Below are 115,343 nucleotides of genomic sequence, written 5' to 3'. Positions count from 1 at the left end.
GCGCGATCGTGCGCCGCTCGGCCTTCATCGCCAGGAACGTCGTGCTGATGCCCTCCTTCGTCAATCTCGGCGCCTATGTCGATGAAGCGACCATGATCGACACCTGGTCGACGGTCGGCTCCTGCGCCCAGATCGGCAAGCGCGTGCACATCTCGGGCGGCGTCGGCATCGGCGGTGTGCTCGAGCCGCTGCAGGCCGAACCCGTGATCGTCGAGGACGACTGCTTCATCGGCGCGCGCAGCGAAGTTGCCGAGGGCGTGATTGTGCGCAAGGGCGCGGTGCTGTCGATGGGCGTGTTCCTCGGCGCCTCGACCAAGATCGTCGACCGCGAGACCGGCGAGATCTTCGTCGGCGAGGTCCCGGAATATGCCGTCGTGGTGCCGGGCACGCTGCCGGCCAAGCCGCTGAAGAACGGCCAGCCCGGCCCTGCCACCGCCTGCGCCGTGATCGTCAAGCGCGTCGACGAGCGCACCCGCGCCAAGACCAGCATCAACGAGCTGCTGCGGGACTGAGCAGTCTTCCGCAACAACAGTCGATCACTGTCACCCTGAGGTGGCCGCTTCTTCAGCGGCCCTCGAAGGGTCGACGGCCCGGCTGGTGGCCGTGCACCCTTCGAGGCTCGCTCCGCTCGCACCTCAGGATGACGGATCTAGCCTGATCGAACCAATTTCCGTCTGACGCCGACAAAACTCCGGGCAGCGAAACATTGCCGCTGCCCGGAGTTTATTTTCATGGACTGGGCCAATTACCTGTTCGGCTTCAAGGGCCGCATCAACCGGGCCAAGTTCTGGCTCGGAGTGCTGATCATCGTCTGCTGGATGTTGTTCCTGGCGGCGCTCGTGGTCCTGGCCGGCCTCGGCGGCAAGACCGGCTCGTTTGGCTTCAACGTCGACGACATCTTCCGGGCCTTCGACCCGGACAGCTACAAATCGCTGACATGGGCCGGATTGCCGACCTTGCTGGTCAAGGCCTGCGGAACGTTCTTGTTCGTCTGGGTCTATATCGCGGTCTCGATCAAGCGCCTGCACGACCGCGACAAGAGTGGCTGGTGGATGGTGCCGTACTTCGTCCTCCCCGGCCTCATGAGTCAGTTCTCGGACCGGCTTCCAGACCAATCCTATTTGATGGCGGCTGCGGGCATGATCGTGTTCGTGCTCTACATCTGGGGCTTCATCGAGCTGGCGTTTCTGCGCGGCACCTCTTACCCCAATCGCTACGGTCCCAATCCGCTGGGAAAAACCCATGTGAGCCGCGGAGGCGGCCGCGGCACTGGGTCGCGATCCACGCAGGGCTGGGATCAGCAAAGCGAGCTCGATATCGTGCCGCACAAAGCTGGTCCACCGGCGCTGTGACGTGTTAAGCGAGGCGTATGAGTGATGCCGTCTCGATTACCCGCGATCTGGTTCGCTGCCCCTCCGTCACCCCGGCCGACGCCGGCGCGCTTGGCGTGCTCGAAGGCCTGCTGAAAGCCGCAGGCTTCGACGTCCACCGCGTGACGTTCTCCGAGCCCGGCACCGCCGACATCGACAATCTCTATGCCCGCATCGGCAGTGCTTCGCCGCACATCACCTTTGCCGGCCACACCGACGTGGTGCCGCCCGGCGATGAAGCGGCGTGGACGCTCGGTGCGTTCTCCGGCGAGGTGAAGGACGGCTATCTCTACGGCCGCGGCGCCGTCGACATGAAGGGCGGCATCGCCTGCAGCGTCGCCGCGGTGCTGCAATATCTGAACGACCATGGCGGCAAGCCTAACGGCTCGATCTCGTTCCTGATCACCGGCGACGAGGAAGACGTCTCGATCAACGGCACCGTCAAGCTGCTGCAATGGTGCGCCGAGCGCGGCGAAAAGTTCGACCATTGCGTGCTCGGCGAGCCGTCGAATGTCGAGGTGCTCGGCGACATGATCAAGATCGGCCGGCGCGGCTCGCAATCCGGCACACTGGTCGTCGACGGCGTGCAGGGCCACGTTGCCTATCCGCACCGCGCCTCGAATCCGGTACCTGATATCTCGCGGCTGATCGTGGCACTGAGCGACGAGCCGCTCGATCACGGCAGCGCCCAGTTCCAGGCCAGCAACCTCGAATTCACCACCGTCGACGTCGGCAACCCCGCGAGCAATGTGATCCCCGGTCAGGCGCGCGCGAAGTTCAACATCCGCTACAACGACAACCACACCCAGGAGAGCCTGCGGCAGCTGGTCGATGAGCGGCTGGCGAAGGCCTGCGGCAACCGCATCCGCGCCCGCATCGACTGGCAGCCGTCGAACTCGAACGTATTCGTCACCCAGCCCGGCCCGTTCACCGACCTTGCGGTCGCGGCGATCGAGGAGATCACCGGCCGCAAGCCGGAGCTTTCGACCTCGGGCGGCACGTCGGACGCGCGCTTCATCTCGAGCTATTGCCCGGTGATCGAATTCGGCCTGGTCGGCCAGACCATGCACCAGATCGACGAGCGCACGCCGGTGGCTGATCTCGAGAAGCTGACGCGGATCTATCGGGGCGTGCTGGACCGGTATTTTGCGTAATCCAGCCGCTCGGCCAGACAAAAATATCGAAAACAACCCCATGCACAGTAGGGATTGGGGTCGCTGGTGATCCACCGGCACCAGATGCAGTAGATCGCGTAGGATGGGTGGAGCGCAGCGATACCCATCGCATTCGTGGCGAGATGATGGGTATCGCTTCGCTCCACCCATCCTACGAAGTCAACCTCGTCTAGTAATCCACCCGCATCAGATAGAGCCCGTCGGGTGGCGCCACGGGGCCGCAGGCGGCGCGGTTGCGGGCGGTGAGTGCGGCGAAAAGATCGTCCGCACTCCAGCGGCCTTCGCCAACCCAGACCAGCGAGCCGACCATCGAACGCACCTGGCTGTGCAGGAACGAGCGCGCCGAGGTCACGATGTTGATTGCAGCGCCGTCGCGCGTGACGTCGAGCTGGTCGAGCGTCTTCTCCGGCGACTTGGCCTGGCACTCGGTGTCGCGGAAGGTGGTGAAATCATGCTTGCCGAGCAGCCGTTGCGCCGCGGCGTGCATCGCGTCAGCATCGAGCGCGCGCGGCACGCGCCAGACGCGGCCGACATCGAGCGCGAGGTTCGCGCGGGTGTTGGTGATGCGATAGAGATAGTGCCGCTTGGTCGCCGAGAACCGTGCCTCGAAATCGTCAGGCACGATATCCGCCGCGAGCACGGCAATCGGATCGGGCCGCAGATGCGCGTTCAGCCCGTCGCGAAAGCGGCCCGGCGGAAAATGCTTGGCGATGTCGCAATGTGCGACCTGGCCCCGCGCATGCACGCCTGCATCGGTACGCCCTGCGCCATGGACGCGCACATCCTCGCCGCAGATCGCCTTGACCGCCGTCTCCAGCGCGCCCTGCACGGTCGGCGCGGTGTCCTGGATCTGCCAGCCGGAGAACGGCGTGCCGTCATATTCGATGGTGAGCTTGTAGCGGGGCATCAGGTGAGCCGCGCAGGCGGCTTCAGCGGCGTGCCGCGCAAGAAGTCCGCTGCTTTCATCGGGCCTTTGCCGGCGCGCTGAAGCTCGATAATCCGGACTGCGCCATTGCCGCAGGCGATCGCGAGATGATCGTCGAGCACGTCGCCCGGTTGGCCCGAGCCTTTTGCCAGCTCGCAGCGCAGGATCTTCAGCCGCACCGGCTCACCCTCGCCGGCGAGTTCGCACCAGGCGCCGGGGAACGGCGACAGCCCGTGAATGTGCCGCAGCACCGCGTGCGCCGGCTGTGTCCAGTCGATCCGCGCCTCGGCCTTCTCGATCTTGGCGGCGTAGGTGACGCCGTCCTCGCTCTGCTTGGTCAGTTGCAAGCCGCCGCGCTGCAGCCCGCCCATCGCGCGCACCATCAGATCGGCGCCGAGCGGCGCCAGCGCGTCGTGCACATCGGATGCCGTCATGCTGTCCGTGATCGGCAGCCGCTCGGCCATCGCGACGTCGCCGGTGTCGAGGCCGACATCCATCTTCATCACCATCACGCCGCTCTCGGCATCGCCCGCCATGATGGCGCGGTTGATCGGTGCGGCGCCGCGCCAGCGCGGCAACAGCGAAGCATGCAGGTTGAAGCAGCCGAGCCTGGGCGCGTCGAGGATGGCCTGCGGCAGGATCATGCCGTAGGCGACGACGACTGCGGCATCCGCGTCATGCGCGCGAAACGCCTCGAGCGCTTCGTCCGTCCTGAGCGTTTTCGGTGTCAGCACAGGAATACCGAGGCGGCGCGCCTCCTGCTCGACCGGCGTCGGCTGCAATTGCAGGCCGCGGCGACCACCGGGCTTCGGCGCGCGGGTGTAGACGGCCACGACCTCATGGCCGTGCGCCACCAGTTCCAGCAATGTCGGCACGGCGAAATCGGGCGTGCCCATGAAGATCAGGCGGAGAGGCATGCGATCAGATTCTTCCGGGCGTCGGAGGGCGCGTTACTCCGCCGCGCGCTTGGCGGCCTTCTCGAATTTCTTGAAGACGCGGTCGCGCTTCAGCTTCGACAGATAGTCCACGAACAGCACGCCGTTGAGATGGTCGATCTCGTGCTGAATGCAGGTGGCGTAGAGCCCCTCGGCGTCCTCCTCATGCAGCTTGCCGTCGAGATCGATGAAGCGCAGGCGCACCCGCGCCGGGCGCTCGACCTCCTCGTAATATTCGGGAATCGACAGGCAACCCTCTTCGTAGACCGACAGCTCTTCCGAATGCGAGATGATCTCCGGATTGATGAACACCCGCGGCTGCGGCGTGGTCTCGCCGTTCTCGTCGCGCTTGGCGAGGTCCATGGTGATCAGCCGCAGCGGCTGCGCGACCTGGATCGCCGCAAGCCCGATGCCGGGCGCGTCATACATGGTCTCGAGCATGTCGTCGGCGAGCTTGCGGATCTCCGGCGTCACCTTCTCGATCGGTTTCGACACCAGCCGCAACTGCTTGTCCGGCAGGATGATGATTTCTCTTAAAGCCATGGCGGCGATTTAAGCTGCGGGCCTGATGCGGTCAATGCGCTCAGGAACCTGGTAAGACAACCTTAACCACGTTTCTTCACCCCCGGTTAACCAAGAAAATTCGGAAAGCATTTACCATAAACGTTCCCTCTTCGTTCGCGTCCGAGAGCGAATCGGCTACAACGGACGGCATGAACGAGATTCTCCTCACCATGGGCGACCTTCCGGTCCGCGTCTCCGACGCGCTGATCGGCCTTGGCGCGCTGGCGCTGATCCTGCTGTTCGCCATCGCCGTGGTGATCGCGCGCGCCAGCCGGCGCGGCGCGGAACTCGCGATGGCCCAGGCCATTCGCGCCGACGAGTTGGAGGAGCGGCTCGCCGACATGCTGCGCGCCCAGAGCGAATCCTCCGGGCGGGTCGACGCCATGGCGCAGGCGCTGGCCGGCCGCCAGGCCGAGATGGCCCGCGCCGTCAACGAGCGGCTGGACTCGGTGACCCACCGGGTCGGCCAGTCGATGGAACAATCGACCCGCAACACGATGGATTCGCTGCGCGTGCTGCATGAGCGGCTCGGCATCATCGACCACGCCCACAAGAACCTCAACGAGCTCACCACCCAAGTGACGACCTTGCGCGACGTGCTCGCCAACAAGCAATCGCGCGGCGCGTTCGGCCAGGCGCGGATGGAGGCGATCGTCCAGGACGGCATGCCGAAGGGCTCGTTCGAGTTCCAGTACACGCTGACCACGGGCAAGCGGCCGGACTGCGTGGTGTTCCTGCCCGACCAGCGCCCGCTCTGCATCGACGCGAAATTTCCGCTGGAGGCCATGACCGCGCTGCACGATGCACGCAGCGACGAGGAACGCAAATTCGCCAGCCAGCGATTGCGCGCCGACGTGCTGAAGCATGTCAGCGACATCGCGGAGAAATATTTGATCCCGGGCGAGACCCAGGACACCGCGTTGATGTTCGTGCCGTCGGAATCGGTCTATGCCGAAATCCATGACGGCTTCGACGACGTGATCCAGAAGGCCTATCGCGCCCGCGTCGTGCTGGTGTCGCCCTCGCTTTTGATGCTGGCGATCCAGGTGATGCAGCAGATCCTGAAGGACGCGCGGATCCGCGACGCCGCCGACCAGATCCGCAACGAGGTGATGCACCTTGGTGATGACCTCGGCCGCCTGCGCGAGCGCGTGCTCAAGCTGCAAAACCATTTCGGCCAGGTCAACGAGGACGTCAGGCAGATCCTGATCTCCGCCGACAAGATCGAGAAGCGCGCCGGCCGCATCGAGGAGCTCGACTTCAGCAAGTCCGAGACCCCGATCGAGGTGCCGCGCTTCGTCAAGCCTGCCGCCACCGACCTGTTCCCCGCCCCGCGCAAGCTGCAGGCGGGGGAGTGATTGTTGCTTAGAAGTTGTTTGGCGCGCTCGCGCCACCCAATCGGTGTCATCGCCCGACTTGATCGGGCGATCCAGTATCCCAGAGGCCGCAATTGGGGACGCGCAGCTTCTACGTCTACATCCTCGCCAGCCACATCGGCGGCACGCTCTACGTCGGCGTGACAAATGACCTCATTCGTCGCGTCGGCGAGCACAAGCTGAAACTCATCGAGAGTTTCACCGAGAAGTACGATGTGGTGAAACTCGTTTACTTCGAGCAGTTCGATGATCCGGAGAACGCGATCAAGCGTGAGAAGCGGCTCAAGAAGTGGCCGCGTGCGTGGAAGATTGCCCTGATCGAGAGGGACAATCCGGACTGGATCGATCTTTACCCGGAGATTGCCGGTGGTGGCGGATAGGTCTCTGGGATACTGGATCGCCCGGTCGAGCCGGGCGATGACAGTCTTTTTGGGGCCAAATCTGGGAACTTCTCCGTGACCGCACCAACTGATGTCAATGACCGCAGATTGCGCGGCATGATCAGGTGTCCATCGCCCGACTTGATCGGGCGATCCAGTATCCCAGAGGTGGCAGTTGGGTGCGCGTACGCCTACGTGAAGCCGGGCGATGACAGTCTTTTTGCGGCCGAATCTGGTAACAACTCCCTATGACCGCACCTGAAGCCTTGTCAGACGCGTCCGCCACGCCACCCGCAGCCCCCGCCGCCACCTCCTGGCGCGAGGGCCTTGCCGTGTACCTGCAGCCGCGGGTGCTGATCGTGCTGCTGCTCGGCTTCTCCTCGGGGCTGCCGCTGGCGCTGTCGGGCTCGACGCTGCAGGTGTGGATGAAGGAGGCCGGGGTCGATCTCGGCACCATCGGGCTGCTGGCGCTGATCGGCACGCCCTACACGCTGAAGTTCCTCTGGGCGCCGCTGGTCGACGCGCTGCACGTGCCGCTATTTACGCAAGTTTTCGGCCGCCGCCGCGGCTGGCTCCTGTTCTCGCAGCTGCTCTTGATCGCGGCGATCCTGGTGCTGGCGATGGCCGATCCGGCACGCTCGCCGTGGTTCGCGGCGTTCGCTGCGCTATTGGTCGCAACGGCGTCGTCGACGCAGGACATCGTGGTCGATGCCTTCCGCGTCGAAAGCCTGCCGGAAAGCGAGCAGGCCGCGGGCATGGCGTCCTATGTCGCGGCGTATCGCGTCGGCATGCTGGTCTCGACCGCCGGCGCGCTGTTCATCGTCAGCGGCTTCGAGTCCGCCGGCCTAGCGCGCCCGTCGGCGTGGATGTGGGGCTATGTGGTGATGGCCGCGCTGGTCGTGATCGGCATCATCACCGCGCTTGCTGCGACCGAACCGGCGCAATCGAAAGGCGCGGACGCGGCCACGCATGCCCAGAACGCCGCGGAACGCGTGTTTCACGCCGCACTCGGCGCATTCTCCGAGTTCCTCAGCCGCAAGGACGCACTTGCGGCGCTCGCCTTTGTCGTGCTGTTCAAGTTCACCGACGCCTTTTCCGGCACTATGACCGCGCCGTTCGTGATCGACATCGGCTTTTCCAAGGTCGATTACGCGGCGATCGTGAAGGGTGTCGGCCTCGCCGCAACCCTGATCGGCGGCTTTGCCGGCGGCTTCGTGGCGCGGCGCTATTCGCTCGCGCAGAGCCTGTGGATCGGCGGCGTGCTGCAGGCGGTCGCCAACCTCTCGTTCTCCTGGCTCGCCCATGTCGGCGTCGATCAATGGGCGCTGGCGCTCGCGATCACCACGGAGAATTTCACCAGCGCGATCGGCACCGTGATCTTCGTCGCCTATCTGTCGGCGCTATGCCGCAATCCGCTGCACACCGCGACCCAGTACGCGCTGCTGACGGCGCTTGCCGCGGTCGGCCGCACCTATCTGTCGTCGGGCGCGGGCTATGTCGCCAAGGCGGTCGGCTGGCAGGTTTTCTTCGTGATCTGCGTGCTGGTCGCGATCCCGAGCCTGATCCTGCTGGCCTGGCTGCAGCGGCGCGGGCATTTTGACGAATTGGGGCCGGTGCGGATTTAGCTCAGCCGCTCGCTCCCCTGTCATCACCCGGCTTGACCGGGTGATCCAGTATTCCAGAGGCGTTTGTGATTCAGCAGAGAAGCCGCGGCGTACTGGATCGCCCGGTCGAGCCGGGCGATGACACCGCGATTGTGGAACGATCTACTTCGCCACCACGCTCCACTTGGTGACGACGGCTTCGCTCATCTCGCCGGCATCCTTGGCGCAGGCGACCTCGTCGACCTTCACCGAGATGGCCTTGCCGGAGAGGCTCTTGAGCTGCGCGGCCTGGGCGTCGTTGGTCGGAATCAGCTGGAAGGTTTCCGGCCCGGTTTCGAGATTGCACAGACCGTTCGGCGGCGGCAGGCGGCGCGGCTCGCTGGTGATCTGGTAGGTCGCAACGCGCTTGCCGCGGTTCTTGGCGTCGCGCACCTTCATGACGCCGAGTTCCCCCGACAGCACGTCGCCGGCGTGGATCATCTTGCCGGGCTTCTGCGGCGCGTCGGTCTGCTGCGCCATCGCGCCGGGCGCGACCAAGGTCGCCGCCAGAAACGCAAAGCCCAAGCGTACGCCGAATCGGTGTGTCGTCATTTGCGGTGGTTCCGTATTTGATTCGTCAGAGTCTGGATGACCGTCCTCGAATCGTCATCCACCCTATCATTTTGTTTAGGCGCGATCTTTTCGACTTGTGACGGATCGCTTGGCAAAATCAGCCGTGTCCGGCCCTGGGTCGCTTGCTAGAACAGCGTCCGCTGCCGCATCGCAGCCGATAGCGTACCTTCGTCGAGGTAATCAAGCTCTCCGCCAACCGGCACGCCATGCGCCAGGCGCGTCACCCGCACATTGGCCTCCGCCAACAGGTCGGTGATGTAATGCGCGGTGGTCTGGCCATCGACGGTCGCATTCAGCGCCAGAATGATCTCGCTGACCTCAGGCGCGTGCGCGCGCGCCACCAGCTGGTCGATGGTGAGATCCTGCGGACCGACGCCGTCGAGCGGCGACAGCGTTGCGCCGAGCACGTGATAGCGGCCATTGGTTGCATTGGCGCGTTCCAGCGCCCAGAGATCGGCGACGTCGGCGACCACCACGATGATCGAGGGATCGCGGCGCGGATCGGTGCACACCGTGCAGGGGTTTTGTGTATCGATGTTTCCGCAGGTCTTGCAGACCTGGATCTTGTCGATCGCAACCTGCAGCGCCGCGGAGAGCGGCGTCATCAGCGCCTCGCGCTTCTTGATCAAATGCAGCGCCGCGCGCCGGGCCGAACGGGGACCTAAGCCCGGCAGCCGCGCCAGCAACTGGATCAGGCGTTCGATCTCGGGGCCGGCAACGCTTGAAGCCATTAGAGCATGACCCGGAAAAGTGCGAAGCGGTTTTCCGAAGAGGTCATGCTCAAACAGAGAGCCAAAGCATGATGATTCATCTCGATCTCGCTGCGCTCTAGGTCGGACCAAATCCAGGCGGCAGGCCGAGCCCGCCGGTCAGCGCCATCATCTTCTCCTGCATCGCCGTCTCGGCCTTGCGGCGGGCATCGCCATGCGCGGTGACGAGGAGATCCTCGAGCACCTCACGCTCCTCCGGCTTCATCAGCGACGGATCGATCTTGATGCTCTTCACTTCCATCTTCGCGGTCATGCGCACGCTGACCAGGCCGCCGCCGGAAATGCCTTCGACCTCGACATTGCCGAGTTGCTCCTGCATCTCCTGCATCTTGGACTGCAGCTGCGCTGCCTGCTTCATCATGCCGAGAAAATCAGCCATGCGTGCGTTCCTATGATCGGATCAATCGTCGTCGCTGTCGGAAGTTTCAATCGGGTCTTCGCCGGTCGCATCCGCAACCGGAACCTCGGCGGCAAGGCGGCGGACCTCGATCACCTTGGTGCCGGGGAAACGCGCCAGCACCTCCTGTACGCGCGGATCGGCCTCCGCGGCGCGCTGGTGCTCGCTGCGCGCCAGTTCGTTCTGCGAACGCACCGTGGGCTGGCCGGCCTCGTTGGAGATGATCACGGTCCAGCGCCGCCCGGTCCATAGTTCGAGCTTGCGCGACAGATCGGTGACGAGCGCGCGCTGCGCCTTCGGCTCGAGCGCGATCTCGAGCCGGCCGTCTTCGATGCGCACCAGCCGCACGTCGGCCTCCAGTGCGCTCTTGGTCATGATGTCGCGCTTCTCGCCGGCGAGCGCGATCAGCTGCGGAAAGCTCGTGATCCGAAGCGCGGGCGTGGCGTCGGCGACCGGCGATGCCATCTGCGGACGCGCGGCGAGATCGGCGCGAGGGCCAGCCTGTGGTGCGCGCACCGGCGCCGACGGCATTGGTGATATCGCCGAAGCCGGCGCGCCACGTGGCGATGACGATGCGGCGGAACCTGACGTCGCGGGCGCCGCGCCGCCGCCATTCTGCTCGATCATCCGGATCGCCTCATCCGGCGTCGGCAGGTCGGCGACATAAGCGATCCGCACCAGCACCATCTCGGCGGCAGCGGCCGGGCGCGTCGCGGTCTGCACCTCGGCGATGCCCTTGAGCAGCATCTGCCACATCCGCGACAGCACCCGCATCGACAGCTTGGCGGCGAACTCGCGCGCGCGCACGCGCTCGGTCTCGCCGAACGCGACATTGTCGGCCGTTGCCGGGATCGCCTTCACGCGGGTGACGAAATTGACGAACTCGGCAAGGTCGGACAGCACCACCACCGGATCGGCGCCGACATCATACTGCGCGCGGAACTCGGTGAAGGCGGCGGCGAGATCGCCGCGCGCCAGCGAATCGAACAGGTCGATCACGCGGGTGCGGTCGGCGAGGCCGAGCATCTGCCTGACCGCGTCGGCCTTCACATTGCCGGCGGCATGCGCGATCGCCTGATCGAACAGCGACAGCGAGTCGCGCACCGAGCCCTCGGCGGCGCGCGCAATGATGCCGAGCGCCTCGGGCTCGACCTCGACGCCTTCCTTGGTTGCGATATTGCCGAGATGCTTCATCAGCACGTCGGCCTCGACGCGGCGCAGGTCGAAGCGCTGGCAGCGCGACAGCACCGTGATCGGAACCTTGCGGATTTCGGTGGTGGCGAACACGAACTTGGCGTGCTCCGGCGGCTCCTCGAGCGTCTTCAGAAAGGCGTTGAACGCCGCCGTCGACAGCATGTGGACTTCGTCGATGATGTAGACCTTGTAGCGCGCGCTGGCCGGCGCATAGCGCACGCTGTCATTGATCTGACGGACATCGTCGACGCCGGTGTGGGACGCGGCGTCCATCTCCAGCACGTCCATGTGCCGGCTTTCCATGATCGCCTGGCAGTGCACGCCGAGGTCGGGCATGTGGATGGTCGGCCCGGTCACCGAACCGTCCGGCTTGGCGTAGTTCAAGGCACGGGCGAGGATGCGCGCCGTGGTGGTCTTGCCGACCCCGCGGACACCGGTGAGGATCCAGGCCTGCGGAATTCGCCCGGCCTCGAACGCATTCGAGACGGTGCGGACCATGGCCTCCTGGCCGATCAGGTCCTCGAAGCTGGAGGGGCGGTATTTGCGCGCGAGAACGCGGTAGGGCTTGGCGGTATCCGGCGCGCCGCCGAGATCAAAACCGCTCTGGCCTGCGCCGTCGGACGGTTGGGAGGGGGCGCCAGCGTCATTCATGCGTCGATCCGCAACGTTAAGGGTCTCTTGCAGCCGGCGTGCGGATGGGAGCCGAAATCGAGCGCCGGGCGCGGAGACCGCCATTCCAGCGCGATTCGCTCGGAAAAACAGGTAGGAGACTGACGAGCGACCCGATCCGGACCTCGTTAGGGCTGCTTCCTTCCGGACCTGACCCGGTTGGCGAGTGGCTCGTCCACCGCCAATCTCCCGGTCCCTATTTGGGGCCAAAAGCGCCGGAAAGCAAGCGGCCTGCACCTGCTTTGTAAGGCTGGCTTTGTGTTTTGTGGGGCTTGTCTGGGAACACGGAAAGGCATTATTTGCCGTCCATGCCCGCCTCCAATTGGTCGCTGCATTCGCAGCTCAAGAAAGACACCATCGACATCGGCGACCTGCCGTTGTGCAAGGTGCTCGTCATCAAGGATGCGCATTATCCCTGGCTGCTGCTGGTGCCCCGGCGCGACGGCGCGGTCGAGATCATCGACCTCGACGAGGTGGAGCAGGCGCAGCTGATGACCGAGATCACCCGCGTCTCGCGGGCCCTGAAAGAGGTCACCAAATGCGACAAGCTGAATGTCGCAGCGCTTGGCAACCTCGTCCCGCAGCTTCACGTCCATATCATCGCGCGCCGTACCAGCGACGCTGCGTGGCCGCGTCCCGTTTGGGGCGTGATGCCGCCGCTGGCGCATGACGCCGAGGAAGTGCAGAATTTCATCAGCGCGCTTCGCCGCAAGATCTGGTTGGGTTGAAATTCAATGTCCGCATCCGATTCATTTCCGCTCGGCCAGCCGGCCTTCGTCACCCATGTGCTGGACCGCGCCGCGCATCTGCGCAGCAATGACGAAAAACTGTTCGCGCTGGAGGGCCATCGCGAGGCGCGAGCCTATGTGATCTATCGCGACTCGCTGGTGGTGAAGCAGGAGGAAGGCGGCGCCCGCGCGCTGCTCTCGCTGGAGGAGGCCCGCAGCTACGGCGCCAACCCCGGCACGATCTTCTTAGGGTTGCGCGATGCGGCGCCGATCTTCGGCATGGGGATCGCGCCGCAGGCGGCCGAGAAGCTGCTCGGACGCGCCGATGTTGCGATCACCGAATTGCGCGGCATGGCGATGCAGGGCATCGTGCCGCCCGAGCAGCTCTCAGCCATCGCGATGGCGAAATCGATGGTGACCTGGCATCAGCGCCACGGCTTCTGTCCGAACTGCGGCACCCGCACGGCGATGCGGGAGGGCGGCTGGAAGCGCGAATGCCCGAGCTGCAAGGCCGAACATTTTCCGCGCACCGATCCGGTCGTGATCATGCTGGTCACGTCGGGCGACAAGGTGCTGCTCGGCCGGCAGAAGCAGTTCATGCCCGGGATGTATTCCTGCCTCGCCGGTTTCGTCGAGGCCGCCGAAACCATCGAGGATGCGGTGCGGCGCGAGATCTTTGAGGAAAGCGGCATCCGCTGCACCGACGTCAATTATTACATGACGCAGCCCTGGCCCTACCCGTCATCGCTGATGATCGGCTGCACGGCGCGGGCGACCAATGAGGACATCGTGGTCGACCGCACCGAGCTGGAAGATGCGCGCTGGTTCGACCATGCCGAGGCGGCGCTGATGCTCAAGCGCCAGCACCCCGACGGCCTCGCCGGCCCGCATCCGTTCGCGATTGCCCATCATTTGCTCGGCCGCTGGGTGCACCACCGAAACCCGTTGGACCAATAACGGGAACCGGACATCGTTCTGCCGATTAGACTGGACACAAGTTGAGCCAGTTGACGGAACCATTGCCACGGACCCCTGCATGAATTTTCAAGACGGCGCCCCGAAAGTCCCGCCCCGTATCCTCTGCATCGGCCTGCCGGTGCGCGACCTGACCTTCCGCGTCAACGTTCCGGCGCGCGGCTCCAAGGAGAATGCGACGCATTTCGACGAGATCTGCGGCGGCAATGCGCTGAACGCCGCGATCGGCATCGTCCGGCTGGGCGGCCGCGCCTCGATCTGCGGGCCGATGGGCGATTCGCGGGAGACCTCGAGCCGCTACATCTTCGACAAGCTGGCCGAGGAAGGCATCGAGACCAACCATCTGATCCACATGCCGGACCTCGTCACGCCGATCTCGGCGATCATGATCGACGACACCGGCGAGCGGACCATCGTCACCTTCCGCGATCCCGAGCTCTGGAAGGTCAAACTGCCGCCGACCGAGCTGCTGCTGGAGGATTGCGCGGCGATCCTGACCGAGAGCCGCTGCGCGCCGTTCTGCACCGAGCTGTGCGCCGAGGCCGTCCGGCGCGGCATTCCCGTGGTGGTCGACGTCGACCGCGCCATGTCGATGCGGGAAGGGCTGCTCACCGCCTCCTCCCATCTGGTGTTTTCCAGCGAGCCGCTGCAGGAGACCGCCGACGTCACCGACGACGGCCAGGCGCTGCACAAGCTTGCCAAGCTCACCCCCTCCTTCCTGGCCGGCACCCGCGGCCCGAAGGGCACGATCTTTCTCAACGAGAAGGGCGAGCTCGAGGAGAGCCCGGCCTTCCCGGTCCATACCGTCGACACGCTCGGGGCCGGCGACGTCTTCCACGGCGCATTTGCGCTGGCGATCACCGAGAAGCAGGAATTGCGGCAGGCGCTGCGCTTTGCCTCGGCGGCTGCAGCACTGAAATGCACCCGCTTCGGCGGCGCTTATGCCGCACCGCAACGTACTGAAGTTGAAGCGTTTTTGGGCGAACACGCCGACGCCCGGCCGGCCTGACCGGTCACGACCCGCTTGATTTGGAAGATTTTTCTCTATATGAGGGAGTTTGAACCTTCATGTGGAACTTTCTTCTATGACCGATGTCGCCATTCAGCTTCATGACAACAACCGCCGCCTCGACGCGATCGATCGCAAGATCCTGACCGTGTTGCAGGAGGATGCCTCGCTCTCCGTCGCCGAGATCGGCGACCGGGTCGGGCTGTCGTCGACGCCGTGCTGGAAGCGCATCCAGCGGCTCGAGGCCGACGGCGTGATCCTGCGCCGCGTGGCGCTGGTCGATCAGAACAAGATCGGGCTCGGGATCTCGGTGTTCGTCTCGGTCGAGAGCGCGGACCACTCGGAAGCCTGGCTGCGCAAGTTCGCCGACGCCGTCAGCGCCATGCCGGAGGTGATGGAATTCTACCGGATGGCCGGCGACGTCGACTACATGCTGCGCGTCGTGGTCGCGGACATGCAGGCCTACGACGTCTTCTACAAGAAGCTGATCTCGGCCGTGCCGCTGAAGAACGTCACCTCGCGCTTTGCGATGGAGAAGATCAAGTCGGTGACGGCGCTGCCGGTGCCCGCGGCGTAACCGCCGCCGGACAACCTCATACGATCGTCGATACGCCCCCAGGTAGTTCGCCTGCACGGCATTTACCGGAAGTTAGCCCCGGCAGCGGTATTGTGCTGCCATGGTGCCGGGGGAGATCATCCCAGCGAGCCGACGGCCCGCATGGCTAGGCGCGGCTGCATTGCTGATCGCGAGCTGGATCGCGATCGCGATGCTGTCGTTGCAGGCGCGTGCGGGCACCGAAGTGGTGGCCGTGGCGTTTCCGCCATGGTGGCGCGCCGAGCGCGCGCTGCTGGCCGCCGCTTCCGCCAATGCGTCGATCGTTCGGATGACCGCGATTCCGGCCCTGCTGGTGGTGCGGCCTGACCGCGATGGCGGGCTGCGCCGGCTGCACGAGGCGGGCGCCCTGCTGACCATGGATCCGCAGGCGATCGCTGGCTGCTTCAAGGCGAACGACGATCTGGGGGTTGGAAAATGACCTTCGAAGGCGATGAAATGGCCGCCCTGCGCGAGACGGCCAGCAAGATCCTGCTCGTGGTGCTCTGGCTGCACGTTCCGATCGCGATCATCGTCGGCCTGACGCTGCACACCGACTGGCTGATCCCGGCCGGCTTCATGGTCGCGATGGCGTTGGCGGCGACGGCCTCATGGCGCATGTCGGGGAACGGCGTTTCAACCCGCCTGATCGTTGCCGTGGCCCTGATGGCCGGCGTGTCGATGCTGGTCTACCAGTTCGCCGGCCACCGCTGGCAGGTCGACATGCACATGTACTTCTTCGCCGCGCTGGCGTGCCTCGTCGCCTATTGCGACTACCGGCCGATCGTCGCCGGCACCGTGGCGGTTGCCCTGCATCACCTGACGCTGAACTTCATCCTTCCGGCCGCGATCTATCCGGGCGGCGCCGATTTCGGCCGCGTCGTTCTCCACGCCGTGATCCTCCTGATCGAGGCCGGCGTGCTGATCTGGCTCGCGCACACGCTTGCCGAACTGTTCAAGACATCGGCGCTGAAGGCGGCGGAGGCCGAGGCCGCCGTTGCCGCCGAAGCGCGCGCCAATGCCGAACGCATCGAGGCCGAACGGGCCAAGCAGAACCGTGATGCCGCGCGGCGCGAGCTCGCTGCCGGCTTCGAGCGCAAGATCGGCGAAGTCGTCGAGGCCGTCGCGGTGGCGGCGAGCGCGATGCAGGGCCTGTCGGCGACGATGAACGGCAGCAACGCGGAAACCATTCGCCAGGCCACGGCCGCCGCCTCTGCATCGACGCTGGCCTCGAGCAACGTCGAAACCGTGGCGTCCGCGACCGAGGAACTGACGGCCTCGATCAACAGCATTGCCGAGCAGGTGACGCGCTCGGCGCGGATCGCCGCCAAGGCCGCCGACGAGGCGCGCCGCGCCAACACCGTGGTGCAGGGTCTCGCCGCCGGCACGCAGAAGATCGGCGAGGTGGTGACCTTGATCCAGAGCATCGCCAGCCAGACCAACCTGCTCGCCCTGAACGCAACCATCGAGGCGGCACGCGCCGGCGAGCATGGCCGCGGATTTGCGGTGGTTGCGAGCGAGGTCAAGGCACTGGCCAACCAGACCGCCAAGGCGACCGAGGAGATCTCGGTTCAGATCCAGGATATCCAGAACGCGACCGGCGCCGCCGTCAGCGCGATCGGGACCATCGGCACCACCATCGCGGAAATCGACCATATCTCCGGCGAGATCGCGGCCGCCGTCGATCAGCAGGGCGCAGCGACCCGCGAGATCTCCAGCAATCTGCAGCAGGCCGCCGATCGCACCCGCGACGTCAACAAGGGCATCCTCAACGTCAACCGCGCCTCCGAACAGGCCGGCGGCGCCACCGCGCAACTGCTCGACGCGGCGAACGGCCTGACCTCGCAATCGGAATGGCTGAAGACCGAGCTCGACCGTTTCCTGGCCTCGCTGCGGGCGGCGTGAGGAAGGGCGTCGTAACGAGCGCTCCGCTGTCATCGCCCGGCTCGACCGGGCGATCCAGTACGCCGCGGCTTCTCGGCTCAATCACTGCTGTCTCTGGAATACTGGATCACCCGGTCAAGCCGGGTGATGACAGCATGCACGGGGCGAGCATGCACCTCAGATCTTCTGATTATACTCGCCGACCTCGGGATGCGTGCGCAGCACCGAATCCATCGCCTCGAACATGTCGCGCATGCGCTGCTCGCTGACCGGGCTTTCCACCACGACGACGAGCTCCGGCTTGTTCGAGGATGCCCGCACCAGGCCCCAGCTGCCGTCCTCGACCGTGACGCGCACGCCGTTGACGGTGACGAGGTCGCGGATGTTCTGGCCCGCGACCTTGCCGCCGTTCTGCTGCAGCGTCTCGAAGTGCTTCACGACCGCATCGACCACGCCGTACTTCGCCTCGTCGGCGCAATGCGGCGACATGGTCGGCGACGACCAGGTCTTCGGCAGCGCGTCCTTCAAATCGGCCATCGACCTGCCGGGGGCGCGGTCGAGCATCTCGCAGATCGCGATCGCCGACACCAGGCCGTCGTCATAGCCGCGGCCGAACGGCTTGTTGAAGAAGAAGTGGCCGGACTTCTCGAAGCCGGCGAGCGCGCCCAATTCATTGGTGCGGCGCTTCATGTAGGAATGCCCGGTCTTCCAATAGACCGTGTTGGCGCCCTGCTTCTGCAACACGGGATCGGTCACGAACAGCCCGGTCGACTTCACGTCGACGACGAACTGCGCGTTGGCGTTGATCGCCGACATGTCGCGCGCCAGCATGACGCCGACCTTGTCGGCGAAGATCTCCTCGCCGGTGTTGTCGACCACGCCGCAGCGGTCGCCGTCGCCGTCGAAGCCGAGGCCGACATCGGCCTTGTGCGCCAGCACCGCATCGCGGATCGCGTGCAGCATCTCCATGTCTTCCGGATTCGGATTGTATTTCGGGAAGGTGTGATCGAGCTCGGTGTCGAGCGGGATCACCTCGCAGCCGATCGCTTCCAGCACCTGCGGCGCGAACGCGCCCGCGGTGCCGTTGCCGCAGGCAGCGACGACCTTCAGCTTGCGCGTCAGCTTCGGCCGGCTGGTGAGGTCGGCGATGTAACGCGCCGGATAGTTCTCGTGAAACTGGTAGGAGCCGCCGGCCTTGTTGTTGAAGGCAGCGTTGAGCACGATCTCCTTCAGCCGCGTCATCTCATCGGGGCCGAAGGTGAGCGGACGGTTGGCGCCCATCTTCACGCCGGTCCAGCCATTGTCATTGTGCGAGGCGGTGACCATCGCAACGCAGGGCACGTCGAGATCGAACTGCGCGAAATACGCCATCGGCGTCACCGCGAGCCCGATGTCATGCACCTTGCAGCCGGCCGCCATCAGGCCCGAGATCAGCGCGTACTTGATCGACGCGGAATAGCCGCGGAAATCGTGCCCGGTGACGATCTCCTGGCGAACGCCGAGCTCCGCGATCAGCGCGCCGAGCCCCATGCCCAGCGCCTGCACGCCCATCAAATTGATCTCCTTGTTGAACAGCCAGCGCGCGTCGTATTCGCGAAACCCGGTCGGCTTCACCATCGGCTCGGATTCGAAGGCATAGGTGTTCGGGACCAGCACGGATTTCGGCTTGGGAAACATGGGTCGGCCTTATGGTCGCATACGGTAAGACGTCGCCGCAGCCTTTAGCGAATGCGCAGGCCGGGCGAAAGCTGAGACTGGGCTGGTGGCCGACAATTGCGGCGGAAATGGCGGCGACGAGGTCACCGCTGATATCCCGGGAAGGGCTGGATTTATTGCTCCAGCAACAATTTGCCGTTGGCGTACTCGAAGCGCTTCAGCTTCGACAGGAAGGACAGGCCGAGCAGGTTCTCCGACAGCGCTTCGTCCGGCAGCACCAGCGCGTCGACGTCGCGCACGGTGAGGCCGCCGATCTCGATCATGGCGATATGGGCGCGTGCCGCCTTGATGGTGCCGTTGGCGGTGGTGACGCGCGAGGTGTAATCGCCCGGCACCGGGCGGAGGCCGAAGCGCGCGGCCGAGGTCTCGTTCAGGGCCACCACGGAGGCGCCGGTGTCGACCATGAAGTTGATGCGCTGGCCGTCGATCCGCCCGTCGGTCGCGAAATGACCGCGCGGGTCGGGCGCAATGCTGAACGTGCGGGCGCTGGCCTGCGCCACCGTGACGGCGGGGGCGATGCTCTGCTTGGCGGTGGTCGCAGCGGCGGGCGACATCTTGCTGGCCATCTGGGCCATGAAGGTGCCCAGCCCGATCAGGATGGCCGCGAAAATCATCAGGTTACGCATGACACCAGTCTCGGAAAACCGAACACGCAATTTCACCACGCCGGGCGCCCCGCCGCGAGCGAGGGCGACAGTGCGAGGCTGCCATTTTGGCGAAAAGGATGAGCGAAGGGTTAATGCGAGGACACTGAAGCGGCCGAATGATATCGGCCGTCCGCCAGGGCCGGAATTTGCCGGTCCCCAGTTGGCCCCCAAAACATGATGATTAGGTTTCATCTGGAGCGGCGGCGGAAGTTCACCTCTCCCTTGGGAGAGGTCGCGCGTAGCGCCGGGTGAGGGGTTACGCTCTCTCGTTGGAGCCGCAGCCCCTCACCCGATTTGCTGCGCAAATCGACCTCTCCCCAATGGGGAGAGGTAAACCCAGCCTGCGATCCCGATTCGAGCCAAACTCATTCTGCCTTCGGCGATCTTTCAGGCCGTTTTCGCGACCGGGCTCGGCATCGCAACGCGCAGCGCGTAATAGACCGCGCCGGCGATCCCGACGCCGAAGAACCAGCCATAGACCGCCCACCAGGCCGGCAGGATCGAGGTGAAATTCGGCAGCACCGACGAGAACAGGGCGCCGACCGCGGCCGCGACCAGCGCGCTGACGTTCCAGCCGTTCTGGAAGCGATATTCGCCGTCCTCCTGATACAGCGCGGGCACGTTCACGCGGCCCTTCGCGATCAGGTAATAGTCGACCATCATGATCCCGAAGATCGGCCCCATGGTCGCGCCGATCAGCCCGACGAACGAGGCGGCGCTGCCCTCCCAGGGCGCGAACGGATACAGCGCCAGCGCGATCAGCGCCGCGATGTAGCCGCCCTTCTTGAAGTCGATCTGCCGCGGAAACACGTTGGAGAAATCGAACGCCGGCGAGACGAAATTGGCGACCACGTTGATGCCGAGCGTCGCCACCGCAAAGGTGACGGCCGCGAGCAGCGCCAGGAACCAGCTGTCGAACTTCGCCGAGATCTGGTCGGGATGCAGCAGCACCTCGTGGTAGACGTTGAACGCCGCGATCGTGGTGACGCCCGCGACCAGCGAGAACAGGATCAGGTTGACCGGCAAGCCCCAGATATTGCCCTTGCGTAGCGCCTGCACGTCAGGCGCGTAGCGCGAGAAGTCGCAGAAGTTGAGATAGAGCGCGGCGAAATAGGTGATCCAGGTCGCGGCGACGGCGCACAGCGCCGGGAACGAGCCGGGCACGCCGGGCACACCGGCCTCCTTGGTCTTCTCCAACAGCACGTCCTGCGGGATCGGCGCGGTGAGCGAGATGCCGCCGGCCGCGACGCAGAGATAGATCGCGAGGATCAGCATCATCAGCCACACCGCAGGCCCGGCCCAGTCCTGGAAGCGCCGCACCGTTTCCATGCCGCGCTGGATGATCAGCAGCTGCAGCGCCCAGATCACGACGAAGCAGATCACCTCGAGCGTGGAATGGCCGAGCATGTGGCTGGACTGGTGGAACGCCTTGAAGCCGTCGATGCGCGTCAGCAGCGCGACGATCGCGCCCGAGGCCGCCGCAGTCTGCGCGCCGTACCAGAAGCAGGCAACGATGGCACGCACCAGCGCCGGGATGTTGGCGCCCCAGACCCCGAACGAGGCCCGCGCCAGCACCGGATAGGGCACGCCGGTCCGCACCCCGGCATTGCCGATCAGGCTCATCAGCACGAAGATCACCAGCGAGCCTATACCGATCGCGAGGATGAAGTTGACGAAGCTGCCGCAGAGCAGGAACAGGCTGGCGGCAAGATAATAGCCCCAGAGGCTGTGAACGTCGGAGGTCCAGACGTTGAAGATGCTGAAGGCGCCCCAGTTGCGTTCCCTGGCCGGCGCCAGGTCTTCGTTATAGAGCGACGGCGATGCGTTCTTGATCTCCATGGCGGTCTCCCCAGATTGCGAGCCCGTGATCCCATCCCAGCCCGCAAATCTAACCATTGTTGGGGGACACTTGCCAGCGCTCCGCCGCGGATGGCGCGAAGCGCCGCCGGATGACAGGCTCCGCGAAGCAATCCATCCCTCCGCGCCCGCGGAGCCATGGATTGCTTCGTCGCTATCGCTCCTCGCAATGACGGGGTGGCATGAAATTCGTGACCCGTCACGTCCCGCGCGGTTTCACGCGCCTGGTCGGCATCGCGTTGGCGGGATCTTCCGGCCAGGGATGGCGCGGATAGCGGCCGCGCAGGTCGGAACGCACCGCGGCGTAACTGCCGCGCCAGAAGCCCGGCAGATCGCGTGTCACCTGCACCGGCCGCTGCGCCGGCGACAGCAGCTCCAGCACCAGCGGCACTGCGCCCTTGGCGATCGAGGGATGGGTGTTGAGCCCGAACAGCTCCTGCAACCGCACCGCGATGGTCGGGCCCTGCTCGGCCTCGTAGTCGATCGCAAGCTGCGTTCCGGTCGGCGCCTCGAAATGCGTCGGCGCCTCGCGATCGAGCCGCGCGCGCAATTCCCACGGCAGCAGCGCCATCAGCGCGTCCGACAGGTCGCCTGCCGACAAATCCTTCAACGCGGTCTTGTCGTAGAGCGCGCCCACCAGCCAGTCGTCGGCGCGCGCGGCAAGCGCGGCATCCGACAGATCAGGCCAGCTCTCGTCTTCGGCCTTGCGCAGGAACATGACGCGGTCGCGCCATTGTTTCGCTTGCTTTGACCACGGCAGGCGGTCGAGCCCAGCCGCGATCAGGCCGTCGGCGAACACCCGCGCGGACTCGGCCGATGGCTTGAGCGGCATCGGCGCTTCCGACAGGGTGATCGCATGCAGCGAACGCCGGCGGCGCGCGCGCAGCGCCATCGCGCCGCGGTCGAACGTCACCTCCTCGACATTCTCGATCTGGTCGGCGAAGCGCTGCTCGATCTCGTCTTGGGTGATCGGTGCTGCCAGCAGGATGCGGCCGCTCGCGGCCGTGCCGGTCAGTTCGGCGACCGCGATATAGCTCAGCCGCGCCAGCGCCGCGGTCTGCTCGACGGCGGCACCGCGGCCATTGGCCAGCACGAAGCTGCCATTGCCGCGGTTCTTCGCAACCCGGTCCGGGAATGCGAAGGCCAGCATGACGCCGGTGGAGAGATCGCCGCTATCGGCAGACCCTGCCTTTGCGGGCCCCCCTCCCCGGCCCTCCCCCACAAGGGGGGAGGGAGAAGAAAGTCTCTCAGACCTCTCCACCTGCGAGGCCCAGCGCGCGGCCATGCTGCGCGCGCTGGATGCGCGCTGCGAGCGGTCGCGGCGGAACTGGTCGAGCCGGACGTCGAGATCGACGCTGTCGCCGCCGAGCCCGCGCTCGGTCAGCACGGCGGCGATCTCGGCCGCCTCCTCACCCATACCGAAGCGGGCGGAATCCACGATCATCCGCGCCAGCCGCGGCGGCAGTGCCAGCGCGCGCAGGCTCTTGCCTTCCTCGGTGATGCGGCCATCGCCGTCGAGCGCGCCGAGCTCCGACAGCAGCGATCGCGCTTCCTTCAGTGCCGGTCCCGGTGGCGGATCGAGGAAAGCGAGGCCTGAGGGATCGCTGACGCCCCATTGCGCGAGGTCGAGCACCAACGAGGACAGATCGGCGGAGAGGATTTCGGGTGCGGTGTAGGCCGGGAGCGACGCGGTCTGCGGCTCGTCCCAAAGACGGTAGCAGACGCCGGGCTCGATACGGCCGGCGCGGCCGCGGCGCTGATCGACCGCGGCACGCGAGGCCCGCACGGTCTCGAGCCGGGTCAGCGCGATATCCGGCTCGTAGCGTGGCACCCGCGCCAGGCCCGAATCGACCACGATGCGCACGCCCTCGATGGTCAGCGAGGTCTCGGCAATTGAAGTCGCCAGCACCACCTTGCGAATCCCCTTTGGCGCCGGCGCGATGGCGCGATCCTGCACGGTGGCATCGAGCGCACCGAACAGCGGCACGATCTCGACCGAGGCGTCATGCACGCGCTCGGCCAAGAAAGTCTGCGTGCGGCGGATCTCGGCCGCGCCGGGCAGGAAGGCGAGCACCGAGCCGGCATCGGCGCGCAGCGCGGTCGCGATCGTCTCGGCCATCTGCCGCTCCACCGGCGCATCGACCTTGCGGCCGACATAGCGGGTCTCGACGGGGAAGGCGCGACCCTCGCTCTCGACCACAGGCGCGTCGCCCAGCAGTTTTGCGACCCGCGCGCCGTCGAGCGTGGCCGACATCACGAGGATGCGTAAGTCCTCGCGCAGGCCGGTCTGCGCGTCGCGCGCCAGCGCAAGGCCAAGATCGGCATCGAGCGAGCGCTCGTGGAATTCGTCGAACAGCACCGCGGCGACGCCGTTGAGCTCGGGATCGTCAAGGATTTGGCGCGAGAAGATGCCCTCGGTGACGACCTCGATCCGCGTCGCGCGCGACACCTTTGAGCCGAAGCGGACGCGATAGCCGACGGTCTCGCCGGGACGCTCACGAAGCGTCTTCGCCATCCGCTCGGCGCTGGCGCGCGCGGCGATGCGGCGCGGCTCCAGCACGATGATCTTCTTGCCCTTGGCCCACGGCGCATCGAGCAGCGCCAGCGGCACGCGCGTGGTCTTGCCGGCGCCGGGCGGCGCGACCAGCACTGCGGCATTGTGGCGATCGAGCGTGCGGTCGAGCTCGTCGAGCACGGCGTCGATCGGCAGCGGGCTATCGAATTGGTGCGGCAAGGAGTCTCATCGCAGGCCACGGCGCTCGGCCAGCCTTGCGTCCTGTGGTTAACGAACGTCGGATTCTCTTAGGATTTCCGGGCCTCTTAGACCATTCGCCTGGTCCAGGGAACCGGGGACAGGGCCCAGGTTCGCTGGCACAGCCTTTGTACTGATAAAGGAGAAAGCAACCGATCGGGCCGATGATAGGGCCGATTACGCCGAAACGGGACAAGGATGACCACAAACGGTACAGCCGCTGCAACAGATCGTTCCCTTGATCGATCACTTGGGAAAGCAAGCGCGCGCGTCGATTGGGTCGACTATGCCAAGGGCATCTGCATCATCATGGTCGTGATGATGCATTCGGTGCTGGGGGTCGAGAAGGCCGCCGAGCAGACCGGCTTCATGCATTATGTCGTGATGTTCGCCAAACCGTTCCGGATGCCGGACTTCTTCCTGATCTCGGGACTGTTCCTGTCGGTCGTGATCGACCGCAACTGGCGCACCTATCTCGACCGCAAGGTGATGCACTTCGCCTATTTCTATGTGCTGTGGGTGACGATCCAGTTCGGCTTCAAGGCGCCGTCGCTGGCTGCCGAGGCCGGTTGGGCCGAGGTTGGGCGGCAATACCTCGTCGCCTTCGTCCAGCCGTTCGGCACGCTGTGGTTCATCTATCTGCTGCCGATCTTCTTCGTCGTCACCAAGCTGACCCGCAACGTCCACCCGCTCATCATCTGGCTGATCGCAGCGGCATTGGAATCGGCGCATGTGGCGACCGGCTGGTACGTGATCGACGAGTTCAGCGCCCGTTTCGTCTATTTCTTCACCGGCTGTGTCCTTGCCGATTACGTGTTCGCGCTGTCAGACCGTGCGCGCTCGCGGCCTGCGGTTGCCCTGCTCGGGCTTGTGCTGTGGGCGCTCGTCAATGGCGGCCTGGTTGCGCTCGATGTCAGTGAATGGCCGATCGTCTCGCTGGCGCTCGGCTTTGCCGGCGCCTGCGCGATCATCGTGACCGGCACGTTGCTGGCACGGGCGCACTGGGTCGGCTTCCTGCGCTTCTGCGGCGAGCATTCGATCGTGATCTACCTCGCCTTCTTCCTGCCGATGGCCGCGACACGCACGGCTCTGCTGCGGCTCGATGTCATCCCCGACATCGGCCTGGTCTCGCTGATCGTGACCGCGGTCGGCGTCGCCGGCGCGCTCCTGATCTGGCGGCTGGCGCTGGCGGTCCGGGCCAATTTCCTGTTCGAGCGGCCCGACGCATTCTGGATTGCCCCGAAAAAGGCAACGCCCGCTTTGCAGGCCGCCGAATAAGCCCCGACAGTGCCAAAAGTCATGGCCCGGAATCGTTCCCACGGGACGATTCCGGTCACTCCAATTTTCCGTGCGTTGAAATGACTGGCTTTTTGGTCCCGAATGTTTCGTCGCCAGGGCCGCGACGAAACAATTCTCCCCGGTCACGAAACCATTTTCCGCCTTTCGCGCAGACATCCGGAAACCGGCGCTAACTAGCTTTCTCCCAACGAACCGCCGCCCAACGGCGAACTGGGAGCCTGTCATGCCGAACGTCATCGCCATCAACGCTGCAGCCGAGAAGCAAATCGATGCTGCTCGCGCGACCTCGGATGAAATGCTGCTCGCGCGTATCGCCAAGAATAACCGCACCTCGATGCACACGCTCTATGCCCGTCACAACGTCCGGGTCTACCGCTTCGTGCTGCGCATGGTGCGCGACACCACGATGGCCGAAGACCTGGTCAGCCAGGTGTTCCTGGACGTCTGGCGCACTGCGGCCCAGTTCGAGGGCCGCTCACAGGTCTCGACCTGGCTGCTCTCGATCGCCCGCTTCAAGGCGCTGACCGCGCTGCGCCAGCGCAAGCACGAGGACATCGACCAGGAAGACGTGCTGGAGATCGCTGACGGCGCCGACACGCCGGAAACCTCGCTCGACCGCGCCACCACCAGCGAGATACTGCGCGCCTGCGTGGCCAAGCTGTCGCCGGCCCACCGCGAGATCATCAACCTGGTCTACTACCATGAGAAGTCGGTCGAGGAGGCCGGCCAGATCATCGGTATCCCGCAGAGCACGGTGAAGACCCGCATGTTCTACGCCCGCAAGCAGCTCGCCGACCTCCTGCGGGGCGCCGGCGTGGACAGCGTCGCGGCTTAAAGTAAAGCAAATTCAGATATTTAGGAGGAGACCTGGGAATCCGGGCAATTGTTGACGAAGCCAAAAAGGTTCGGCGACGAAACAATTGAAACAATCGACGACATCACCCGGAAAAACGCGATCTCTATACACATACCCAACGACGCGACGCCAACCCCAATTCACCGGACCAGTTTCGATACCTCCCTAGTTCTAACCTCCCAAGTAACCTCCAACGACCCGGCCGGGATGCCCCCCAGCCGGGTCGCTCTGTTTTTGGCGCGAGGTCGTGAGGCCAAGCGCGCGCCATCTCACACAGACGTGACGGCGCCTGCGATCGCTCCAACGTAACGGCCGAACTCTCATCGCGAAGAACATCAGGCGTACCCGGCACGGCCCTCTGGCGCGCCGGGACTTCTGATGGACGGACGACGATGCTCAGCCTTGCCCTTGCCCTGCTTGCCGGTGTCGCCACCGTCGCTGCCCCTTGCACCCTGCCGATGCTGCCGATTCTACTTGGGGTATCGATAGGCCAGACCGGCAAGGCGCGGCCTGCGATGATCGCGCTCGGCTTCGTGATGTCATTCTCTGCGGTGGCATTGCTGCTGAGTGCGATCACGCGCACCTTCGATTTCGATCCCAACGCGCTGCGGACCGGCGCCGCCATCCTGCTCGCGGGCTTCGGCCTGTTGATGATCTGGCCGGCGCCGTTCGAATGGCTGGCGATCCGGCTCAGCGGGACCGCCGGCAGCCTCGGTCAGGCTGCGCCGTCGCAGAGCCTGTTCGGCGGCTTCGTGCTCGGCACCACGCTCGGCCTGGTGTGGACGCCGTGCGCCGGTCCGGTGCTCGGCTCGATCCTGACCATCGTCGCGACCTCGAAGGATACGGCGTGGGCGAGCCTGCAGCTCGTCACCTACGCGATCGGCGCCGCGATCCCGATGCTTGCCATCGCCTATGGCGGGCAGGCCGTCACCACCCGCGTGCGCAGCATGGCGCGGATCGCACCGCGCCTGCAGCAAGGCTTCGGCGTCGTGATCATCGGCTTCGCTGCGCTGTCCTACCTGCAATACGACACGCTGATCGTGGCGTGGCTGACCCAATTCTATCCCAACGGCCAGATCGGCCTGTGAGCTCACAAGGAGGTATCGATGTCCCTGCGCTTGATTGCTGTATCCGCTCTGGTTGCCGGCCTTGGCCTCGGCGGCGCCGTGATCCCCGGCCTCTGCACCGAGTCCGACGCGCCGGCGCAGCCGGTGCCGCGGGCAGTTGCGATGACGACCGGACAGAGCCAGACCGCGCCCGAGTTCGCCGGGATCAGCAACTGGTTCAATTCGCAGCCGTTGAAGCTTGCGGACCTGCGCGGCAAGGTCGTTGTGGTGGATTTCTGGACCTATGGCTGCGTCAACTGCGTCAACACGCTGCCGCACGTCACCCAGCTTTATTCAAAGTATCGGGATCGCGGCCTCGTCGTGATCGGGGTCCACACGCCGGAATTCCCGTTCGAGCATTCGGCCACCAATTTGCAGGCCGCGCTGAAGCGGCACGGCATCGTCTATCCGGTGGCGCAGGACAACAATTCGCAGACCTGGAACGCCTACGGCAACCAGTATTGGCCGGCGCAATACATCATCGACCAGAACGGCAAGATCGTCTTCCAGCATGCCGGCGAGGGCCAGTACGAGGAGATCGACCGCACCGTCGCCCGGCTGCTCAACGCCAATAGCTGATTGGACGTTCCGTCCTGTATTGTCGTCATCCCCGGCGTGGTAGGGTCCACGACGGGGGTGACGCGATCGCGAACGCGCATGTCGTGGCCGGATCGCGCCCCAGAGCGTTGGCAATGGATGGTGCGTGATGTTCGAAGGCTGGGATGCGGTCGTACTCGCCCGCGCGCAATTCGCTTTCACGATGTCGTTCCACATCGTGTTTCCCGCATTCTCGATCGGGCTTGCGAGCTATCTCGCGGTACTGGAAGCGCTATGGCTGATCACCAAGCGCGAGGTCTACATCAACCTGTTCAATTACTGGCTGAAGATCTTCGCGGTCGCGTTCGGCATGGGCGTGGTGTCGGGCATCGTGATGTCCTACCAGTTCGGCACCAACTGGTCGTCGTTTGCTGACAAGACCGGGCCGGTGATCGGCCCGATGATGGCCTATGAGGTCTTGACCGCATTCTTCCTCGAGGCCGGCTTCCTCGGCGTGATGCTGTTCGGGCTGTCGCGCGTCGGCCCGAGGCTGCATTTCCTGGCGACCCTGATGGTCGCGATCGGCACGCTGATCTCCGCGTTCTGGATCCTGTCGGCCAATTCCTGGATGCAGACGCCGACGGGTCATGCGGTCAATGCCGACGGCCAGTTCGTCGCCGCCGACTGGCTCAAGGTGATCTTCAATCCCTCCTTCCCCTATCGCCTCGTGCACATGGTGCTGGCGGCCTACCTCACCACCTCGCTGGTGGTCGGCGCGGTCGGCGCCTGGCACCTGCTGCGCGACCAGCATCTGGCGGGGGCGCGCGTGATGTTCTCGATGGCGATGTGGATGGCAACCCTGGTGGCGCCGATCCAGATCCTCGCCGGCGACCAGCACGGCCTCAATACGCTCGAGCACCAGCCCGCCAAGGTGATGGCGATGGAAGGCCATTTCCAGAGCCACAAGGACGGCGCGCCGCTGATCCTGTTCGGCTGGCCCGACCAAAAAGATGCCAAGGTGAAATACGCGATCGAGGTGCCGAAGCTGTCGTCGCTGATCCTGAAGCATTCGCTCGACGCCCCGCTCGCCGGCCTCGACACGGTGCCGCGCGAAAACTGGCCGCCGGTGCCGATCACCTTTTGGTCGTTCCGCATCATGGTCGGGCTCGGCTTCCTGATCATGGGGCTCGGCCTGTTCAGCCTGCTGATGCGCTGGCGCGGACTGCTGTACCAGACGCCGCTGCTGCACAGATTCGCGGTGCTGATGGGCCCGGCCGGCTTCATCGCGGTGCTCGCCGGATGGATCACCACGGAGACCGGGCGGCAACCGTTCACGGTCTATGGGCTGCTGCGCACGACGGATTCGGCGTCGCCGCTGGCGGCGCCGGCCGTGGGCTCCTCGCTGATCGCCTTCATCATCGTCTATTTCGCCGTGTTCATCGCGGGCGTGATCTATATCTTGCGGCTGATGGCGCAGCCGCCGCACCCCGGCGAGCAAGGCCCCGCGACAAATATCCCCGCGCGCGCCGCCGGCATCACGCCGGCTGCCGGCGCTGCCGTGGAGGGCGCGCGATGATCGACCTGACCACGATCTGGGCCTTCATCATCGCCTTCGCCGTGTTCGTCTATGTCGTGATGGACGGCTTCGATCTCGGCCTCGGCATCCTGTTTCCGCTGTTCCCGCAAAAGGCCGATCGCGACGTCATCATGAACACGGTGGCGCCGGTGTGGGACGGCAACGAGACCTGGCTGGTGCTCGGTGGCGGCGGCATGATGGCGGCATTTCCGCTGGCCTATGCGGTGCTGATGCCGGCGCTCTATACGCCGATGATCGCGATGCTGCTCGGCCTCGTGTTCCGGGGCGTCGCCTTCGAATTCCGCTGGCGCACCCAGAAGGCGCGCAACAAATGGGATCTCGCCTTCGCCGGCGGCTCGCTGGTCGCGACCTTGGCGCAGGGGATCGCGCTCGGCGCCATCCTGCAGGGCATCCATGTCGAGGGACGCCACTATGCCGGCGGCTGGTGGGATTGGCTGACGCCGTTCAGCGTTCTGACCGGCATCGCCCTAGTGATCGGCTATGCGCTGCTCGGCGCGACCTGGCTGGTGATGAAGACCGAAGGCGAGCTGCGCGAGCGCGCCTATCAGCTGAGCTGGATCCTGCTGGTCGCGATGCTCTGCGCGATCGGCGCCGTCAGCATCGCAACGCCGTTCCTGGCCGTGCAATACACCCAGCGCTGGTTTGCCTGGCCCAATATCATCCTCACCGCGCCGGTGCCGATCGCGGTCGCCGCGGTCACCGCGCTCTTGCTGCGCGCGCTCGGCAGCAAGAACGACCACCAGCCGTTCTTCCTGACGCTGGGGCTGTTCGCCCTGTCCTATGCCGGGCTCGGCATCAGCATGTATCCGTACATCGTGCCGCAGAGCATCACGATCTGGCAGGCGGCGGCGCCCGCCAACAGCCAGATCTTCATGCTGGTCGGGGTCTCGATCCTGGTGCCGCTGATCCTCGGCTACACCGCCTGGGCCTATTGGGTGTTCCGCGGCAAGGTGCGCCCCGGCCACGGATACCACTAATGTCGCCGGCTCCGAATCAGCGGCCGCTGGGCCAGCGCTTGCTGTGGTTCGTGGCGCTGTGGCTCGGCGGCGTCGGCACGGTGGCCCTGGTCTCGTTCGCGTTGCGACTCTGGATCGCGCCGAAATGAGGCGGCCCGCGCCGCGTGCTGCCGCCCCCGATGACAAAAAACGGAAGCATTACAGTGATCTAGTGTGACGCCCGCCCTAAACTTGCCATCAAGCTGCCGCTGAGATTTGATGTTGCCGCGATTTGAGGTGGAGCAACCATTTGGCCGCTCGCCAACAAGGAGAGCTTTGCATGACGAAACTTCGTCACCTGGTCTGGATGTTGATCGCCACGGGCGCGCTCGTGCTGTCGACGTCGCAAGGCTTCGCCCAGAATCGTCCAGATGCCGACGAGCCGGGCCTGATCGCCGACGACAGCTACGAGCTCGACCCGGAATGGCAGAAGCAGGTGGTGTACTACCGGACCAATGAGGCGCCGGGCACCATCATCGTCTCGACCGCCGAACGCCATCTCTACCTCGTGCAAGGCAATGGCCGCGCGCTCCGCTACGGCATCGGCGTCGGCCGCGACGGCTTTCAGTGGCAGGGCCTCGTGACCATCACCCGCAAGGCCGAGTGGCCGGATTGGGTGCCGCCGCCGGAAATGATCGCGCGCCAGCCCTATCTGCCGCGCTTCATGGCGGGCGGCCCGGGCAATCCGCTCGGCGCGCGCGCAATGTATCTCGGCACCACGGTGTACCGCATCCACGGCACCAACCGGCCCGACACCATCGGCACCGCGATCTCGTCCGGCTGCTTCCGCCTCGTCAATGCCGACGTCGCCGATCTCTACAACCGCGTCCCCGTCGGTACCAAGGTGATCATCCGCCAGAAGCCCGAACTGTAATCTCGACCCACCCGCCTTCGATATCCGACCTGCTTTTCCCCCGATCATTCGCGAGAGAGAACCCATGCGTACATTTCGAGGCGGCCTGACGATCGGGCTCGCGATCGCCGCGCTGGTTGCGGCCGCCGCCATCACCTATGAGCGTTACGACACCCGCACGCTGAAGCGCACCGTCCGCCGCGGCGACGTGCTGTGCGGCGTCAACAAGGGCCTGCCGGGCTTCTCGATTCCCGACGATAAGGGCAACTGGACCGGCTTCGACGTCGACTTCTGCCGCGCGGTCGCCTCGGCGATCTTCGACGATCCGACCAAGGCCAAGTTCGTTCCGCTCGACGCCAGCGAGCGCTTCAAGGAGCTGCAGAACCGCAAGGTCGACATCCTCTCGCGCAACTCCACCTGGAGCATGTCGCGCGAAACCAATTACGACCTCTATTTCCCGGCGGTCGCCTATTATGACGGCCAGGGCTTTATGATCCCGCGCTCGCGGAACATCGATTCCGCGCTCGATTTGAACGGCAGCAAGGTCTGCGTGCAGGCCAACACCACGACGCAGCTCAACCTCGCCGATTATTTCCGTGCCAACAACATGAAGTACACGGAGATGAAGTTCGACAAGCTGGACGATGTCGTGAAGGCCTATGATTCAGGCCAGTGCGACACCCTGACCTCGGACGCCTCGCAGCTCTATGCACTGCGCCTCAACCTCTCCAAGCCGAACGACCACACCATTCTGGCCGATATCATCTCCAAGGAGCCGCTGGCGCCGGTGGTGCGCTTGCGCGACGACGACTGGATGATGATCGTGAAGTGGACGCTCTACGCCATGATCAATGCCGAAGAGCTCGGCATCACCTCGAAGAACATCGACGAGGCGCTGAAGTCCAAGAAGCCTGAAGTGATGCGACTGGTCGGCACCGAGGGCGCCTATGGCGAGGATCTCGGCCTGACCAAGGACTGGGCGGTGCGCATCATCCGCCATGTCGGCAATTACGGCGAGGTCTACGACCGCAATGTCGGCGCCGATTCCAAGCTGAAGATCCCGCGCGGCATGAACCAGCTCTGGAGCGCCGGCGGCGTCCAGTACGCGCCGCCGATCCGGTGATCTTTCTCCGGCGTCATTGCGAGGAGCGATAGCGACGAAGCAATCCATCGCTCCGCACCCGCGGTGAAATGGATTGCTTCGCTTCGCTCGCAATGACGGACTACTCAAGCCGCCGCATCCCCCGCTGTCATCACCCGCATGCGCGAAAGCAGGTGATCCAGTACGCCGCGGCTTCTCGGCTTAAACACGACCGTCTCTGGAATACTGGATCGCCCGGTCGAGCCGGGCGATGACGGTGTGGTGTGCGGCGACGGCATCCACTACGCGCCGCTGATCCGGTTATCTTTCTCCGGCGTCATTGCGAGGAGCGATAGCGACGAAGCAATCCATCGCTCCGCACACGCGGTGAAATGGATTGCTTCGCTTCGCTCGCAATGACGGACTACTCAAGCCACCACATCCTCAGCTGTCATCACCCGCATGCGCGAAAGCAGGTGATCCAGTACGCCGCGGCTTCTCGGCTTACACACGACCGTCTCTGGAATACTGGATCGCCCGGTCGAGCCGGGCGATGACAGCGCGTTACGTGGCGACAGCGTTACGCGGCGCTGACGCGTCGGCTCAATAGCCCTTGCCGCTCGCCAGCTGGTCGGTGTGGAAATTGCTGTCGCCGAACAGTTCCTGGCAGACGCGGGCGCGCTTCATGAAGAAGCCGATGTCGAACTGGTCGGTCATGCCCATGCCGCCATGCATCTGCACGCCCTCCTGCACGGCGAGCGTGGCAGTGGTGCCAGCGCGCGCTTTTGCCACCGCGACTGCGGTGGCGGCCTTCTCGGCATCCGTATCGAGCGCCTGCAGTGCCTTCAGGACGGCGGCGCGGGTGATCTCGATATCGATGTAGAGCTGGGCGGCACGATGCTGCAGCGCCTGGAATTCGCCGATCGCCTTGCCGAACTGCTTGCGCTCCTTGAGATACGTCACGGTGCGGCCGAACACCTCGTCGGAGAGGCCGACCATCTCGGATGCAACCGCGCCGCGGCCGATATTGAGCACGCCCTCGAGCAGCCCAAAGCCCTGATCGACCTCACCGAGCACACCGTCGGCGTTGACCTCGACATTGTCGAACACGATGCGCGCCGCATTGTGCGAATCGACCATCGCGGTGCGCTCGACCGCGAGGCCTTTGGCCTTGGGATCGACCAGGAACAGCGTCAACCCGTTCTTGTCACCGGCGCTGCCCGCCGAACGCGCCGCGACTATCAGAAGATCTGCGGTGTGGCCATCGACCACGAAGGCCTTGTCGCCGGACAGCTTGAAGCCGTTTCCGGCGCGCGTCGCCTGCAATTTGGTCTGCAGCGGACGGTGCTTGGCGCCCTCATCGATCGCGAGCGCTGCGAGCAGCGAGCCGTCGGCGATCTTGGGCAGATGCTGCGCCTTCTGCGCTTCGCTGCCGCCGCGCGACAGCGCCGATGCGGCGAGCACCGAGGTCGCAAGGAACGGCGACGGCATCAAGGTGCGGCCGATCTCCTCCATCACGATGCCGGCCTCGACGCAGCCGAGCCCGCTGCCGCCGAACTGATCCGGCACCAACAGGCCGGAGAAGCCCATCTCGGCAAAGGTTGTCCAGAGCTCGCGCGAGAAGCCGGTGGTGTCCTTGGCATCGCGCAGGCCGCGCAGATGCGCCACCGGCGCCTTGTCGCTGATGAGACCGCGCGCACTGTCGCGCAGCATGGATTGTTCTTCGGTGAGGACGAGGGCCATGGAGAATCCGATCTAACGTTCTAAGCAGAAAATTTCCGAGTTCGTCATTCCGGGGCGATGCGACAGCATCGAACCCGGAATCTCGAGGTTCACGGTGCGGAACCGCGCTCCAGGGTTCGCCGCGGCGCGATGCCCCGGAACGACGGCAGCAGCTACGCCCCCGGCAGATCGAGGATGCGCTTGGCGACGATGCCGAGCATCACCTCCGAGGTGCCGCCCTCGATCGAGTTGGCCTTGGTGCGCAGCCAGGCGCGCGGGCGGGCGCCGCCCCGGGAGCGGTCGCTCTCCCATTCCAGCGCGTCGATGCCGCCGGCCGACATCAGGATCTCGTAGCGGCGCTTGTTGAGCTCGGTGCCGTAATATTTCATCGCCGAGGAGAACGCCGGGTGCGATTGCCCGGCCTTGGCGAGATCGACCGCGCGCTCCGCGGCCGCGGCGAGCGCCGCCTCGTCGACCTCGAAGTTCGCGATCTGGCTGCGTAGCTGCGCGTCGTCGAGCCGCCCTTGCGCATCCGCGCCGACCGAGTCGGCCGCGATCTGGCCAAGCGGACGGCCGACGCCGCGCTCGCCCATGCCCGAGATCATCGCTCGCTCGTGCTGCAACAGGTACTTCGCGACATCCCAGCCGCGATTGACGGTGCCGACGACATGCGACTTCGGCACCCGGACATTGTCGAAGAAGGTTTCGCAGAACGGCGAATAGCCTGAGATCAGCAGGATCGGCTTGGTCGATACGCCCTTCGAGGTCATATCGAACAGGATGAAGCTGATGCCGTCGTGCTTCTTCGCAGCCGGATCGGTGCGGACCAAGCAGAAGATCCAGTCAGCGTAGTTGGCGTAGGAGGTCCAGATCTTCTGGCCGTTGATGATGTAGTCGTCGCCGTCGCCGACCGCGCGGGTCTGCAGCGAGGCGAGGTCGGAGCCGGCGTTCGGCTCGGAATAGCCCTGGCACCAGCGGATCAGGCCCGCGGTGATCTTCGGCAGATGCTCCCTCTTCTGCTCCTCGGTGCCGTATTTCAGCAGCGCCGGTCCGAGCATCGAGATGCCGAACGAGGTCAGCGGCTGACGCGCGCCGATCGCCGCCATCTCCTGGCGCAGGATCTTGGCTTCCTCGCCGTCGAGGCCGCCACCGCCATATTCCTTCGGCCAATGCGGCACGGTCCAGCCCTTGTCGCGCATCCGCTCGAACCAGACCCGCTGCGCGTCCGACGAGAATTTCGCGTTGCGGCCACCCCAGAAGGTGTCGCCATCCGAGGTCATCGGTTTGCGCATCTCGGCCGGGCAGTTCTGCTCCAGCCAGGCGCGGGTCTCTGCGCGGAATTTCTCGAGGTCAGCCATGGTGCGTTTCCAGTCAATATCGACGAATTGGATTCGACCTTAGACCTACGCAGCCGCCGAATTCAATATGCCTCGCGGCCGCGCCATGCTCTGGCGTCGCTACTCAGCTTGCGCGATCGGGTGTATCGCCGAGATGGGGTAACGATTGAAAAACAAGAGGAAACGGACATGCGGCTGAAGCTGCTTTCGCCTAGCGAAATGAACGCCGCCCAGAAAGAAACCTACGACGAGTCGATCGCCGGCAAGCGCGGCGCGCCACCGGCGCCGATGATGGCCTGGCTGAACAGCCCGGAGATGGCACGGCATGCCACCCGGCTCGGCGAGGTCTTGCGCTTCGACACGATCTTTCCGCCAAAGCTGTCGGAGATCGCGATCCTGGTCACCGCGCGGCACTGGACCGCACATTACGAATGGTATGCCCACAAGCGGCTCGCGCTGAAGGGCGGCCTCGACCCGAAGATCATCGAGGACATTCGCGTGCGCCGGACGCCGACCTTCGACGATCCCAAGGCCAGGGTGATCTACGACGTCGCCAGGGCGCTGCACGAAGGTCACGGCCTGCCCAAGGGGCTGTATGACGAGGCGGTCGAGGTGCTGAGCCAGCGCGGCCTGGTCGAGGTGATCGGGCTCTGCGGCTACTACACCATGGTGTCGATGACGCTGAACACGTTCGAGTTCCAGCTGCCCGGCGGCGAGCTGTCGGAGCTCTGCTAGACCCCCGGCGGACCGTGGCATCATCCGGAAACGCTGCGTTTCCGGATGGATCGCTCCGGCCCCGGCAAATCCGGACTATATCAGGAGGAGAAGCCTTGCCCCTGATGGCACGGCATTGATGCCAACGGAGCCCGGTCATGCCAGAGAATCCTCCCATCGTCGCGGGCACGCGGATCGGGCATGTCCACCTCAAGGTCGCCGATCTCGAGCGGGCGCTCGGCTTCTATTGCGGCGTGCTCGGCTTCGAGCTGCAGCAGCGACTGGGAACGGATGCGGCCTTCATTTCCGCCGGCGGCTATCACCACCACATCGGCCTCAACACCTGGGAGAGCAAGGGCGGCCGTCCCCCGCCGCCCGGCACCACCGGCCTGTTCCACACCGCCATTCTCTATCCGAGCCGCCCGGCGCTCGCCGATGCGCTGCATCGGGTGCTGTCGGCCGGCATCCAGCTCGATGGCGCCAGCGACCACGGCGTCAGCCAGGCGCTGTACCTGCGCGATCCCGACGAGAACGGCGTCGAGCTCTATTGGGACCGGCCCGAAGCCGAGTGGCCGCGCAGCGCCGACGGCAAGCTTGCGATGTTCACGCGTCGGCTGGACCTGGAGGAATTGCTGAAGCAGCGGGTGGCGTAATTCCGCGTTCCGGACAATTTCGTAGCCCGGATGCAGCGGAGCGAAATCCGGGGTTCACTCCACGAGGCAATACCGTTCCCGGATTTCGCTGCGCTTCATCCGGGCTACTTGCTACTTCGTTCCCTTCGTCATGATCGTCACCGCCGCGATCAGTTCGAGGCCGATGCAGCCGTAGAACGGCAGCGTGTAGCTGCCGGAGAGATCGTGCAGCAGCCCGATCACACCGGGACCGAACGCGTAGGTGATCTGGTTGATCGCGGTGATCAGGCTGACCAGCACGCCGAATGCGCGCGGGTCGAATTCGCGCTGCACGATCAGCGCCGGCAGCGTGATCAGATTGCCGACCGAGAAGCCGAACAGCGCGCAGGCGGCGATCTGCACGATATCGTTGTGTACGTTGATGATCAGAGCGAGCGCGATCGCCTGGCTGACAAAGGACAGCGCCGATGCAAGGCGCTGGTTGAGCTGGTCGATCACGAAAGAAAAGGAGACGCGGCCGACCACGGCCATCGCGGTCAACAGCGCCATCGCCACCGTCGCACGCTCGCGGCCGATCACCTGGTCGAGATACGCGATCAGGTGCACGATGAAGCCGACCTGGGCGAACAGCACCAGCGCGAAGGCGATCGAGACCGAGAGGAAGCGGATGTCGCGCAGCGCCCGCGCACGGATCTGGGTCGCCGACGGCGCATCGGCCGCGGCTGAAGTGACCGCGTGCAGATGCATCGGCGGCTGCCCGACGAAGAGCATGATCACCGGCACCATCACCACGATCAGCAGCCCCGCCGCCGCGATCATCGCGCCGGAGAAGCCGAACGTGCCGATCCCCGCCACCAGTAGCGGCACGCCGGCGATGCCGCCGAAGCTCGCGCCGTTCAGCGCCAGGCTGATCGCCATGCCGCGCTTCTTGTCGAACCAGAGGCCGAGCGTGTTGGTGATGATGCCGAGGCTGGTGCCGGCCCAGCCGAACGCCAGCAGCGCATCGGCGAGATAGAGCTGCCACGGCGCGCGCACCTCGCCGATCGCAACCGCCGCGATCGCCATCGCGAAGCAGCCTGCGATCAGGCAGAGGCGCGCGCCGAACGCCTTGATCGCCTCGCTGACGAAGGCCACCAGCGCGGCGCCGAACAGATAGAAGAAGGTGGTGCCCGACGAGATCAGCGACGCCGGCCAGCCGTGCAGCTTGTGCAGCTCGGCGACATAGACGCTCTGCCCATAGAAGCCCAGTCCCCAGCCGAAGGTCGCAAGCAGGAAGCAGACGGCGACGATGCGCCAACCTTCGTAACCGAGCGTGGATTCGTCAGTTCGCGTGGGTGAGGATGCGTCCATTTCTTGCTCTTGCTTCCGACATCGTCATGACCGGATTAATCCGTTCTCACGATGTAAGGAGCCGCGCAAGCCGGTCACTTCGAAGCCGATCGAAATGTCAGCAATTGGCAGCAGGACTCTTTTGGGCATGTTCTTGCGGAAAACCGCGACACACTTTTCCGGAACATGCCTAGATGCTTGGGTCCGGGATTTCTTCCACCGCGCGCAATTTCGCGCGCCGCTTGGCGAATGACGCGAGCGACAGCACGGCAAGGCCGAGCAGCACCGGCGGGAACACCACCCAGTTGACGGCATTCCAGCCGTAATGCGCGAGCAGCTGGCCCGACGAGAACGAGCCGATCGCCATCATGCCGAACACCAGGAAATCGTTGAACGCCTGCACCTTGTTGCGCTCCTGCGGCCGGTGCGTTTCCAGCACCAGCGCGGAGGCGCCGACGAACGCAAAATTCCAGCCGACGCCGAGCACGAACAGCGTGGCCCAGAAGTGCGGCGCCGTGATGCCCGACAGCCCGATCATCGCGGCCACCGCCTCCAGCACGAGCCCGAGCGCGACGATGCGCGGTGCGCCGAACCGCGCGATCAGCGAGCCGGTGAAGAAGCTCGGGCCATACATCGCCACGATGTGCCACTGGATGCCGAAATTGGAATCGCTGACCGTGAGCCCGCACATCTTCATGGCGAGCGGCGCCGAGGTCATCACCAGGTTCATCATCGGATAGGCGATCACGCCGCACAGCGCCGCCGCGATAAAGCGCGGCTGCCTGGCGATCTCGAGCAGGGGACGGCCGCCATGCAGATCCGCCGCCGCGGGCTTCGGCGCGTCGACGCCCGAGAGCACCGCCATCGCCACCAGCGCGACCAGCGCCTGCATCACGAAGGAGAACGCGAACAGATAGGGCGGCCAGATGTCCATGGTCCATTGCACGAGCTGCGGCCCGAGCACGCCGGCGAACACGCCGCCGGCCATCACCCACGACACCGCCTTGGGCCGGAACGCGATGCTGGCGCCATCGGCCGCGGCAAAGCGATAGGACTGCGCGACGGCGCCGTAGAGCCCGCCGAGGAAGGTGGCGCCGCAGAACAGCCAGAACGACGAGTGCAGGATCGCGAAGGCGCCGAGCGCGCCGGTCAGCGTGCCGCAGAAGGTGCCGACGATGAAGGCGACGCGCCGTCCATAGGCGCGCGAGATCGCGCCGGTCGGCAGCGTGCCGGCGGCGAGCCCGAGCACATACATCGAGAGCGGCGCCGTCGCGAGCGAGATATCGGGCGCCAGCGACGCGCCGACGATCGAGCCGGTGGCGAAGATCACGGCCGAATTGGCCCCGGTCAGCGCCTGCGCCGCCGCAAGCCGCCACACATTGCCGCGCGCCCGCGCGTCGTCGCTCGCCTCATCCGCAGCTGTCACGTCGATCATCGGCATTCCCGCATGGAAGCCCCGGCGGGAGCCTCCAAATCGCGCGCACTATGGAGAGCGGGTGCGTGCCGATCAACCGGCGCAAACGGACGAAGGCCATGCGGGAGGCGCACGAGAGATCGCTCCGCACGCGATGGAAAGACAGGCGCCCTTATCAACCCCGTCATCCTGAGGAGCCCGCACAGCGGGCGTCTCGAAGGATGCACGGCCACCAGCCGGGCCGTCGACCCTTCGAGACGGCCGCTGCGCGGCCTCCTCAGGGTGACGGAGATGGAGTTGGAGCGTGAGAGGCAGACGCCCTACCGCGCCGGCTTCTTGCCCGGCCGCTTCTCGGCGCGCAGCGCGCCGGTCTTGTGCACCTTCGAGCGCGGCACGATCGGGGCGCCGCGCGGATAGCCGCCCGGCCATTCGAGCGCGAGCGAGCTCGCAAACCCGAAGAAGCTCGAACGACTCATGCCGAGCTCGGCGGCGCGCTTGTCGATCCGCGTGATCAGGCTTTTCGGCAGATAAACATTGACGCGCTCGGACGGATCGGGCGGATCGACGCCGACCATGAAGAAGGCGGCGACGTCGGAGCCCTTCGGCGGCACGATCCGCTCGATCGGCGTCGGCTCCGGCAGCGCGTGGCCCTGCTCGACCCAGCCATCCACCGCCTGGGCCAGCGCATGCTCGGCACGCTCGATCGCCTCTTCCTGCGACTTGCCGCCGGCAACGCAGCCGGGAAAATCCGGGAACCATGCCCCGAACGCGCCGCGCGGACCGCGCTCCAGCACGGCCGGATAAAGCCGTCTCTTCATTGTGGCCTCCGTCGTCGAGGTATGCTATTTCACACACCTCGGTGTGTCAAATAACACATTGGGAGGGAGCACCGCGATGGACCCCCAAGCCGAACTCCGCATCGTCCGCAGAGCCTATGCCAAGCAGATCACGGCCGCCGCCAATGTCGTCGATCCGCGACTGACCGCAGCCTTCGCCGCCATTCCGCGCGAGGACTTCGTCGGCCCCGGGCCATGGCTGATGCTGAGGTGGTGGAGCCGCGACTATGTGCCGACGCCCGATGCCGATCCGGTCTATCTCTACACCAACGATCTGGTCGCGTTGCTGCCCGAGCGCCGCCTCAACAACGGCCAGCCCTCGCTGCACGCCTATCTCATGCATCAGGCCGCGCCCGCCAGCGGCGAACACGTGGTGCATATCGGAACCGGCACCGGCTACTACACCGCGATCCTCGCGCATCTGGTCGGGCCGTCCGGGCGCGTCACTGGGATCGAATACGACGTGGAGCTTGCAGCACGCGCCCGCGCCAATCTCAGAGCTTACGCCAATGTCGAGATCATCCAGGGTGACGGCACGCTGGTGTCGTTCGGATCAGCCGACGTGATCTATGTCAACGCCGGCTGCACCCGGCCTGCCGCCCGATGGCTCGACGGCCTTGCCGACGGCGGCCGCCTGATCCTGCCGCTGACGTCGGATGATGGATTCAAGGGCGGCGCGCCCGAGCAGGTGGCGCGATCCGGCGCCGTGTTCCGGATCCGGCGCGAGGGCGCAGGCTATCGGGCCGCCTGGATATCACCGGTCGCGATCATTCCCTGCGACGGCGGCCGCGACCAAGCGTCCGAGCAGGCATTGGCCGAAGCCCTCGCCCGCGGCGGCTGGCAGAAGGTGACGCAGCTTTATCGTGACGCTGAGCTTCCCGACGAGCGCTGCTGGCTGCGCGGCGACGGGTGGTGTTTGGCTTACGATTAAACGCCGCCCTTCCGCACGAACATCAGGATCATGTTGTTGGCCGGCATCTCGAAGCTGCCTGCGAGCTTCAACCCGACGCTCTCCGCAAGCGCCTCGACATCAGCGATGTCGCGCACGCCCCATTCGGCATCGCGCTCGCGCAACGAGGTGTCGAACACGGCATTGCTGAGCGCGGTGTGCTTGCCGTCGCGCTTGAATGGGCCGTAGAGGAACAGCCGGCCATCGGCGCGCAGATGCCGCGCGGCGCCGGCGAACAGGCCTTCGGCGACGCGCCACGGCGCGATGTGGATCACATTGGCGCAGAAGATCGCGAGCAGCTTGTCCGGACCTTTGCCGTCCGACGGCGCCGGCGACCAGGCCGGGTCGGACAGATCGATCGGGTGCGGCGGCCGGATGTTGGCAAGGGCGGCATGCGCGCGCCAGGCCTCGATACTGCGCAGATGCGCGGCATGGAGGTCGCTCGGCCACCAGGTGATGTCGGGCGTCTGGCCGGCGAAATAGACCACATGCTGGCCGGTGCCGCTGCCGGCCTCCAGCACGTCGCCGAATTGGCCGGCGAGGTAATTCTTCAGGACCGCCCAGATCGGTTGGTGATTGCGGTGGAACGCCGCCGCGTCGAGCCGCCCGTCCGCCTCGACCGGGCTGCCGTCCTTGCCGAACTCCACCACGAACTCCGCCACCGCGCTTCTCCTTGTAACCGCTTCTAGATCAGGCCGCTCCTATCGGCAAAACCGGAACCGGCTCGCCGACATTGCCTGGTCCGTCATCCCCGCGCAAAGGCTTCGCCTTTGTCGCTGGAGGCGCGAGCTCTCGCGAGCCTCGAAGGATGCACGGCCACCAGCCGGGCCGTCCATCCTTCGAGACGCGCTACGCGCTCCTCAGGATGATGGATCTGATCATGCCCCTGCGGACCACCACGCTTCCATTAACCCCGTCGCAACGCGCCTATTCTCCGTGTTGCCAGCCGATGGCCTTTGTGCTTTCCACTCTTTATATTGCCATGGGATCATCGAGATTGAAGCCCGGGAAACGTCCTTGATCGCCACTTTCTCCAAGCCAGCCTTCGTCCTGGCGCTGCTGGCGGGCATTGCCATGGCCATGCCCGCGCAAGCCCAGTCCGCCGCCGAGGGCCAAACGCTCGCCTTCGACCGCGGCAAGGGCAATTGCCTGACCTGCCACGTCATCAAGGGCGGCGACCTGCCCGGCACGATCGGCCCCGAATTGACCGGCCTCAAGGCGAAATACAGCCGCGACGAACTGATCGCGATCGTGACCGATGAGACCAAGCGCAATCCGCAGACCGTGATGCCGCCGTTCGGCCGAAACCGGATTCTGAGCGAGAAGGAAATCAACGCGGTGGTGGACTTCCTGCAGACGCTGTGACGCGGCGACATCAGCTTGAGGAGATTCTTTCGATGAACATCACGACCAGCGAATTTCTTGCGAACCGCCGCCTGGTGCTGAAGGGCGCGGGTATCGCCGCGCTGATCGGCCTTGGCGTCATTCCGTTCGACGTGCCGCGGGCGCTCGCCGCCGCCAACGACAAATATCCGGAAGAGGCGTTCAAGCAGAAGAACGAGGCCGACGCGATCAAGGCGCTCTATGGCAAGACCGCCGAGACCTCGGACAAGGTCAAGATGGACGCGCCCGAGATCGCCGAGAACGGCGCTGTGGTGCCGATCTCGGCCACCACGACGCTATCAGACGTCACCTCGATCTCGTTCCTGGTGAGCGAGAACCCGATCTCGCTGATCGCCTCCTACAAGATTCCGGCCGGCACGCTGCCGAGCGTCGCCAACCGCATCAAGATGGCCAAGACCAGCAACGTCACCGTGATCGTCGAGGCCGGCGGCAAGCTCTACAGCGCAAGCAAGGAAATCAAGGTCACCGTCGGCGGCTGCGGCGGCTGAGTTCAATCAAGGGACAATCAAGATGGCATCGAGCATTCGCGTGCGCGCCACCTCGAACGGCGACACCACCGAGGTGCAGGCGCTGATCCAGCATCCGATGGATTCCGGCTTCGTCAAGGACGCCAAGGGCGAGATCATCCCGCCGCATTTCATCCAGGTGCTGACCTTCGAATATGACGGCAAGCCGGTGTTCGTCGCCGACTGGGGCGGCGGCGTCTCCAAGGACCCCTATGTCAAGTTCGCCTTCAAGGGCGGCAAGAAGGGCGACGATCTCAAGGTCAGCTGGGTCGACAACAAGGGCGCGACCGACACCACCACGGCGAAGATTCAATGACGGCGCGCCTCGCAATCCGCGCCGCGATCGCCTCGCTCGTGCTCGGCATGCTGGCGTGTGCACCGGCGCGCGCGGCCGACAGCATCGATCCCGCCGCCGACAAGGCCGCGTTCCAGAAATTCTTCACCACCAAATTCCCCAAGCTGAAGCTCGAAGATTTCGTCAACGGTCCCTATTCGATGAATGAGGACCTGCACAAGCAGTGGGAGGAGAAGGAGCAGTTTCCGCCCTACGAGTTCTCGCTCGAGGCCGGCAAGGAGATGTTCTCGACGCCGTTCAAGAACGGCAAGACCTACGCCGACTGCTTCCCGAACAAGGGCATCGGCATCCGCCAGAACTATCCCTATTTCGACGAGAAGGAAGGCAAGGTCGTCACGCTCGAACTCGCGCTCAACCGCTGCCGCGAGGCCAATGGCGAGGCGCCGTTCTCCTATGTGAAGGACGATATGGCGGCGCTCACCGCCTACATGGCCTTCACCTCGCGCGGCAAGCCGATGGACATCAAGATCCCGAACGATCCGCGCGCGCTTCAGGCCTACCAGAAGGGCAAGGAGTATTTCTACACCCGCCGCGGCCAGCTCAATTTCTCCTGCGCCACCTGCCACATCCAGAGCCCGGGCGAACGGATCCGCGCCGAGGTGCTGGCGCCGGCACTCGGCATCCTGAACGCGATGCCGATCTACCGCTCGGAATGGAGCGGCATGGGCACGACCAGCCGCCGCTTCACCACCTGCAACAGCCAGATCCGCGGCGTGCCGCTCGACCCGCAGGACGACGAATACCGCGACCTCGAATATTATCTGTCCTATGTCAGCAACGGCCTGCCGATTTCGGGTCCGGGAGCACGGCCATGAGGGCTGCCGTCAGAGCGATCTTCGCAGCGTCAGCCGTGCTGCTCGCAACTGCAACCGGCGCCCTTGCCGCCTCCGAGGCCGACTACAAGGCGGCGTATGCCGCGGCTGAGGCCGCCAACAAGGAAGCCGGCAATCTCCGCAACCAGTGGACCACCACGGCTTCGACGCTCGCCGCCGCAAAAAAGGCCGGTGAGGCTGGTGATTTCGACACCGCAGTCGCCCAGGCCAAGGAGGCCGAGGCGCTGGCAAAGGCATCGATCTTTCAGGCCACCAGCGAAAAGGAACGCTGGAAGGACATGGAAGTTCGTTAAAGGCGCGCAGGCCAGGGGCCGCGCGGAGAGAATGATGATCATCCGCCGCCGGGATTTCCTGAGAGCTTCGGCCGCCGCGACGCTCGTGGCCGGCCTGCCCCGCCTCGCGCGCAGCGCCGATACCGCCAGCGTCTACGACCTCGAGCGCTTCGGCAACGCCCGCATCCTGCATCTGACCGACACCCATGCGCAGCTGAAGCCGGTGTTCTTCCGCGAACCCGGCGTCAATATCGGCGTCGGCGCGATGGCCGGCCAGCCGCCGCATCTGGTCGGCAAGGCGTTCCTCGACCGCTTCGGCATCCGGCCGGACAGCGCCGATGCCTATGCCTTTACCTGCGTCGAGTTCGAGAAGGCCGCCAGCCGCTTCGGCCGGCTCGGTGGCTTTGCCCATCTGAAGACGCTGGTCGACAAGCTGCGCGCCGATGTCGGCGAGAAGCGCTCGATCCTGCTCGACGGCGGTGACCTCTGGCAGGGCACCGGCCTTGCCAATGCGATGAACGGCGCCGACATGGTGGAGGCCGCCAATCTGCTCGGCATCGAGGCGATGACCGGGCATTGGGAATTCACCTATGGCGAGCAGGTGCTGCGCGACAATCTCTCCCGCTTCAAGGGCGAGTTCCTGGCGCAGAACGTGTTCCTGACCGAGGAAGCCGCGTTCAACGACGCCAAGGCGTTCGATCCGGCCTCGGGGCGGGTGTTCAAGCCGTCGATCATCAAGGAGATCGGCGGCCATCGCGTCGCGATCATCGGCCAGGCCTTCCCCTATGTGCCGATCGCACATCCCAAGCGCTTCACGCCGGACTGGAAGTTCGGCATCCGCGACGACGAGCTGCAAAAGCTCGTCGACGGCCATCGCAATAATGACAAGGTCGACGCGGTGATCCTGCTGTCGCATAACGGCATGGACGTCGACCTCAAGCTCGCCGGCCGCGTCACCGGAATCGACGTCATTCTCGGCGGCCACACCCATGACGCGATCCCGATCCCGATCACCGTGACCAATGCCGGCGGCGTCACGCTGGTCACCAATGCCGGCTCCAACGGCAAGTTCATCGGCGTGCTCGATCTCGATCTCGCCAAGGGCAAGGTCGCCAATATCCGCTACCGCCTGCTGCCGGTTTTCGCCGAGCTGTTGAAGCCCGATCCGGCGATGCAGGCGCTGATCGACAAGATGCGCGATCCGCATCTCGACGAATGGAGCGACAAGCTCGGCACCGCCGACCGCCTGCTTTACCGCCGCGGCAATTTCTCCGGCACCGTCGACCAATTGATCTGCGATGCGCTGCTGAACGAGCTCAACGCCGAAATCGCGCTGTCGCCGGGCTTCCGCTGGGGCCTCACCACGCTGGCCGGCCAGCCGCTGACCATGGAAGACGTGCTGTCGGAGACCGCGATCACCTATCCCGAGACCTACGTCGCGACGATGACCGGCAGCCAGATCAAGGACGTGCTGGAAGACGTCTGCGACAATCTGTTCAACGCCGATCCCTATTACCAGCAGGGCGGCGACATGGTCCGCGTCGGCGGCCTCGCCTACACCTGCACGCCCGGCGAGAGCGTCGGCAAGCGCATCTCCGAGCTGAAGCTCGGCAACGGCAAGCATATCGAGGCCGCCAAGCACTACAAGGTCGCGGGCTGGGCCTCGGTCAATCAGCAGAGCGGCGCACCGATCTGGGATGTCGTTGCCAGGCATCTGCGCGCCGGCCGGCCGCCGAACCGCAACGAGCCCGGCGTGACGCTGAAAGGCGTCGACGACAATTTGGGCATTGCGAGGCACGGATGACGCGGCGCGCGCTCATCGCGGCACTCGGCCTTGCGGCGATCGCGCTGGCGACGCCGCTCGCCCGCGCCCAGCTTGCGCCGCTGCAGGACAAGCCGTTCGCCGAGCACAGGGTCGTGCTGCAGCTCTCCGACAACGACGCGAAGAAGCAGGGCCTCGTCCTCAGCGTCGCCAGCAATCTGATGAAGCACTACGACCCGGACAAGGTCGCGGTCGAGATCGTCGCCTTCGGCCCGGGCATCGACTTGCTCAAGCCGGACAATGCCAACCGCAAGCTGGTCGAGAGCCTGGTCGCGCAGGGCGCACGGGTAGACATCTGCCTCAACACCGTCGACACGATCGAGCGCGACACCGGCAAGCGGCCGGACTACATCGCCGCCGCCACCCCCGTGCAGGTCGGCGTCGCGCAGATCTTGCTGTTGACCGAGAACGGCTACACGCTGGTGAGGCCGTAACCCTCCGCGTCATTGCGAGCGAAGCGAAGCAATCCATGCTTTTGCCGCAGGGACAGAATGGATTGCTTCGTCGCTTCGCTCCTCGCAATGACGAGGTGACAGCGGAGCCTCTTCAAGTGAGCTTCCCATGCTTCGCCGTCTCGCCACCGCCGCGCTGCTTTCGCTCGCCCTCGCAGCGAGCGCATTCGCCGCCGACAAGCCGCACCGCATCGCGATCCAGGTCGACCAGAACGATCCGCAGGTCATGAATCTCGCGCTCAACAACGCGACCAACGTGATCGAATACTATCGTGCAAAGAACGAGGACGTGGAGATCGATATCGTCGCCTACGGCCCCGGCCTGCATATGCTGCGCAGCGATACCTCGCCGGTGCAGGACCGCATCAGGCGGCTCAAGGATTTCGTCTTCCCCGGCAAGATCCAGTTCTCCGCCTGCGGCAACACCAGGCAGGGCATGGAGAAGGCCGAAGGCCACGCCATATCAGCCGTCCCCGACGCCACCATCGTACCGTCGGGTGTGGTGCATCTGATGGAGCTGCAGGAACAGGGCTGGAGTTACGTGAGGCCGTAGGCGCCCAAGACCATAACCCGTCATCCTGAGGAGCCCGCGCAGCGGGCGTCTCGAAGGATGCACGGCCCCACTGCCTCCGCACGCTGATAGCCTCGCGGAAAGAGCCGGGCCGTCGACCCTTCGAGACGCGCTGCTACGCAGCCTCCTCAGGGTGACGGGGGACAGGGTTTGGGGTGACGGGGACAGGGGGGTACGGGGATGGATTTGCTTTGAATGCACCCTATCTATGGAATAATATCCTCCCTACGACTCGACCCGGAGAACAGGTAAGCCGTCATGATCTTTCGCCAGCTCTTCGACAGCGTGTCCGGCACCTACAGCTATCTGCTCGCGAGCCGCGCCGGCGGCGAGGCGTTGATCCTCGACCCCGTGCTGGAGAAGGCCGACCGCTACTGCAAGCTGCTGCAGGAGCTCGACCTCCGGCTTGTGAAAGCCGTCGATACCCACCTGCATGCCGACCACGTCACCGGCCTCGGCGAGCTGCGCGACCGCACCCAATGCATCACCATCATGGGCGAGCAGAGCAAGGCCGACGTGGTGTCGATGCGCGTCTCCGACGGCGACAGAGTGACGATCGAGGGCCTCTGCCTGGAGGCGATGTACACGCCCGGCCACACCGACGATTCGTATAGCTACCTGATGGGCGACCGCGTCTTCACCGGCGACACGCTGTTGATCCGCGGCACCGGCCGCACCGATTTCCAGAACGGCAGCGCGCGGGCGCAGTACGATTCGATCTTCAACCGCCTGCTCAAGCTGCCCGAGGAAACGATGGTGTTCCCCGCGCATGACTACAAGGGCGACACCGTCTCCACCATCGGCGAGGAGAAGCGCCACAATCCGCGGCTGCAGGTGAAATCGATCGACGACTATGTCGAGCTGATGAACAACCTCAACCTGCCGAACCCGAAGCTGATGGATGTCGTGGTGCCCGCCAACATGCACGTCGGCCTGCACCAGGACGAGCTCGCCAAGGAAGGCCTCGCGCTCAATGCGCGCGACGCCATCGCAAGCCTCGGCCGGCCCGATATCCTGCTGGTCGATTTGCGCGAGAGCGCTGAACGCGCCAAGCACGGCACGCTCGCCGGCGCCATGCACGCGCCCTATCCCCAGATTTGCGCCACCTTGCAGCCCGGCGGCATGCTGCGCGAGGTCGCCGCCGCGACCGGCCGCCGCGTCGTGTTCTTCTGCGCCTTCGGCGAGCGTTCCGCGATGGCGGTGGCCGCCGCGAAGAAGGCGGGGCTGGCGAACACAGCGCATATCGAAGGCGGCATCGACGCCTGGAAGAAGGCCGGCGGGCCCGTGGTGATGGGATAGGCGCCCGGCCGTTAGACACGCGAAAATATGAGACCGTCACCCTGAGGTGCGAGCCTTGCGGCGCAATTGCGCCGCTGGGCGAGCCTCGAAGGGCGACGGCCCGGCTCCATCCGCGAACTCCTGGAAACATACGGGCCGTGCATCCTTCGAGACGCGCTGCGCGCTCCTCAGGATGACGGGACTTGGACCGCGGATTTAACGATCTACCGCGTCACCCGCTTGAGCTCCTCCGACAACCGATCCAGCGCATCCGCCAGCATCACGCCGCCGCACACCGTCAGCCGCTCCGGTAGCACGATGCGCTTGCCTTCCGGATAGAAGCGCTCCAGCGCCGGATGCAGCAGGAAGGCGCGGCCTTCATCCTCGGCGCGATCGCCGGCCTCCGACACCAGGATGAAATCCGGCCGCAGCTTCACGATCGCCTCCAGCGACGCAAACCCGCCCGCGCCGAGGCCGAGCTCGCCGGCCGCATTGGTCAGGCCGGTTGCCGCCATCAGCGAGCTGATGAGGCTGCTGTCACCGGAAACAAAGCCGCGGCGCTCCACCGGCAGCACGCGATAGTGATGCGCGCTCGCCACCGCCCGCGCACGGGCGATCGCCGCATCGAGGCGTGCGATCTCGGCCCGCGCGCGATCCGGATGCTGCACCACATCGCCCATCGCGCGAATCTGCTCGCTCACCTCGTCCAGCGTGCGCGGCACGGTGAACTCGACGAGGTGCAGCCCGTGGGCCCTCAAGAGATCGCGCGTCGCGCGCTTGTCGAACAGGCTGACGACGACGATGTCGGGCTTGAGCAGTAGCACGTCTTCAGCACCGCCGGACAGAAGCGGAAAGTTTCGCGCCTTTTCGGCGGCCCAGGATTGCCAGCCATCGCGCGAAAAGCGGCTGAGGCCGAGGATCTGGTCCGGGTCGGCCAGCGACAGCACGAGCTGGTCGCTGCAGACATTCATCGAGACGATGCGCGGTCCGGCGGCGGAGGCGATGCTGGCAGACATCGCCCAAGTCAGAAGCGAGAACACCAAAGCGCGGCGAAACGAAGCTCGATGCCCGCGGCGCTGGAACTGCGCCCCCTCTCCCGCTTGCGGGGGAGGGCTGCGGTGGGGGTTCTCTCCGCGAATCGCATTGTGGAGAGAGCCCCACCCGCATCGCATCTTTGATGCGATGCGACCTCCCCCGCAAGCGGGAGAGGTGCAGCGAGTTCGTGGCAACGCCACATCATCAAACGTCCGCCCACGGCACGATAACCGCTTCGCGCTGGAACTCGGCGCGATAGGCGCGAACCCGGAACACGCTGGCGAGGACGGCTTCCGACAGCGCCGCATCAGGCGCGCCCTGCGCCGCCAGCCGCCCCTCCGACAACACCAGCACGTGATCGGCAAATCGCGCCGCGAGCCCGAGATCATGGGTCACCACGACGACCAGCACGCCGGTGTCGGCGACGTTGCGCAGCTTCTGCATCACATCGATCTGGTGGCGCGGATCGAGCGAGGCGGTCGGCTCGTCGGCGAGGATCACCGGCGCCTCCACTGCGAGCACCCGGGCCAGCGCAACGCGGCTGCGCTCGCCGCCGGAGAGCTCGGTGACGCGGCGATCGCTGAACGCTTCAACGTCGACGGCCTGCATCGCCCGCAGCACCGCCTCGACATCCTTCGGTGACAGCCGCGCCGGATCGGTCGCGCCATGCGGATAGCGGCCGAGCGCGACGATGTCGCGCGCCGGCAACGGCCAGTGCACCATGTGGCCCTGCGGAAGATAGGCGAAGCGCTTGGCGCGCTCGCGCAGCGGCAGCGACGCCAGCGCATCGCCGCCGATCCTGATGTCGCCATCGGATGCGATCAGCCCGGCCAGCGCACGCAGCAGCGTGGTCTTGCCGGCGCCGTTCGGCCCGACCAGCGCGACCAGGTGACCGGCTGCCAGCGACAGCGAGACGTCGTGCAGCACCTTGCGGCTGCCGAGCGAAGCGTTGAGCGCGGTGGCGGTAAGCAGCGTCATGCCACGCCTCCGCCGAGCGCGCGGCGTTCGCGCATGATGAGGTAAAGGAAGAACGGCACGCCGATGATCGACGTCAGCACGCCGACCTTGATGTCCGAGGTCGAAGGGATGATGCGCACCGCGATATCGGCGGCAAGCAGCAGCGCCGCGCCGGTGAGCGCGCTCGGCACCAGCAGCCGTGCCGGATCGTGGCCGATCAGCGGGCGCATCAGATGCGGCGCGACGAGGCCGATGAAGCCGATCGTGCCCGTCACCGCGACCGCGCCGCCGACGCCGAGCGCAACGCCGGTGATCACGAGGAGCCGCAGCCGGGCGACATCGACACCGAGGCTTTGTGCCGCCTCCTCGCCGAGCGTCAGCGCGCGGAAGGCGCTGGCGTGGCTGAGCAGGATCGCCGCGCCCGCGATGATGAAAGGCAGCGCCAGCGCGACGTGCTGGAAGCTGCGGTCCTCCAGCGAGCCGAGCAGCCAGAACGCGATCTCCAGCACCACAAACGGATTGCTCGAGAGGTTCATCACCAGCGCCGTCGCAGCTCCCGCAAAGCTCGAGATCGCGAGCCCCGCGAGGATCAGGATCAGCAGCCCGGCATTGCGGCCGGCGATCGCGAGCAGCGCGAACACCGAGCCGAACGCGGCGATGATCGCCACCACAGGCAGCGCGTAGGAGCGCACATCGGCGAGGCCCAGCGCGATCACCAGCACCGCGCCGAATGCCGCCGATTGCGGCGCGCCGAACAGCGATGGTGAGGCCAGCGGATTGCGTAGCAGGCCCTGCAATGCCGCACCCGATAGCCCGAGAATACCGCCGATCGCGAACGCCAGAATGGTACGCGGCAGGCGGATCTCGCGCACGATCACCTGCGCCACGTCGCTGCCGGCGCCGAACAGCGCTTCGATCACCGCAAGCGGCGACAGCCGCACCGGCCCGATGCCGAGCGAGAGCACACATAGCAGCACCACGAGCGCGAGCAGCGCCGCGGTGGCGCTCCACCGGCGCCGCGCCGCGACCTCGGCCGCCAAGGCAAAATCCTGCACGCTCATTGGATCCATGCTCTTACAGCGATCGCAGTGGCAGACAAGCGACACTCGACAAAAACCGTGACCGGCGCGATAGCCTGAGCTACCGGCGCGGCGGGTGTGACGCGCCGCGCCTCCTCTCACATTACATGCGCGCGCAAACTGGAGTAGTGTTGCGGCAGCTGATTTGACCCTCGCAGGGGAAACGCATGGCCAAGGCCGGGAAGCAGAGCAAGGGCGGAGCCAAGATCAACGACAAGACCGACGACAAGGCAAAAAAGCCTTCGCCGCCCGCAGCGTCACAGGACGACGATTATTACGAGGATGGCGACATCGCCACGCCGAAGCTCGACCGCTACGGCAATGACGACGAGCCGTTGTAGGGGTTTCCACGATGTCGTCCTGGCGAAAGCCAGGACCCATTACCCCTGAAGCGCTCTATTGGGTAAGGTGCCGCCCCAGCGTGCCGCAAAACCTGCGGCGGTGGTTATGGGTCCTGGCTTTCGCCAGGACGACTAGCTGAGAGACCGAGCAAAAATTGCTCGCTCTCGATCGTCCTGATACTCCCGCGATCGAGCAGATGTGCGCCGAAGCCGCCGCGGGCCAGCGATGCGGCGATCGGCGGTGAGGCCAGCAGCAGCGCGGCCGTCATCCCAAGCGGCACGGCGCTGAGCCAATCGAGCCGCACCGGCGTCAACTCCTCGGTGCTTCCTCGATAGAGGCCTTCGCCCGCGGCGATGCGGCCGCATTCCCTGATCAGGTCGCGCCGCGTGCCGTCGCGCGATGCGTTGCCGAGCAGCGCCTGCATGGCGAGATGCGTTCGCACGCCGGCGCGGCTCTCGGCCAGCGGCGCCGGCGTCTCGCCGAGCGAGACGCGCAGCAAGAGGTCGACCAGATCGGTGCCCGACTGGTACGCATTCATGGGCTCGACCAGCCGCGGATTGCAGTCGATCAACAGCGGCGTCGCACTGTCGAGCGGCATGATGACGTCGACCGAGAGCGCGCCGTGCCAGCCGAGATGCGCACCGATCCTCTCGAGCGCGGCGCGGATCGCCGGCCGGCTCACGCTCTCCTTGATCGCCTCGCCGCCGCCGACGCCGGCCGCAATCTGCCGGTAGGCGTGGAAGCCGATGAGCGTGCCGCGGCAGAACACCGACTGCGCCTTCTCGACCGTGCCGGTGATGAGGTCCTGCACCAGCACCTCGCCGGCAAGATCGCCTGAAGATTCGAGGTCGTAGAGCGCCCTGTTGAGATCGCCGGCATCGCGCACGAACCAGACGCCGCGGCTCGCGGTGCCGACCGAGGTCTTGACCACGGATGGAAACCGAAGGCCGTCGCGCAGCTCGTCGGCCGAGCGCACGATCCGGGTCGGCGGCTGCGGCAGGCCGAGCTGATCGAGCAGCCGGCTGAAGCCGGCCTTGCTGTGCACGGCGCGATAGACGGCGAAATCCGGCAGCGCGACGCCGGCATGCGATGCCAGCCGCGCCGCGGCACGGGCGAACAGAAAGCCCTGCTCATGGGTCGGCAGCAGCACATCGAAACGCCGCGACGCCAGCAGCCGCTCCACGAAACGCAGGTAGCCGGCCGGATCGGTCCGCAGCGGCGGACAATGGTGGTATTTGCGGACGAAGCGGGAATAGCGCGCCAGGCACCAGCGCGAGGGGTCGCAGACCTCGACGTGATGGCCGGCCAGTCCCAGGATCGTGATCGTCTCGCGGCCGGAGGTGCTGGAGCCCTCCGACACCAGCACGCGGAGCGGCTTCTTGGCGTCGATCATGGCCGATCATCACCGCACCGCCGCACTTTGTCGCCGCCTTTAATGCCGCATGTGTCGATCCGGCACGCCCGCGCCGGGGGCAGCCATGCGCCTGCGTTCATGGACAATTAGCGGCCAGCCTCTATTTTCGGGCGGCCCTGCCGGGTGTTGCTTTCATTTGACGCGTTTCCTTCACGCGAACCACCCACTTCGCTCGAAAACGCTATGGAATAGGGTTGTATCAGCAATGGTCGATATTCTGGCCGCACCGCAGCAAGCGAAAGCCGACAGCGCGCTGCGCACGCTGACCGGGATTTCGGTCGCCCATTGGGTCAGCCACTTCCATATCTTCGTGCTGCCGATGCTGTTCCCGTTTCTGAAGCAGCAGCTCGGCGTCGGCTATGTCGAACTTGGTTTCGCGCTGACGGTGTTTGCGGTGGTCTCGGGCCTGACCCAGGCGCCGATCGGCTACCTCGCCGACCATATCGGTGCGCGCAAGATCCTGTTGGTCGGGCTGACCGTCGGCGGCTGCGCGCTGATCGGGCTCGGCCTGCATCTGAGCTACACCTCGCTGATCGTCTGCGCCGTGCTGCTCGGCCTCGCCAACAGCGTCTATCATCCGGCCGATTACGCCATCCTCTCGGCCCATATGGACGAGGCGCGGATGGGCCGCGCCTTCTCGATCCACACCTTTGCCGGCTTTCTCGGCGGCGCGGTGGCGCCTGCGATCATGGCTGCTCTCGTCGCCTCGATCGGCGGCCCCGGCACGCTGATCGTGGCCGGCGCGGTGGGTCCGCTGGTGGCGCTGTTCCTGATCGTGCTCGGCATTCCCGATGCCGGCGCCAGCAAGAACAAGCCGAAGGACGATGCGGCGCCGAAGGCCAGCGTGATCACGCCGGCGCTCGTGGTGCTGACCGCGTTCTTCACGCTGCTCAGCCTGTCGACCTCGGGCATCAACAATTTCGGCGTGGTCGCGCTGATGGGCGGCTACGGCGCATCGTTCTCGACCGCCAACATCGCGCTGACCGCGTTCCTCGGCGCTAGCGCCGCGGGCGTGCTCGCCGGCGGCTATCTCGCCGACTGGACCCATCGCCACAGCCAGCTCGCCGCGGCCTGCTTCGCGGTCAATGCCGTGCTGGTGCTCCTGATCGCGCTGATGAACCTGCCGCCGGTGGCGCTCACGCTCGCGATGGGGCTCGCCGGATTCCTCGGCGGCGTGATCGCGCCGTCGCGCGACATGATGGTGCGCAACGCGGCACCTCCCGGCGCCGCTGGCCGCGCCTTCGGCATCGTCTCCACCGGCTTCAACTTCGGCGGCATCGTCAGCCCGCTGCTGTTCGGCTGGATCATGGACCAGCACATGCCGCATTGGGTGTTCGGCGCCTCGGTGGTGTTCATGGTGCTGACCGTGTTGCTGGCGCTGGTCACCGAGCGCAAGCCGCAGCAGGCTTCCGGGGTTACAATCCAGGCCTAGCGCGCGCTATCGCTCCGACCCTTGAACTGCCGACAATCGCCGTTTGTTGACGGGATTTCGCGCCCCGGCAACTGGCGCCTGCCGCCCGGGAGGATTATCCTAATTTCGACTCTTCCGAACCGGGGGAGGTTATTGTGCTTTCCGAGAAATTTTTCCTGTTTCTTGAAACGCTCATAAGCCACGCCGCCGACGACAACCCGGTCGTGGTCAGCAGCGTGCCGCATATTCCGATTGTTCAGGAAACAGCTTTGGACAGCGCTGGAGCAGACGCGTCGTTGGAGCCCGCCCTGCCCGACGACGAAGTCCGGCCTCCGACGCCCTGATGGTGCGCCGGGTTAACCGCGCGCCGACCTAACCTCAACAAGAGGCATAGCTGACGGCTGCCGCTGCCAGACTCAGCGGCCCCAAAATACGGGCGTCGTCTTGAACCGCCGCCAACTCTTGCGCAGCGTTTTCGCGACCGCGATCTGATCGCGGGCGAGCCAGCCGGCCATCGCGCCGATGCCGAGATGAAGCGCAGGCTGGTCGTCCTGCCGGATCGTATGAAGGAGCACGCGCGTGCTTCCGATGTCGCAGACCCGACCGAGACTGGTCTGCAGCCCGGCGAGCCGTTTCACGTAGCGCTTCGCCGGAGCGTTGGCGGCGTAAAGCGGCAGGAAGAACTCCGCCGCATAGCGCAACTTCTTGAGGTTGATTCTGAGATTGTGCTGCGCAGCGATATCGAGCCGCCGGAAGCGCGCGCCGCGCTTCAACGTCTTGCGATGCAATCGCTCCAGAATTCGATCAGCGAGCACCTGCATCGGTTGCGACAGCACAGCCAGCGCTTCGCTGTTGATCTCGTTGCGCCAGCCGCGGCGCTCCACCAACTGCCCCAGCGAGAGCAGGAAGCGGCTGCAACGGGGATCGGCCAGCACGCTTTGCAAGGTGCCGTAGCTCGACTTCCGACGCTGTTCGACCGCCTGACGGAGACCATCCAGGTCGATATCCGGAACTGCCTTGACCAGGCGGGCGATCGTCGTTTCCTCGAAGACGTCCCAATCCCGGGCCTGGCCGAGTTGCCGCATCAGCCATTTTGCTTCGCTGTTGACCGTCAGAAATGCCGGCGATGGAATGTCGCGCCGGAACAGCGCACAGATCGTCCGCAAGCGCCGCAACGCCACGCGCATCTGGTGCACGCCTTCGGGATCGGTCCCCTGCTCGGCCACCGCGTGATTTTTCAGCAGATGATGCCAGCAGGAGCCCACCAACAGTGCGATGACGTCGTCGACCACAAGCTCCGCGGTGATGCCTGACAACTCGGCCTTCACTGCGGATGGCGCGACATCGAACGCGAGCGCATAGCCGCGTTCCGCCTTGCTTCGCGTGCCGATCTGCAGCGGCGCCGCGTCGAGCAGCTGCGTTCCGAGATCGAACAGGACGCCGGCATTGCCGCTCTTCAGCTCGATCTCGATTTCCGACAGCACTTCCTGGCGCGAAGCGGCCTCGATCGTCCCCTCGTCGAACACGACTTCAACCGACGCATCAGGCAGATCGAGCTGTCGGGCGTGCCGGCGCACCTTCGTCTCGAAAACCGGCACCAGCGCGTCGTTGCTCAACCCCGCAACGGGATCGCCGACCTCGTCGGCGGGGAAGAGCGCCAGATCGGGGGTCATGCTCCCAACAGGCATCTCCCATTGGCGACGCATCAGGGGCTGCGCGGCATTAGGGGGAAGCTTCAGCGTCTGGATGAAGGTCTTGCCGCTGTGGCGGACGCGCAACGACATGCCATGCTGAAACAGCAGGCGCTCGGCCGTGTCGTAATACACCGTTTCCAGCCGGTGGAAGGCGCCGCGATTGCGCGCATGCTGCACGATGCAGGGTGCCTCGCGCAGTTTTTCGAGGCTTCCTTGCGGCGCAAGTAGCTTGAGTTCGACTTCCGCCTGATCGCCATGCCCGACGGCAATGGCATTGCCCGCATCGATCACGACCGGCTGCCGCTCATGTAATGGTAACGCCCCCGAAATGGTCTATGAAGGTTTCATGACAATGACAAGGCATATTCCCGTGTTGCACCGTGCATTAGCCGCGAATTGTATCGAGATTAACACGATCAAGTTGCATTTGACCGCGCACCGCTAGCCGAGGGCGAGGACGACCCATTCCGCGCGAAGCGTCGTACACGACGCATTCTTTCCGATCGTCGCGACAGGACCTGCTTCCACAGCGGCTCAATCCGCGACAGCTCATCGAGATGCACCGCAGACAGTTCGGCGAGATGATCGGCCGCAAGGCGAGTTAGTTTCAGCAGCACCCGTCGCTGGTCGGCGGGATCGAGCACGCGCTCGACGAGCCCGGCCTCGGCGAGGCGATCGACCAGCTCGACCGTGGTGTGGTGGCGAAGCCGCAGACGCTCGGCGAGGTCGCCGATCGTAACCGGGCCGCCGCCCGGATAGCCCCGGATCGCCAGCAAGGCCTGATGCTGCCGCGGCGTCAGGCCCTCGGCCTTCGCGGCATCCTGGCTGAATTCCAGAAATCGGCGGATCAGATAGCGGAATTGCGACAGCGCCTCGTAATCGGCCTGGTTGGGAACCCGTTTTCGGGCCTTGATCGGGGATTTGGCCGGCGATTTAGGGGGTCTCTTCATCGCTGCCATTCGATCTCTCTCGCTTGAAATTACATCGCAATACGATATGACGCGCGCGTCCACTTCACATGCGAGCCTTACGCCACCGATGAGCGTCATTTCCACCAAATCGAGCACAGCTGCCAAGACCAGTGCCAAGATCGGCGACAAGGCGAGCCACCTTTTGAGCGACTTCACCACCGATCCGCGCGTCGTGGTGATCTCGGCGATCGCCGTGTTCGTCTCCGCCGCCGGCGTGCTGGCCGGCGCTGGCCTGCTGGAGCTGATCAAGCTCGCCACCAACATCGCCTATTTCGGCAAGTTCAGTTTCGCCGACCTGAAATTGCAGGACTCGCCGCTTGGCCTCTGGACCGTGCTGGTGCCGGTCGCCGGCTCGCTGATCATCGGCCTGATGGCGCGCTTCGGCAGCGAGAATATCCGCGGGCACGGCATTCCGGAAGCCATCGAGGCCATCCTGCTCGGACGTTCGCGGCTCGACCCCAAGGTGGCGATCCTCAAGCCGTTGTCGTCGGCGGTGTCGATCGGCACCGGCGGCCCGTTCGGTGCCGAGGGCCCGATCATCATGACCGGCGGCGCGATCGGCTCGCTGATCGCGCAGATGCTCCCAGTGACGGACAACGAGCGCAAGACCCTGCTGGTGGCCGGCGCCGCTGCCGGCATGACCACCGTGTTCGGAACGCCGATCGCGGCGATCATGCTCGCGGTCGAAATGCTGCTGTTCGAGTGGACGCCGCGCAGCTTCATTCCCGTCACCGTCGCCGCCGTGGTGGCGGCGGTCGGGCGCAGCTTCCTGCACATGCCGGCGCCGCTGTGTCCGTTCACAGGCAGTGTCGACATCTCGGTGCTGCAGCTCGGCGCCTGGATGCTGATCGGAATCCTCTCCGGGCTGCTGTCGGGCGTGCTCACCCAGCTGGTTTACGGATTCGAGGACCTGTTCCTGAAGCTGCCGATCCACTGGATGTGGTGGCCGCTGATCGGCGGCCTGGTCGTCGGCCTTGGCGGCCTGATCGAGCCGCAGGCGCTCGGCGTCGGCTATGACAACCTCGCCTCGATGCTGAGCGGCGACGTGGTGCCGAAGGCCGCGCTATTGCTGCTCGTGGTGAAGGCCGTGATCTGGTCGGTCGCGCTCGGCTCCGGCACGTCGGGCGGCGTGCTGGCGCCGCTGCTGATCATGGGCGGCGCGATGGGCACGGCGCTGAGCGGGTATCTGCCGGCCGCGAGCCCGGGCTTCTGGGCGCTGCTGGCGATGGCGGCGACGATGGGCGGCACGATGCGCTCGCCGCTGACCGCGACCTTCTTCGCGGTCGAGCTCACCGGCAACACTCACGTGCTGCTGCCGCTGATCGCAGCCTGCTGCAGCGCGCATGGCGTCACGGTTCTCTTGATGCGGCGCTCGATCCTGACCGAGAAGGTCGCGCGGCGCGGCCATCATCTGGTGCGCGAGTATCGTGTCGATCCCTTCGCGCTGACGCGTGTGCGCGATGTCATGACCAAGGCAGTCGAGAGCGTCTCCGACACCATGACGCTGCACGGCGCGGCAGCCTTCCTGACCAACCCGAAGACCGGTCACCCGAGCTTCCCGGTCGTCGGCGCCAACCATCACGTGCTCGGGGTGATCGACCCGCCCTCCGTGCTGCGCTGGCGCCGCGCCGGCAAGCATCGCACCGCGACGCTCAAGCAGCTGCTGGCGGGCAGCAAGATCACGGTCGCCTATCCGGATGAATATCTCGACCGGCTCGCCGACCGCCTGATGCAGGTCAACGTCTCGCATTTGCCCGTGATCTCGCGCGAGGACCAGCGCCTGGTCGGCTATATCGGCTGGAAGGACCTGATGCGCGTGCGCGCCAGGCTGCAGGCCGAGGAAACCCAGAAGACGGCGTTCTTCGGCGCGCGATAGACCGCGGCGGCTAGCCTGGCGGAACAAATTTCCGCCGGGCGGCAACGCCAGAGCGCGCAGAACTGCCAGCGCATCCCAGGGCTTCATCGGCGATGGTTGACAGCATCAAGGGCTCACCCATGATGCCGAACAATCAAAAACAGCCTCGGGATGAAATGCCATGACCTCGACCCCAGACCTCGTGATCCGCGGCGGCACCATTGCCGATGGCAAGGGCGGCGATCTCTATGAAGCCGATGTCGCTATCACGGGCGGCAAGATCACCGAGGTCGGCAAGGTCTCCGCAACCGGCAAGGAAGAGATCGACGCCAAGGGCAAGCTCGTCGCGCCGGGCTTCGTCGACGTCCACACCCATTACGACGGCCAGGTGACCTGGAGCCAGGACATCACGCCGTCGTCGCAGAACGGCGTCACGACGGCGATCATGGGCAATTGCGGCGTCGGCTTCGCGCCATGCCGGCCGAGCGACCACAACCGGTTGATCCAGCTGATGGAAGGCGTCGAGGACATTCCGGAGCCGGTGCTCTCCGCCGGCATTCCCTGGGCGTGGGAGAGCTTCCCCGACTACATGGAATGGCTGTCGAAGCGCAATTTCGACATGGATATCGGCGCGCAGCTGCCGCATGCGGCGCTGCGGGTCTATGTGATGGGGGAGCGCGGCGCGCGCCGCGATCCGGCAACGCCGGAAGACAACAAGGCGATGGCGGCGCTCGCAGGCGACGCGGTGCGATCGGGCGCGCTGGGTTTCTCGACCTCGCGCACGCTCAATCACCGCACCTCGACCGGCGACTACACGCCGACGCTGAAAGCGGGTGAAGACGAATTGACCGCAATCGCCGGCGCGATGCACGGCGTCGGCCGCAGCGTGCTGCAATTCGTGCTCGACCAGAGCACCGTCCACGAAGACCTGCCGATGATGCTGCGGGTCGCCGAGACCACCAAATGCCCGATCTCGTTCTCGGTCGCGCAGGCCGACAAGGCGCCGCGGCGCTGGCGGCAGACCATGGACACCATCAATGAAGCCGCCGCGCGCGGCCTGTCGATCACGACCCAGATCGCGGCGCGGCCGGTCGGGCTGCTGCTTGGGCTGGAATTGTCGCGCAACCCGTTCCAGACCCATCCGAGCTACCGCGAGATCGCCAAATTGCCGCTGGCCGAGCGGCTCACGCATCTGCGCCGGCCCGAGGTGCGCGCCGCGATCCTGAGCGAGAGCGCAACCGCAACCGACGATCCGCTGTTCTTCCGGCCGAACTACGACAAGATGTATCTGCTCGGTAATCCGCCGGACTATGAGCAACCGCCGGAGAACGCGCTCGGCCCGCAGGCGCGCCGCCAGGGCCGGCAGCCGGAAGAGCTCGCCTATGACGCGATGCTGACCGACGAGGGCCGCGGCATGCTCTATGTGCCGTTCCTCAACTATGCCGACGGCAATCTCGACGCCGTGCACGAGATGCTGCGCGAGCCCAGCGCCGTGCCGGGCCTGTCCGACGGCGGCGCGCATTGCGGCATCATCTGCGACGCCAGCTTCCCGACCTATCTCCTGACACACTGGACGCGCGACCGCAGCCGCGGCGAGAAGCTGTCGATCCCGTTCGTGATCGCGGCGCAGTCGCGCAAGACCGCGCTGTCGGTTGGACTCACCGATCGCGGCGTGATCGCAGCTGGCTTCAAGGCCGACGTCAACGTGATCGACTACGACCGGCTGCATCTGCATCCGCCGAAGGTGCATTACGACCTCCCGGTCGGCGGCCGCCGCCTGTTGCAGCAGGTCGACGGCTACGACGCCACCATCGTCTCCGGCGTGGTCACCCAGCGCGCAGGCCAGGCCACCGGCGCGCGCCCCGGCAGGCTCGTCCGCGGCGCGCAGGGCTTGAACTGAGATAGACGCAGCAATGCACCCTCCCCCGGAGGGGGAGGGTCAGCGAGTAGCCCGGATGCAGCGAAGCGCAATCCGGGATAAGTCCATCCACGACAGAGTGACCCCGGATTTCGCTTCGCTGCATCCGGGCTACAGGCGCTCGATATTGATAACCGTGACGCCGCTTCACCCTCCCCTGGAGGGGGAGGGTCGCTGGGCATGCAGCGAAGCGGAATGCGCAGCGAGGTGGGGTGACGGTCTCTCCACTCGGACGCTGCCCGTGTTGAGAGATCACCCCACCCCGTCTCACATTTCGCTGCGCTCAATGTGATCCGACCCTCCCCCTCCAGGGGAGGGTAAAGCGCACCTACCCTACGTCGGCGATACGGCACCCCTGATCGCGCCCGCGGGCTGTGACGTACCGGTCAACCGCGCGCGCTCGGTGTTGGGCCACAGCAGCAGCAGTCCGAGCAGGCCCGATCCCACCATGATCGCGGCATTGATGGTGAAGCCCGTCATGTAGCCGGCCATCATGGCCCCGGCATGCTGGATCACATTGCCCATCACCTGCGGCGCCAGGATGCCCGAGAGCGTGTACAACGCGCCGTAGATCGCGATCATCGCGCCGCGCTGCGACACCGGCGTGAACTCGCCGAGCATCGGCGGACACACCACATAGATCGAGCCGCACAGCCCGGAGCCGACAACCAGCAACGCGATCATCAGCGGGCCGGGCTCAACATGGGGCAGCGTCGCCAGAATGCAGCCGCCGATGATCAGCGGCACCGACCCGAGCACACCGCGCGCGCCGCGGGTGGTGAAGCCGCGCGCCAGCATCAGCTGCGAGACCCAGCCGGTGAGGATCACGACCACAGCGCCGAAGATCCACGGCAGGATCGAGATGAAGTTGGCCTGCTTCTGGGTGTAGCCCAGTCCTTCGATGATGAACGAGGTGAACCAGGTGAGTCCGAGCGACAGCGCCCAATAGGCGCCAAAGGTCGCGGCAACGCAGCCGATGAAGGTGCGCGACGTCAGGAGCTTCCAGTAGGGAATCCGGCGCTCGTCGGCGACGACAGCGCTTGTCGACACCAGCGGCCCCTCCTTACCGAACACAAACCAGGCGACGGCCCAGAGCAGGCTGACGACACCGAGCACGCCGAAGGCAAGATGCCAGCTGTAATGCTCGATGACCCAGCCCAGCGCGGGCATCGTCAGGATCACGCCGAACGCCGAGCCTTGCGACAGGATCGCGGTCGGCAGCGTGCGCTTCTCATCGGGGAACCATTTATAGACGGCGTGTATGGCAACCGCCGCCGCTGGTCCTTCACCGGCGCCGAGAATGATGCGGCAGATCACCAGCGTCGTGAAGTCGACTGACCCGACCATCGGAAACTGCGTCACCGCCCAGATCAGCGCCAGGATCAGCAGAATCCATCGCGTCGACGCCCGGTTGGCGACGAAGCCGATCACGATCGCCGAGATCGAGAACAGATAGAAGAACGACGATCCGAGGGTACCGAACTGCTCGGGAGTGAGACCCAAATCCTTCCTGATTGGCACGCCGGCCAGCCCGACCACTATCTTGTCCGCGAAGTTCACCACCATGAACAGGAACAGGAGGAAGGTGATGGTCCAGGCGCCCTTGGGCGTCCCGGTCCCCTTCGACGTCCCCATGGGCGTCGGTTGCGTCGTCATGTCTGGCTCCCCGTCGTTTCGTTTTTTGGCTTCGTAAGATCGGCCCCAATCGGCGATGCTAGCCACGCCTCGCCGGGCAACGCAACAACGCATTTTCCCGGGGTCGCACGACCCCGCACAGCTGTAACGGCCGATCACGATCGCGTCGGCGCGGCCGCGAAGCGGTGATCTGTCATGGCCCGGCTGCTATGCTCGGGGGCAACGAAAAGCCGGGGTTATTTAACGAAAAGCCGGGGTTATTTCATGAACAGATTGATGCTTCGCGCGATCGCCTGCACTGCGCTCGCGTCCACTGCCCTCCTCGCTGCGACGGCTGTCCGCGCAGACGACACCGCGAGTCCCGACTACGCCGCGATCGTGGCCGCGCCCGATCGCAGCGATGCGGATCGCCAGGTCGATCAGCGCCGCCTGCCGGCCAAGATGCTGGCCTTTGCCGGGGTCAAACCGGGCATGACCATCCTCGACATGGCGGCGAGCGCCGGCTACAGCACCGAACTCCTGGCGCGCACCGTCGCCCCGTCGGGCAAGGTCTACGCGCAGGATTCGGCTACCGTGCTCGAGCGCTTCGTCAAGGACAAGTTCGACACCCGCGCGAAGTCCCCCGCGATGAAGAACGTCGTCCATGTGGTGCGCGACTATGACGATCCGATCCCGCCCGAGGTCAAGGACCTCGACATGATCACCTTCTTCTTTTTCTATCACGACATCAGCTATCTGCCGGTCGATCGCGCCGCGATGAACAAGAAGATGTTCGCCGCGCTGAAGCCGGGCGGCTTCCTCGTCATCGCGGACCACTCGGCCAAGCCGGGCGACGGCACCAATGTCGCCAAGACACTGCACCGGATCGAGGAGAGCACCTTGAAGCAGGAGATCGAGGCGGCCGGCTTCAAGCTGGTGGCCGAGGGCGATTTCCTGCATCATGCGGAGGACCCGAAGGACATTCCCGTCTTCAAGGCCCCGGTGCCGATCGACGAGTTCGTCCTGAGATACCAGAAGCCGCAATGAGGCACCGCCATCGCTTCACCTGACCAGACCGCCGCGGTGCTTCGCGTCACCGGCCTGACCAAGAGTTACCGCTCTGCCGGGGAAGACGTCGCGGTGCTGCGCGGCGTCGATCTTGCCGTTGCAACCGGCGAGAGCGTCGCACTGACGGGCGAATCCGGCAGCGGCAAGAGCACGCTGCTGCATCTGATCGCGGGATTGGACGCCGCCGACGGCGGCGAGATCGCCCTCGCTGATATCAACGTCTCCACGCTCAACGACGCTGGCCGCGCCGAATTGCGCCGCGACCGGCTCGGCCTCGTCTTCCAGCAGTTCAATTTGATCCCGAGTCTGTCGGTCGCGGACAATCTCGTCTTCCAGTCGCGCATCGCCGGCCGGCACGATGCCGCCTGGCATGACGAACTGGTCGAGCGTCTCGGCTTGAAAAACCTGCTCAGGCGCTATCCCGAGCAATTGTCCGGCGGCCAGCAGCAGCGCGTCGCGATCGGCCGCGCGCTGGCGCCGAAGCCGCTGCTGCTGCTCGCCGACGAGCCGACCGGCAATCTCGACGAGGACACCGCCGACGAGGTGCTGCGTCTCGCGCGCGATCTGGTTGCCCGCACCGGCTGCGGCTTCCTGATGGTCACCCACAGCGCGCGGCTCGCCGCGACGCTCGATCGCCAGGTCAACCTGCATGCGGGAGTCATTGCGTGAGGCGCCCACTGTGGATCCTCGCCGTGCTGCTCAGCCACTGGCGGCGGCATCCAATGCAGCTCGCGACGCTTTTGATCGGGCTGATCTCGGCCACCGCGCTGTGGAGCGGCGTGCAGGCGCTGAACCAGCAGGCCCGCATCGCCTATGACCGCGCCGCCGCGACCTTCGGCGGCTCGCGCACCGCCATGCTGGTGAGCAAAGACAGCGCGACCTTCCCGCAACAGCTGTTCGTCGATCTGCGCCGCGCCGGCTGGCCGGTGTCGCCGATGCTGGAGGGCCGCGTCCAGATCGACGGCCGCAGCTTCCGCCTGCTCGGCGTCGAGCCGGTGACGCTGCCCTCCGAGGTCGGCAACGCCCCGGCGGTCGGACGCGGCAGCCTGCAAGCCTTCGTCACGCCGCCCGGCGAAATGCTGGTGGCGGGCGAGACGCTGCGCGATCTCGGCCTCAAGGAAGGCGAGCGGCCGCAGGCCAACGGCATCGGCCTGCCGCCGCTGCGCATGCAGGCGGAGCTCGCACCCGGCGCGCTGGTGGTCGATATCGGCATCGCGCAGGACATTTTGAAGATGCCCGGCCAGGTGTCGCGCCTCTTGGTCGGAAAATCCAAAGGCAAATCCGAGACGCCGCATGCCACGCTCGAGAGCGTGGCGGGTGACAAGCTGCGTCTGGTCGAGCCGAGCGCGGAGAGCGACCTCGAGCGCCTCACCGACAGTTTCCATCTCAACCTCACCGCATTCGGCCTGTTGTCGTTCTTCGTCGGCCTGTTCATCGTCAACTCCGCGATCGGGCTCGCCTTCGAGCAGCGGTTGCCGATGCTGCGGACGCTGCGCGCCTGCGGCGTCTCGGCGCGGATGCTCAACACCGTGCTTGTCATCGAGCTGGTGTCGCTAGCGCTGGTCGCGGGCCTGATCGGCCTGGTCTGCGGCTACTTCATCGCGGCAGCCTTGCTGCCCGATGTCGCGGCCTCGCTGCGCGGGCTCTATGGCGCGCAGATCCCCGGACAGCTTTCGCTGAAGCCGGTCTGGTGGTTCGCCGGCATCGCCATCAGCATCCTCGGCGCGCTGGCTGCCGCGGCCACCAGCCTTGCCAAGGCGATCCGGATGCCGGTGCTGGCAACGGCGCAGCCGCAGGCCTGGCAGCAGGCGCAGCGGCGCTGGCTGATGTTCCAGAGCGCGGCGGCGCTCGCGGTGTTCGCGGTCGCAGCAGTGCTCATTCAGTTCGGCGATTCCCTGATCGCGGGCTTTGCCGTGCTGGCCGCATTGATGCTCGGCGCGGCATTGATCCTGCCGATGGTGCTGCAGATCGCACTCGCGTTCGGCCAGCGCAGCGCGCGGGCGCCGGTCGGCATCTGGTTCTGGGCCGACAGCCGCCAGCAATTATCCGGCCTGTCGCTGGCGCTGATGGCGCTGTTGCTCGCGCTCGCGGTCAATGTCGGCGTCGGCACCATGGTGGAAAGTTTCAGCCGCACCTTCCTGGTCTGGCTCGACGGCCGCCTCGCCGCCGATGTCTATATCAGCGCCGCCAGCGACGCGCAGGCCAAGCAAATCAAGACCTGGCTGCGCGACCGGCCGGACGTTGAGGCGATCCTGCCCGGCGGCCGCGCCGAAACCCAGCTTGGCGGCGCGCCGATCGAGGTGCTCGGCCTGCCCGACCACGCCACCTATCGCGACAACTGGCCGTTGCTGGAAAGCACGGCGAATGCCTGGGTCAGGCTGCGCCCCGGCGACACCTGCCTCGTCAGCGAGCAGCTGTCGCGGCGGATGAAGCTCGCGATCGGCGATCACATCGAGGTGCCGGCGCCGGGCGGCAACTGGCCGCTCGGGATCGCCGGCATCTATGCCGATTACGGCAACCCCAAGGGCCAGATCGCGGTCAACTTCGCCGCGCTGACGCGCCACTTCCCGCAGACGCCGCTGACCCGGCTCGGGCTCCGCGTCGCGCCGGACAAGATCGCACCGCTGATCACGGCGTTGCAGGCGACGTTCGGCCTCGACGACCGCAACGTCGCCGACCAAGCGACGATGAAGCAGGAATCCAGGCGGGTGTTCAACCGCACCTTCTCGGTGACCGGCGCGCTCAACGCCTTCACACTCGGCGTCGCCGGCATTGCGCTCTTGACCAGCCTGCTCACGCTCGCAAATTCGCGGCTGCCGCAGCTGGCGCCGCTATGGGCGATTGGGCTAACGCGGCGGCGGCTCGCCGCGCTCGAACTGTTAAAGACCATGGCGGTCGCGCTGATCACCGCGCTGTTCGCGCTGCCGCTCGGCCTCTTGGTCGCCTGGTGCCTGCTTGCGATCGTCAACGTCAAGGCGTTCGGCTGGCGGCTGCCGTTCCACGTCTTCCCGTTGCAACTGATCGAGCTGCTTGCGGTGGCGATGGCCGCAGCGCTCTGTGCCGCAGCGCTCCCGGTTGCTAGACTGGCCCGCATGCAGCCGGCCACCCTGATCCGGACCTTCGTCAATGAGCGCTAGCGACACCATCACGCGCCGCGCCTTCACAGGCGGCGCGCTGGCGCTTGCGCTGAGTGGCAAGACGTTCGCACAGGGCTTTGCCGGGCTCGGCGAGAATGCCGAAGGATTTACCGCCGTCACGTCGGGCAAGCCGTTCGTCTTCCCGATCGATCACGGCCCGCATCCGGAGTTCCGGATCGAATGGTGGTACGTCACCGCGAACCTGTCGGATACCGGCGGCGCGGCCTATGGCGCGCAATGGACGCTGTTCCGTCAGGCCATGAAGCCGGGCGGGCCGAGCGAAGGCTGGGCCAATCAGCAGGTGTGGATGGGCCATGCCGCCGTCACCAGCGCCGCCACGCATCGCTTCAGCGAGACGTTTGCGCGCGGCGGCGTCGGGCAGGCCGGTGTCGAGACGACCCCGTTCCGTGCCTGGATCGACGCCTGGGAGATGCACGGACTGAACGACTTCGATGCGCGGCGCGTCGCACCACTCGAGCTGAAGGCCTCTGCGGCCGACTTCTCGACTGCGCTCCGGCTCGACGCCGATCGCGCGCTGGTGCTGCAGGGCGACCATGGCTACAGCCGCAAGTCGGATCGCGGACAGGCCTCCTATTACTACAGCCAGCCGTTCTACAAGGCGTCCGGCCGCATCGTGATCGACGACAGACCGGTCGACGTCACCGGCGTCGCCTGGATGGACCGTGAATGGAGCAGCCAGCCCCTGGCGGCGGATCAAACCGGCTGGGACTGGTTCTCGCTGCACCTGCCGGGTGACGAGAAGCTGATGCTGTACCGGCTGCGCCAGAAGGACGGCCGCGAAAACCTGTTCGGCAACTGGATCACACCGGATGGCCGCTCGGCCGAGATCGCAGCCAGTGGCAACAGCATCACGCCGACGGCGACCACCGACATCGACGGCCGCAAGCTGCCGACAGCATGGCGCGTCGCTCTGCCTGCGCGCGGCCTGGCCATCGAGACCACACCGCTCAATCCGAAGGCCTGGATGGGAACCAGCTTTCCCTATTGGGAAGGCCCGATCCGCTTTACAGGCAGTCATGCCGGAATCGGCTATCTTGAGATGACGGGATACTAGGACGTCGACGCAAGATCGGCGCCGCCCAAAATAGCCTTGCCTGTCACACCGCCCGGCGCCGCCGCGTCATGACATCGGGGCCAATAGAACAAGAGGACACGCCTGCCATGTACCACTCCACGGCCATCGTCACCTGCCTTGCCGTTGCGTTCTACTTCTTCACCTGCACGCAAGTCGCGCGCGCCCGTGCCGCCTATGGCGTCAAGCTGCCGGCGATTTCAGGTCATCCGGATTTCGAGCGCATCTTCCGCATCCAGATGAACACACTGGAATGGATGCCGATCTTCCTGCCATCGCTCTGGCTGTTCGCGATCTATGTCGGCGATGCCGCGGCGGCCGCGATCGGCGCGATCTGGGTGATCGGCCGCATCGTCTACTTCATCGGCTATCGCGAGGCGGTGGCGAAACGCAGCCCCGGCTTCGCCATCCAGGCGGTGGCCTCGATCGTCCTGTGGGTCGGCGGGATCGGCGGCGCGGTGTGGCGGCTGGCGCATTGAAGGCGCGATCGAGCAACAACCACTACCGTCGTCCTGGCGAAAGCCAGGACCCATAACCACAGGACGCGGTTATGGGCAATCTGATGGCCACGGCGTGATGCAACAACATGCAGTCTGGGTAATGGGTCCTGGCCTTCGCCAGGACGACACCACCTGTGGATACACGCGTCACTTGGTGAGCGGGCAGCCGCTTTCCTTGGCGGTGAAGAATGCCTTGTCGCCGGGCACCACGGCGATCTGCTTGTAATAGTCCCACGGCTTCTTCGATTCCGAGGGCTTCTTGACCTCGAACAGATAGAGATCGTGCACCATGCGGCCGTTCGCGAGCACCTTGCCTTTGGCGAAGGCGTCATCGACCGGGAGCTCCTTCAGCTTGGCGGCGACCGCATCGCTGTCCTTGGTGCCGGCGGCCTTGACCGCCTTGAGATAGCTCAGCGTCGCCGAATAGGTGCCGGCATGGATCATGCTCGGCATCCGGCTGGTGCGCTTGAAGAAGCGCTCGGAGAAGGCGCGCGAGGCATCGTCGTGATCCCAGTAGAAGCCCTCGGTGAGCACGAGGCCCTGCGCCGCCTCGAGGCCGAGACCGTGCACCTCCGACAGCGTCATCAGCAGGCCGGCAAGCTTCTGGCCGCCGCGAACGATACCGAACTCGGCCGCCTGCTTGATCGAGTTGGTGGTGTCGAGGCCGGCATTGGCGAGCCCGATGATCTTCGCCTTCGAGCTCTGCGCCTGCAGCAGGAAGGACGAGAAGTCCGACGAGTTGAGCGGCACGCGGACCGAGCCGACCACCTTGCCGCCCTTCGACGCGACGATGTCGCTGGTGTCCTTTTCCAGCGCGTAGCCGAAGGCGTAGTCGGCTGTCAGGAAGAACCAGGTGTTGCCGCCCGCTTCCGTCAGCGCACCGCCGGTCCCAACCGCGAGCGCGCGGGTGTCATAGGCCCAATGGAAGCTGTACGGCGTACAGGCGTCGCCCGAGATGCGCGAGGTCGCCGCGCCGACCACGATGTCGATCTTCTTCTTTTCCTTCGACAGCTCCTGCACCGCGAGCGCGACCGATGAGGTGGTGAGCTCGGTGATCATGTCGACGTTCTCGACCTCGTACCAGCGCCGCGCGATCGCGGTCGCAAGATCCGGCTTGTTCTGATGGTCGGCGGTCACGATCTCGATCTTCTGGCCCAGCACCTCGCCGCCGAAATCCTCGACCGCCATGCGCGCCGCTTCGAGCGAATACTTTCCGCCGTAATCGGCGTAGACGCCGGACTGGTCGTTCAGGATGCCGATCTTGACGCCCTGCGCCATCGCCGGCGCCGCCAGCATCAGGCTGCACGCCGCAACCGCGGCCATAAATCCCGACTTCATCGTTATGCTCTCCCAGCAGCTCTTATATGAAAAAATCGGCGCGAGATTATTTTATAACCCCGCGCCTGCCCATCTCTTTCCGCCTCTGCCCGATCAGCCAAAAGTATGGGCTTGCGGCGCCCTTTCTCCCGTCATTCCGGGGCATCGCGAAGCGATGAGCCCGGAATCCATTTCTCCGCTTGGTTATGTGGTCCGATGGATTCCGGGCTCGCGCCAAGAGGCGCGCCCCGGAATGACGACGGAGAGAGCAATGCTCACCCCGCCACAGCCGCCGGCTCCTTCGGCTTGCCCTCGTTCTTTCCTTCCGCGAGGTTGCGCACCACCATGTAGAAGATCGGCGTGAACACGAGCCCGAACAGGGTGACGCCAAGCATGCCGAAGAACACGGCGACGCCGACCGCCTGACGCATTTCCGAGCCCGAGCCGGTCGACAGGACCAGCGGCAGCACGCCGAGGATGAAGGCGAACGACGTCATCAGGATCGGCCGCAAGCGAAGCCGGCAGGCCTCGATGACCGCCTCCAGCCGTGGCCTGCCCTCGAGCTCGATGTCGCGCGCGAACTCGACGATCAGGATCGCGTTCTTGGCGGCGAGGCCCACCAGCACCACGAAGCCGATCTGGGTCAGGATGTTGACGTCCTGGCCCATGATGCGCACGCCGATCGTGGCCGCGAACAGGCACATCGGCACGATCAGGATCACCGCGAACGGCAATGTCCAGCTGCCGTATTGCGCGGCCAGCACCAGATAGACGAACAGCACGCAAATCGGGAACACGTAGAGACCCGCGCTGGCGCCGTTGACCTGCTGGTAGGACAGGTCGGTCCATTCGAACGAGAAGCCGCTGGGCAACGTTTCTTCGGCGAGCTTCTTAATGGTGCTGAGCGCGGTTCCCGAACTCGTACCGGGCGACGGCTCGCCCTGCAGCTCTGATGCCGAGTAAAGATTGTAGCGGGCGACGCGATCCGGCCCCGAGACATCGCGGAAATCGACCACGCTGCCCAGCATCACCATGTCGCCTGCTGCATTTCGCGTGCGCAGCCTCGCGAGATCGGAGCTTTCCTTCCGGAACGGCAGATCGGCCTGCGCGGTCACGTGATAGGTGCGTCCGAACAGGTTGAAGTCGTTGACGTAGGTCGAGCCGAAATAGGTCTGGATGGTATCGTTGATGCTGGCGATCGGCACGCCGAGCTTCTGCGCCTTGACGCGATCGATGTCGACGAACAGCTGCGGCGTGTTCGCGGTGAACGGCGAGAACACCGAGGTGAGATACGGCGACTTGCGCGCCGCCGCCACCAGTTCATCGGTCGCCGACGCCAGCAGTTCCGGCCCACGTCCTTGCCGATCCTGGACGCGGATGGTGAAGCCGCCACCGGTGCCGATACCGGGGACGGCCGGCGGCGGAATCACGATGATGAAGGCGCCCTGGATCACCGACAGGCGCTTGCGCAATTCGGCCGTGATCGCACTTGCCGTCAGCCCCTTCTTCAGGCGCGCCTCCGGCTCGTCGAACACCGGGAACAGCGCCGCGGCGTTGCCTTGCTGCGTGCGCGTCGCACCGGAGAAGCCGGCGAACGCCGCGACGCGTACGATGCCCGGCGTATCCAGCGCGATCCGCTCGATCTCGCGCACCACCGCCGTGGTCCGCGCCAACGACGCGGCGCCCGGCAGCTGCGCCGAGACAATGACGTAGCCGCGATCCTGCGCCGGGATGAAGCCCTGCGAGGTGGTCGCGAGCAGCCAGCCGGCGCTGCCGATCAAGACGAGGTAGATCGCGAGCATCACCACCGTATGCCGGATCACGAAGTCGGCCACACCAGCATAGCCGTGAGCCAACCGGTCGAACACGCGGTTGAACAGCGCGGTAAAGCTGTCCCAGCCGCGCGCGATGATGTTCCAGCGCGCCGGCGGGCGCTTCTCCTCGTGCGGCACCAGGATCTGCGAGGCGAGCGCCGGCGACAGCGTCAGCGAGCAGAAGCAGGAGATCGCGGTCGCGACCGCGATTGTCACGGCGAATTGCTGGAAGAACTGCCCGGAAATGCCGCCGAGGAATGCAGTCGGCACGAACACCGCGCAGAGCACGAGCGCAATCGAGACCAACGCGCCGCCGACCTCCTCCATGGTCTTGAGCGCGGCGTCGCGCCGGCTCAGGCCATGTTCGAGGTGCCGCTCGACATTCTCGACCACCACGATGGCGTCGTCGACCACGATGCCGACCGCGAGGACGAGGCCGAACAGCGTCAGATTGTTGATCGAGAAGCCGAGCGCGGCCATCACCGCGAAGGTGCCGACCAGTGACACCGGGATCGCAATGATCGGGATAATCGCAGGCCGCCAGCCTTGCAGGAACACCAGCACCACAATGACCACGAGCGCCATCGCCTCGTAGATGGTCTTGACCAGCTCATGCACCGACTGGGCGATGAATTCGGTCGGGTTGTAGCCGATGTTGTAGTCGAGCCCCTTCGGGAAATTCGCCTTCAGCCGCACCATCGTGTCAGAGATGTTCTTGGCAGTGGCGAGCGCGTTCGATCCGGGCCGCTGCGTCACCAGCAAGCCGACCGCAGATTTGCGCAGCAGGAAGCTGTTGGTGGAGTAGGACAGCGCGCCGAGCTCGACGCGGGCGACGTCGCGCAGGCGCACAGTGCGGCCGTCGGAGCCGGCCTTCACCACGATGTCCTCGAACTGCCTGGGATCCTTGAGACGGCCGGTGAACACCAGATTCGGCTGGAAAGCGCGGTCCGCGATCGGCGGTTCGGCGATCTGGCCGCCTGCGATCTGCAGGTTCTGCGCGCGGATCGCCGCCAGCACCTCGGCGGACGTCAGGCCGAGATTGGCGATCCGGTCGGGATCGAGCCACAGCCGCATCGAGTAGTCGCGCGCGCCGAAGATCTGGATGTCGCCGACGCCGTCGAGCCGCAACAGCTCGTCGCGGACCTGCAGCAGCGCGTAGTTGGAGATGTAGAGCTGGTCGAAACTGTCGTCGGGCGACAGCATGAACACGACCATCAGGATGTCGGGCGAGTTCTTGCGCGTGGTCACGCCATTGCGCTGCACCTCTTCGGGCAGCCGCGGCTGCGCGATCGCGACGCGGTTCTGCACCAGCACCTGGGCCTTGTCGAGGTCGGTGCCGAGCTTGAAGGTCGCGGTGATGGTGAGCTGGCCGTTCGAGGTCGCCTGGCTGTAGAGATACAGCATGTCCTCGACGCCGTTGATCTCCTGCTCGATTGGAGCTGCGACGGTGTCGGACACGGTCTGCGCCGAAGCGCCCGGATACTGCGTGCTGACGACGACGGTCGGCGGCACCACTTGCGGATATTCCGAGACCGGCAGCGTCGGATAGGCGATCGCGCCGACAATCAGCAGCACGATCGACAGCACCATCGCGAGGATGGGCTGGTTGATGGAGAGCCTGCCGAGATTCATGGCTTCGCACCTGCCGCCGGTTTGGCAGCTTCCGCGGGCTTGTCACCTGCCGGAGGCTTGGTCTCCGCCGGAGCCTGCGCCATCTTCGGCGTCACCTTGGCGCCGACGCGGGCGCGCTGCAGCCCGTCGACGATCACGTGATCTTCCGGCTTGAGGCCTTCGCGGATCACGCGCAAGCCTTCATCCAACGGCCCGAGCGTGACCGCGCGCGCTTCCACCGTGTTGTCGTCCTTGACCACGAACACGATCTTGCGCGACTGGTCGGTGGCGATGGCGGTGTCCGGTATCAGCAGCGCTTCATAGGGCGCCGAGCCGATGATGCGGACGCGGCCGAACTGGCCGGGCAGGATCGAGAGATCCTTGTTCGGAATGATGGCGCGGCTGCGCAGCGTTGCGGTCGAGACGTCGAGGCGGTTGTCGAGGAAGTCCATCTTGCCCTCATGCGAGGGCTTGGTCTCGCCGGTCAGCGCCACCTGCACCGGGTTCGCGGTGTCGCGCGAGCTCGGCCGCCTGCCTTCGAACCACAGCTTGCTGTTGCGCTGATAGGTCGCCTCGTCGACGTCGAAATAGATGTAGATCGGATCGAGCGACACGATCGAGGTCAGCAACGTCGCGCCGCCCTCGCTGCCCTGCACCAGGTTGCCCGGGGTCACCAGATGCCGGCTGACGCGGCCGGTGATCGGCGCCAGCACATGGGTGAATTCGACGTTGAGCTGCGCGGCCTTCAGCGTGCCCTCGGCCTGCGTCTCGGCAGCGCGCGCCGCCTGCAACGCCTGGCGGCGCTGGTCGACGACCTGCTCGGAGACCGCGCTGGTCTGCACCAGGTTCAGCCCGCGCTCGAGATCGCGCTTGGCAAGCTCGCCCTTGGCGCGCGCGTCGGAGAGCTGGCCTTCGGCCTGCAGCACGACCGCCTCGAACGGCCGCGGGTCGATGATGTAAAGCAGATCGCCGGCGTGGACGATCGCACCATCCTTGAACTCGACACTGTTGACAAAGCCGCCGACGCGGGCGCGGACCTGGACCTCTTCGATCGCCTCGAACCGGCCGGTGAATTCGTCCCAATCGGTGACGGTGCGCTTGACCGGCTGCGCGACGGTCACGGGCGGCGCCGGCGGCGCGGCCTGCGATTGCGTGCTCTTGTTGTCGCAGCCGCCGAGCGTCAGCGCGGCCAGCAGGCCGAGCGGCGCAAGGCCGCGCCAAAGGGCGAGCGATGCATGGCGGCGAAGCGAATGAGGCCCGACGCCGGTCACCGGAGCCGGACGCTCCGCTTTGTCAATCGAACTCAATTCACTCTCCCCCAAAAGACCACGAAGCACGCCGACCAAAGCAGGGCTACGAAAGTCGCAATTGAATTTGCGGTGATTCAACGCTGATGGACCACCGCGATGCCGCGGCGGCGGACGTCACAGATGTAGCCGCACCCCAGTCTGTTCAAGATGGCCGCCGGATCAAGCAAATAGTTGCGGAGTCTGAAAGCCTTACGACACGCTCGCGAAACCGTGACGACGAAAAGGGGCAGATTCGCTGGCCTATCCGAGGCGCGAGGTCACAGACAGATCGTCCGGAATCAATCACAACGCGAATTCGCTTGACAGATTCGTCACACCTCTCCCGATTCGACTTTTGGCACAGAAGCCTCCGCCCCGCAGCCGGCAAGACCGGCCGGGTTCCGGCACTCTACCTCCCGCTGCACGGCAGAAATCATCGTTAACGGCGCGGTTGTCATCCGCGCGCACATTGACACTGGGAAATATCGCCAATACGGTCATGGTTGCCAAAGCATGAATATTCTTGGCCGCCGCTTATTTCTCGGACATTCATTGTGTTTTGTCGCGGCGTGAGTGTGTGAAGGCGACTACGTAATGGCAAGCGCATTTGATCTTGCTGATGTCACGGCTCCGCGGACATCGCGGTTTTCCCCTGTTGCAGGCGACTCGGTGCCAACCCCGGTCGCGGGCGGTCAACTTCAGCGTGTGAACGGCTTCACACGTCATCGTCCCCAACAATTGTAATTATTGATCGGCTTCCACGCCGGTCGCAGGAGCGCTCATGACGACCATACCTGCCTATACAATCGGTGGTTTAACGCGCCCCGAACTTCACCTCGATCCGAGCGGCAATATCGTTCTGGATCCGGCCGCGCAGGCATTCGCAAATACGTATGGTCTGCAATATCTCTACCTCGGGTGCCCTCCCGGCACGCCGTGGCCGCCGGTCTCGGGCTTCCTGGCACCGCCGACCGATACAAATTCCGGCGCCAACACGGTCGTTGAAGGCGCAGCGCTCAACACCTCGGTCGGCGTCACTGCGCATAGCGACAGCCTGATCGGCCTTCCCGTCACCTATACGCTGACATCAGATTCTTCGCATGGCGGCTTCAAGGTCGACCCCAACACCGGCGTGGTAACGGTCGCCGATCCCACCAAGGTCGATTTCGAGAGCTCCGGCGGCAGCTATGTCGTCAATGTGCAGGCCACCGACGGCATCTTCGTCTCGTCGCAGAGCTTCGTGATCGCGGTCAGCAATGCGCCGCCATCGACACCGACCGACAGCAACGCCACCGCCAACGCCGTCAACGAAGGCGCCGCCGTCAATACCCTGGTCGGCATCACCGCATCGTCGGCCGACGTCAACGGCCCCGGCGTCACCTTTTCGCTGACGGCCGATTCCTCCAATGGCGGCTTCAAGATCGATCCCAACACCGGCGTCGTCACCGTCGCCGATCCCACCAAGATCGACTTCGAGACCGCGCCGGGTCACGCCTACACCATCACCGTGCAGGCCAGCGACGGCCATGGCGGCATCAGCTCGCAGAGCTTCACGATCAACGTCAACGATGTCCCGGTGTCGACGCCGGTCGACATCAATTCCGCCGCCAACAGCGTCGTCGAAGGCGCCGCCGTCAACACCCTGGTCGGCATCACCGCCTCCGCGGCCGATCCGAACGGTCCCGCAACCACCTACTCGCTGACCGGTGACACCTCGGGCGGCGGTTTCAAGATCGATCCCAATACCGGCGTCGTCACCGTCGCCGACCCGACCAAGCTCGACTACGAGAGCGCGCCCGGCCACGCCTATACCATCACCGTGCACGCGACGGCCGGCGCGACCTCGTCGACGCAGACCTTCACCATCGGTGTCACCGACGCACCGCCGTCGGCACCGACCGACACCGACGTCACGGCCAACTCGGTCGCCGAAGGCGCTGCCATCGGCACCGTAGTCGGGATCACCGCGCATTCGACTGACATCAACGGCGGCGCCGTGACCTATTCGCTGGTCGGCGACAGCCACGGCTTCACTATCGACGCTGCGACCGGCGTTGTCACCGTCGCCGATCCCACCAAGATCGATTTCGAAACCGCACCCGGCCACGCCTACACCATCACCGCGCAGGCCAGCGACGGCACGCTGACCAGCACGCAGAATTTCACCATCAACGTCACCGACGTCGCGCCATCGACCCCGGTCGACAGCAACGCCGCCGCCAACACCGTCGTCGAAGGCGCCGCTGTCGGCACCACGGTCGGCGTCACCGCGTCGTCGACCGATGTCAACGGGCCGGGCGTGACCTATTCGCTGACCGGCGATACCTCCGGCGGCGGCTTCAAGATCGATCCCAACACCGGCGTCGTCACCGTCGCCGATCCGACCAAGCTCGACTTTGAGGCCAGCGCCCCAGGCCATTCCTACACGGTGACCGCACAGGCCAGCGACGGCACGCTGACGAGCTCGCAGACCTTCACCATCGCGGTCACCGATGCGCCGCCGTCGGCACCGGTCGATACCGATGCCACTGTCAACGCGGTTGCCGAAGGCGCCGCCGCCGGCACCACGGTCGGCGTCACCGCGTCCTCGACCGACGTCAACGGTCCGCCGGTGACCTATGCGCTGATCGGCGACACTTCCGGCGGCGGCTTCACCATCAATGCCACGACCGGCGTCATCACCGTCGCCGATCCGACCAAGATCGATTTTGAGACCAGCGGCGCCGGCCATTCCTACACGGTGACGGCGCAGGCCAGCGACGGTACGCTCGCGACCTCGCAGACCTTCACCATCGCCGTCACCGACGTCGCGCCGTCGACCCCGGTCGACAGCGACGTCACCACCAACCACGTCGTCGAAGGCGCCGCCGTCGGCAGCACCGTCGGCATCACTGCGTCCGCGACCGATATCAACGGCCCGGCGGTGACCTATTCGCTGGTCGGCGACACCTCGGGCGGCGGGTTCACCATTAATGCCACGACCGGCGTCGTCACCGTCGCCGATCCCACCAAGATCGACTACGAGGCCAGCGGCGCGACCCACAGCTACACAATCACCGCGCAGGCCAGCGACGGTACGCTCGCGACCTCGCAGACCTTCACAATCGCCGTCGACGACGCCGCGCCGTCGACACCGATCGACAGCGACGCCACCGCCAACCACGTCGCCGAAGGCGCGGCCGCCGGCACCACGGTCGGCGTCTCCGCGTCGTCGATCGACGTCAACGGCCCGCCCGTCACCTATTCGCTGATCGGCGACACCTCGGGCGGCGGCTTCACCATCAACGCGGCAACGGGTGTCATCACCGTAGCCGATCCCACCAAGATCGACTACGAGAGCAGCGGCCCAACCCACTCCTACACGGTGACCGCGCAGGCCAGCGACGGCACGCTCGCGAGCGCGCAGACTTTCACCATCGCCGTCGACGACGTCGCGCCGTCGACCCCGGTCGACGCCGACGTCGCCCCCAATGTGATCGCCGAAGGCGCCGCCAACGGCTCGACCGTCGGCATCACCGCGTCGGCGACCGATATCAACGGCCCGGCCGCGACCTATTCGCTGACCGGCGACACCTCCGGCGGCGGCTTCACCATCAACGCGACCACGGGCGTCATCACCGTCTCCGACCCCACAAAGATCGATTACGAGACCAGCGGCCCCACCCACGCCTACACCGTGACGGCGACTGCCAGCGATGGCACGCTGACAAGCTCGCAGACCTTCACCATCGACGTCACCGACGTCGCGCCGTCGACCCCGGTCGACAGCGACGGTAGCGCGAACCGGGTCGCGGTCGGCGCTCCGGCAGGCAGCTATGTCCACCTGACCGCGTCCTCGATCGACGTGAACGGACCGCCGGTGACCTATTCGCTGATCGGCGACACCTCCGGCGGCGGCTTCACCATCGATGCCGCCACCGGTAAGGTCACGGTTGCCGATCCCAGCAAGATTGTCTTCAATCCCGCCAGCCCGTCCTTTGACGTCACGGTCGATTCAAGCGACGGCACGCTGCACAACCAGCAGACCTTCACCATTGCCGTCGTCGTCGACCAGGCACCGGTCGTCACCGCCGGCCACACCCTGAACTACACCGAGAACCAGGCCGCGACCACGATCGATTCGGCGATCACCGTGACCGACAGCGACGATGCCAATCTGGCGTCCGCCACAGTGCAGATCACCGGCGGCTACGTCAGCGGCGAGGACGTGCTCGGCTTCACCAACCAGAACGGCATCACCGGCGTGTTCAACGCGGCGACCGGTACGTTGACGCTGACCGGCTCCTCCAGCGTCGCGAACTATCAGGCCGCGCTGGACTCGGTGACTTATTTCAACACCAGTGACAACCCGTCGGGCGCACCGCGCACCGTCACGATCACCGCCAATGACGGCACGCTCGACAGCACGCCGGTCACCGACACCATCAACGTCACCCCGGTCAACGACCCGCCTGTGGTCACCGCCGGCCACACGCTGAACTACACCGAGAACCAGGCCGCCACCGCGTTCGACCCGGCGATCACCGTGTCCGACGTCGACAACACCACGCTGGCCGGCGCCACGGTGCAGATCACCGGCAACTACGCCAACGGCCAGGACGTGCTCGGCTTCACCAACCAGAACGGCATCACCGGATCGTTCGACGCCGCGACCGGAACGCTGACGCTGTCCGGCACCTCCAGCGTCGCCAACTACCAGGCCGCGCTCGCCTCGGTGACCTATTTCAATACCAGCGACAACCCATCGGGCCTCGCGCGCACCGTCACCATCATCGCCAATGACGGCGCGGCGAACTCCACCGCAGTGACCGGCACCATCAACGTCACCCCGGTCAACGATCCGCCGGTCACGACCGCCGGCGGCACGCTGAGCTATATCGAGAACCAGGCCGCAACCGTGATCGACGCGTCGGTCAACGTGACCGACGTCGACAGCGCCAACATGGCCAGCGCGACGGTGCAGATCACCGGCAACTATGTCAGCGGCCAGGACATCCTCGGCTTCACCAACCAGAACGGCATCACCGGATCGTTCAATGCCGCGACCGCCACGCTGACCCTGACCGGTTCCTCCAGCGTCGCCAACTACAAGGCCGCGCTCGATTCCGTCACCTATTTCAACAACAGCGATAACCCGTCCGGGGCGGATCGCACCGTCAGCTTCACGGTCAATGACGGCTCGCTGAACAGCAACACCTCGACCTCGACCATCCATGTCACGCCGGTCAACGATGCGCCGGTGATCAGCTTCGGCGCCATCACCGGTTTCTCCGAGCCGCCGAACGGCACGCCGGCGGCGAATTCGACCCCGGTCACGATCACGCCGAACCTGACGATCACGGACGCCGAAGGCAACAACCTGACCGATGCGACCTTCGTGCTGAACGACCTGAAGCCGTCGGACGCGCTCTCGATCGCGGGGCATGCCGGCAGCAGCGGCGATATCGGCGGAATCCATTTCGACATCACCAGCACCGCCGGCACCGAAACCATCAGCTTCACCGGCGCTGACACGCTTGCGCACTACAATGCGGCGCTGGACCTGATCCAGTTCAACAACACCAGCGAGAACCCCGACACCACCGCGCGTTCGTATACCCTGACCGTGCACGATGACGGCGGTACCGCGAATGGCGGCAACAACACCGGGACGGCCTCGACGACGGGAAGCGTGACCGCGGTGGACGATGCGCCCACCGCGACCATGCCGGCGGACAATTCGATTGGCACCGCGTTCTCGCACACCAATCTCGCGATCTCAGGCCTGTCGGTCGCCGACGTCGATTCCGACCCAAGCACCGTCACCGCGACGATCTCGACGCTCCACGCGAATGTGAGCTTCGACACCACGGGGCTTGCGAGCTCTACCAACAACGGCAGCCACACTGTGACCCTCACGGGCACGATCGCACAGGTCAACACTGCGCTGGCAACGCTGACCTACAACAGCGACGACGGCTTCACCGGCACCGACACCGTCACGCTGAATGTCAGCGATAACGGCCACACCGGCACCGGCGGGCCGCTCTCGTCGGGCAATCAGACCTTCCATGTCGGCGTCGTGCCCCAGGTGTTCTACATCGACAACTCGGCTGCGGGCAGCCACAACCTCGGCACCCAGGCCGACCCGTATACCTCGATCGCGGCGTTCAACGCGGCGAACCCGGCAGGCTCCGGTGACTACGTCGTGCTCGAGCACGGCACCGGCACCTACAGCGAAGCCAACGGCATCAATCTCGCCAACGGCGTCAACCTGATCGGCGGCAGCCACACCCTGCAGTTCACCAATCCGGTGACCGGCCAGGTGGTCACCGCCAACACCGGTTCCGGCACCGATCCGGTCATCCACGTGACCGGCGCCGACAACGGCATCGACCTGCTCGGCACGTCGGGCCACACCATCACCGGCGTCAGCATCGATACCTCGGCCTCGACCGGCATCGGCATCAGCGACGACGGCAACAATGTCGGCACCGTCACGATGTCCGACATCACGATCAAGAGCGCCAGCGGCGCCGGCATGAGCTTCACCCATGGCGGCACCATCACGCTGACCGGCGCCGCCAACTCCATCACGTCCACCACCGGCACCGCGCTCGACGTCGAGAATACCCAGATCGGCTCGAGCAACCTCACCTTCAAGAGCATCACCTCGAGCGGCGGCTCCAACGACGGCATCATCCTCTCCAACACCGGCACCGCCGCCGGCAATGGCGGCCTGCACGTCACCGGCGACGGCTCGACCACCGGCAGCGGCGGCACGATCGCCAGCAAGACCGGCGCCGACGGCAGCACCACGCAGGGCAGCGGCATCTTCCTGAACAACACCAAGGACGTTCAGATCTCCTTTATGACGATGCACGACTTCCAGAACTACGGCATCGTCGGCACCAACGTCACCGGCTTCACGCTCGGCAACACCACGGTGACCGGCACCAACGGCGACAATGTCGGCGGTATCGGCGAAGGCGACGTCTACTTCACCGGCCTTTCCGGTACGGCATCGGTGACCAACTCGACCTTCACGGGCGCGGCGCTCGATGCGTTCCATGTCTTCAACAACTCTGGCCAGACGCTCAACCGCATCACCATTACCGGCTCGACTTTCGCGACCAATACGGCGGCGGCCAACCAGTCGGGCGATGCCTGGTGTTTCAAGCCACCGACGGAACATTCAACGCGACGATCCAGAGCTCGACATTCACGTCGGCGCGCGGCGACCTGTTCCAACTCGATCTGCATGGCGGCGTCAGCTCGGACCTCGTGCTGGGCGGCGCGAGTGCCGGCCTCGGAAACAGCTTCTCGAACAACAACCAGAACATCGTCTCGGGCGGCGGCGGCATCACCATCAGTTCCGGCGGAACCGGCGACCACGCCAACCTGACCTTCAACATTGCAAACAACACCATGCGCGATGCCGTCGGCACGGCGCTCGGCATCAGCACCGGATCGGGCGCAAGCTCGTTCACCGGCACGATCGATTCCAACACGATCGGCGTGGCCGGCGTCACCAACAGCGGCTCCTCCCAAGGCAGCGACATCGGCTTCATCACCGACGGCGGCGCCAATTCCAGCGTCACGATCACCAACAACCATCTGTATCAGTACAACAACGACGGCATCCAGGTGCAGACCGGCGACGCCGTGGACGGCGGCAACGCGCGATTGACCGCGATCGTCATGGGCAACACGGTGTCCAACCCCGGCACGTTCGGCAATCATGGCTTCGAGCTCAACGCCGGCACGGTGACGGGCGATGCGCAGAGTGTCTCTCTGACGATGGGCGGCACCGGCGCCCAGGAAAATCAGTTCCTGGGTTCGGGTGCCAATGGCGGCACCGATATCCGGCTGCGCGATCGCTTCGACACCACCGTCGGCCTGCATGCCGGCGACGGTACGTCCTACAGCGGCGGCTCGACCGATACCGCCGCGATCTCGGCCTATGTGCTGGCGCACAATACCGTGACCACCGCACCCACATTCAGTGTCACGGCCGGCAGCGTCAACGGGTTCGGCGCATCGCCGATGCTCGCGGCGGATGGCGGCGTGCAGGCCGCTGTCGCGACGCCGGGCGAAACCCACCTGACGCAGAGCGAGCTCAACTCGGTCGTGTCGGCCGCCATTGCGCAATGGGTGAAGGCAGGCGTCGATTCAGATCAACTCGCCGCGCTGCATGCCGTCACCTTCAGCGTCGCGGACCTCGCCGGCCAGATCGTCGGCCTGGAAAGCGCCGGCCATATTACGATCGATGCCGATGCCGCGGGCCACGGCTGGTTCGTCGATCCGACACCGTCGAACAATTTCGAGTTCACGCACGCGCTCAATGCTTCCGGCTCCAGCCTGCAGACCGATCCGTCAACGGCAGCGGCGGGACACCTCGATCTGCTGACCGCCGTGGTCCATGAATTGGGACACGTGCTCGGGCTCCCCGACTTGACGTCGGCATCCGATGCCAACGACCTGATGTATATCGATCTCGCCGACGGCGAGCGGCGGCTGCCGACTGCTACGGATGTCGCCCAAGCCGCCGTGGGATCGGTCAAGGCGATGCCCACGCAAAGCGACGCATCCTCAGGTCAGCAGGCGACCAACAGCGGCGGCTTCGACTTCTCGTCGTTCACCCAGACGTCTTCGCAGACCAACACCAGCCATGCGGATCTGGCCGCGAACAACCAGACCCTGTCTGATTTGTTCAGCGGGCATTCCAATGTCGCCGCCCCCTGGTGGCTCGGCCACGAGACGACGTTCATCGCCATGGGCGGCACGCCGACCGACAATCATCTCCAGGCCCATCACGATCTGGTGGTTTGATCGAACGTCGCGCCGACGAGGACACGCCAGCCGGAGCCATCCTGCGGGCGTCGTTCAATCGGTCGGAGCGCCTTCGAGCCGAGAACGATAGCGGCGTTTCATCGCCGTCGCGACGACGTGGAACGTCGCGCGCCTGGCAAAAAAAATTCACAAAGACCCGACAATCGTTGAGGTTGCACTTGGTAGAAAACACGCTATCGTGCACACGTTCTCGACGCTGCATTCATTGTCTCGCATTTTTCACAAATCGTACGACTTATTCGCGGAGGACCGATGGCCGATCCGTTTCTTTCCGAAGTCCGCATGATGTCGTTCAACTTTCCGCCCAAGGGCTGGGCGTTCTGCAACGGCCAGTTGCTCCCGATCAATCAGAATCAGGCGCTGTTCTCGTTGCTGGGCACCACCTATGGCGGCGACGGGCGCGTCAATTTTGGTCTGCCCGACCTTCGCGGCCGGGTGCCGATCAGTATGGGCAATGGCTACACGCTCGGCCAACGCGGCGGTGAGGAGGGCCACACGCTCACCACCAACGAGATGGCGCAGCACAATCATCTGGCCAACGCCACCAACAGCAACGGTACCCAGCCGATCGATTCGGGCGCCTATCTCGGCGCCTTCAACAACGCCTACACCTCGTCGCTGGCCAACATCACGACGCTCAATCCCCTGACCGTGGGCAATGTCGGCGGCAGCCAGCCCCATCAGAACATGCAGCCGTTCATGACGATCAATTTCAGCATCGCCCTCCAGGGCATTTTCCCCTCGCAGACCTGACGAGACGCGCCGATGGCACAACCTTATGTAGGCGAAATCCGTATGTTCGGCGGCAATTTTGCCCCGGCGGGCTGGCATTTCTGTGACGGCAGCCAGTTGGCAATTTCCGAGTACGAAACGCTGTACAATCTGATCGGCACCACCTATGGCGGCGACGGCCAGGTGACCTTCGCAGTCCCCGATCTGCGTGGCCGTGTGCCAATTCATATGGGCACTGCCAGCAGCGGCACGACCTACAACATCGGGGAAGCGGGCGGCGTCGAGACCGTGACGCTCACGACGCAGACGATCCCGCAGCATTCGCACGGCTTCATCGCCTCGACGCAGACCAGCACCGGGCAGAACCCGCAAGCAAACGTCCTCGATCAAATGTCCGGCACGATCGCCCTATACATCGACGGCCAGCCGCCCGATGGCCCGATGGCAAGCGGAATGCTGACGAACACGGGCGGAAGCCAGCCGCACGACAATTTGCAGCCGCTCCTCTGCGTCACCTTCATCATTTCGCTGTTCGGCATTTTCCCGAGCCAGACCTAGGAGCGCGACAACATGGCCGATCCCTTCGTCGCGGAGATCCGCATCTTTCCGTTCAACTTCGCCCCCAAGGGCTGGGCCTTCTGCGCCGGTCAGATCTTGCCGCTGTCGCAGAATACGGCGCTGTTCTCGCTGCTCGGCACGACCTATGGCGGTGACGGCAAGTCGAACTTCGCGCTGCCCAACATGCAGGGCAACGCGGCAGTGGCGCCCGGACAGGGCCCGGGGCTGTCGCTATACGACCTCGGGGAGACCACCGGCACTCCCAATGTGACGCTGCTGCAAAGCGAAATACCGTCTCACAACCATCTCGTGAACGTCGGCACCCAGGACGTTGCCGACATCCAGGTGCCCAGCCCGAGCCGCATCCTGGGCAAGTCGGCCAACGCCTTCGCCTATGTGCCCGCGAGCCCGGCGCCGACCCTGATTCAGATGAACGCCGCCATGATCGGCATGACGGGTGGTAACCTGCCGCACAACAACATGCAGCCGTACCTCACCTTGAATTTCTGCATCGCGCTGCAGGGCGTTTATCCGCCACGGAGCTGAGATCGCCTTGACGCTCCACGTTCCCGCCACTGGCACGCCCGCGTTCGGTTGGGCGCGTGCGGCCGAAGCCGGTTGCGGCTTCCGCCGGATGTTGGAGGCCGATCTGCCGTTCCTCGGTCGGCTCTATGGCTCGACGCGCATCGAGGAACTGGCGCCGGTGCCTTGGAGCGAGGCGGACAAGGCGGCCTTTCTCGAACAGCAATTCCGCGCCCAGCACGCGCATTACCAGCGGTACTATCCCAACGCCGATTGGCTGGTAATCGCGCGCGCGGATGAGGACATCGGCCGCCTCTACATCGAGCGCTGGCCGAGCCAGCACCGCATCATTGACATCGCCTTCATGCCGGCGCATCGCGGCAAGGGCTATGGCGAGGCGTTGCTGCGTGATGCGATCGACGAGGCGGCTGATGCCGGCAAGGACGTCTCGATCCATGTCGAGAAGCTCAACCCGGCGATGCGGCTCTACCGCCGGCTTGGCTTCGTCACCGAGGAAGACAAGGGCGTCTACGACCTGATGCGCTGGCACGCAGGCGGAGGAACCGAGCGTCAGGTGAAGATCGCCTGATAGCCGTTGCCGTCGCCAAGCGGGCCGATCGGCACCAGGAAGATCTCGATCACGCCGAGCGCGGGATGCCGCACCGGATAGATCGCCTGCGGCAGCCATGCGCCCTTCGACCCCACGAACAGCAGAGAGAACGCACCACCCGGCCGGCCGCTGTTGCCCGCGGGCTCGACCTTGGCGAGCTTCAACTCCACCACGCGATCCGCCGCCTGCAACTCGAACCCGGCATGCTGGTGCGGCGTGAAGTCATCAATATGCAGCTTTGCGAGATCGACGGTGGATGACATGCGCACGTCCCTGTTGCCGTCGACGTGTAACACACGCCGCGGCGATGCGGTCAAGGTTTCTGCCACGGCCACACGCCGTCATGCGCGATCGGCACCCGGCTTTCCCTGCGCCCTCTGCGAGAGGAGAGGACAAGTAAACGCAAGACTCGGGCAAATCATGTCGCGAGAATGCGGACGTATGATTCACCGGCGGCGCAACAAACTCGGCGTCGTCCTGGCGAAAGCCAGGACCCATTACCCCAACTGAGCATCGCTGCGCGACGCTGGAGCCCCAATCCCGTTCATCACCGAATGCGGTGGTTATGCGCCACCGACCGTGCCACCGAGGTCCCTGATGACGGCCCCGCTTTCCTCCGCTAACCTCCGCCCAAACGACCGCCGGCAAGGCGGAGCATTTTGAGGGAGAGCCGCGTGCATCGAGGCCGTGTCGTATTCGGCGCCATGGACGAGGTCGTGTTCGGGCGGCCCGCCCGTGAGGCCATCGTCGAGCAACTGGACCGGTTAGGCGCACAGCGCGCCTTCCTGATGGTATCGGGCACGCTGAACCGCGAGACCGACGAGATCGAAAAAATCCGCGAGGCGCTCGGGTCCCGCTGCGTCGGCACCTTCGACAAGATGCCGGCGCATACGCCGCGCGCCGCGGTCATCGCGGCGACGGAACAGGCCCGCGCAGCGAAGGCCGACCTGATCGTCACCATCGGCGGCGGCTCGATCACCGATGGCGCCAAGGCGGTGCAGCTCTGCCTCGCCAACAATGTCACGACATCCGACGGCATCGACGCGATCCGCACCCGTGGCGGCGTCTCGCCCGAGATGAATCCGCCGGCCGTGCGCCAGATCAGCGTGCCGACCACGATCGCCGGCGGCGAATTCTCGTCGATCGCAGGCGTCACCAACGAGGCCAAGCGGCAGAAGGAGATGCTGCGCCATCCCTTGGTGATGCCGCGCGCCACCATCCTCGATCCGGAACTGGCGGTGCACACGCCGGACTGGCTGTTCCTATCGACCGGCATCCGCGCGGTCGATCATTGCGTCGAGGGCATCTGCTCGCGCGAGGCCCATCCCTACGGCGATGCGCAGGCGATCAAGGGGCTCGAGATGCTGGCAGCCGGCCTGCCGCGGGTGAAGGCCAATCCGAAGGACATTTCGGCACGGATGGATTGCCAGATCGGCACCTGGCTCTCGACCGGCCCGCTCGCCTCCGGCGTGCCGATGGGCGCGAGCCATGGCATCGGCTACGTGCTCGGCGCCGAGTTCGACGTGCCGCATGGCTACACGTCCTGCGTGATGCTGCCTGCGGTGATGCGCTGGAACAAGCGCGACAATGCCGACCGGCAGGCGCTGGTCGCGGCGGCGATGGGCCATCCGGGCGCGGACGCCGGCGACGTGCTCGACCGCTTCATCCGCGACCTCGGCATGCCGCGCAGCCTCAAGGAGGTGCAGGTCGGCGCTGAACATTTCGACCGCATCGCAGCGGGAGCGATGCGCACGCCCTGGGTGCCGCGCAATCCGCGCAAGATCGACGGCCCGTCCCAGGTCCGCGAAATTCTGGTGATGGCCGCCTAGGACAAAAACGCGTCGCGAGTGAGGGGGAAATAGAGCTCAATGTACACCGGCAAGCATGCTTACCTGCGCCCGCTGCAACCCGCCTTCATCATGGCCGGGACCGGCGAGACCGTCACCTATCGCGAGCTCGAGGCGCGCAACAACCGTCTCGCGCATCTGTTCCGCAAGCAGGGCCTGCGGCGGCTCGACCACTATTCGATCTTCATGGAGAACAACAACCGCTACCTCGAGGCTTGTGGCGCCGGCGAGCGCGCTGGACTCTATTACACCTGCGTCAATTCCTACCTCACCGCCGGTGAGCTCGCCTACATCCTGACCAACAGCCAGTCGCGGATCCTGATCACCTCGAAGCTGAAGCTCGACATCGCACGCGAGGCGCTGAAGGAGTGCCCACAGGTCGAACTTTGCATCGTGGTCGACGGCGACGGTGAAAGTGATCGCATCGTCGGCTTGCTGCAGGCCACCGCCGGCCTGCCGTCGACGCCGATCGCGGACGAATATGCCGGCACCGCGATGCTCTATTCATCCGGCACCACCGGCCGGCCCAAGGGCATCGTGCGGCCGCTGCCCGAGCAGCCGCCGTCGCAGAACCTGCCGCTGTTCGATTTCCTGACCAAGCTCTGGCACTACCGCGAGGGCATGGTCTACCTGTCGCCAGCGCCGCTCTATCACTCGGCGCCGCAGGCCGCGGTCAATCTCACCATCCGGATGGGCGGCACCGTCGTCATCATGGAGAGCTTCGATCCCGAACGTTATCTCCAACTGGTCGAGACATGGGGCATCACCCACAGCCAGCTGGTGCCGACGATGTTCTCGCGCCTGCTGAAGCTGCCCGAGGCGGTGCGCACCCGCTACGATCTGGCGACGCTCGAGGTCGCGATCCATGCCGCCGCGCCCTGCCCGGCGCTGGTCAAGGACGACATGATCAAATGGTGGGGCCCGATCATCCACGAATATTACGGCGCGACCGAGGGCCTCGGCTTCACCGCCTGCAACAGCGAGGAATGGCTGGCGCATCGCGGCACCGTCGGCAGGGTGCTGCTCGGCGACCTGCATATCCTCGACGAGAACATGCAGCCTTGCCCGAAGGGAACGCCGGGCACGGTGTGGTTCAAGACCGCGACGCCGTTCGAATATTTCAACGATCCGGCCAAGACCAGCGAGGCGCGCTCGGCCGACGGTAGCATGAGCACGGTCGGCGACGTCGGCTATGTCGACGACGACAACTTCCTCTATCTGACCGATCGCGCCACCTTCATGATCATCTCCGGCGGCGTGAACATCTACCCGCAGGAGTGCGAGAACCTGCTTATCACCCATCCCAAGGTCGCCGATGCCGCGGTGTTCGGCGTGCCCAATGTCGATCTCGGCGAGGAGGTGAAGGCGGTGGTGCAGCCGACCGAGGGCATCGCGCCAGGGCCGGAGCTGGCCCAGGAGCTGATCGCCTTCTGCGCAAGCTCGCTGTCGCGTCAGAAGGTACCGCGCTCGGTGGATTTCGAGGCCGAGCTGCCGCGGCTGCCGACCGGAAAACTCTACAAGCGCCTGCTGCGCGACCGCTACTGGGGCAACAAGACCTCGCGGATCGTCTGAGCCAAGCGATGCGGCTCACGGCGCGGATCGGTCGGCCAAGCGCTGCAGCGCAACGGACTCGCACGCCGCGCGGATTTGGCGTTATGCTCTGCAATCGCAAGCCAGCTTCGCCGGAGGCCGCCATGCCGTCGCCCCAGCCGCGCGAGCCGGAGCCGGCAGAGGCCGGCAGGCTCGAATTCACCGCCGCCGAGATCGGTGCGCTCGCCCACCTCTATCGTGGCGAGGTCTACCGCAGCACGGTCTGGCGCACCCGCCTCGACAGCTCGACCAACTGGGCTGTTGTTACCACCGGGATCGCGCTGTCGGCGACCTACAGCAACGCGGAGGCCTCGCCTCTGCCGATGGTGCTGGTCGGCCTGCTGGTGACGGTCTTCCTGCTGTTCGAGGCGCGGCGCTACCGCTACTTCAACGTCTGGCGCGCCCGCGCCCGGTTGCTCGAGACCGATTTCTACGCGCCGATGATCCGCGGCGAAGACCCATCGCCAAATGCGGCCTGGACCGAGCTGCTGGCCAACGATTATCGCCGCCCCAGCTACCACATCAGCTTTGCCCGCGCGGTCGGCCGGCGGCTGCGCCGGACCTATGGCTGGATCTTCGCGATCCAGGCGATCGCCTATTACGGCAAGCTGGCGATCCATCCGCTGCCGTTGACCACGATGAGCGACATCTGGGACCGCGCCGCGATCGGGCCGATTCCGGGGGTCATCGTGGTCCTGGCCGGCGTCGCCTTCCATTCGAGCTGGGCGCTGTTCGCCCTCGTCACGCAGCGTATCGAGGTCGCCGATCGGCGCATGCGGCACAATCTGATCGCAATGGGGTGAGGTGCTGCAGGTCGCGTTGCCGGTGGCGGGCTTTTCCCCTAACCTCGCTTCAACAAGAAAAATCAGGGAGGACCTGCCGATGGAAGTGATCCCACTGCGCGAGGGGTTCGGAGCCGAACTGCGCGGCGTCACGCTGTCAGATGTTGCCGCCAGCGATACCGCCTATGCGGCGGTGCGCGCGGCGTTCGAGGAACACTCGGTGCTGGTGTTCCGCGGCCAGGAGGTCAGCGACGATGTCCAGCTCGCCTTCTCGCGCCGCTTCGGTCCGCCCGAGACGACCAAGGTCGGATCGATGGGCACCGGCTCGCATTTCGTGATCCTCTCGACCTTCGGACCCGACGGCAAGGTAGTTCCGTCGGACCATCGCCAGCAGTTGCGCGCGAAGGCCAACCAGCTCTGGCACACTGACTCCTCCTTCAAGCGCGTGCCGGCACTGACCTCGATCCTGTCGGCGCGCATCATCCCCGAACATGGCGGCGAGACCGAATTCGTCTCGATGCGGCTTGCCTTCGAGCGGCTCGACAAGGATGTGGCGAAGCAGCTCGAGAACTCGTTCGCCTGGCACTCCTACGCGCATTCCCGCAGCAAGGTCGCCGCCGGCCTCGCGACATCAGAGGAGGTCGACGCATTGCCGCCGGTGTGCTGGCGCATGGTCTGGCGCAATCCCGTCAACGGCCGCGGCGCGCTGTATCTCGCCTCCCATGCCTACGGCGTCGAAGGCATGGATGCCGAGGCCGGCAAGGCGCTGATCGAGCAATTGACCGAAGCTGCGACCGCGCCCGGTGTCAGCTATCTGCATCAATGGAAGCAGGGCGACGTCGTGATGTGGGACAACCGCGCCACCATGCATCGCGGCCGCCCCTGGCCGGCGCATGAGGGCCGCCTGATGATCCGCACCACGATCTCGGCGACCGAGGCCGACGGCGTCGGCAACATGCACCTGCCCTCACCGCAGGCCGCGGAGTGAGGTGATATGTTTCCCCGTCATCCTGAGGAGCCGCGAAGCGGCGTCTCGAAGGATGAACGGCCCGGCTGGTGGCCGTCATCCTTCGAGACGCGCTTCGCGCTCCTCAGGATGACGGAACGAACCTCGGCGCTGCTTAGCGAACGTCGGCGACAAACTGTCGCTGATTGCGGGCTGCTTCACGCGGCACGTATCGGCGTTAGCAATCGAAATCGAACGGAGATTCGTCCCTGCATAGCAAAACAACCGGAGTTCCCCGCAATCACTGCCAATATTCCCGATCCCCGGAAATTTTAATGTCCTCACGTCATCCGAATTGCCAATCCCTTCGCGACCCTCGCTGGTTGCCCGACAGCCTCACCGTGGTATCGTCGATGCCAATCGGCCATTGAGACCGAAATTCGTGGAGGGGACCATGCGGAGCGTGCAAGCGCTGGCCGTCGCGGTGTTGTCTGTGCTGGCCATCAGCGACGTTTCACGCGCAGCCGAGCCGAAATCCGGCGGCATCTTCAGGATCTATCACCGCGACAGTCCCGGCAGTGCCTCGATCCACGAGGGCGCGACCTATTCGGTGAACATTCCGTTCATGCCGATCTTCAACAATCTCGTCATTTTCGATCAGCACATCGCGCAGAACAGCGTCAGCACGATCCGGCCCGAGCTTGCGGAGAGCTGGGCCTGGAGCGGCGACAACAAGACGCTGACCTTCAAGCTGCGCAAGGACGTCAAATGGCACGATGGCAAGCCGTTCACGTCGGCCGACGTCAAATGCACCTTCGACATGCTGATGGGCAAGTCGCAGCAGAAGTTCCGGCAGAACCCGCGCAAATCCTGGTACGACCAGGTCGAGGAAGTCACCACCAACGGCGACGATGAGGCATCGTTCAAGCTGAAGCGGCCGCAACCCGCGCTGTTGTCGCTGCTCGCCTCGGGCTATTCGCCGGTCTATCCCTGCCACGTCTCGCCGGCGGAGATGCGCACCAAGCCCATCGGTACCGGCCCGTTCAAATTCGTCGAGTTCAAGGCCAACGAATCGATCAAGCTCACCAAGAACCCCGATTACTTCAAGAAGGGCCTGCCCTATCTCGACGGTATCGAGTTCACCATCATCCCGAACCGCTCGACGGCGATCCTGGGCTTCGTCTCGGGCAAATTCGACATGACTTTCCCGACCGAGGTCTCGATCCCGCTGCTCAAGGACGTCAAGTCGCAGGACCCGACAGCGGTCTGTGTGGTGGAACCGAACAACGTCTCCACCAACATCATCATCAATTCGACCGCCCCGCCGTTCAACAATCTCGACATCCGCCGCGCGCTGGCGCTGGCGCTCGATCGCAAGGCGTTCATCCAGATCATGTTCGAGGGCCAGGGCGACATCGGCGGCACCATGGAGCCCGCGCCCGATGGCCTGTGGGCGATGCCGAAGGACATGCTTGAATCGATTCCCGGTTACGGCCCCGACGTCGAGAAGAACCGCGAGGAGGCCCGCAAGCTGATGCAGAAGGCGGGCTATGGCCCGGACAAGCATCTGCAGATCAAGGTGTCGACCCGCAACATCGCGGTCTACCGCGATCCCGCGATCATCCTGATCGACCAGATCAAGAGCATCTATATCGACGCCGAGCTCGACGTCGTCGACACCGCGCAGTGGTTCCCGAAGATCGCGCGCAAGGACTATTCGCTCGGCCTCAACCTCACCGGCAACGCAGTCGATGAGCCCGACCAATCCTTCTACGAGAACTATGCCTGTGGCTCGGAAAGGAACTACACCAACTATTGCAACAAGGACATCGAGAAGCTGTTCGACCAGCAATCCGAGGAGACCGACCTCGACAAGCGCAAGAAGCTGGTCTGGGAGATCGACAAGAAGCTGCAGGAAGACGTCGCGCGGCCGATCATCTTCCATGCCCGCACCGCCACCTGCTGGAAACCTTACGTGAAGAATGTCACGATCATGTCCAACAGCTCCTATAACGGGTATCGCTACGAAGACGTCTGGCTGGATAAATAGGCATAGCGTTTTCGAGCGAAGTGGATACCGATTCGCGTCAAGAAAACGCGTCAAAAAGAAAGTCCTAGACGAGAGATCAGGGAGAGAGCCAGGGTGTTTGCCTATATCGTGCGGCGGCTGTTCCTGATGCTCGTGACCCTGTTCGGGATCTCGGTCATCATCTTCGTGCTGCTGCGCGTCGTTCCCGGCAACATCGTCGACATCCTGTTCGACGCCGCGGGCTTCGTCGACCCCGCCGACAAGGCCAATCTCGAACGCGAGCTCGGCCTGAGCCAGCCGATCGTGATCCAGTATCTGCACTGGATCGGCGGCCTGCTGCACGGCGATCTCGGCTATTCCTACGTCTCGGAAAAACCGGCACTGGAGGAGATCCTGCCGCGGATCCCGATCACCGCGCGGCTCGCGGGGCTCGCGCTGTTGTTCTCCGCCTCGATCGGCATCCCGCTCGGCGTGATCAGCGCCGTGCACCAAGGCTCGAAGCTCGATTATGCGCTGCGCGTGGTCAGCCTCAGCGGCCTGTCGCTGCCGTCGTTCTGGCTCGGCCTGTTGATCCTGATGGCCTCGGTCTCGCTGTTCGGCAGCATGCCGATCTTCAACCCGAACCCGAAGACCTGGCTCGAGGCGCTGACCATCTATGCGGTGCCGGCAATGGCGGTGGGCTTCCGCAGCGCGGCGCTGACCATGCGCATCACACGCTCCTCGATGCTGGAGATCCTGCGCCAGGACTACATCCGCACCGCGCGCGCCAAGGGCGCCTCCGAGGCCTCCGTCAACTATCACCACGCGCTGAAGAACGCCGTGCTGCCGGTCATCACCGTGATCGGCATCGAGGCCGCATTCCTGATCGGCGGCCTGATCGTGACCGAGACCGTGTTCAACATTCCCGGCATCGCCCGCTTCCTGGTCGAGGCGCTGCGCTGGCGCGACTATCCGATCGTGCAGAACCTCGTGATGTTCATCGCCGTCGTCGTCGTGGTCGTGAATTTCATCGTCGACATGCTCTATGCCGCGATCGACCCGCGCATCCGGTTTGGGGACTAACCGATGGCGACGATCAATTTCGACAGCGAATTGCGACGCGCGGGGGCCAACGCCACCGGCGGCTGGGGTCGGCTCGCCTTCCTCGCGCAGCGTCACGTGCTCGGCACCATCGGCCTGCTCATCATGCTGCTGTTCGTGCTGACCGCGATCTTCGCCGACGTCATCAGCCGCTACGATCCGCTCACCGTCGATTCCGCGCACCGCTTGGCACGGCCCTCGATGCTGCACTGGTTCGGCACCGATTCCTTCGGCCGCGACGTCTGGAGCCGCATCATCCACGGCGCGCGAATCTCGCTTGCAGTCGGGATCGGCTCCACGACACTCGGCGCGACGCTCGGCGTGATCGTGGGCCTCGCCTCCGGCTATCTCTCCGGCTGGGTCGATCTCGTGTTCCAGCGGGTGACCGACATCCTGCAATCGCTGCCACTGCTGGTGCTCGCGCTGGTCATGACCGCGGCGCTCGGTCCGTCGCTGCCGAACGTGATCCTCGCGATCGCGATTCCCCTGATTCCGACCGTCGCCCGCGTGATCCGCGCCAACACGCTGGCGCTGCGCGAGCAGCCGTTCGTCGAAGCCGCCAAGTCGATCGGCATGAGCGAGATGCGCATCGCGCTGCGTCACGTGCTGCCGAATACCATCGCGCCGCTGATCGTGCTCGCGACCGCGCAGCTCGGCTCGACCATCCTCACCGAGGCGTCGCTGTCGTTCCTTGGCCTCGGCATTCCCGAACCTTATCCGTCCTGGGGCCGCATGCTGTCGGAATCCGCCGCCGAATATGTCCGCACCGCGCCGTGGCTGGTGATCTTCCCCGGCATCGCGATCAGCCTTGCGGTGTTCGGCACCAATCTGTTCGGCGACGCGCTGCGCGATATCCTCGATCCGAGGCAGCGCGGCTGATGAGCGAGGCTATTCCGGCAGAGACGGTTCTCGACGTGAAGAACCTGCAGACGGTGTTCTTCACCAACTCCGGCCTGTTCCGGGCGGTCGACGACGTCTCGTTCTCGGTCCGCCGTGGCGAGACCTTGGCGATCGTCGGCGAATCCGGCTGCGGCAAGAGCGTCAGCGCGCTCTCGATCATGCGCCTGGTGCCCGATCCGCCCGGCCGCATCGTCGGCGGCTCGGTGACGCTTGAAGGCACCGATCTGCTGAAGCTCGACGATGCCGCGATGCGCAGCATCCGGGGCAACCGAATCTCGATGATCTTCCAGGAGCCGATGACCTCGCTCAATCCGGTGATGCGGATCGGCGACCAGATCATCGAGGCGGTACGGCTGCATCAGAAGGTCAGCAGCAAGGAGGCGTGGAAGCAGGCCGTCGACATGCTGCGGCTGGTGCGCATTCCGGAGCCGGAGCGCCGCGCCCAGGAATATCCGCATCAACTCTCCGGCGGCATGCGCCAGCGCGCCATGATCGCGATGGCCCTGGCCTGCCGGCCGGCACTGTTGATCGCGGACGAGCCGACCACCGCGCTCGACGTCACCATCCAGGCGCAGATCCTGGCGCTGATCGTCGATTTGCAACAGCGGCTCGGCACCGGGCTGATCCTGATCACCCACGACCTCGGCGTCGTCGCGCAGACCGCGCAGCGCGTAATCGTGATGTATGCCGGCAAGAAGATCGAGGAAGCGACCGTTGAATCATTGTTCGAGACGCCGCTGCATCCTTACACCCGCGGCCTGATGGCCTCGATCCCCGCAGTGCCTTCACCCGATGCGAAAGAGGACGTGCGGCTGGTCGAAATCCCCGGCATGGTGCCGTCGCTGACCAGGCTGCCGCCCGGCTGCGCCTTCGCGCCGCGCTGCAAGCTCGCGGTCGACCGTTGCCGTCAGGAATATCCGCCGCTCGACGAGGTCAAAAGCAATCACTGGGCGGCATGCTGGCGTGCCGGCGAGATAGCGGAGGCGTCATGACCGAACAACGCCCGCTCCTCGAAGTCACCGACCTCGTCAAGCACTACGCCGTGCGCGGCGGTGTGCTGCGCCGGCAGGTCGGCACCGTGCATGCGGTCGACGGCGTCAGCTTTACGCTCGGCGCCGGCGAGACGCTGGGCCTCGTCGGCGAATCCGGCTGCGGCAAGTCGACGGTGGCGCGCACCGTGCTGCGGCTGGTCGAGCCGACCAGCGGCGCCATCAAGCTCGACGGCGAGGATATCGCGCCGCTCAGCAAAACGGCGCTGCGGCCGTACCGCCGTTCGATACAGATCGTGTTCCAGGATCCGTTCGCCTCGCTGAATCCGCGCATGACGGCCGGCGATATCGTCGGTGAACCCTTGACTGTCCATAGCATCGCGACCGGCGCGAAGAAGCAGGAGCGCGTCGCGGAGCTGTTCCAGCAGGTCGGGCTCCGGCCCGACCAGATGAAGAATTTTCCGCATCAGTTCTCCGGCGGCCAGCGCCAGCGCATCTGTATCGCGCGCGCACTGTCGCTCGGGCCGCGGCTGATCGTCTGCGACGAGCCGGTCTCCGCGCTCGACGTCTCGATCCAGGCGCAGGTGATCAATCTGTTGATCGACCTGCAACGCAAGCAGAATTTTTCCTACCTGTTCATCGCGCATGACCTCGCGGTCGTCGCCCATATCAGCCACCGCGTCGCCGTGATGTATCTCGGCCGCATTGTCGAGATCGCCGACAAGCACGAACTGTTCGCCAACCCGCGCCATCCCTATACGCAGGCATTGCTTGCCTCGGTGCCGATCGCCGACCCCAAGGCCAAACGCGCCGCACCGCTGATCGACGGCGACGTGCCGAGCCCGATCAACCCACCCTCCGGCTGCGCCTTCCACACCCGCTGTCGCTACGCGATCGATCGTTGCAAGACCGAACGCCCGGCGCTGCAGGCGGCCGGACCGGCGCATCAGGTCGCGTGCTGGCTGAATGACGGAACGGGGCGGAGCGAATAATTCCGCTGTCGCCCCTGCTTCACGAAAGCAGGGACCCAACCACCGTTGCTCATTGTGAGCCGAGCTGTGGCCACAGCCTGCTTCAACAACATCGATCGGTGGTTATGGGTCCCGGGTCGCGCTTCGCTTGCCCGGGACGACAGTGTTTATGCGGCGGCCTCGATCTACGCGGCGGCCTCGATCTCCACCACGATCTTCCCCGTCGTGACCTGCTCGCCTTCAGCAACATCGATCGACGACACCGTGCCGGCGACGCCGGCGGTGTGCACGTGTTCCATCTTCATCGCCTCCAGCGTCATCACCGGCTGGCCGGCCGCGACCTTGTCACCCGCCTTGACCAGCACCGCGACGACCCGACCGTTCATGGCGGCGCGGACCTTGCCGTCGCCGCCGGCGGCGCTCGCGCTCTCCGGCGGCGCAAGCGTCAGATCCCGGGCCGACAGCGTGACGCCGCGGTGCAGGATAGAGAGCCGATCGCCATCGCGCAGGAACCTGGCCTGCTCCATCAGGCCGTCGTGATGGAAGCGGATGCCGTCCTGATCGAGCTCGTCGATCACGAAGCTGAAGCGATCGCCGTTGCGGGTCGCGAGATAGCTGCCGTCGCGCTCGCGGACGATCTCGATCTCCTGCACGCCATGGCCGAGATCGATCCGCAGACCGAGCGGAAACGTCGCCGCCAGCGACCGGCCGCGCTGCCATGGCGGCGCATGCGGATTGGTGACGTAGAGCAGCAGCGCCGCGAGCGCGAGGTCGCTGCCGCGATCCGGCCGCGGCGCCAGCAATGCATCGCGGTTGTTGCCGATGAAGGCCGTGGTCGCCTCGCCCCTGGCGAAGACCGGATGGCGCAGGCAGTCGATCAGGAAGCCCTGGTTGGTTGTGACGCCGAACGCCGTGACCTGCTCCAGCGCAGAGATCAGCTTGCCGCGCGCCTCGTCGCGGGTGGCCCCGTGGCTGATGACCTTGGCAATCATCGAATCATAGAATGGCGGAATCTCCGAGCCGGACTTGAGCGCGTGCTCGACGCGGATGCCATCAGGCATCTGCCATCGCGCCATCGTGCCGGATTGCGGCATGAAGTCGTGCCCGGCATCCTCCGAACACAGCCGCACCTCGATGGCATGACCGGAGAAGGCGATGTCCTCTTGCCTCACACCGAGCGGCTCACCCATGGCAACGCGCAGCTGCAGCTCGACCAGATCGAGCCCAGTGATCGCCTCGGTGACGGGATGCTCGACCTGGAGCCGCGTGTTCATCTCCATGAAGTAGAAATTGCCGGCGCGATCGAGCAGGAACTCCAGCGTCCCGGCACCCTCGTAGCCGATCGCCTTGACCGCCTGGACGGCGACCGCGCCCATCCGCGCGCGCAGCTCCGGCGTCACCGCCGACGACGGCGCCTCCTCGATCAGCTTCTGGTGCCGCCGCTGCACCGAGCAGTCGCGCTCGCCGAGATGGATGGCGTTGCCGTGGCGGTCGCCGAACACCTGGATCTCGATGTGGCGCGGATCGACGATCGCGCGTTCAAGAATCACGGTGGGATCGCCGAACGCGCCCTGCGCTTCCGACCGCGCGCTGCGCAGCGCATCCGGAAACGCCGCCGCATCCGCGACCGGCCGCATGCCGCGGCCGCCGCCGCCGGCGACCGCCTTGATCATGACGGGGAAGCCGATCTTCCTCGCTTCCACCAGCATCGCTGCATCGCTCTGGTCGGCACCCTGATAGCCGGGCACGCAGGGAACACCGGCCTTCTGCATGATCTCCTTGGCGCCGGCCTTGTTGCCCATCGCCAGGATCGCTTCCGGCGACGGGCCGATGAACACCAGCCCCGCGTCGCGGCAGGCTTGCGCAAAGTCCTCGTTCTCGGCGAGGAAGCCGTAGCCGGGATGCACCGCGCCGGCGCCGCTCGCCTTGGCGGCGGCGATGATCGCATCGATCTTCAGATAGGATTGCGCCGGCAGCGCCTCGCCGATCCGCACCGCCTGGTCGGCCTCGCGCACATGCAGCGCGTCGCGGTCGGCATCCGAATAGACCGCGACCACGCCATAGCCGAGCCGCCGCGCCGAGCGCATGATGCGCAGCGCGATCTCGCCGCGATTGGCGATCAGCACCTTGAAGAACGGCGTCCGCTTCACGATGGTACCGCTCATGGCCGCGCCACCGAGAACTGCATGCGCTGCGGAGTGCGCGCCTCCGCTTCGCGGCAGATCGAAAGCACCTCCGACAGCACCGTTCGCGTGTCACGCGGATCAATCACGCCGTCATCGAGCACGCGGGCGCTGGTCGAGAACACGTCCATCTGGCCGTCGAAAACACCCGTGATCTGCGCCTTCATCGCCTCCAGCTTCTCCTTCTCGATTGGCTTGCCGCGCCGCGCGGCCGCCGCCTCGGTGACGATCGCCATGGTTTCTGCGGCCTGCTCACCGCCCATCACGGCGGTCTTGGCGTTCGGCCAGGAGAAGCAGAAGCGCGGATGGAAGCCGCGGCCGCACATGCCGTAATTGCCGGCGCCGAATGATGCGCCGCAATACAGCGTGATCTGCGGCACCGTCGCCGACGTCACCGCCTGGATCATCTTCGAGCCGTGCTTGATCATGCCGGCTTCTTCATAGGCCTTACCCACCATGTAGCCGGTGGTGTTGTTCATGTAGAGGATCGGCGTACGCGACTGACAGCAGGCCTGGATGAAATGCGTCGCCTTGTTGGCCCCGGGCACATCGAGCGGCCCGTTGTTGGTGATGATGCCGATCGCCTGCCCCTCGATGCGGGCGTGGCCACAGACCGTCGCCGGGCCGTAATTGGCGCCGAACTCGGTGAAATCGGAATCGTCGATGAAGCGCGCGATCGCCTGGCGCATGTCGACGGGGCGCTTGTGGTCCATCGGCATGATGCCGAGCAGCTCCTCCGCTTCGTAGCGCGGTGGCTTGAATGCGGCTGGTTCTGGGACCGGACGGTCCCAAGGCAGCTTGGCCATGATCTCGCGCGCGATGCGCAGCGCATCGCGGTCGTCCTCGGCGAGATAATCGCCGAGACCGGAGATTTGGGTATGCATCTCCGCGCCGCCGAGCTCCTCCTCGGTCGCGATCTCGCCGGTGGCGGCCTTGAGCAGCGGCGGCCCGGCGAGGAAGGCGCGGGTGCGGCCGCGCACCATCACGATGTAATCGGAGAGGCCCGTCTGGTAGGCGCCGCCCGCAGTGGAGGAGCCGTGCGTCACCGTGACGACCGGAAGCCCTGCCGCCGACAGCCGCGCCAGATTGCGGAAGATGTTGCCGCCACGGACGAAATCCTCGACGCGGTAGCGCAGCAGATTGGCACCGGCGCTCTCGACCAGCTGCACATAGGGCAGCTTGTTCTCCAGCGCGAGCTCCTGCACCCGCAGCGTCTTGTCGAGGCCATAAGGTTGCAGCGCACCGGCGTCGATGCCGGCATCATTGGCGCTGACCATGCAGCGGATGCCGGAGACGAATCCGATGCCGGCGACCAGGCCGCCGCCGGGCACGCTCTTGTCCGCATCCGGCACATCGAACATATAGCCGGCGAGCGTCGACAGTTCGATGAACGGCGAGCCCGGATCGAGCACCAGCGCGACGCGCTCGCGCGGCAAGAGCTGCCCACGCTTGTGGAAGCGGTCCTTTGCCGCGGCGGAGGCCGCGCGGGTCCGCTCCTCCAGCCCCCGCATCCGGGCGATCAGCGCCAGCATGCCGTCGCGATTGCCCTGAAAGCCGGCGCTACCGGTGGCGATGGTGTTCTCGATGATGGCCACTACGCGCGCTCCACAAAATACTCGCTGTACTGCTGCCGCAGCTCGACCTTGCGCAGCTTGCCGGTCGCGGTCATCGGCATCTCCTCCAGGATACGCACCAGCTTCGGCACCTGGAAGCCGCCGAGATGCTTTCGGCAATGCGCTTCGATGCCGGCCTCGTCGGCGACCGCGCCGGACTTCAGCTTGACGAAGGCGGAGACCGCCTCGCCCCATTGCGGATACGGCAGACCGACCACGGCGGCATTCTGCACCGCAGGATGCGCCAGCAGCGTCTCCTCGATCTTGACGGAGGTGACATTCTCGCCGCCCGACTTGATCATGTCCTTCTTGCGGTCGAGGAACAGCACCTCGCCATTGGCGTCGATCAAAGCGAGATCGCCGGTATGGTGCCAGCCGAACTTGCGGGCCTCCTCGGTCGACTTCGGGTCCTTGTAGTAGCCCATCATCACATTGGGCCCGCGATGCACCAGCTCGCCGATCTCGCCGCGCGGCAAAAGGTTGCCATTGTCGTCCATGATCGCGGTCTCGTTGACAACAAGCGACTCGCCCCAGTAATTGCCGAAGCGGTCGAGCTGCACCTCCGGCCGCGACATCGTGGTCGCCGGGTACATCTCGGTCTGGCCGCTGGTCAGCACGAAATTCGGACACATGTCCGCCATCGCGCGTTCGAGCAGCGGCTTGCCCATCGGCGCCATGGTGTAGATGCAGCAGCGCAGGCCCGACAAATCGTAATCGCGCCGGCGCGGGTGATCGAGGATCACCTGGTACATCAGCGACAGGCCGACGAACACCGTGAGCTTGTCACGGACGATCGCCTCCATGCAAACCACCGGATCGAAGCCGCGCATCAGCGCCATGCGGCCGCCGACCGAGAGGTAGCTGAGCAGCAGCACGTGGCCGGCGCAGTGAAACAACGGGAACTGCCCGGTGATCCCGTCATCGCGCGAGAGCTGCATCTCGATGCAGTTGCTCATCACGGCCATGACCACGGCGAGATGACAATGCATCGCGCCCTTCGGCCGCGACGTCGTGCCCGACGTGTAGATGATCATCGCGAGGTCGCGGTCGTTGATCTCGATATCAGGCTCGATGTCGGATTGCCCGGCCAGAAGTCCGTTGAACTCCTTCAAGCCGGTCTTGCCGGCATTGCCGGTCAGGTCGACCGCGATCATCTCCGTGCCGCGCGCTTCCAGCGCCGCGCGGCGGTCGGCCTGGGCATGAAGATTGTCATCGATGATGGCAAAGCGGACCTCGGCATGGCCGATGATGTAGTCCATGTCCGCCGGACCGAGCATGGTGTTGATCGGCACCCAGACCAAGCCGGCGCGGTGGATGCCGAACAGCGCTTTGACGAATTCGACCGAGTTGTTGCAGATCGTCGAGATCTTCTCGCCCGGCCTCAGCCCGCGCGACACCAGATGATTGGCGAAACGATTGGCGTCGCGTTCGAGCTCGGTGAAGGTGACCTGCCTGTCGCCGTCGGTCAACGCGATGCGGTCGGGAAACCGCTGCGCGGCGCGCTTCAGGAGATCGCCGATCGCGACCCGCCCGATGCGGCCCGGCCCGACGACGCCGCCGGTTGCTGCGAGATTGTCCATGTCTGGTTCTCCTCTCAACCGTCATTGCGAGGAGCGAAGCGACGAAGCAATCCACTCTGTCTTCGAGTGACAAGATGGATTGCTTCGCTACGCTCGCAATGACGGCCGGCGTGACCTAGTGTCTCGTCCCAAAGATCTGCCGCGCTTCGGCGGGGCTCGCGATCTCGCGGCCGGCGCGGCGCGCGCAGGCGGCGAGGCCTTCGACGAGCTGACCGTTCGACGTCACCTTGGTGCCGTCGCCGAGATAGAACGTATCCTCGAGCCCGCTGCGCAGATGGCCACCGAGATCGGCGGTGCGCTGGTGCAGCGGCCAGATTTCGGCGCGGCCGATCGCGGTGACCTGCCAATGCGCTTCCGGCGCTTTCAGCTTCAGGAGGATCGGCAGCAGTTCCGGATCGGCCGGCATGCCCGAAGCGACACCCATCACGAAATTGTATTCGAGCGGCCCGGAATACATCCCGGTCTGCCGGTACATGCCGACGCAGCGCACGATACCGACGTCGAAGCATTCGAATTCGGGAATGGTGCCGGCCGCCTTCATCACGTCGAGATAGTCCTGCACCTTCTCGACCGCGTTATCGAACATCATCGGCGGCCAGGCCCAGGTGTTGTCGGCCTTGACCTTCAGATAATTCAGCGAGCCCGCATTGCAGGCGGCGATCTCGGGCCTGGTCTCACGCACGCAATCGAGCGCGCCCTGGTAGTTCGGGCCTGAGGTGCCGGTGGTGTGGTTGATGATCACGCCGGGGCAGGCCTCGCGGATCGCCTGCTGGATCTCCTTGCTGACGCCGACCTCCCATGACGGCAGGTGGCCCTTGTTCGGTTCCTGCTGGCGCAGATGGATGTGCATGATGCTGGCGCCGGCGTTGAACGCGGCCCTGGCCTCGCGCGCCATCTGCTCCGGCGTCACCGGAACGTTGTGCTGCTTCGGGTCGGTAAGCACGCCGTTCAGCGCGCAGGTGATGACGGCCTTGTCGCTCATGGGGTCTCTTGTCCGCTTTGCAGTGCACATGCGCTGCTGGTTTTCCCATGATGAGAAATTTGCCTTCGCGCCATCTTGCGTTGACTGGCTAAGTCAATGCGCCCGCGCCGCAATTCGCCGCCAGCCGGTTAACACAAGACGCCGAGCCCACGTGACGCATAGGCTCTGCTTCAAGCAGAAGCGGCGCAACAAGCCGGCATCACGGGGAGAACGTCATGGTCTCGATCAACCGGCGCAGATGGCTCACCGGCGCGGCAGGCGCGGGACTAGCGGCAGCCGCGGGCCTCCGGCCTTCGCTGGCCGAAGACACACCCGGGGTCACCGCCACCGAGATCAGGATCGGCAGCACCACTTCGCTGAGCGGCCCGGTGTCCGCGCTCGGCGTGCAGGCGCGCTGCCAGGAGGCCTATTTCAGGATGCTGAACGAGCAAGGCGGCATCGCCGGCCGGCAGATCAAGTACATCTATTACGACGATGCGTTCAATCCGGCGAAGACGGTCGAGCAGGTGCGCCGCCTGATCGAGAGCGACAATGTCGCCTTCCTGTTCAACATGCTCGGCACCGCGCCGAATTCCGCCGTCGTCAAATACATCAACGCCGCCAAGGTGCCGCATTTGTTCCTGTCGGTGAACGGCGACAAATGGGGCGACTACAAGTCCTATCCGTGGACCATGGGCTTCGCGCCGAGCGCGCGGACCGAAGCGCAGGTGTTCGTCAAATATGCGCTGAGCCAGCACAAGGACGCAAAGATCGCGGTGCTCTACCAGAACGACGATCTCGGCAAGGATTTCGTCGCCGGCGCCAAGGATGTGCTGGGCGAGCGGTTCGCGACATCGGCCGTGGTGGCGTCGCACGAAGTCACCGATCCCACGATCGATTCCCAGATCGTCGCGCTGCGCGGCGCCAATCCTGACGTGCTGATCTCGGGCACCACGGCAAAGTTCTGCGCGCAGTCGATCCGCAAGATCTATGAGCTCGGCTGGAAGCCGATGCATTTCATCGCCAGCGGTGCTGCGTCGCTGTCTTCGACCATCATCCCGGTCGGCCTCGACAAGGCGCAGGGCACGATCTCATCGGCCTATATCAAGGACGTCGCCGATCCGGCCTGGGCCAATGACCAAGGCGTGAAGGATTTCCTCGCCTTCATGGAAAAATACTTCCCCGACGGCAATCCGAAGGAAGGCTACAACCTCTACGCCTATATGGTGGCGAACGTGCTCAAGATCGTGCTTGAGCAATGCAAAGGCAATTTCACCCGCGACAACATCATGGCGCAGGCGAACAATCTCAGGGACGTCTATGTCCCGACGCTGTTGCCCGGCATCAAGGTCAACACCAGCCCGACCAACCATCATCCGCTGCAACAGCTTCAGTTACAACGGATCGAAGGGCCCGGCTGGCTGAGGTTCGGCGAGGTGATCCAGGGCGCGAATCTCTAGCCGTCGTCATTGCGAGCGAAGCGAAGCAATCCATGCCCCAGCTCGAGGAAAGATGGATTGCTTCGTCGCTTCGCTCCTCGCAATGACGGGTTAGGTCAAAACCCTCTCACTCGCCCCCTGCCCGGTCCGGTAGATCGCAAGATCGCGCGAGCCGGAGAAGATCGCGCGCGGCTTGAGGCCATAGAAGCGGCGAATCGAGTGGCTGAAATGGGTGCTGTCGGGATAGCCGATGTCCTGCGCGAGATGCGCGAGGTTGATGTCCTGGTTGGCGAAGTGCAGCAGATGCCGCGCGCGCTTCCAGGCGCGGAAGGAGCGGAACGAGATCCCGGTCTCCTCCTTGAACAGATGCAGGAAGCGCGACGGCGACAGCCCGGCCTCGGCGGCACAGCCTGCCGCGGTCACCGGCTCGCCGGAAAACTGCCCGATGCGGCCGATCGCGCGCACGACCCTCGGATCGAGCACGCGCTGCGGCAGCGCGTCGCCGAAACACATGGTGTCGAACTCGGCATTGGCAATCGCGTCGCGATGCTGCATCTCGGCGAGCGTCGCATAGGCGTTGCGAATCCGGTTTGCGAACAAATGTGAGTCCGGCCCCTGCAGGCGGCGGGCAACCGCTTCCAGCGTGCCGTCGGGCACGCTCTCCGGCTCGATCGCGACGCAGATCGCGGAACGATATTCGCTGGTGATGGTGTGACGGAGGTTCGGCATCGTCACCGCGAGCTCGCCATGGGACTCGCGGCCCTCGCTGGTCGACAGATGCAAGCCGTCGCGGATCGCGACATAGACATGGAATGCGCCAGGGCAGCGTTCGCGCGGGCGGCCGAGCAGCCCTGCATAGAACACCCGCTCCGGCGTGATCAGCATTCGGTGGCCGGACTGCTGCTGGCCGGACTTCTGGCACTTCGCGTCCACGATCGCGTCCATGGCGGTTCCTCCTCGCGCGGCTCTTTGGGCCGCTGCGGCGGAGCTACCATAGCGCATATTCGCAAGCTGTCACCGACGTGCTGGATCAATTCCGAGACACACCGACGCCGGCGTGATCAAGGCCGCGCCCGCGGCGCAACATTCTGTTCCAGCCCGGCTTTTTGCTCCGCCGCCACCGCACGCTTGTAACCGTCGCGCTGCTGTAGCCGCGCCCAATAGGCCGCGACATTCGGCCCGAAATCCTTGGCAAGGCCGATATTGCTGGCGAGCCGGAGCGCATAGCCGTTCGTGATGTCGGCGGCGGTGAAGCGTTCCGCGCAGAGGAATTCCGATTTCGCTGCGGCGGCCTCGACTGCGCGCAAGCGTCCGAGGAACCATTTCGCATAGTCGCCGGAGACCTGCGGGTTGCGCCGCTCCTCCGGCTCAAGCTGGCTGTAACGGAGCACCAATGTCTGCGGAAAGGTCAGCGTCGCATCGGAAAAATACATCCAGTTCAGGAACGCGCCAAAGGCCGGCTCGTCGACGCCCACGATCAGCGGTGTCGGGCCATATTTCGTGCCGAGGTAGTGGCAGATGCCGGAGGACTCCGTCATCCTGGTCTCGCCGTCGACCATGAACGGAATGGTGCCGAGCGGATTGATGCCGAGATATTCCTTCGCGAACACGCGCGGCGGGAACGGCAGCATCTTCAGCTCATAGGGCAGTCCGAGCTCCTCCAGCATCCACAGCGGGCGGAACGAGCGCGCGGCGTCGCAGTGATAGAGCGTGATCATCAGGCGTTTCCCTTCTTCAGGCCAGGCAGCGTGCCCATCATCTTGCACAATACCATGAGCATCACCTCGTCGGCACCGCCGCCGATCGAGGTCAGGCGGCTGTCGCGATAGGCCCGGCTGACCGGCGTCTCGTTGGTAAAGCCCATGCCGCCCCAATATTGCAGGCAGGCATCGGTGAGCTCGCGGCCGAGCCGGCCGGCCTTCAATTTCGCCATGGTCGCAAGCCGGGTGACGTCCTCGCCGGCGACCAGCGCCTCGGCGGCGCGATAGATCAACGAGCGCAGCAGCTCGACCTCGGTCTGCATCTCCGCGAGCTTGAAGTGCACCACCTGATTATCGAGGATCGAGCCGCCGAACGCCTTGCGGTTGCGGGTATACTCGATGGTCTCGTTGATGATGAACTCATGCGCCTTGAGGCAGGCCGCCGCGCCCCACAGCCGCTCTTCCTGGAACTGGATCATCTGGTAGGTGAAGCCCTGGCCTTCCTCGCCGATCCGGTTGCGCTTCGGCACCCGGACATTGTCGAAGAAGATCTGCGCCGTATCCGACGAGCGCATGCCGAGCTTGTCGAGCTTGCGCGCGACCTGCACGCCCCTGGTCTTCATCGGCACGCAGATCAACGACTTGTTGCGATGGACCTGGCCGTCGCTGGTGTTGGCGAGCAGGCAGATCCAGTCGGCCTGGGTGCCGTTGGTGATCCACATCTTGCCGCCATTGATGACGTAGTCGTCGCCGTCGGAACGTGCATTTGTCTTGATCGACGCAACGTCGGAGCCGGCGCCGGGCTCGGAGACGCCGATGCAGGCGACCTGGTCGCCCGCGATCGCTGGCGCCAGGAACTCGCGCCGCACCTCGTCCGAGCCGAACCGCGCCAGCGCCGGCGTCGCCATGTCGGTCTGCACCCCGATCGCCATCGGCACGCCGCCGCAGGTGATGGCCCCGAGCTCCTCGGCCATCATCAGCGCGTAGGAGTAATCCAGCCCCTGGCCGCCGAACTCGACCGGCTTGTTGAGGCCGAGGAAGCCGAGATCGCCAAGCTTCTTGAACAGCTCATGCGCCGGGAAGATATCGGCCTTCTCCCATTCGTCGACATGGGGATTGATCTCGGCCGCGATGAATTTTTGGAGCGCGCGGCGGGGTTCGTCGTGGTCGGCGGTTAAGAGCATTGTTCGGTCTATCCCTCGTCATTCCGGAGCGCGCGCAGCGCGAGCCCGGAATCCATTTCACATCGAATCTGCCGCCCGATGGATTCCGGGCTCTCGCGGAGCCTGTCATCGGGCCGCGCTTTGCGCGGACCCGTTGGCGAGCCCCGGAATGACCGGGGAAAATTCATCACAATCCCATCTGCCGGCTCGCGAGATCCTTCATGATCTCCTCGGTGCCGCCGCCGATGGCGTTGACCTTGACCTCGCGGTAAATGCGCTCGACCTTGACGCCGCGCATGAAGCCGGCGCCGCCGAAGATCTGCACCGCCTCGGAGGCGCAATGCGCCATGGTTTGCGTCGCCTGGTTCTTCATCATGCAAATCTCGGCGACCGGGCTTTCGCCCTGGCCGAGCCGCCACGCCAGCATCTCCAGCATCGCCTGCGAGGCTGCAACCTTCTGCGCCATGTCGACGATCTTGTGCCGGATGACCTGGTGCTGGGCGATCGGCTTGCCGAACGTCTTGCGCTCCTTGGCATAGGCCACCGCCTCGTCGAGGCAGACCCGCGCATAGGCGGTGCAGCTTGCCGCCATGCCCATGCGCTCGCTGTTGAAGTTCTGCATGATGATCTTGAAGCCCTGGCCTTCCTCGCCGATCAGGTTTTCGACCGGCACGCGGCACTCATCGAAATGAAGTGTCGCGGTATCCGAGGCCCACCAGCCCATCTTCTTCAGCTTGGTGCGGGAGAGGCCGGCCGTATTGCCCTCGATCAAGAGCAGGCTGACGCCGCCGGGCCCCTCGCCGCCGGTGCGCACCGCAACCGTCAGATAGTCGGCGCGCATCCCCGAGGTGATGAAGGTCTTCTCGCCGGAGACGACGTAATGGTCGCCGTCGCGCTGCGCCTTGGTACGGAGGTTCGCGACATCCGAGCCGCCGCTCGGCTCGGTGATCGCCAGCGCGGAGATCTTCTTGCCCGCAAGCACCTCCGGCAGCACCCGCGCCTTGACCTCGGGGCGGGCGGCACGCGCGATCGGCGGCGAGCCGATGGTGTGGCTCATCAGGCTTGAGGAGACGCCCCCGGCGCCGGCCCGCGCCAGCTCCTGCGAGGCCACGATCTTCATGAACTGGTCGGCGGCGATCCCGCCATATTCTTCCGGAAAACCGAGGCCGAGCAGCCCAATCTCGGACGCCTTGGCATAGAGTTCGCGCGGAAACTCGCCCTCCTCGTCCCATTGATGGGCATAAGGCTCGATTTCCTTGGCCACAAAGCGCCGCATCACCTCGCAGAAGCCTCATGCTCGCCGGTGTAGAACGGGTTTGCCATCCGCGTGCTCCATTGATTCTCGCGCCCGACGATGTCCGGATTTCTCCCGGTTCACTTGCGTCGAGTGGCTGTCCGCCGGAGCCGCCTTCCATCTGGCCACCCGCCAGCCACTAAACGCAAGACAGTATCCCGATACGCCCCCTCCACTGCCAATTCATGGCATCAATCGAGCCAGGAACAGGCGGCGCAAGACTGCCGTTCCAGAGGAGGGACATGTGCCGGTTCGTTATTACGACTGGATCGCGCATCATCGCCGGCGCACGCCGGACAAGATGGCGCTTGTCGATCTCGCAAGCGGACGCCGCTTTAGCTATGCGGAGCTCGATGCCCGTGTGTCGCGGCTCGCCGCCTGGCTGCGTGACGGGCTGAAGGTTGCCAATGGCGACCGGGTCGCGGTGCTGGCGTTGAACACCACGGATACGCTGGAGATCCAGTTCGCCTGCTTCCGGATCGGCGCGGTCTTCCTGCCGCTCAATACCCGCCTTACCGTTCCCGAGCTGCGCTACATCACCGGCGACGCCTCGCCGAAGGTGATGATCCATGACGACGACCTCGCCGAGACCGCGCTTGCGGTGGCCAAGCTCTGCGATGTCGCGTCGACCGTGAGGCTCGGCCCGGGCGGCGCCTATGAAGCCGGCATCGCGGCGGCCAGGCCGCTCGAACGGTTCGAGGAGGTCACGCTCGATGACATCTCGACCATCATGTACACCTCGGGCACCACGGGTCAGCCCAAGGGCGCGATCATCACGCATGGGATGACGTTCTGGAATTGCGTCAATCTCGGCGGCCCCGCCTACATCTCGCCGGCCTCGGTGCTGCTGACCGTGCTGCCGCTGTTCCACACCGGCGGGCTGAATTGCTACACCAACCCGGTGCTGCATGCCGGCGGCACGGTGCTGATCATGCGCACCTTCGATCCCGGCGAGGCGCTGAGACTGATCAGCGATCCCGCGCAGGGCATCAACGTGTTCTTCGGCGTGCCCGCGATCTACCAGTTCATGGCGCAGCATCCGGATTTCGCGTCGGCGGATTTCAGCCGCCTGACGATCGGCGGCGTCGGCGGCGCGCCGATGCCGGTGCCGCTGCTCAAGACCTGGGAGGCGCGCGGCGTCGCGCTGCAGCAGGGCTATGGCATGACCGAGACCTCGCCGGCGGTGATGGTGCTCGACCGCGAGGATGCCGCGCGCAAGGCCGGCTCGTCCGGCAAGCCGGTGCTGCACACGGAAGTGCGCATCGCGCGGCCCGATGGCAGCGATGCCGCGGTCGGCGAGCTCGGCGAGCTCTGGGTCAAGGGCCCGAACATCACGCCGGGCTATTGGAACCGGCCGGACGCCAACGCTTCCTCGTTCACCGACGGCTGGCTGCATACCGGCGACGCCACGCGGATCGACGAGGAAGGCTTCTACTACATCGTCGACCGCTGGAAGGACATGTACATCTCCGGCGGCGAGAACGTCTATCCGGCCGAGGTCGAGAGCGTGCTGCATCAACTGACGGCCGTCGCCGAAGCCGCCGTGATCGGTATCCCGAACGAGCAGTGGGGCGAGGTCGGGATGGCCGTGATCGCCGTGAAGCCAGGCCACACGCTGACGCCGGACGAGATCCACGCACATTGCCAGGCCAATCTGGCGCGGTTCAAATGCCCGCGCCTGATCGAGTTCATCGATGTCCTGCCGCGGAATGCGACAGGCAAAATTCATAAGCCGACGCTTCGGCAACAGTTCAGCCAGCCGAAGCCGACCGATACTGCCGCTTGATCGCACGGACGCGCGTTGCGTCTCATGCCATGTCGAGAGAAGTGTTGCCCATAATCGTTTGCCGGGACCGGCTATGGGTTCGTTGCGTTGAGTCCCCAACCAGAATAGATCGAGGAAATTGCCTTTATGAAAACCACAAAACTGTCGCTGCTGGCCGCCGCCGCGGCGCTCTGCCTGCTTTCCACCCAGGCCGCCTTTGCCCAAAAGAAGTATGACACCGGCGCCTCCGACACCGAGATCAAGATCGGCAATGTCGAGGCCTATAGCGGTCCCGCCTCCGCCTACGGCGTCATCGGCAAGACCGAGGAAGCCTATTTCAAGATGATCAATGATCAGGGCGGCATCAACGGCCGCAAGATCAACTGGATCTCCTATGACGACGGCTACTCGCCGCCGAAGACCGTGGAGCAAATCCGCAAGCTGATCGAGAGCGATGAGGTCTTCCTGGTGTTCAACGCGCTGGGCACGCCGACCCAGACCGCGGTGCAGAAGTATCAAAACGCCAAGAAGGTGCCGCAGCTGTTCCTCGCCACCGGCGCCAGCAAGTGGAACGATCCGAAGGATTTCCCATGGACCATGGGCTTCCAGCCGAGCTATCGCGTCGAGGCGCGGATCTTCGGCAAGTACATCCTCAAGGCCAAGCCGGACGCCAAGGTCGCGATCTTCTATGCCAATGATGACTTCGGCAAGGACTACCTGATCGGCCTCAAGGACGTGCTCGACAAATCGAGCGTCAAGATCGTCGCCGAGGAAAGCTACGAGACCACGGAGCCGTCGATCGATTCCCACATCGTCAAGCTGAAGGACACCGGCGCCGACGTGTTCGTCAACATCTCGACGCCGAAATTCGCCGCGCAGGCGATCAAGAAGATCGCGGAGATCGGCTGGAAGCCGATGCACGTGATGACCGACGTCTCGATCTCGATCGGCGCGGTCATGAAGCCCGCCGGCCTCGACGCGTCCGAAGGCGTGCTGTCGGCCGGCTATCTGAAGGACGCGTCCGACCCGCAGTGGAAGAATGACGAAGGCATGAAGAAGTTCATGGCCTTCGCCGAGAAGTACTTGCCGGGCGCTAACCTGTCGGACGCGAACCTGGTCTATGGTTATGCCGCGGCGCAGACCATGGTGCAGGTGCTGAAACAGTGCGGCGACAACCTGACGCGCGAGAACGTGATGAAGCAGGCCGCCAGCCTGAGGGATTTTGCGCCCGACACGCTGATCCCCGGCATCAAGATCAACACCAGCGCGACCGACTTCGCGCCGGTCGAGCAGCTCAAGATGATGCAGTTCAAGAACGGACAGTGGGAGCTGTTCGGCGACATCATCAGCGCGGAGACCGGCGGCTAGCGCCAAGCAGGCGACAAGCCAACGTGTCGCGAAGCCGCCCGTATGGGCGGCTTCGTTGTTTTGCGGGGTGCAGTGGCTCTCTCACCGTCACCCTGAGGAGCCGCGAAGCGGCGTCTCGAAGGGTCGACGGCCCGGCCGGTGGCCGTGCATCCTTCGAGACGCGCTACGCGCTCCTCAGGATGACGGGACAGGCACCGTCCTTGTGTTTCTACTGAGAATTCCTACGTGACGAGAGGGGCTGCGCCGAACCCGGACTGCCGAACCGATGCATTCCCAAGTTCATTATCTGCCGCTGACACCGGGATTCTTCTCGATCCTGGTGTTCGCCGCTGTGGCGCTGGTGGTGCTGATCCAGCTGCGCATCCTGCGCTACGCCTATATGCGGCTCGGCGTCGGTCCCGGTGTCGCGTTGCTGCTGCTGTTCGGTTCGCTGGTCGGCAGTTACTTCAATATCCCGATCACCGTGCTGCCCGGCCCGCCGGTGCGATCGGGACAGGTCGTCGACTTCTTCGGCATGCGCTATGTCGTGCCTTATCTGGCATCGCCGAGCACGATCCTCGCCGTCAATGTCGGCGGCGCTGTGATCCCGGCCGTGATGTCCGCCTATTTGATGCTGCGCTATCAGCTCTGGCTGAGGGCTGCGATCGCGACGATCGTCATTGCAGCCATTGTCCATGCCAGCGCCACGCCGGTACGAGGCATGGGCATCGCCGTTCCCGTGTTCGTCCCTGTGGTGGCGACCGCGATCCTCGCGCTGCTGCTGTCCCGCGAATATGCCGCACCGCTCGCCTATATCGGCGGTTCGATGGGGACGCTGCTCGGCGCCGATCTGTTGAACCTCGACAAGATCGGCAGCCTCGGCGCGCCGATCGCGTCGATCGGCGGTGCCGGCACGTTCGACGGCATTTTCCTGACCGGCATCCTTGCTGTGCTGATCGCCGGCGTGGTCGCGCCCGCGCGTCCGAGCCCGGCATGATCTTGTCGGGACTTATCCCGGCAGGAAGATCGCAAACGGCTCGTCGATCGTGCGGCGCAGATGCTCGCGATAGACGGCGTAGTTCGCATCGTCGGCCGACACCCGGCCGAGGCTCGGCTTGGGCACGTTCTTCACCGGCAGGAACGCTATCGGCGCGGCGACCGGCGTCAGCAGCGAGCCGCGGCCGGCGAGCAGCGTCGTGATGATGCCGTACATCTCGCCGGAATTGCGCGGGCGCGAGACCGTGATCACGCGATGCTGGCCGTGCCTGTTGGTCACGAGATAGACGAAGCCCGATTCATTGGGCACCGCGACCTCGCCATACTGGGTGTAATCGGCGTCCTGCCGCTCGCCCTCGCGGAAGCCGAGCGATGACGACGCGTCGTCCCAGGCGATCTCGGTGCGATAGGCATAGAACGCGCCCGGCTCGCCGAACGACGGCCGCACCGTGATGTAAGTGCCTTCGATCCGCGCCACCGACCGGCGCGAATAGGATCCGAGGCTATCGGGCGCGATCCCGCCACTGGCGGGCGCCGTCACCGTGATCGTCTCCGGCAGCTTGCGCAGGGAAACCCCAAGCGCCTGCTCGAGCCGCACGGTGGTCGCGAGCGTGAACGGGCGGCGGCCGCCGAGCACCTTCTCCAATGTCGAGAGGCTGAGTTTCGCCTGCTCGGCCAGCGTCTGCCGCGAGATGCGGCGGCGCGCGATTTCCTCGCGGATGGTCTCCGCGACCTGCTGGCTCTGCTCAGCCGAAAGCTGCTTGTCAGGCGTCGGCATTCTGATTCCTGCCCGGTTCCCCTTGATTCCGCGCAGTCTAGCAGACCGGACAATCCATCACAAAACCGCACAAACCCGCCTTGGCCGGCGGCGGGCCGCGCCGGGCGACGGCCAATCATTGCCGATCATTCTGCTCGCGCCAAAACCGCCGCTCTCCATGATTGCGAAGCAGCGAAAGTCTCGCTCGGGAGTGACGACAATGACGATTTACGATGCACGTGAGAGCAGTCCGCAGATACGCCTGTCGCGCAGGATGCGGATCGTGCTGTTCTTCCTGGTGGAAGGTGTGGCCGCGCTGGTGATCGGCTTTGCGGCGCTGTTCCTGAGTTTCGATCCGGTGTGGTCGGCCGAGTTGCCGCAACAGGCGGTGCTGCGGCCATCAGAGGCGCGCTCCGGCTCGCTGCTGTTCAAGACCGACGACGGCTATAAGGATGCGCTGAGGCTCGGCATCGATGTCGACCTCACCGTGTCGGGCCCGACCGTCCGCGCCCGCGTCACACAGATCTTCCGCAACCCGACCAAGGATTGGGTGGAGGCGACCTACGTCTACCCGCTGCCGGCGGGCGGCGCGGTCGATACGCTGAAGATGATTGTCGGCGATCGCATCGTGGTCGGCGACATCAAGGAGCGGCAGCAGGCCCGCGCGATCTACGAGCAGGCCAAGCAGAACGGCCAGAAGGCCGCGCTCACCGAGCAGGAGCGGCCGAACATCTTCACCAACTCGGTCGCCAATATCGGCCCGGGCGAAACCGTGCTGGTGCAGATCGAATATCAGGAGCCGGTGCAGCAGAACGGCAACGAGTTCTCGCTGCGGGTGCCGATGGTGGTCGGCCCGCGCTACAATCCGCGCCCCGTGGTGCAGAGCGTCGACCTCCGTGCCGATGGCAATGGCTGGGGCGCCACGTCAACCGATCCGGTGCCGGATCGTGATCGTATCTCATCCGAGGTGCTCGATCCCGCCACCAACGCGCCGATCAATCCGACCAACATCACGGTGCATCTCAACGCCGGCTTCCCGCTCGGTGAGGTGAAGAGCCATTTCCACCAGGTCAGGATCGAGAGCCCTGACAGTGCCACGCGCGTCGTCAAGCTTGCCGAAGGCCCGGTACCGGCCGATCGCGATTTCGAGCTGACCT

At 65.3% G+C, this 115,343-nt stretch carries 98 protein-coding genes, 1 other RNA gene and 1 pseudogene (2 of these 100 only partly in view); 62 read left to right on the top strand and 38 right to left on the bottom strand.

The annotated features are described in order from the left end of the window. From dapD to dapE, 3 genes are all read left to right on the top strand, one after another. Window positions 1-512, top strand: partial view of a 2,3,4,5-tetrahydropyridine-2,6-dicarboxylate N-succinyltransferase gene (gene dapD / locus AKN84_RS06615; protein ID WP_050419941.1) — the 3' portion only. 334 nt of this gene lie to the left of the window's left edge; 512 of the gene's 846 nt are visible here — the last part of the coding sequence; the start codon falls outside the window, past its left edge; the stop codon is at window positions 510-512. Window positions 513-731: 219 nt separating this feature from the next. Then, on the top strand, window positions 732-1,352 hold the full coding sequence (locus AKN84_RS06610; RefSeq protein WP_050419940.1) for a DUF805 domain-containing protein: 621 nt from the start codon (window positions 732-734) through the stop codon (window positions 1,350-1,352). A gap of 17 nt (window positions 1,353-1,369) precedes the next feature. After that, on the top strand, window positions 1,370-2,524 hold the full coding sequence (gene dapE / locus AKN84_RS06605; RefSeq protein WP_050419939.1) for a succinyl-diaminopimelate desuccinylase: 1,155 nt from the start codon (window positions 1,370-1,372) through the stop codon (window positions 2,522-2,524). Window positions 2,525-2,714: 190 nt separating this feature from the next. Here the strand turns inward: dapE and truA are convergent, their stop codons facing one another. From truA to def, 3 genes are read right to left on the bottom strand one after another with little or no spacing between them, the layout of a single operon-like run. Next, the gene (gene truA / locus AKN84_RS06600; RefSeq protein ID WP_050419938.1) at window positions 2,715-3,452 is read right to left on the bottom strand and encodes a tRNA pseudouridine(38-40) synthase TruA; all 738 of its coding nucleotides are present in this window, start codon (window positions 3,450-3,452) and stop codon (window positions 2,715-2,717) included. Then, a complete protein-coding gene (fmt, locus tag AKN84_RS06595) occupies window positions 3,452-4,387 on the bottom strand; it encodes a methionyl-tRNA formyltransferase (protein ID WP_050419937.1) in 936 nt (311 codons plus the stop codon). Before fmt ends, truA begins: the two co-directional genes overlap by 1 nt. Before the next feature lie 33 nt (window positions 4,388-4,420). Then, on the bottom strand, window positions 4,421-4,948 hold the full coding sequence (def, locus tag AKN84_RS06590) for a peptide deformylase (RefSeq protein WP_024578808.1): 528 nt from the start codon (window positions 4,946-4,948) through the stop codon (window positions 4,421-4,423). Window positions 4,949-5,118: 170 nt separating this feature from the next. Between def and AKN84_RS06585 the strand changes: the two genes are divergently transcribed. The 3 genes from AKN84_RS06585 to AKN84_RS06575 all read left to right on the top strand — a co-directional run bounded on the left by AKN84_RS06585 (window position 5,119) and on the right by AKN84_RS06575 (window position 8,350). Further along, entirely contained in the window at window positions 5,119-6,327 is a 1,209-nt protein-coding gene (locus AKN84_RS06585; RefSeq protein ID WP_050419936.1) for a DNA recombination protein RmuC, read from the top strand. A 92-nt stretch (window positions 6,328-6,419) separates the two neighbouring features. Then, window positions 6,420-6,725, top strand: coding sequence for a GIY-YIG nuclease family protein (locus AKN84_RS06580; RefSeq protein WP_050419935.1), 306 nt, complete (start codon window positions 6,420-6,422; stop codon window positions 6,723-6,725). Window positions 6,726-6,973: 248 nt separating this feature from the next. After that, window positions 6,974-8,350, top strand: coding sequence for an AmpG family muropeptide MFS transporter (locus tag AKN84_RS06575; protein ID WP_050419934.1), 1,377 nt, complete (start codon window positions 6,974-6,976; stop codon window positions 8,348-8,350). Between the two features lie 141 nt (window positions 8,351-8,491). Here the strand turns inward: AKN84_RS06575 and AKN84_RS06570 are convergent, their stop codons facing one another. The 5 genes from AKN84_RS06570 to ffs form a co-directional block, all read right to left on the bottom strand. Next, entirely contained in the window at window positions 8,492-8,920 is a 429-nt protein-coding gene (locus tag AKN84_RS06570; protein ID WP_167351837.1) for a hypothetical protein, read from the bottom strand. A gap of 146 nt (window positions 8,921-9,066) precedes the next feature. Then, window positions 9,067-9,672 carry a recombination mediator RecR gene (gene recR, locus AKN84_RS06565; protein WP_050419932.1) on the bottom strand — a complete coding sequence of 202 codons (606 nt, stop codon included), beginning with the start codon at window positions 9,670-9,672 and terminating at the stop codon, window positions 9,067-9,069. 97 nt (window positions 9,673-9,769) lie between these two features. Then, complete coding sequence (locus tag AKN84_RS06560; protein ID WP_050419931.1) at window positions 9,770-10,090, bottom strand: YbaB/EbfC family nucleoid-associated protein; 321 nt, start codon at window positions 10,088-10,090, stop codon at window positions 9,770-9,772. 21 nt (window positions 10,091-10,111) lie between these two features. Beyond that, window positions 10,112-11,953, bottom strand: coding sequence for a DNA polymerase III subunit gamma/tau (locus AKN84_RS06555; protein WP_050419930.1), 1,842 nt, complete (start codon window positions 11,951-11,953; stop codon window positions 10,112-10,114). 111 nt (window positions 11,954-12,064) lie between these two features. Beyond that, window positions 12,065-12,161, bottom strand: an RNA gene (gene ffs, locus AKN84_RS44675) — signal recognition particle sRNA small type. 118 nt (window positions 12,162-12,279) lie between these two features. Between ffs and AKN84_RS06550 the strand changes: the two genes are divergently transcribed. The 6 genes from AKN84_RS06550 to AKN84_RS06525 all read left to right on the top strand — a co-directional run bounded on the left by AKN84_RS06550 (window position 12,280) and on the right by AKN84_RS06525 (window position 17,180). Beyond that, the gene (locus AKN84_RS06550; RefSeq protein WP_050419929.1) at window positions 12,280-12,699 is read left to right on the top strand and encodes an HIT domain-containing protein; all 420 of its coding nucleotides are present in this window, start codon (window positions 12,280-12,282) and stop codon (window positions 12,697-12,699) included. 6 nt (window positions 12,700-12,705) lie between these two features. Beyond that, window positions 12,706-13,656 carry an NAD(+) diphosphatase gene (gene nudC, locus AKN84_RS06545; protein WP_050419928.1) on the top strand — a complete coding sequence of 317 codons (951 nt, stop codon included), beginning with the start codon at window positions 12,706-12,708 and terminating at the stop codon, window positions 13,654-13,656. 79 nt (window positions 13,657-13,735) lie between these two features. Continuing rightward, window positions 13,736-14,683 (top strand): sugar kinase, encoded by a 948-nt coding sequence (locus AKN84_RS06540; protein WP_050419927.1) that lies wholly within the window; start codon window positions 13,736-13,738, stop codon window positions 14,681-14,683. A gap of 76 nt (window positions 14,684-14,759) precedes the next feature. Beyond that, window positions 14,760-15,260, top strand: a complete 501-nt coding sequence (locus AKN84_RS06535; RefSeq protein WP_024578797.1) for an Lrp/AsnC family transcriptional regulator — start codon at window positions 14,760-14,762, stop codon at window positions 15,258-15,260. A 160-nt stretch (window positions 15,261-15,420) separates the two neighbouring features. Then, window positions 15,421-15,717: a hypothetical protein gene (locus AKN84_RS06530; protein ID WP_244484952.1), complete on the top strand. Its 297-nt coding sequence runs from the start codon at window positions 15,421-15,423 to the stop codon at window positions 15,715-15,717. Further along, window positions 15,714-17,180 (top strand): methyl-accepting chemotaxis protein, encoded by a 1,467-nt coding sequence (locus tag AKN84_RS06525; protein ID WP_050419925.1) that lies wholly within the window; start codon window positions 15,714-15,716, stop codon window positions 17,178-17,180. The genes AKN84_RS06530 and AKN84_RS06525 overlap by 4 nt, the downstream gene beginning before the upstream one ends. A 156-nt stretch (window positions 17,181-17,336) precedes the next feature. On the opposite strand, the gene AKN84_RS06520 is transcribed toward AKN84_RS06525, so the two are convergent. The 4 genes from AKN84_RS06520 to hrpB all read right to left on the bottom strand — a co-directional run bounded on the left by AKN84_RS06520 (window position 17,337) and on the right by hrpB (window position 24,113). Then, the gene (locus AKN84_RS06520; RefSeq protein ID WP_050419924.1) at window positions 17,337-18,836 is read right to left on the bottom strand and encodes a phosphomannomutase/phosphoglucomutase; all 1,500 of its coding nucleotides are present in this window, start codon (window positions 18,834-18,836) and stop codon (window positions 17,337-17,339) included. Between the two features lie 152 nt (window positions 18,837-18,988). Continuing rightward, on the bottom strand, window positions 18,989-19,501 hold the full coding sequence (locus AKN84_RS06515; protein ID WP_128970496.1) for a TIGR02281 family clan AA aspartic protease: 513 nt from the start codon (window positions 19,499-19,501) through the stop codon (window positions 18,989-18,991). 408 nt (window positions 19,502-19,909) lie between these two features. Beyond that, window positions 19,910-21,361 (bottom strand): NCS1 family nucleobase:cation symporter-1, encoded by a 1,452-nt coding sequence (locus AKN84_RS06510; RefSeq protein ID WP_050419923.1) that lies wholly within the window; start codon window positions 21,359-21,361, stop codon window positions 19,910-19,912. A 217-nt stretch (window positions 21,362-21,578) separates the two neighbouring features. After that, a complete protein-coding gene (gene hrpB, locus AKN84_RS06505) occupies window positions 21,579-24,113 on the bottom strand; it encodes an ATP-dependent helicase HrpB (protein WP_050419922.1) in 2,535 nt (844 codons plus the stop codon). Between the two features lie 216 nt (window positions 24,114-24,329). Between hrpB and AKN84_RS06500 the strand changes: the two genes are divergently transcribed. The 9 genes from AKN84_RS06500 to AKN84_RS06465 all read left to right on the top strand — a co-directional run bounded on the left by AKN84_RS06500 (window position 24,330) and on the right by AKN84_RS06465 (window position 32,497). Continuing rightward, window positions 24,330-25,409 (top strand): acyltransferase family protein, encoded by a 1,080-nt coding sequence (locus tag AKN84_RS06500; RefSeq protein ID WP_050419921.1) that lies wholly within the window; start codon window positions 24,330-24,332, stop codon window positions 25,407-25,409. Between the two features lie 244 nt (window positions 25,410-25,653). Further along, on the top strand, window positions 25,654-26,265 hold the full coding sequence (locus tag AKN84_RS06495; protein WP_050419920.1) for a sigma-70 family RNA polymerase sigma factor: 612 nt from the start codon (window positions 25,654-25,656) through the stop codon (window positions 26,263-26,265). A gap of 413 nt (window positions 26,266-26,678) precedes the next feature. Beyond that, window positions 26,679-27,374: a cytochrome c biogenesis CcdA family protein gene (locus AKN84_RS06490; protein ID WP_050419919.1), complete on the top strand. Its 696-nt coding sequence runs from the start codon at window positions 26,679-26,681 to the stop codon at window positions 27,372-27,374. Between the two features lie 18 nt (window positions 27,375-27,392). Beyond that, window positions 27,393-27,971, top strand: coding sequence for a thioredoxin family protein (locus tag AKN84_RS06485; RefSeq protein WP_050419918.1), 579 nt, complete (start codon window positions 27,393-27,395; stop codon window positions 27,969-27,971). A 127-nt stretch (window positions 27,972-28,098) separates the two neighbouring features. Then, complete coding sequence (locus AKN84_RS06480; RefSeq protein WP_050419917.1) at window positions 28,099-29,505, top strand: cytochrome ubiquinol oxidase subunit I; 1,407 nt, start codon at window positions 28,099-28,101, stop codon at window positions 29,503-29,505. Then, complete coding sequence (gene cydB, locus AKN84_RS06475) at window positions 29,502-30,503, top strand: cytochrome d ubiquinol oxidase subunit II (protein WP_050419916.1); 1,002 nt, start codon at window positions 29,502-29,504, stop codon at window positions 30,501-30,503. The genes AKN84_RS06480 and cydB overlap by 4 nt, the downstream gene beginning before the upstream one ends. Further along, complete coding sequence (locus AKN84_RS44670; protein ID WP_128970495.1) at window positions 30,503-30,631, top strand: DUF2474 domain-containing protein; 129 nt, start codon at window positions 30,503-30,505, stop codon at window positions 30,629-30,631. Before cydB ends, AKN84_RS44670 begins: the two co-directional genes overlap by 1 nt. Window positions 30,632-30,801: 170 nt before the next feature. After that, window positions 30,802-31,395, top strand: a complete 594-nt coding sequence (locus AKN84_RS06470; RefSeq protein ID WP_050419915.1) for a L,D-transpeptidase — start codon at window positions 30,802-30,804, stop codon at window positions 31,393-31,395. Window positions 31,396-31,459: 64 nt separating this feature from the next. After that, entirely contained in the window at window positions 31,460-32,497 is a 1,038-nt protein-coding gene (locus tag AKN84_RS06465) for an amino acid ABC transporter substrate-binding protein (protein ID WP_050419914.1), read from the top strand. A gap of 561 nt (window positions 32,498-33,058) precedes the next feature. On the opposite strand, the gene AKN84_RS06460 is transcribed toward AKN84_RS06465, so the two are convergent. Next, window positions 33,059-34,198, bottom strand: coding sequence for an acyl-CoA dehydrogenase family protein (locus AKN84_RS06460; protein WP_050419913.1), 1,140 nt, complete (start codon window positions 34,196-34,198; stop codon window positions 33,059-33,061). A gap of 152 nt (window positions 34,199-34,350) precedes the next feature. Continuing rightward, window positions 34,351-35,535, bottom strand: a complete 1,185-nt coding sequence (locus tag AKN84_RS06455; RefSeq protein WP_050419912.1) for an acyl-CoA dehydrogenase family protein — start codon at window positions 35,533-35,535, stop codon at window positions 34,351-34,353. A gap of 168 nt (window positions 35,536-35,703) precedes the next feature. Between AKN84_RS06455 and AKN84_RS06450 the strand changes: the two genes are divergently transcribed. Continuing rightward, window positions 35,704-36,249 carry a carboxymuconolactone decarboxylase family protein gene (locus AKN84_RS06450; RefSeq protein WP_050419911.1) on the top strand — a complete coding sequence of 182 codons (546 nt, stop codon included), beginning with the start codon at window positions 35,704-35,706 and terminating at the stop codon, window positions 36,247-36,249. 137 nt (window positions 36,250-36,386) lie between these two features. Next, on the top strand, window positions 36,387-36,881 hold the full coding sequence (locus AKN84_RS06445; RefSeq protein WP_050419910.1) for a VOC family protein: 495 nt from the start codon (window positions 36,387-36,389) through the stop codon (window positions 36,879-36,881). Between the two features lie 111 nt (window positions 36,882-36,992). Here AKN84_RS06445 and AKN84_RS06440 read toward each other — a convergent pair whose 3' ends face one another. The 3 genes from AKN84_RS06440 to AKN84_RS06430 all read right to left on the bottom strand — a co-directional run bounded on the left by AKN84_RS06440 (window position 36,993) and on the right by AKN84_RS06430 (window position 40,421). Beyond that, on the bottom strand, window positions 36,993-38,210 hold the full coding sequence (locus AKN84_RS06440) for an MFS transporter (protein ID WP_050419909.1): 1,218 nt from the start codon (window positions 38,208-38,210) through the stop codon (window positions 36,993-36,995). A 169-nt stretch (window positions 38,211-38,379) separates the two neighbouring features. Continuing rightward, entirely contained in the window at window positions 38,380-39,624 is a 1,245-nt protein-coding gene (locus AKN84_RS06435) for an MFS transporter (RefSeq protein ID WP_050420003.1), read from the bottom strand. Between the two features lie 299 nt (window positions 39,625-39,923). Continuing rightward, window positions 39,924-40,421: a type II toxin-antitoxin system HicB family antitoxin gene (locus tag AKN84_RS06430; protein WP_050419908.1), complete on the bottom strand. Its 498-nt coding sequence runs from the start codon at window positions 40,419-40,421 to the stop codon at window positions 39,924-39,926. A gap of 76 nt (window positions 40,422-40,497) precedes the next feature. Between AKN84_RS06430 and AKN84_RS06425 the strand changes: the two genes are divergently transcribed. Continuing rightward, a complete protein-coding gene (locus AKN84_RS06425) occupies window positions 40,498-41,370 on the top strand; it encodes a protein-L-isoaspartate O-methyltransferase family protein (RefSeq protein WP_050419907.1) in 873 nt (290 codons plus the stop codon). Here the strand turns inward: AKN84_RS06425 and AKN84_RS06420 are convergent. Then, on the bottom strand, window positions 41,367-42,050 hold the full coding sequence (locus AKN84_RS06420) for a DUF938 domain-containing protein (RefSeq protein ID WP_050419906.1): 684 nt from the start codon (window positions 42,048-42,050) through the stop codon (window positions 41,367-41,369). The genes AKN84_RS06425 and AKN84_RS06420 overlap by 4 nt on opposite strands. Window positions 42,051-42,462: 412 nt before the next feature. Between AKN84_RS06420 and soxX the strand changes: the two genes are divergently transcribed. The 9 genes from soxX to AKN84_RS06375 all read left to right on the top strand — a co-directional run bounded on the left by soxX (window position 42,463) and on the right by AKN84_RS06375 (window position 48,902). Then, a complete protein-coding gene (gene soxX / locus AKN84_RS06415; RefSeq protein ID WP_050420002.1) occupies window positions 42,463-42,753 on the top strand; it encodes a sulfur oxidation c-type cytochrome SoxX in 291 nt (96 codons plus the stop codon). Between the two features lie 32 nt (window positions 42,754-42,785). Beyond that, on the top strand, window positions 42,786-43,280 hold the full coding sequence (soxY, locus tag AKN84_RS06410) for a thiosulfate oxidation carrier protein SoxY (protein WP_050419905.1): 495 nt from the start codon (window positions 42,786-42,788) through the stop codon (window positions 43,278-43,280). Window positions 43,281-43,302: 22 nt separating this feature from the next. Beyond that, window positions 43,303-43,614 (top strand): thiosulfate oxidation carrier complex protein SoxZ, encoded by a 312-nt coding sequence (gene soxZ / locus AKN84_RS06405; protein WP_050419904.1) that lies wholly within the window; start codon window positions 43,303-43,305, stop codon window positions 43,612-43,614. Then, entirely contained in the window at window positions 43,611-44,468 is an 858-nt protein-coding gene (gene soxA / locus AKN84_RS06400) for a sulfur oxidation c-type cytochrome SoxA (RefSeq protein ID WP_050419903.1), read from the top strand. Before soxZ ends, soxA begins: the two co-directional genes overlap by 4 nt. Further along, entirely contained in the window at window positions 44,465-44,779 is a 315-nt protein-coding gene (locus AKN84_RS06395) for a hypothetical protein (RefSeq protein WP_050419902.1), read from the top strand. The genes soxA and AKN84_RS06395 overlap by 4 nt, the downstream gene beginning before the upstream one ends. 34 nt (window positions 44,780-44,813) lie before the next feature. Then, entirely contained in the window at window positions 44,814-46,562 is a 1,749-nt protein-coding gene (soxB, locus tag AKN84_RS06390) for a thiosulfohydrolase SoxB (protein WP_050420001.1), read from the top strand. Further along, the gene (locus AKN84_RS06385; protein ID WP_050419901.1) at window positions 46,559-47,014 is read left to right on the top strand and encodes a DsrE family protein; all 456 of its coding nucleotides are present in this window, start codon (window positions 46,559-46,561) and stop codon (window positions 47,012-47,014) included. Before soxB ends, AKN84_RS06385 begins: the two co-directional genes overlap by 4 nt. A gap of 127 nt (window positions 47,015-47,141) precedes the next feature. Continuing rightward, entirely contained in the window at window positions 47,142-47,585 is a 444-nt protein-coding gene (locus AKN84_RS06380; RefSeq protein WP_050419900.1) for a DsrE family protein, read from the top strand. Window positions 47,586-47,861: 276 nt separating this feature from the next. Next, window positions 47,862-48,902, top strand: coding sequence for an MBL fold metallo-hydrolase (locus tag AKN84_RS06375; RefSeq protein ID WP_050419899.1), 1,041 nt, complete (start codon window positions 47,862-47,864; stop codon window positions 48,900-48,902). Between the two features lie 203 nt (window positions 48,903-49,105). Here AKN84_RS06375 and AKN84_RS06370 read toward each other — a convergent pair whose 3' ends face one another. From AKN84_RS06370 to AKN84_RS06360, 3 genes are all read right to left on the bottom strand, one after another. Then, on the bottom strand, window positions 49,106-49,897 hold the full coding sequence (locus AKN84_RS06370; protein WP_193399633.1) for an ABC transporter substrate-binding protein: 792 nt from the start codon (window positions 49,895-49,897) through the stop codon (window positions 49,106-49,108). A gap of 223 nt (window positions 49,898-50,120) precedes the next feature. Further along, window positions 50,121-50,894, bottom strand: coding sequence for an ABC transporter ATP-binding protein (locus AKN84_RS06365; RefSeq protein ID WP_050419898.1), 774 nt, complete (start codon window positions 50,892-50,894; stop codon window positions 50,121-50,123). Next, window positions 50,891-51,934 (bottom strand): FecCD family ABC transporter permease, encoded by a 1,044-nt coding sequence (locus tag AKN84_RS06360; protein WP_050419897.1) that lies wholly within the window; start codon window positions 51,932-51,934, stop codon window positions 50,891-50,893. The genes AKN84_RS06365 and AKN84_RS06360 overlap by 4 nt, the downstream gene beginning before the upstream one ends. A 185-nt stretch (window positions 51,935-52,119) precedes the next feature. On the opposite strand from AKN84_RS06360, the gene AKN84_RS47975 reads away from it, so the two are divergent. Next, window positions 52,120-52,293: a hypothetical protein gene (locus tag AKN84_RS47975; RefSeq protein ID WP_167351836.1), complete on the top strand. Its 174-nt coding sequence runs from the start codon at window positions 52,120-52,122 to the stop codon at window positions 52,291-52,293. A 104-nt stretch (window positions 52,294-52,397) separates the two neighbouring features. Here the strand turns inward: AKN84_RS47975 and AKN84_RS06355 are convergent, their stop codons facing one another. Next, window positions 52,398-53,687: an ATP-grasp domain-containing protein gene (locus AKN84_RS06355; protein ID WP_050419896.1), complete on the bottom strand. Its 1,290-nt coding sequence runs from the start codon at window positions 53,685-53,687 to the stop codon at window positions 52,398-52,400. A 226-nt stretch (window positions 53,688-53,913) separates the two neighbouring features. On the opposite strand from AKN84_RS06355, the gene AKN84_RS06350 reads away from it, so the two are divergent. Together AKN84_RS06350 and AKN84_RS06345 are read left to right on the top strand one after the other, a co-directional pair. Beyond that, window positions 53,914-55,140, top strand: coding sequence for an MFS transporter (locus tag AKN84_RS06350; protein ID WP_050419895.1), 1,227 nt, complete (start codon window positions 53,914-53,916; stop codon window positions 55,138-55,140). Window positions 55,141-55,274: 134 nt separating this feature from the next. After that, a complete protein-coding gene (locus tag AKN84_RS06345) occupies window positions 55,275-55,463 on the top strand; it encodes a hypothetical protein (protein WP_050419894.1) in 189 nt (62 codons plus the stop codon). Window positions 55,464-55,535: 72 nt separating this feature from the next. Here the strand turns inward: AKN84_RS06345 and AKN84_RS06340 are convergent, their stop codons facing one another. Both AKN84_RS06340 and AKN84_RS06335 read right to left on the bottom strand, forming a co-directional pair. Further along, on the bottom strand, window positions 55,536-57,104 hold the full coding sequence (locus AKN84_RS06340; RefSeq protein ID WP_050419893.1) for a CYTH and CHAD domain-containing protein: 1,569 nt from the start codon (window positions 57,102-57,104) through the stop codon (window positions 55,536-55,538). A 125-nt stretch (window positions 57,105-57,229) separates the two neighbouring features. Further along, entirely contained in the window at window positions 57,230-57,772 is a 543-nt protein-coding gene (locus AKN84_RS06335) for a MarR family winged helix-turn-helix transcriptional regulator (RefSeq protein WP_050419892.1), read from the bottom strand. Window positions 57,773-57,851: 79 nt separating this feature from the next. Between AKN84_RS06335 and AKN84_RS06330 the strand changes: the two genes are divergently transcribed. Both AKN84_RS06330 and AKN84_RS06325 read left to right on the top strand, forming a co-directional pair. Then, on the top strand, window positions 57,852-59,660 hold the full coding sequence (locus AKN84_RS06330; RefSeq protein ID WP_050419891.1) for a chloride channel protein: 1,809 nt from the start codon (window positions 57,852-57,854) through the stop codon (window positions 59,658-59,660). Between the two features lie 160 nt (window positions 59,661-59,820). Continuing rightward, window positions 59,821-61,539 (top strand): N-acyl-D-amino-acid deacylase family protein, encoded by a 1,719-nt coding sequence (locus AKN84_RS06325; protein ID WP_050419890.1) that lies wholly within the window; start codon window positions 59,821-59,823, stop codon window positions 61,537-61,539. A 351-nt stretch (window positions 61,540-61,890) separates the two neighbouring features. On the opposite strand, the gene AKN84_RS06320 is transcribed toward AKN84_RS06325, so the two are convergent. Beyond that, window positions 61,891-63,213: an MFS transporter gene (locus AKN84_RS06320; RefSeq protein ID WP_050419889.1), complete on the bottom strand. Its 1,323-nt coding sequence runs from the start codon at window positions 63,211-63,213 to the stop codon at window positions 61,891-61,893. A 243-nt stretch (window positions 63,214-63,456) separates the two neighbouring features. Between AKN84_RS06320 and AKN84_RS06315 the strand changes: the two genes are divergently transcribed. The 5 genes from AKN84_RS06315 to AKN84_RS06295 all read left to right on the top strand — a co-directional run bounded on the left by AKN84_RS06315 (window position 63,457) and on the right by AKN84_RS06295 (window position 68,948). Then, entirely contained in the window at window positions 63,457-64,218 is a 762-nt protein-coding gene (locus AKN84_RS06315) for a class I SAM-dependent methyltransferase (RefSeq protein ID WP_050419888.1), read from the top strand. Window positions 64,219-64,254: 36 nt separating this feature from the next. Further along, window positions 64,255-64,908 (top strand): ABC transporter ATP-binding protein, encoded by a 654-nt coding sequence (locus tag AKN84_RS06310; protein WP_050419887.1) that lies wholly within the window; start codon window positions 64,255-64,257, stop codon window positions 64,906-64,908. Further along, window positions 64,905-67,376, top strand: coding sequence for an ABC transporter permease (locus tag AKN84_RS06305; RefSeq protein WP_050419886.1), 2,472 nt, complete (start codon window positions 64,905-64,907; stop codon window positions 67,374-67,376). The genes AKN84_RS06310 and AKN84_RS06305 overlap by 4 nt, the downstream gene beginning before the upstream one ends. Then, entirely contained in the window at window positions 67,366-68,451 is a 1,086-nt protein-coding gene (locus AKN84_RS06300) for a lipocalin-like domain-containing protein (RefSeq protein ID WP_050419885.1), read from the top strand. The genes AKN84_RS06305 and AKN84_RS06300 overlap by 11 nt, the downstream gene beginning before the upstream one ends. A 107-nt stretch (window positions 68,452-68,558) precedes the next feature. Then, a complete protein-coding gene (locus tag AKN84_RS06295) occupies window positions 68,559-68,948 on the top strand; it encodes an MAPEG family protein (protein ID WP_050419884.1) in 390 nt (129 codons plus the stop codon). A 168-nt stretch (window positions 68,949-69,116) separates the two neighbouring features. On the opposite strand, the gene AKN84_RS06290 is transcribed toward AKN84_RS06295, so the two are convergent. From AKN84_RS06290 to AKN84_RS06280, 3 genes are all read right to left on the bottom strand, one after another. Further along, complete coding sequence (locus tag AKN84_RS06290; protein ID WP_050419883.1) at window positions 69,117-70,307, bottom strand: ABC transporter substrate-binding protein; 1,191 nt, start codon at window positions 70,305-70,307, stop codon at window positions 69,117-69,119. A 254-nt stretch (window positions 70,308-70,561) separates the two neighbouring features. Continuing rightward, entirely contained in the window at window positions 70,562-73,732 is a 3,171-nt protein-coding gene (locus tag AKN84_RS06285; protein ID WP_050419882.1) for an efflux RND transporter permease subunit, read from the bottom strand. Continuing rightward, window positions 73,729-74,982, bottom strand: coding sequence for an efflux RND transporter periplasmic adaptor subunit (locus AKN84_RS06280; RefSeq protein WP_050419881.1), 1,254 nt, complete (start codon window positions 74,980-74,982; stop codon window positions 73,729-73,731). Before AKN84_RS06280 ends, AKN84_RS06285 begins: the two co-directional genes overlap by 4 nt. A gap of 799 nt (window positions 74,983-75,781) precedes the next feature. Between AKN84_RS06280 and AKN84_RS06275 the strand changes: the two genes are divergently transcribed. The 5 genes from AKN84_RS06275 (at window position 75,782) to AKN84_RS06255 (ending at window position 86,233) form a co-directional block, all read left to right on the top strand. Next, window positions 75,782-82,384 carry a cadherin repeat domain-containing protein gene (locus AKN84_RS06275; protein ID WP_050419880.1) on the top strand — a complete coding sequence of 2,201 codons (6,603 nt, stop codon included), beginning with the start codon at window positions 75,782-75,784 and terminating at the stop codon, window positions 82,382-82,384. A gap of 1,700 nt (window positions 82,385-84,084) precedes the next feature. Then, window positions 84,085-84,585 (top strand): phage tail protein, encoded by a 501-nt coding sequence (locus AKN84_RS06270; protein WP_193399632.1) that lies wholly within the window; start codon window positions 84,085-84,087, stop codon window positions 84,583-84,585. A gap of 12 nt (window positions 84,586-84,597) precedes the next feature. After that, on the top strand, window positions 84,598-85,122 hold the full coding sequence (locus AKN84_RS06265; RefSeq protein WP_128970493.1) for a phage tail protein: 525 nt from the start codon (window positions 84,598-84,600) through the stop codon (window positions 85,120-85,122). Window positions 85,123-85,134: 12 nt separating this feature from the next. Continuing rightward, window positions 85,135-85,668 carry a phage tail protein gene (locus tag AKN84_RS06260; RefSeq protein ID WP_050419878.1) on the top strand — a complete coding sequence of 178 codons (534 nt, stop codon included), beginning with the start codon at window positions 85,135-85,137 and terminating at the stop codon, window positions 85,666-85,668. 7 nt (window positions 85,669-85,675) lie between these two features. Then, window positions 85,676-86,233, top strand: coding sequence for a GNAT family N-acetyltransferase (locus AKN84_RS06255; RefSeq protein ID WP_244484951.1), 558 nt, complete (start codon window positions 85,676-85,678; stop codon window positions 86,231-86,233). Here AKN84_RS06255 and AKN84_RS06250 read toward each other — a convergent pair. Then, the gene (locus AKN84_RS06250) at window positions 86,215-86,517 is read right to left on the bottom strand and encodes a DUF6916 family protein (protein ID WP_244484950.1); all 303 of its coding nucleotides are present in this window, start codon (window positions 86,515-86,517) and stop codon (window positions 86,215-86,217) included. The genes AKN84_RS06255 and AKN84_RS06250 overlap by 19 nt on opposite strands. A gap of 411 nt (window positions 86,518-86,928) precedes the next feature. On the opposite strand from AKN84_RS06250, the gene AKN84_RS06245 reads away from it, so the two are divergent. The 9 genes from AKN84_RS06245 to AKN84_RS06205 all read left to right on the top strand — a co-directional run bounded on the left by AKN84_RS06245 (window position 86,929) and on the right by AKN84_RS06205 (window position 97,409). Continuing rightward, window positions 86,929-88,083 carry an iron-containing alcohol dehydrogenase gene (locus AKN84_RS06245; protein ID WP_050419876.1) on the top strand — a complete coding sequence of 385 codons (1,155 nt, stop codon included), beginning with the start codon at window positions 86,929-86,931 and terminating at the stop codon, window positions 88,081-88,083. A gap of 39 nt (window positions 88,084-88,122) precedes the next feature. Further along, window positions 88,123-89,673 carry an AMP-binding protein gene (locus AKN84_RS06240; RefSeq protein WP_050419875.1) on the top strand — a complete coding sequence of 517 codons (1,551 nt, stop codon included), beginning with the start codon at window positions 88,123-88,125 and terminating at the stop codon, window positions 89,671-89,673. A gap of 122 nt (window positions 89,674-89,795) precedes the next feature. Continuing rightward, window positions 89,796-90,494, top strand: coding sequence for a DUF2270 domain-containing protein (locus AKN84_RS06235; protein ID WP_347337306.1), 699 nt, complete (start codon window positions 89,796-89,798; stop codon window positions 90,492-90,494). Window positions 90,495-90,573: 79 nt separating this feature from the next. Next, window positions 90,574-91,461: a TauD/TfdA dioxygenase family protein gene (locus AKN84_RS06230; RefSeq protein WP_050419873.1), complete on the top strand. Its 888-nt coding sequence runs from the start codon at window positions 90,574-90,576 to the stop codon at window positions 91,459-91,461. Between the two features lie 412 nt (window positions 91,462-91,873). Beyond that, entirely contained in the window at window positions 91,874-93,469 is a 1,596-nt protein-coding gene (locus tag AKN84_RS06225) for an ABC transporter substrate-binding protein (RefSeq protein WP_050419872.1), read from the top strand. Window positions 93,470-93,562: 93 nt separating this feature from the next. Next, on the top strand, window positions 93,563-94,510 hold the full coding sequence (locus AKN84_RS06220; protein ID WP_050419871.1) for an ABC transporter permease: 948 nt from the start codon (window positions 93,563-93,565) through the stop codon (window positions 94,508-94,510). A gap of 3 nt (window positions 94,511-94,513) precedes the next feature. Then, on the top strand, window positions 94,514-95,407 hold the full coding sequence (locus AKN84_RS06215) for an ABC transporter permease (protein WP_050419870.1): 894 nt from the start codon (window positions 94,514-94,516) through the stop codon (window positions 95,405-95,407). Beyond that, window positions 95,407-96,420, top strand: a complete 1,014-nt coding sequence (locus AKN84_RS06210) for an ABC transporter ATP-binding protein (protein ID WP_050419869.1) — start codon at window positions 95,407-95,409, stop codon at window positions 96,418-96,420. Before AKN84_RS06215 ends, AKN84_RS06210 begins: the two co-directional genes overlap by 1 nt. Beyond that, window positions 96,417-97,409, top strand: a complete 993-nt coding sequence (locus AKN84_RS06205; RefSeq protein ID WP_050419868.1) for an ABC transporter ATP-binding protein — start codon at window positions 96,417-96,419, stop codon at window positions 97,407-97,409. The genes AKN84_RS06210 and AKN84_RS06205 overlap by 4 nt, the downstream gene beginning before the upstream one ends. 164 nt (window positions 97,410-97,573) lie before the next feature. Here AKN84_RS06205 and AKN84_RS06200 read toward each other — a convergent pair whose 3' ends face one another. The 4 genes from AKN84_RS06200 to AKN84_RS06185 all read right to left on the bottom strand — a co-directional run bounded on the left by AKN84_RS06200 (window position 97,574) and on the right by AKN84_RS06185 (window position 103,746). Beyond that, entirely contained in the window at window positions 97,574-99,553 is a 1,980-nt protein-coding gene (locus tag AKN84_RS06200) for an acetyl/propionyl/methylcrotonyl-CoA carboxylase subunit alpha (RefSeq protein ID WP_050419867.1), read from the bottom strand. Beyond that, window positions 99,550-101,166: an acyl-CoA carboxylase subunit beta gene (locus AKN84_RS06195; protein WP_050419866.1), complete on the bottom strand. Its 1,617-nt coding sequence runs from the start codon at window positions 101,164-101,166 to the stop codon at window positions 99,550-99,552. The genes AKN84_RS06200 and AKN84_RS06195 overlap by 4 nt, the downstream gene beginning before the upstream one ends. Further along, window positions 101,166-102,764, bottom strand: coding sequence for an AMP-binding protein (locus AKN84_RS06190; RefSeq protein WP_050419865.1), 1,599 nt, complete (start codon window positions 102,762-102,764; stop codon window positions 101,166-101,168). Before AKN84_RS06190 ends, AKN84_RS06195 begins: the two co-directional genes overlap by 1 nt. 115 nt (window positions 102,765-102,879) lie before the next feature. Beyond that, a complete protein-coding gene (locus AKN84_RS06185) occupies window positions 102,880-103,746 on the bottom strand; it encodes a beta-keto acid cleavage family enzyme (protein WP_050419864.1) in 867 nt (288 codons plus the stop codon). A gap of 215 nt (window positions 103,747-103,961) precedes the next feature. On the opposite strand from AKN84_RS06185, the gene AKN84_RS06180 reads away from it, so the two are divergent. Beyond that, window positions 103,962-105,185: an ABC transporter substrate-binding protein gene (locus AKN84_RS06180; protein WP_050419863.1), complete on the top strand. Its 1,224-nt coding sequence runs from the start codon at window positions 103,962-103,964 to the stop codon at window positions 105,183-105,185. Window positions 105,186-105,275: 90 nt separating this feature from the next. Here the strand turns inward: AKN84_RS06180 and AKN84_RS06175 are convergent, their stop codons facing one another. The 4 genes and pseudogenes from AKN84_RS06175 to AKN84_RS06160 all read right to left on the bottom strand — a co-directional run bounded on the left by AKN84_RS06175 (window position 105,276) and on the right by AKN84_RS06160 (window position 109,350). Then, a complete protein-coding gene (locus AKN84_RS06175) occupies window positions 105,276-106,109 on the bottom strand; it encodes a helix-turn-helix domain-containing protein (RefSeq protein ID WP_050419862.1) in 834 nt (277 codons plus the stop codon). 116 nt (window positions 106,110-106,225) lie between these two features. Next, window positions 106,226-106,882, bottom strand: a complete 657-nt coding sequence (locus tag AKN84_RS06170; RefSeq protein ID WP_050419861.1) for a glutathione S-transferase family protein — start codon at window positions 106,880-106,882, stop codon at window positions 106,226-106,228. Further along, window positions 106,882-108,048, bottom strand: a complete 1,167-nt coding sequence (locus tag AKN84_RS06165; RefSeq protein WP_050419860.1) for an acyl-CoA dehydrogenase family protein — start codon at window positions 108,046-108,048, stop codon at window positions 106,882-106,884. Before AKN84_RS06165 ends, AKN84_RS06170 begins: the two co-directional genes overlap by 1 nt. 166 nt (window positions 108,049-108,214) lie before the next feature. Then, window positions 108,215-109,350 (bottom strand): annotated as a pseudogene (locus AKN84_RS06160) (acyl-CoA dehydrogenase family protein). 215 nt (window positions 109,351-109,565) lie between these two features. Here AKN84_RS06160 and AKN84_RS06155 point away from each other — a divergent pair. The 3 genes from AKN84_RS06155 to AKN84_RS06145 all read left to right on the top strand — a co-directional run bounded on the left by AKN84_RS06155 (window position 109,566) and on the right by AKN84_RS06145 (window position 113,430). Then, complete coding sequence (locus AKN84_RS06155; protein ID WP_050419858.1) at window positions 109,566-111,107, top strand: acyl-CoA synthetase; 1,542 nt, start codon at window positions 109,566-109,568, stop codon at window positions 111,105-111,107. A 126-nt stretch (window positions 111,108-111,233) separates the two neighbouring features. Further along, window positions 111,234-112,454, top strand: coding sequence for an ABC transporter substrate-binding protein (locus tag AKN84_RS06150; RefSeq protein WP_050419857.1), 1,221 nt, complete (start codon window positions 111,234-111,236; stop codon window positions 112,452-112,454). Between the two features lie 265 nt (window positions 112,455-112,719). Further along, complete coding sequence (locus AKN84_RS06145) at window positions 112,720-113,430, top strand: DUF1614 domain-containing protein (protein WP_050419856.1); 711 nt, start codon at window positions 112,720-112,722, stop codon at window positions 113,428-113,430. Window positions 113,431-113,442: 12 nt separating this feature from the next. On the opposite strand, the gene AKN84_RS06140 is transcribed toward AKN84_RS06145, so the two are convergent. Continuing rightward, window positions 113,443-114,207, bottom strand: coding sequence for a helix-turn-helix domain-containing protein (locus AKN84_RS06140; protein WP_050419855.1), 765 nt, complete (start codon window positions 114,205-114,207; stop codon window positions 113,443-113,445). 253 nt (window positions 114,208-114,460) lie between these two features. Here AKN84_RS06140 and AKN84_RS06135 point away from each other — a divergent pair, with 253 nt between their 5' ends. Beyond that, window positions 114,461-115,343, top strand: the beginning of a protein-coding gene (locus AKN84_RS06135) for a marine proteobacterial sortase target protein (protein ID WP_430649890.1). 1,337 nt of this gene lie beyond the right edge of the window; the window shows 883 of its 2,220 coding nt (coding positions 1-883); the start codon lies at window positions 114,461-114,463; its stop codon lies beyond the right edge, outside the window.

Origin of the sequence: Bradyrhizobium tropiciagri (assembly GCF_001189845.1) — a bacterium.
In the GTDB taxonomy this organism is placed as follows: domain Bacteria; phylum Pseudomonadota; class Alphaproteobacteria; order Rhizobiales; family Xanthobacteraceae; genus Bradyrhizobium; species Bradyrhizobium tropiciagri.
The sequence above is the reverse complement of the archived record's forward strand: the minus strand, read 5'-3'. Positions and strand labels throughout refer to the sequence as shown.

What these genes read in the sequence shown, in the direction of transcription:
- AKN84_RS06235 (WP_347337306.1), top strand. Translation starts at nt 89,796, where the DNA reads ATGCCGTCGCCCCAGCCGCGCGAGCCGGAGCCGGCAGAGGCCGGCAGG.
- AKN84_RS06385 (WP_050419901.1), top strand. Translation starts at nt 46,559, where the DNA reads ATGACGCGGCGCGCGCTCATCGCGGCACTCGGCCTTGCGGCGATCGCG.
- AKN84_RS06485 (WP_050419918.1), top strand. Translation starts at nt 27,393, where the DNA reads ATGTCCCTGCGCTTGATTGCTGTATCCGCTCTGGTTGCCGGCCTTGGC.
- AKN84_RS06270 (WP_193399632.1), top strand. Translation starts at nt 84,085, where the DNA reads ATGGCCGATCCGTTTCTTTCCGAAGTCCGCATGATGTCGTTCAACTTT.
- AKN84_RS06315 (WP_050419888.1), top strand. Translation starts at nt 63,457, where the DNA reads ATGAACAGATTGATGCTTCGCGCGATCGCCTGCACTGCGCTCGCGTCC.
- AKN84_RS06525 (WP_050419925.1), top strand. Translation starts at nt 15,714, where the DNA reads ATGACCTTCGAAGGCGATGAAATGGCCGCCCTGCGCGAGACGGCCAGC.
- AKN84_RS06425 (WP_050419907.1), top strand. Translation starts at nt 40,498, where the DNA reads ATGGACCCCCAAGCCGAACTCCGCATCGTCCGCAGAGCCTATGCCAAG.
- AKN84_RS06490 (WP_050419919.1), top strand. Translation starts at nt 26,679, where the DNA reads ATGCTCAGCCTTGCCCTTGCCCTGCTTGCCGGTGTCGCCACCGTCGCT.
- AKN84_RS06480 (WP_050419917.1), top strand. Translation starts at nt 28,099, where the DNA reads ATGTTCGAAGGCTGGGATGCGGTCGTACTCGCCCGCGCGCAATTCGCT.
- AKN84_RS06275 (WP_050419880.1), top strand. Translation starts at nt 75,782, where the DNA reads ATGACGACCATACCTGCCTATACAATCGGTGGTTTAACGCGCCCCGAA.
- AKN84_RS06260 (WP_050419878.1), top strand. Translation starts at nt 85,135, where the DNA reads ATGGCCGATCCCTTCGTCGCGGAGATCCGCATCTTTCCGTTCAACTTC.
- AKN84_RS06550 (WP_050419929.1), top strand. Translation starts at nt 12,280, where the DNA reads ATGCCCGCCTCCAATTGGTCGCTGCATTCGCAGCTCAAGAAAGACACC.
- AKN84_RS06225 (WP_050419872.1), top strand. Translation starts at nt 91,874, where the DNA reads ATGCGGAGCGTGCAAGCGCTGGCCGTCGCGGTGTTGTCTGTGCTGGCC.
- AKN84_RS06610 (WP_050419940.1), top strand. Translation starts at nt 732, where the DNA reads ATGGACTGGGCCAATTACCTGTTCGGCTTCAAGGGCCGCATCAACCGG.
- AKN84_RS06350 (WP_050419895.1), top strand. Translation starts at nt 53,914, where the DNA reads ATGGTCGATATTCTGGCCGCACCGCAGCAAGCGAAAGCCGACAGCGCG.
- truA (WP_050419938.1), bottom strand. Translation starts at nt 3,452, where the DNA reads ATGCCCCGCTACAAGCTCACCATCGAATATGACGGCACGCCGTTCTCC.
- AKN84_RS06430 (WP_050419908.1), bottom strand. Translation starts at nt 40,421, where the DNA reads ATGAAGAGACGGCTTTATCCGGCCGTGCTGGAGCGCGGTCCGCGCGGC.
- AKN84_RS06210 (WP_050419869.1), top strand. Translation starts at nt 95,407, where the DNA reads ATGAGCGAGGCTATTCCGGCAGAGACGGTTCTCGACGTGAAGAACCTG.
- AKN84_RS06140 (WP_050419855.1), bottom strand. Translation starts at nt 114,207, where the DNA reads ATGCCGACGCCTGACAAGCAGCTTTCGGCTGAGCAGAGCCAGCAGGTC.
- AKN84_RS06465 (WP_050419914.1), top strand. Translation starts at nt 31,460, where the DNA reads ATGCGTACATTTCGAGGCGGCCTGACGATCGGGCTCGCGATCGCCGCG.
- AKN84_RS06165 (WP_050419860.1), bottom strand. Translation starts at nt 108,048, where the DNA reads ATGCTCTTAACCGCCGACCACGACGAACCCCGCCGCGCGCTCCAAAAA.
- AKN84_RS06380 (WP_050419900.1), top strand. Translation starts at nt 47,142, where the DNA reads ATGCTTCGCCGTCTCGCCACCGCCGCGCTGCTTTCGCTCGCCCTCGCA.
- soxB (WP_050420001.1), top strand. Translation starts at nt 44,814, where the DNA reads ATGATCATCCGCCGCCGGGATTTCCTGAGAGCTTCGGCCGCCGCGACG.
- AKN84_RS06200 (WP_050419867.1), bottom strand. Translation starts at nt 99,553, where the DNA reads ATGAGCGGTACCATCGTGAAGCGGACGCCGTTCTTCAAGGTGCTGATC.
- AKN84_RS06175 (WP_050419862.1), bottom strand. Translation starts at nt 106,109, where the DNA reads ATGGACGCGATCGTGGACGCGAAGTGCCAGAAGTCCGGCCAGCAGCAG.
- AKN84_RS06535 (WP_024578797.1), top strand. Translation starts at nt 14,760, where the DNA reads ATGACCGATGTCGCCATTCAGCTTCATGACAACAACCGCCGCCTCGAC.
- AKN84_RS06500 (WP_050419921.1), top strand. Translation starts at nt 24,330, where the DNA reads ATGACCACAAACGGTACAGCCGCTGCAACAGATCGTTCCCTTGATCGA.
- AKN84_RS06585 (WP_050419936.1), top strand. Translation starts at nt 5,119, where the DNA reads ATGAACGAGATTCTCCTCACCATGGGCGACCTTCCGGTCCGCGTCTCC.
- AKN84_RS06455 (WP_050419912.1), bottom strand. Translation starts at nt 35,535, where the DNA reads ATGGCTGACCTCGAGAAATTCCGCGCAGAGACCCGCGCCTGGCTGGAG.
- recR (WP_050419932.1), bottom strand. Translation starts at nt 9,672, where the DNA reads ATGGCTTCAAGCGTTGCCGGCCCCGAGATCGAACGCCTGATCCAGTTG.
- AKN84_RS06250 (WP_244484950.1), bottom strand. Translation starts at nt 86,517, where the DNA reads ATGTCATCCACCGTCGATCTCGCAAAGCTGCATATTGATGACTTCACG.
- AKN84_RS06370 (WP_193399633.1), bottom strand. Translation starts at nt 49,897, where the DNA reads ATGTCTGCCAGCATCGCCTCCGCCGCCGGACCGCGCATCGTCTCGATG.
- nudC (WP_050419928.1), top strand. Translation starts at nt 12,706, where the DNA reads ATGTCCGCATCCGATTCATTTCCGCTCGGCCAGCCGGCCTTCGTCACC.
- AKN84_RS06285 (WP_050419882.1), bottom strand. Translation starts at nt 73,732, where the DNA reads ATGAATCTCGGCAGGCTCTCCATCAACCAGCCCATCCTCGCGATGGTG.
- AKN84_RS06445 (WP_050419910.1), top strand. Translation starts at nt 36,387, where the DNA reads ATGCCAGAGAATCCTCCCATCGTCGCGGGCACGCGGATCGGGCATGTC.
- AKN84_RS06230 (WP_050419873.1), top strand. Translation starts at nt 90,574, where the DNA reads ATGGAAGTGATCCCACTGCGCGAGGGGTTCGGAGCCGAACTGCGCGGC.
- AKN84_RS06300 (WP_050419885.1), top strand. Translation starts at nt 67,366, where the DNA reads ATGAGCGCTAGCGACACCATCACGCGCCGCGCCTTCACAGGCGGCGCG.
- AKN84_RS44670 (WP_128970495.1), top strand. Translation starts at nt 30,503, where the DNA reads ATGTCGCCGGCTCCGAATCAGCGGCCGCTGGGCCAGCGCTTGCTGTGG.
- AKN84_RS06170 (WP_050419861.1), bottom strand. Translation starts at nt 106,882, where the DNA reads ATGATCACGCTCTATCACTGCGACGCCGCGCGCTCGTTCCGCCCGCTG.
- AKN84_RS06185 (WP_050419864.1), bottom strand. Translation starts at nt 103,746, where the DNA reads ATGAGCGACAAGGCCGTCATCACCTGCGCGCTGAACGGCGTGCTTACC.
- cydB (WP_050419916.1), top strand. Translation starts at nt 29,502, where the DNA reads ATGATCGACCTGACCACGATCTGGGCCTTCATCATCGCCTTCGCCGTG.
- AKN84_RS06150 (WP_050419857.1), top strand. Translation starts at nt 111,234, where the DNA reads ATGAAAACCACAAAACTGTCGCTGCTGGCCGCCGCCGCGGCGCTCTGC.
- AKN84_RS06295 (WP_050419884.1), top strand. Translation starts at nt 68,559, where the DNA reads ATGTACCACTCCACGGCCATCGTCACCTGCCTTGCCGTTGCGTTCTAC.
- soxY (WP_050419905.1), top strand. Translation starts at nt 42,786, where the DNA reads ATGAACATCACGACCAGCGAATTTCTTGCGAACCGCCGCCTGGTGCTG.
- AKN84_RS06365 (WP_050419898.1), bottom strand. Translation starts at nt 50,894, where the DNA reads ATGACGCTGCTTACCGCCACCGCGCTCAACGCTTCGCTCGGCAGCCGC.
- AKN84_RS06330 (WP_050419891.1), top strand. Translation starts at nt 57,852, where the DNA reads ATGAGCGTCATTTCCACCAAATCGAGCACAGCTGCCAAGACCAGTGCC.
- AKN84_RS06435 (WP_050420003.1), bottom strand. Translation starts at nt 39,624, where the DNA reads ATGATCGACGTGACAGCTGCGGATGAGGCGAGCGACGACGCGCGGGCG.
- AKN84_RS06335 (WP_050419892.1), bottom strand. Translation starts at nt 57,772, where the DNA reads ATGGCAGCGATGAAGAGACCCCCTAAATCGCCGGCCAAATCCCCGATC.
- def (WP_024578808.1), bottom strand. Translation starts at nt 4,948, where the DNA reads ATGGCTTTAAGAGAAATCATCATCCTGCCGGACAAGCAGTTGCGGCTG.
- AKN84_RS06495 (WP_050419920.1), top strand. Translation starts at nt 25,654, where the DNA reads ATGCCGAACGTCATCGCCATCAACGCTGCAGCCGAGAAGCAAATCGAT.
- AKN84_RS06520 (WP_050419924.1), bottom strand. Translation starts at nt 18,836, where the DNA reads ATGTTTCCCAAGCCGAAATCCGTGCTGGTCCCGAACACCTATGCCTTC.
- AKN84_RS06575 (WP_050419934.1), top strand. Translation starts at nt 6,974, where the DNA reads ATGACCGCACCTGAAGCCTTGTCAGACGCGTCCGCCACGCCACCCGCA.
- soxA (WP_050419903.1), top strand. Translation starts at nt 43,611, where the DNA reads ATGACGGCGCGCCTCGCAATCCGCGCCGCGATCGCCTCGCTCGTGCTC.
- AKN84_RS47975 (WP_167351836.1), top strand. Translation starts at nt 52,120, where the DNA reads ATGGCCAAGGCCGGGAAGCAGAGCAAGGGCGGAGCCAAGATCAACGAC.
- AKN84_RS06460 (WP_050419913.1), bottom strand. Translation starts at nt 34,198, where the DNA reads ATGGCCCTCGTCCTCACCGAAGAACAATCCATGCTGCGCGACAGTGCG.
- AKN84_RS06515 (WP_128970496.1), bottom strand. Translation starts at nt 19,501, where the DNA reads ATGCGTAACCTGATGATTTTCGCGGCCATCCTGATCGGGCTGGGCACC.
- fmt (WP_050419937.1), bottom strand. Translation starts at nt 4,387, where the DNA reads ATGCCTCTCCGCCTGATCTTCATGGGCACGCCCGATTTCGCCGTGCCG.
- AKN84_RS06190 (WP_050419865.1), bottom strand. Translation starts at nt 102,764, where the DNA reads ATGGACAATCTCGCAGCAACCGGCGGCGTCGTCGGGCCGGGCCGCATC.
- AKN84_RS06180 (WP_050419863.1), top strand. Translation starts at nt 103,962, where the DNA reads ATGGTCTCGATCAACCGGCGCAGATGGCTCACCGGCGCGGCAGGCGCG.
- soxX (WP_050420002.1), top strand. Translation starts at nt 42,463, where the DNA reads ATGGCCATGCCCGCGCAAGCCCAGTCCGCCGCCGAGGGCCAAACGCTC.
- AKN84_RS06355 (WP_050419896.1), bottom strand. Translation starts at nt 53,687, where the DNA reads ATGATCGACGCCAAGAAGCCGCTCCGCGTGCTGGTGTCGGAGGGCTCC.
- AKN84_RS06540 (WP_050419927.1), top strand. Translation starts at nt 13,736, where the DNA reads ATGAATTTTCAAGACGGCGCCCCGAAAGTCCCGCCCCGTATCCTCTGC.
- AKN84_RS06560 (WP_050419931.1), bottom strand. Translation starts at nt 10,090, where the DNA reads ATGGCTGATTTTCTCGGCATGATGAAGCAGGCAGCGCAGCTGCAGTCC.
- AKN84_RS06145 (WP_050419856.1), top strand. Translation starts at nt 112,720, where the DNA reads ATGCATTCCCAAGTTCATTATCTGCCGCTGACACCGGGATTCTTCTCG.
- AKN84_RS06555 (WP_050419930.1), bottom strand. Translation starts at nt 11,953, where the DNA reads ATGAATGACGCTGGCGCCCCCTCCCAACCGTCCGACGGCGCAGGCCAG.
- AKN84_RS06375 (WP_050419899.1), top strand. Translation starts at nt 47,862, where the DNA reads ATGATCTTTCGCCAGCTCTTCGACAGCGTGTCCGGCACCTACAGCTAT.
- AKN84_RS06450 (WP_050419911.1), top strand. Translation starts at nt 35,704, where the DNA reads ATGCGGCTGAAGCTGCTTTCGCCTAGCGAAATGAACGCCGCCCAGAAA.
- AKN84_RS06510 (WP_050419923.1), bottom strand. Translation starts at nt 21,361, where the DNA reads ATGGAGATCAAGAACGCATCGCCGTCGCTCTATAACGAAGACCTGGCG.
- AKN84_RS06265 (WP_128970493.1), top strand. Translation starts at nt 84,598, where the DNA reads ATGGCACAACCTTATGTAGGCGAAATCCGTATGTTCGGCGGCAATTTT.
- AKN84_RS06240 (WP_050419875.1), top strand. Translation starts at nt 88,123, where the DNA reads ATGTACACCGGCAAGCATGCTTACCTGCGCCCGCTGCAACCCGCCTTC.
- soxZ (WP_050419904.1), top strand. Translation starts at nt 43,303, where the DNA reads ATGGCATCGAGCATTCGCGTGCGCGCCACCTCGAACGGCGACACCACC.
- AKN84_RS06320 (WP_050419889.1), bottom strand. Translation starts at nt 63,213, where the DNA reads ATGACGACGCAACCGACGCCCATGGGGACGTCGAAGGGGACCGGGACG.
- AKN84_RS06470 (WP_050419915.1), top strand. Translation starts at nt 30,802, where the DNA reads ATGACGAAACTTCGTCACCTGGTCTGGATGTTGATCGCCACGGGCGCG.
- AKN84_RS06290 (WP_050419883.1), bottom strand. Translation starts at nt 70,307, where the DNA reads ATGAAGTCGGGATTTATGGCCGCGGTTGCGGCGTGCAGCCTGATGCTG.
- AKN84_RS06570 (WP_167351837.1), bottom strand. Translation starts at nt 8,920, where the DNA reads ATGACGACACACCGATTCGGCGTACGCTTGGGCTTTGCGTTTCTGGCG.
- AKN84_RS06395 (WP_050419902.1), top strand. Translation starts at nt 44,465, where the DNA reads ATGAGGGCTGCCGTCAGAGCGATCTTCGCAGCGTCAGCCGTGCTGCTC.
- AKN84_RS06360 (WP_050419897.1), bottom strand. Translation starts at nt 51,934, where the DNA reads ATGAGCGTGCAGGATTTTGCCTTGGCGGCCGAGGTCGCGGCGCGGCGC.
- AKN84_RS06215 (WP_050419870.1), top strand. Translation starts at nt 94,514, where the DNA reads ATGGCGACGATCAATTTCGACAGCGAATTGCGACGCGCGGGGGCCAAC.
- dapE (WP_050419939.1), top strand. Translation starts at nt 1,370, where the DNA reads ATGAGTGATGCCGTCTCGATTACCCGCGATCTGGTTCGCTGCCCCTCC.
- AKN84_RS06205 (WP_050419868.1), top strand. Translation starts at nt 96,417, where the DNA reads ATGACCGAACAACGCCCGCTCCTCGAAGTCACCGACCTCGTCAAGCAC.
- AKN84_RS06325 (WP_050419890.1), top strand. Translation starts at nt 59,821, where the DNA reads ATGACCTCGACCCCAGACCTCGTGATCCGCGGCGGCACCATTGCCGAT.
- AKN84_RS06440 (WP_050419909.1), bottom strand. Translation starts at nt 38,210, where the DNA reads ATGGACGCATCCTCACCCACGCGAACTGACGAATCCACGCTCGGTTAC.